Source organism: Streptomyces nogalater (assembly GCF_039532885.1).
In the GTDB taxonomy this organism is placed as follows: Bacteria; Actinomycetota; Actinomycetes; order Streptomycetales; family Streptomycetaceae; genus Streptomyces; species Streptomyces nogalater.
In genome coordinates this window covers 110,364-222,945 of sequence record NZ_BAAASM010000002.1, presented here as the reverse complement: position 1 = coordinate 222,945, position 112,582 = coordinate 110,364, and the positions used below count along the sequence as shown (strand labels likewise).

Here is a 112,582-nt window from a genome sequence, read left to right as displayed (position 1 = left end):
GGCTGAACACGGAGGACGACAACCGCTACCACCATGTGCGGCTGGTCGAGCGGCTGCTGGCGGGGACGGCCCTGATGGCGCGGACCCCGAGGCTGGTGCAGATCGGCTCCGTCCACGAGTACGGGCCCGTCCCCGCCGGCGACGCCGTCGACGAGAGCCGCGAACCACGCCCGGTGACGGTGTACGCCCGCACCAAGCACGCGGGCTCCCAGGCCGTACTGCGCGCCACGCGGGCCGGGGACGCCGACGGGGTCGTGCTGCGGGCCGTGAACGTGTGCGGCCCGTGGGTCACCCCGGCGAGCTTTCTCGGTACGGTGACGCGCCGGCTGAGCGAGGCCGCGCCGGGAGAGCCGGTGGAACTCACCCTCAGCGACGCGCGACGGGACTTCGTGGACGGGCGCGACCTCGCCGATGCGGTCCTACGGGCCGCGACCCGCCCGGTCACCGGCGAGATCTTCAACATCGGACGCGGTGAGGCCCTGCCGATCCGCTCCCTCGTCGCACTGCTGCTCGACGTGGCGGGGCTGCCCCCCGGCACCGTGAAGGAGCGCCTCCAGGAGGTCGCCTCACGGGGCGGCGACTGGACGCGGGTCGACACCCGGCGCGCGCGGCGGCTGCTGGGCTGGCGTCCTCGCATCGATCTGCGCACCTCTCTGCACGACATGTGGCGCGAGGCCCTGACGGGCCTGCCGCCGGCGACCGGCTCGCACGGCGACGGCTATCGGGAGTCAGCCTTATGACGAAACTGTCCGCCCACCCGGCCGCCCCCGCGCACGGTGCCGTGCCGGACCCGCTGCGGCTGGCTGCCTCGGCCCGCTCGGCGGGTGTGTGGCTGCCACGGACCACCGAGGTCCACCACTGGCTGGCCACGGTGGGGCAACACGCCCGGGCCCAGGTCGAGCGGGTCCCCCTGGCCGAGCTCGACGGCTGGCTCCGCGACCCGGCGACCGGCAACATCGCCCACCGCAGCGGGGGCTTCTTCACCGTGGAGGGGCTCGACGTGACCATCCCCCGGGCGCCCGTGCCGCACTGGGAGCAGCCGATCATCAACCAGCCCGAGGTCGGGCTCCTCGGCATCGTCGTCAAGGAGTTCGACGGCGTCCTGCACTGCCTCATGCAGGCCAAGCTGGAACCCGGCAACTGCAACGGCATCCAGCTGTCGCCTACCGTGCAGGCCACCCGCAGCAACTACACCCGGGTGCACCGCGGCCGGCCGGTGCCGTATCTGGAGCACTTCCAGGACCCCGCCCGCCGGAGCCGGATCCTGGCCGACGTGCGCCAGTCCGAGCAGGGCTCCTGGTTCCACCACAAACGCAACCGCAACATGGTCGTCGAGGTCGAGGAGGACATCGACGTCCACGACGGCTTCTGCTGGCTGTCGCTGGGCCAGCTCCACGAGCTGCTGACCGTGGACAACCTGATCAACATGGACACCCGTACGGTGCTGTCCTGTCTGCCCTTCGCCCACGCCGGCCTCGCGGCGGTGGCCGCCCCCGGCGCCGACCCGTTCCGCCGCGCGCTGGTCGCCTCCTGCGCTCCCGACGGCTACAGCCGGCACTCGCTGGGCGACCTGCTGAGCTGGATCACGGACGTGCGTACGCGCACCGAGGTGCGCACGGAGATGGTGCCGCTCGACGGCCTGCGGTCCTGGCGTCGCACGGACGAGCGGATCAGCCACGAGGACGGTGGCTTCTTCGATGTGATCGGCGTGCGGGTGCGGACGCGGGGGCGCGAGGTCGCCGAGTGGACCCAGCCGATGATCGAACCGCACGCCAAGGGCGTCGTGGCCTTCCTCGTCCGGCCCATCGAGGGCGTGCTGCACGTCCTGGTCCACGCGCGCGTGGAGCCCGGGTACGTCGACATCGTCGAGCTGGCGCCGACCGTGCAGTGCACACCCGACAGCTACGAACGGCTGCCGGCGCGGGCCCGCCCGCTCTTCCTCGACGAGGTTCTGCCGGCCCGGGCCGACCGAGTCCGCTTCGACGCCGAGCTCTCCGAGGAGGGCGGCCGCTTCTACCACGCGCGCAACCGCTACCTGGTGGCGGAGACCGACCTGGCCGCCGGCTTCGACCACCCCGACTTCCGCTGGGTGACGCTGGCCCAACTCGTGGAGCTGCTGCGGCACAGTCACTACGTCAACATCCAGGCGCGCAGTCTCGTCGCCTGCCTGTACGGCCTCGCCACGGCGCCGCCGAGGCGCTGAGCGGACCCTGCCCAGGAGGCGGTGGGACCCGGTGCGGGCCCACCGCCTCCCGCTGTACGGTCACACCTTCGCCAGCACCTCGCGCAGGGCCTCGATCACCCTGTCCTGCGTCTCCCGCGGCAGCGAGGGATACATCGGCAGGGAGAAGATCTCGTCCGCCAGTGCCTCGGTGACCGGCAACGAGCCCTTGGCGTAGCCGAGATGGGAGAAACCGGTCATGGTGTGCACGGGCCAGGGATAACTGATGTTGAGGGCGATGTCGTAGGAGGCGCGCAGGGCCTCCAGCACCGCGTCCCGTCGCGGATGGCGCACCACGTACACGTAGTAGACGTGCTCGTTGCCCTGCGCGGTCCTCGGCAGCAGCAGCCCCGTGTCCGCCAGGCCCTCCTCATAGCGGCGTGCCACCGCCCGGCGGGCCTCGATGTAGGACGGCAACCGGGACAGCTTGCGCCGCAGGATCTCTGCCTGTACTTCGTCCAGCCGGCTGTTGTGCCCGGGGGTTTCGACGACGTAGTAGCGGCTCTCCATGCCGTAGTAGCGCAGCCGCCGCAGCCGGTCCGCCACCCGCTCGTCGTCGGTGAGCACCGCGCCGCCGTCCCCGTACGCGCCCAGCACCTTGGTCGGGTAGAAGGAGAACGCGGCCGCGTCACCGGTCGAGCCGGCGAGTCGGCCGTGCCGGCGCGCCCCGTGCGCCTGCGCGCAGTCCTCCAGGATCACCAGGTTGTGCCGGGCGGCCAGATCGCGCAGCGGTGCCATGTCCACGCACTGCCCGTAGAGGTGGACCGGCAGCAGACACCGGGTGCGTGGCGTGAGGACGGCCTCCACCTGGGACGTGTCCATCAGGTAGTCCTCCTCGCGCACGTCCACGAAGACGGGCGTGGCACCGGCCGAGTCGATCGCGACGACCGTGGGCGCGGCGGTGTTGGACACGGTGACGACCTCGTCGCCGGGCCCGACACCCAAGGCCTGTAACCCCAGCTTGACGGCGTTGGTCCCGTTGTCGACGCCGACGGCATGTCCGACGCCCTGGAATGAGGCGAACTCGGACTCGAAGCCGCGCACGCTCTCACCGAGGACGAGCCGGCCGGAGCGGAACACCGTCTCCACGGCATCGTGGATGTCCTCGCGTTCCAGCTCGTATTCCGGCAGATAGTCCCACACGTGTACGGTCATCGAGCCCCTCCGGGATTCTCCCTGCGAAAAGTCACCACTCTACGACAACGTTCACCACTCGCTTTTTCCTCAACGTCCGCTTGAGACGGCCCGGCCTGCTGTGGCCCGGGGAAAGGTGCGGTCGTTATCATCGACTCCGTCTTCTCATTCGGAGGTTGTTCAGGGTGAAGGGAATCATTCTCGCCGGGGGTACGGGGAGCAGGCTCCACCCGACGACTCTCGCGGTGTCCAAGCAGCTTCTCCCCGTCGGGGACAAGCCGATGATCTACTACCCGCTCTCCGTGCTGATGCTGGCCGGCGTCACGGACATCCTCATCATCAGCACACCGCACGAACTCCCCCGAATGCGCCGTCTGTTCGGCGACGGCGCACAGCTCGGACTCCGCCTGGCCTACGCCGAGCAGGAGAAACCCAGGGGTATCGCCGAGGCGTTCCTGATCGGTGCCGACCACGTGGGAAGCGATGCCGTTGCGCTGGCGCTGGGCGACAACATATTCCACGGGAGTTCTTTTCAGGGGGTGCTGCGCAAGGAAGCCGAGGAATTGGACGGGTGTGTCCTGTTCGGTTATCCGGTCAAGGATCCCCAGCGTTATGGAGTCGGCGAGGCGAACGCGTCCGGGCGGCTCGTCTCCATCGAGGAGAAACCGGTACGCCCCCGCTCCAACCGGGCCATCACCGGACTCTATTTCTACGACAACGAGGTGGTGGACATCGCCCGGCGGCTGCGCCCCTCCGCCCGCGGCGAACTCGAAATCACCGACATCAACCGTACCTACATGGAACGAGGCCGGGCCCGGCTCGTGGACCTGGGCCGGGGATTCGCCTGGCTCGACACCGGCACACCCGAGTCACTCCTGCAGGCCTCGCAGTACGTGTCCGCCCTGGAGGAACGCCAGGGCATCAGGATCGCCTGCATCGAGGAGGTGGCCCTCCGCATGGGCTTCATCAACGCCCAGGCCTGCTACGAACTGGGCGCGCGCCTGTCCGGCTCCGGCTACGGGCAGTACGTGATGGCCATCGCGGAGGAGTGCACGGGGCGGGTGTGAGCGGCCGTGCCGGGTGGGCGAAGCGGCCCGGCCTTACCCGGCCCCGCGCACCCCGACGAACAACCCCCGGCCGGTCAGCCCGTCGTCCAGGAACTCGGCCGGGCAGCCCGCGTCCTCGAACGCGGCGAGGTACTCCTCCCTGGTGAACAGGGTGAGCAGGTCGATCTCCGTGAACTCGCGTATCCCGGTGGCCTCGCCGACCAGGAACCGCACCTCCATGCGGGTCCTGCGGCCCTGCCTGGTGGAGTGGGACACCCGGGCCACGGTCCGGCCCTCACCGCGTGCCAGGTCCCCGGCGACGTAGCCCTCCAGGAACCGCTCGGGGAACCACCAGGGCTCCACCACGAGCACGCCGCCCGGCACCAGGTGCGCGGCCATCGTGCGCACCGCCGCCCGCATGTCCGCGACGGTCTCCAGATACCCGATGGAGCAGAACAGGCAGACCACGGCGTCGAAACGCCCGCTCAGGGCGAAGTCGCGCATGTCCCCGGGCCGCACCGGCACCCCCGGCAGCCGCCGTTCGGCCAGGGCCCGCATCTCGTCCGACAGCTCCAGGCCCTCCGTGTGCGCGAACAGCCCGCGGAAGGCCTCCAGATGGGCGCCGGTGCCGCAGGCGACGTCGAGCAGCGAACGCGCCCCGGGCCGACGGGACCTGATCTCCGCGGTGACCCGTTCGGCCTCGTCCGCCCAGCTCTTTCCCCGGCTGCGGTAGACCATCTCGTACACGTCCGCCAGTTCCCGGCCGTACACGCGTCAGTCCTCGTCCACCAGGGCGACCGCCCGGGTCCACCCGGCGCCGGCGCCGGCGACCTTGACCGGGAAGCAGCAGACGCGGAACCCGAAGGAGACCGGCAGGCGGTCGAGGTTCGCCAGCCGCTCGATCTGGCAGTACTCCCGCTCCCGGCCCACCACGTGCGCGGGCCACAGCACCGATCGGTCGCCGGTCGCGCGGTACCGGTCGATGATGTGGCCGAAGGGCGCGTCCAGGCTGAAGGCATCGGTCCCGATCACCCGGACCCCGTGGTCGAGAAGCATCCGTACCGCGGGCCCGTCGAGACCGGCGAAGTCCGTGAAGTAGCGCGGGGTGCCCGCGTGCCGCTGGGCACCGGTGTGCAGCAGCACGATGTCCCCGGGCCGCAACGCGCACCCGGTCCGGGCCAGTTCCTTCTCCAGGCGCGCGGCGCTCACGGTGCCCGTCGGAGCGTCGGTGAGGTCCAGCACCACCCCGCGCCCGAAGAACCACTCCAGCGGCATCTGGTCGATGTGGCGGGGGACGCCGTCCCCGTACAGCGCGCGCGAACCATAGTGCGACGGCGCGTCGACGTGCGTGCCGGTGTGCGTGGTCAGCGTGATCCTGTCCAGTGACAGGAACTCGCCGTCCGGCAGTTCGTCCGGAGAGAACTCGACACCGAAGTGCTCGCGCATCTCCGCGCACATGTGTTCCGCGCCCTGCCGGGGCGTGAGGACGTCGTGCACCACCGGGTCGGGCTCGTACTGTGAGGAATCCACCGGTGACGAAAGGTCGATGAGCCGCACGCGCACCTCCGGGTTCGTAGACGGGCTCGGCTGACGCAGCGCGGGTACGACGCTGACACGCCCCTCTTGACGTGGCCTGGAAGCTGGTTCGACGGGCGGGCACCGCACGCGACGGCCGGCGCCGCACCGGCGCCGTCCCGGCCGAGCGGGAATCCAGGGAGGGTATAGCGGCGCGCCCCACGCTGCCGTCATGGTGATGAAACTGACGGACAGCGAGCTGGGGCGTGCGCTGCTCTCGCTGCGTGGTTACCAGTGGCTCCGCGGCATCCACCACGATCCCTACGCCCTGCTGCTGCGCGCCGAGAGCGACGATCCGGCGCAGCTCGGCCGGCTGCTGCGTGAACGCGGCCGGCTCCACCGCAGCGACACCGGCACCTGGGTCACCGCGGACCATGCGACGGCCTCCCGGCTGCTCGCCGACCCGCGCTTCGTGCTGCGCCGCCCGCCGGCCGGGCCCGCCACCGGCACCGGGGACGTCATGCCGTGGGAAGAGGCCACGCTGAGCGACCTGCTGCCCCTCGACGAGGCGCGCCTGACGACCGACCGGGCACGGTGCCGCCGGCTCGGCGCGACCGCCGCGCGGATCGCGGCGGACGGTCCCGTCGCGACGCGACTCGCGGACCTGGCCGGGGCCCGAGCCGAACAGGTGCGCTCAACGGGCCACTTCGACCTCAGGGCCGACTACGCCCTCCCGTACGCGGTCGAGGCGGCCTGCGCGCTGCTCGGCCTGCCGGCCGGGCAGTGTTCCCTCTTCGGCGCCTTCTCCCCGGCCGTCCTGCTCGACGCGACGGTCGTACCGCCCCGCCTTCCGGAGGCGCGCGCCCTGATCGCCTCCACGGCGGAACTGACCGCCCTCTGGCCGCGGCTGGCCCCGAGCCTGTCGAAGACCGTCCCGGAGGACGAAGCGCCGGACCTCTTCCTGCTGACGGCCGTGTTACTCGTACCGGCCGTCGTCCACCTGGTCTGCGAGGCGGTCGCCGCCCTGTCGCACGACCCCGGGCAGGCCGGGCTGCTCAGGGACGACCCGGTACTCGCCGCACCGGCGGTCGAGGAGACGCTGCGCCACGCACCGCCCGCCCGTCTGTTCACCCTCCACGCGACCGGACCGGAGCGCGTCGCGGACGTCGACCTCCCCGCGGGCGCCGAGGTCGCCGTCGTCGTGGCGGCGGCGCACCGCGATCCCTCCTGGTGCCCGGACCCCGACCGCTTCGACCTCACCAGGAACGAGCGGCATCTGGCACTGCCGCCGGATCTGCCGCTGGGGGCGCTCGCCCCGCTGCTGCGCGTCTGCGCGACCGCGGCCGTCGCGGCCCTCGCGGCCGGACTCCTCCCGCTGCGGGCCGTCGGCCCGCCCGTACGACGGCTGCGTGCCCCGGTCACCCGGTCCGTGCTGCGCTTCCCCGTCGCCCCGTGCTGAGCAGCCCCTCCTCACGTCATCCCCGGCCCGCCTTCCCCCGCCCGCAACGGAAGGGACTCTCCATGGACAACCGCGAGACCGTACGACCGGTGAGCGTCTGCCGGGTCTGCGGCGGCAACGACTGGCAGGACGTCGTGGACTTCGGTGACGTTCCCCTCGCCAACGGCTTCCTGTCCCCGGCCGACTCCTACGAGAACGAGCGCCGCTACCCGCTGGGCGTCCTGTCCTGCCGCGCCTGCCGGCTGATGAGCCTGACCCACGTGGTCGACCCCGAGGTGCTGTACCGCGACTACGCCTACACCACCCCCGACTCCGAAATGATCACCCAGCACATGCGGCACATCACCGCGCTGTGCCGCACCCGTTTCGAGCTTCCCCCGGACAGCCTCGTCGTGGAGCTGGGCAGCAATACCGGCCGTCAGCTCATGGCCTTCCGCGAAGCGGGGATGCGCACCCTGGGCGTGGACCCCGCGCGCAACCTCACGGACGTCGCCCGGCGCAACGGCATCGAGACCTTCCCCGACTTCTTCTCCCACGACGTGGCCCGCACCATCCGGCGCGACCACGGGCAGGCGCGGCTCGTGCTGGGACGGCATGTCTTCGCCCACATCGACGACGTGTCGGACATCGCGGCCGGCGTACGCGAACTCCTGTCTCCCGACGGGGTGTTCGCGATCGAGGTGCCGTACGTTCTGGACCTGCTGGAGAAGGTCGCGTTCGACACCATCTACCACGAGCACTTGTCGTACTTCACCATGCGGTCCTTCGTCACCCTCTTCGCGCGCCACGGGCTGCGGGTGCTCGACGTGGAGCGGTTCGGCGTGCACGGCGGATCGGTCCTCGTCTTCGTGGGCCACGAGGACGGCCCCTGGCCCGAACGTCCCTCCGTCCCCGAACTGCTGCGCGTGGAACGGCAGCGGGGCCTCTACGACGACGCCACCTACCGCACGTTCGCGCAGCGGATCGAGCGGGTGCGCACCGAACTGCCGGAACTGCTGCGCTCCCTCGTGGCCCAGGGCAAGCGCATCGTCGGCTACGGTGCTCCGGCCAAGGGCAACACCATCCTCACGGTGTGCGGGCTCGGCCTGAAGGAGCTGGAATACTGCACCGACACCACCGAGCTGAAGCAGGGCAGGGTGCTGCCCGGCACCCACATACCGGTGCACGCTCCCGAGCACGCCAAGGAACACATCCCCGACTACTACCTGTTGCTCGCCTGGAACTACGCCACGGAGATCCTCGACAAGGAGACGGCCTTCCGGGACAACGGCGGCCGGTTCATCGTGCCCATCCCCCGCCCGTCGATCCTCACGTCCCCGTCAGGTTCCTGAGGCGCCCGCCGGGCAGCAGCTGACGCATCGCCTCGCGCAGGGCTGCACGCCAGTCGCGGGGCGGTGCGACGCCGACCAGCCGCCAGCGGTCGTGCCCGAGCACCGTGCACGCCGGCCGGGGCGCCGGGCCCGGCCGGTCGGCCGTCGCCACCGGGCGCACCCGTTCCGGGTCCGCGCCCGCCAGCCGGAACACCTCCCGGGCCAGCTCGTACCAGGTGGCCGCCCCGGCGTTGGTGGCGTGGAAGATCCCGCGCGCCCGGTCTGGCGGCGTGCGGGCCAGCGTCACCAGCAGCCGGGCCACGTCACCGGCCCACGTCGGCTGCCCCCACTGGTCGTTGACGACGTCGACATGGCCGTCGTCCGGGGCACGCTCCAGCATCGTGCGCACGAAGCTGCGGCCCTGCCCGCCGTAGAGCCACGCCGTGCGCACCACGGTGCCCGTATCCGGCAGCAGCGACAGCACGGCCCGTTCCCCGGCCAGTTTGCTGCGGCCGTACACCGTGCGCGGGCCCGGAGCGTCCGACTCGCCGTAAGGGCTGCGGGTGTCGCCCGGGAAGACGTAGTCGGTCGAGACGTGGATCAGCCGTACGCCGTGGCGCGCACAGCGGCGGGCCAGCAGCCGGGGCCCGCCGCCGTTGACGCGCATCGCCTCCGCCCACCGCGACTCGGCGCCGTCCACGTCCGTGAAGGCGGCGCAGTTGACCACCACCCGCGGCCGGTGCGCGGCGAACGCGGCGTCCACCGCCCGCCCGTCGGTGATGTCCAGCGCGCGCCGCCCGAGTACCACCGCCTCGGCGGCGGGCCGGCTCCTGCCGGTCTCCGCCAGGGCCGCGGTCAGGTGCCGGGCGAGCATGCCTTCTCCTCCGGTGACCAGCACGCGCATCCCGCTCACCGGACCCCGGGGACGACGGTGGACGTACCGCCCGGCGCCGTGACTCCCCGCTTGAGCGGCTCCCACCAGGACCGGTTCTCGCGGTACCACTGGACCGTCGAGCGCAGCCCCGAGGAGAACTCCCGCGCCGGACGGTAGCCCAGTTCCTCACGGGCCCTGCCCCAGTCCAGGCTGTAACGCAGGTCGTGCCCCTTGCGGTCGGGCACGTGCCGGACGCTGCTCCAGTCCGCCCCGCACAGCTCCAGCAACATACCCACCAGCTCCCGGTTGGAGAGCTCCCGGCCGCCGCCGATGTGGTACACACCGCCGGGCCGGCCCGCGGTGCGCACCAGGTCCACGCCCCGGCAGTGGTCCTCCACGTGCAGCCACTCCCGCACGTTCCGCCCGTCCCCGTACAGCGGCACCGGCAGCCCGTCCAACAAGTTGGTGACGAAGCGCGGGATGAGCTTCTCCGGGTGCTGACGCGGGCCGTAGTTGTTGGAACAGCGGGTCACCCGCACGTCCAGGCCGTGCGTGCGGTGGCAGGCGAACGCCATCAGGTCGGCCGACGCCTTGGAGGCGGCGTACGGGGAGTTGGGGCTCAGCGGGTGCTCCTCCGGCCAGGAACCGGACGCGATGGAGCCGTAGACCTCGTCCGTGGACACCAGGACGAAGGGCTCCACGCCGTGGCGCAGCGCGGCGTCCAGCAGCCGCTGGGTGCCGACGACGTTGGTCAGCACGAAGTCGTCGGCCGCGCGGATGGACCGGTCGACGTGCGACTCCGCGGCGAAGTGGACGACCTGGTCGCTGTGTGCCATCAGCTCGTCGACCAGCTCGGCGTCGAGGATGTCGCCCCGCACGAAGCGCAGCCGGTCACCGCGTACCGCGTCCAGGTTCGTGAGGTTGCCCGCGTACGTCAGTTTGTCGAGGACGGTGACGCGTACCGCCGGGGCCCCCGCTCCGGGGGCCCGGTTCTCCAGCAGCATGCGCACATAGGCCGAGCCGATGAAACCGACCGCGCCGGTGACCAGGATGTTCACGTCCGTCGTCGCGGAGGTGTGCGACGCCATGGGTTCCCTCCATCCGTCGGGTGCCGTGGGGCGGAGTGCGCCCCCTCGACCCAGCGTCGGGGGCGGCCGTGGAGGAGCGGTTGAGCTTCGGCGCAGCGGCGGCTCGACCGGCGGCGGCCGGCGTCGCCGGACTCCAACGGTTCTCGACGGAACGACCAACGGCCCTGGCGAGACTGCCCGGACAGCCCGGCCGAGAGAGGGAGGACCCGTTGAGCCGTCAGACAGAGATCGTCCGCCGGATGGTGAGCGCCTTCAACACCGGCAGGACCGACGACGTGGACGAGTACATCCACCCCGACTACCTCAATCCGGCCACCTTGGAACACGGCATCCACACCGGGCCCAAGGCGTTCGCCCAGCTGGTCGGCTGGGTGCGGGCGACGTTCTCCGAGGAAGCCCGCCTGGAGGAGGTGCGGATCGAGGAGCGCGGCCCGTGGGTCAAGGCCTACCTCGTGCTCTACGGCCGCCACGTCGGCCGGCTTGTCGGTATGCCGCCCACCGACCGGCGCTTCTCCGGTGAACAGGTGCACCTGATGCGCATCGTCGACGGGAAGATCCGCGACCACCGGGACTGGCCCGACTTCCAGGGGACGCTGCGCCAGCTCGGCGACCCGTGGCCCGACGACGAGGGCTGGCGTCCGTGACCGTCCCTGAAACCGCACCCGACGAGACATCAGACCAGGAAGGATGGCTCATGCCGGATCCCGGCGGCCCGACCACGGCCGAGAACCTGTCGAAGGAGGCTGTCCGCTTCTACCGCGAGCAGGGTTACGTGCACATCCCGCGCGTCCTGTCGGAGACGGAGGTGACCGCCTTCCGGGCCGCCTGTGAGGAGGTCCTGGAGAAGGAGGGCCGCGAGATCTGGGGCGCGGGCGAGGACGAGGTGCAGGTCCACTACGTCGCCCAGGCCTGGCAGAAGCACCCGGAGTTGCGCTCCCTCGTGCTGCACCCGGAGATCTCCGGCATCGCCCTGCGGCTGGCCGGCGCGCCCCTGCGGGTCTACAGCAGCGACATCCTGGTCAAGGAGCCCAAGCGCACCCTGCCCACCCTGGTCCACGACGACGAGACGGGACTGCCGCTGAACGAGCTGAGTGCCACGCTGACGGCCTGGATCGCGCTGACGGACGTACCCGTCGAACGCGGCTGCATGAGCTACGTGCCGGGCTCCCATCTCAGGGCCCGCGAGGACCGGCAGGAGCACATGACCAGCTTCGCCGAGTTCCGGGACCTCGCGGACGTGTGGCCCGATTACCCGTGGCAGCCGCGCGTCGCCGTGCCCGTCCGCGCCGGAGACGTCGTGTTCCACCATTGCCGTACCGTCCACATGGCCGAAGCCAACACCAGCGACTCGGTCCGCATGGCGCATGGCGTCGTCTACATGGACGCGGACGCCACCTACCGGCCGGGCGTCCAGGACGGCCACCTGTCCCGCCTGTCGCCGGGAGATCCACTCGAAGGCGAGCTGTTCCCCCTGGTCACGGCAGGCACACGGCAGTGAGGTCCGCCGTTCCCGGCGGTCGCGGGACCGCCGGGGACGGCACCGTCAGCCGGCCAGCGCCACGAGCTTGGCGGCCGTCTCGGCCGGCGGCGGCATCTCGCTCATCTCCTGCCGCACCCGCAGGGCCGCCTCCCGCAACCCCGCGTCGTCCAGCAGCCGTCGGCACTGCTCGGCACCCAGCGATCCCGCCTCGGCATCGAACCCGATGCCCAGCCCGGTCAGCACATCGCGGTTGGTGTCCTGGTAGGAGCCGTGCGGGATGACGCACTGCGGGACGCCGGCGGCCAGGGCCGTCAGCAGTGTGCCGCTGCCCCCGTGATGGATGATCGCGTCGCACGTCTCCAGCAGCGCGCCCAGCGGAATCCACTCCACCACCCGTACGTTCGCGGGCAGTTCACCGAGCAGGGCCAGGTCGCCGCCGCCCAGGGTCAGCACGAACTCCGCGTCCACGTCCGCCACTTCGGAGAACAGCGGGGCCAGCTTGGCGATGCCGCCCGACAGCGCGTCGATGGAGCCCAGCGTCACCGCGATACGCCGCCGGCCGGCCGCGGGCGGCAGCCAGTCCGGCAGCACCGCTCCGCCGTTGTAGGGGACGTACCGCATCGGCCAGGCACCCGGGGAGCGCCGGTCCTCCGGCAGCAGCGCCTCCACGCTCGGCGGTGTCGTCGTCAGCCGCACGGAACCGGTCGGCTCGCCGGTGACGCCGTGGCGCTCGTAGTCCTTGGACATCGCCCGCCGGATGAGCGCGCCGAGCCCCGGCTCGCTGTCCGCGGGACCCAGCGGCAGCTCTACGCACGGCAGTTGCAGCGCTGCCGCCGTCAGCGGGCCCGCGCCCTGTGTCGGAGTGTGCACGACGAGGTCGGGCCGCCAGCTCCGCGCCGTCCGCAGCGCCCCGTCGACGGCCACCGCCGATACCCGGGCGAACATCTCGGCGAAGAAGCCCTCGCCCAGCCCCTCGGAGTGCATCGGGTCGGTGACGTCGGTGTCGTCGGGCACGAACAGCTTCGCGTAGTTCACGCCGGGCGACACGTCCACGGCGCACAGCCCGGCCTCCGCGACGGCGCGGATGTCGCCCCCCGTGGCGTAGCGGACCTCGTGGCCGAGAGCGCGCAGCGCCTGTGCCAGCGGCACCGTCGGCAGGATGTGGCTGAGCCCGGGTGAAGTGATGAACAACGCACGCATGATGCCCCCTGTTCGACATGAACCTGGAACACGCATCCTGACGGCGCCTTCTGTTGCTCCGGTCGACGCCCGGTCGACAGGCCCTCGTACAGCCCGCCGGGGGCCGGTCCGGCCACGACGCAGGCTCCAGCGGACGTCGACGGCGGGGACGCAGCGTGGTCGCCGGGAGGCATCGATGACAGTATTGGTAACCGGAGCCACAGGAAACGTCGGCCGGCACGTCGTCACCGGGCTACTGGCCGCCGGCCGCCGGGTGCGGGCGCTGACCCGCACACCCGACCGGTCCGGCCTGCCCGGCGGCGCGGAGATCACAGGCGGCGACCTGACCCGCCCGGAGACCTACGAGCGGATGCTGGACGGTGTCGAAGCCGTCTACCTGTTCCCCGTCCCGGAGACCGCCGCGGCGTTCGCCGGGGCCGCGCGACGGGCCGGTGTCCGGCGGATCGTGGTGCTCTCCTCGGACTCCGTCACCGACGGCACCGACACCGGAGGACACCGGCGCGTGGAACTGGCCGTGGAGGACACGGGGCTCGAGTGGACCCATGTGCGCCCCGGCGAGTTCGCGCTCAACAAGGTCACCCTGTGGGCGCCGTCGATCCGCGCGGAGGGCGTCGTCCGGTCCGCGTATCCGGACGCCCGGGTGGCCCCGGTGCACGAGGCCGACGTCGCGGCCGTCGCGGTGACCGCGCTGCTGAAGGAGGGGCACGCCGGCCGCGCCTACAGCGTGACCGGACCGCAGGCCCTCACCCAGCGCGAACAGGTCCGCGCGGTAGGGGAGGGGCTCGGCCGGTCCCTCGCCTTCGTCGAGGTGACCCCCGGGCAGGCGCGGGCCGACCTGACCGCCCAGGGGCTGCCCGCGCCCATCGCCGACTACGTCCTCGCCTTCCAAGCCGGGTGGACCGAGCGGCCCGCCCCCGCCCGGCCGACCGTGCGGGAGGTCACCGGCCGGCCCGCCCGCACGCTCGCCCAGTGGGCCGCCGACCACCGAGCGGACTTCCGGTGACCGGAGACCGCGTCCACCGCGCCACGACAGAAAGGCGACGCCCGTGCGCGTACTGCTGACGTCCTTCGCCATGGACGCCCACTTCTGCACCGCCGTGCCGCTGGCGTGGGCACTGCGGTCGGCCGGGCACGAGGTACGGGTGGCCGGCCAGCCCGCGCTCACCTCCACCATCACGGGAGCCGGCCTGACCGCCGTGCCGGTCGGCCGCGACCACACGCACGGCAGCCTCCTGGGCCGGGTCGGCAGCGACATCCTCGCCCTGCACGACGAGGCGGACTACCTGGAGGCCCGTCACGACGCCCTGGGCTTCGAGTTCCTCAAAGGGCACAACACGGTGATGTCCGCGTTGTTCTACTCGCAGATCAACAACGACTCGATGGTCGACGACCTGGTGGACTTCGCCCGTCACTGGCGGCCCGACCTGGTCGTCTGGGAGCCGTTCACCTTCGCGGGCGCCGTGGCCGCGCGGGCCTCGGGCGCCGCCCACGCCCGCCTGCTGTCCTTCCCCGACCTGTTCCTCAGCACGCGCCGCCTCTTCCTGGAGCGCATGGCGCGCCAGGAGCCCGAGCATCACGACGACACACTCGCCGAATGGCTCGACTGGACCCTTGGCCGGCACGGCCACTCCTTCGACGAGGAGATCGTCACGGGGCAGTGGTCCATCGACCAGACCCCCGCCCCCGTGCGGCTCGACGCCGGCGGTCCCACCGTGCCGATGCGGTACGTCCCCTACAGCGGACTGGTGCCCACAGTGGTGCCCGACTGGCTGCGCAGGCCGCCCGAGCGGCCACGGGTCCTGGTCACCCTCGGCATCACCTCACGGCGGGTGAAGTCCTTCCTCGCCGTCTCCGTGGACGACCTTTTCGAGGCCGTGGCCGGGCTCGGCGTCGAGGTGGTCGCCACCCTCGACGCCGACCAGCGGGAGCTGCTGGGGCGCGTGCCGGACCACTTCCGCATCGTCGAGCACGTGCCGCTGGACGCCGTTCTGCCGACCTGCTCGGCGATCGTCCACCACGGCGGAGCCGGCACCTGGTCGACGGCCGCCGTGTACGGGGTGCCGCAGGTCTCCCTGGGCTCGATGTGGGACCACTTCTACCGGGCCCGTCGCCTGGAGGAACTCGGGGCGGGGCTGCGGCTGCCCTCCGGCGAGCTGACTGCCGAGGGGCTGCGCACCCGGCTGGAGAGGGTGCTCGGCGAGCCCTCCTTCGGCACCGCCGCGCAGGCGCTGAGCGACACCATCGCGGCGGAACCCAGCCCCAGCGAGGTCGTGCCGGTCCTGGAGGAGCTGACCGGACGGCACCGTCCCGGCACCCGGGAGCCGTTCCGGGCGCTGCGCGCGTGACACACCGAGGGCCCGGACGGCGCGCCGTCCGGGCCCTCGCCGGTGAGGGAGCCCGGATCACAGTCCGTCCGGCACCACGCCCAGGTCCCGGAACAGCGGGGAGAAGTTGAAGACGTCCCAGTGCTCCACGACCTTGCCGGCTTCGGAGAAGCGCAGCTCCTCCAAGTAGGTCCAGCGGACCTTGCGGCCGGTGGGGGCGATGCCCATGAACACGCCCTGGTGCGTGGCCGAGCAGGTGATCCGCAGCATCACGCGGTCGCCCTCGCCCACGATGCTCCGCACGTCCAGACGAAGGTCCGGGAAGGCCTCCACCGCGCTGTTCATACGCCGTACGACCTCCTCGGCGCTCACCGGTTTGTCCTCGTCGTCGTAGTGGACGACGTCGGGTGCCCAGTGCGCGACCACCCCGGAGACGTCCCACCGGTTCCATGCGGCCACCATCTCCAGGCAGCGTTCCTTGTTCGCGGTCGTTGACATGTCGACTCCTTGAAGGCCCGGGACTACTGGTCACGCGCCAGCCTTCCAACCCGCCCCGGAAAAGCGGTGCACGACCGCTGGAGCCCGCACCGGAACCTGCGCGGCGGAGCTGAACGGGGTTTCGAGCCGTTCACCAAGGACCTGCCGCAGCCTGTTACGGCACACCCTGACGCCTCGCTCCGCGCGGGACGCGCCCGCCGGGAGGAAGGACACACCACCATGTCGGTACGCACCGATCAGACGGCGGCACCGGAAGACCGAGCGGCGGCCACGGATCCCGGGTTCGGGCACCTGTACGCGCAGGTGCAGCAGTTCTACGCCCGGCAGATGCAGCTCCTCGACTCCGGCGCGGCCGAGGAGTGGGCCGCCACCTTCACCGAGGACGGCACGTTCGCCCGGCCCTCCTCGCCGGAACCGGCACGCGGCCACGCCGAACTGGCCGCCGGCGCCCGCGCCGCCGCCGAACGCCTCGCCGCCGAGGGCCTTTCGCACCGGCACGTCATCGGCATGACCGCGGTACGCCGGGAACCCGACGGCAGCGTGTTCGTACGCAGCTACGCCCAGGTCTTCGCCACCCGCCGCGGGGAAGCTCCCCGGCTGCATCTGATCTGCGTCTGCGAGGACGTGCTCGTGCGGGAGGGGCCGGGGCTGAAGGTGCGGGAACGGGTTGTCACGCACGACGCGTGAGGGCGGTCGACCCGCCGGCCGAGCCGCACCTCTGCCACCCCCTCGGCACGCCAGCCGGCGTCGAGTCCGCTGCGAGAGGGCGCACTTAGCGTGCGAGCCATGACTGACTCGACAGGTCCCCGCCCGGTGCCCGCCATGTCACCCGCCCCCAGCCCCACGCCTTCCCCCGGCCCCGCCCCCGGGAGCGAACCCGCGCCGCTCGCCGTGATCGTCACCGGCGGCGGTTCGGGTATCGGCCGGGCCACCGCCCGCGCCTTCGCCGCTCAGGGTGCGAAGGTGCTCGTCGTCGGCCGTACCGAGGACGCGCTCGCGCAGACCGCCGAGGGCTGTGCGGACATGCGTGTGCTCGTCGCCGACGTGGCCTCGCCCGACGGGCCGCAGGCGGTCGTCAACGCCGCCCTGCGGGAGTTCGGGAGGATCGACGTCCTGGTCAACAACGCTGCCGTGGCGGGCATGGAGACCCTGCAGACCGTCGACCGGGACGCCGTGGCACGGCAGTTCGGCACCAATCTGACGGCTCCCCTCTTCCTCGTCCAGTCCGCACTCGGCGCGCTGGAGAAGTCGCGCGGCATCGTCGTCAACGTGGGGACCGCCGCGACCCTGGGCCTGCGCGCCGCCCCGACCGGCGCGCTGTACGGGGCGAGCAAGGTGGCCCTCGACTACCTGACCCGGACCTGGGCCGTCGAACTGGCCCCCCGGGGCATCCGTGTCGTCGGCGTGGCACCCGGGGTGATCGACACGGGCATCGGCGTCCGCATGGGCATGACCCCGGAGGGCTACCGGGAGTTCCTGACCGGCATGGGCGGCAGGGTGCCCGTGGGCCGGGTCGGCCGTCCGGAGGACGTGGCCTGGTGGATCGTCCAGCTCGCCCGCCCGGAGGCCGGCTACGCGACGGGCATGGTCGTCCCCGTCGACGGCGGGCTGTCGCTGGTCTGACCGGACAAGGAAGGAAATACCGCAGGAAGGAAGTACCGCAGCAAGGAAATACCGCAGGAAGGAGATATCGCCGTGCAGGAAACCGAACCCGGCGTCCCCGCGGACCTGCCCGCCGAGAGCGACCCTGCCGCCCTGGAGCGCCTCGCCGCACGGTACCGGCGGGACGGCTACGTCCACGTCCCCGGCGTCCTCGACGCCGGGGAGGTCGCCGAATACCTGGCCGAGGCCCGTCGGCTCCTCGCCCACGAGGAGTCCGTGCGCTGGGGCTCCGGCGCCGGCACCGTCATGGACTACGTCGCCGACGCCCAGCTCGGCAGCGACACGATGCGCCGCCTTGCCACCCACCCGCGCATCGCCGCCCTCGCCGAGTACCTGGCCGGCTCGCCCCTGAGGCTGTTCAAGCTGGAGGTGCTGCTCAAGGAGAACAAGGAGAAGGACGCCTCGGTCCCCACCGCCCCGCACCACGATGCGTTCGCCTTCCCGTTCTCCACCGCCGGCACCGCCCTGACGGCGTGGGTCGCGCTGGTCGACGTCCCGGTGGAACGCGGCTGCATGACCTTCGTCCCCGGATCACACCTGCTGCCGGATCCCGATACCGGCGACGAGCCGTGGGCCGGGGCCTTCACCCGGCCGGGAGAGATCTGGATGCCGCGGGTCACGGTGCCACTGCGGGCCGGCGACTGCACCTTCCACCACGCCCGCACCGTGCACAGCGCCGGGGCGAACTCGACCGACGAGCCCCGCTTGTCGACCTCCGCCGTCTACATGGACGCCACCGCCGCCTACCGGCCGACCGGCATCGCGTTTCTCGACGACCTCCCCGGCACCGGAGCCGACCCGCTGCGCGAGGGCGCCCCCCTCACCGGCGACCGCTTCCCCCTGCTGCGCCGACCGCAGACCCGACAGCCCGCCCCCGCCCGGTATCCCCTTCCACAGCAAGGACACGGATCTTGACCCTCCATCAGACCGGCCCGGCGGCCCCGCGGCCGGACTCCTCCACCACACCCCCTCTGTCGCCGGAGACCGCGGACCTGCTCGCCGAACTCGGTGGCTACCTGGTCCCGGACCCGCCCGCCCTCAGCCTGCCGCCCCGGGCGTTCGCCTCCGGTGAGCTGTACGAGCTGGAGCGGGAGAAGGTCTTCGGCCGTTCCTGGCTTCTCGTCGCGCACACCGACCAACTCGCCGCCCCCGGTGCCTACGTCGCCCTCACCGTCGCGGGCGAACCCGTCGTCATCACGCGCGGCGACGACGGCGCGCTGCACGCGATGTCACCGATCTGCCGCCACCGCATGATGCCGGTCGTCGAACCGGGCACCGGCCGCACCGACCGGTTCACCTGCCCGTACCACCTGTGGCGCTACGGACTGGACGGCCGGTTGATCGGCGCCACCTTCATGCGGCGCAACGAGGCGTTCGACCCCGCCGGCTGCCGACTGCCGCAGTTCGCCGTGGAAGAGTGGCACGGGTTCGTCTTCGTCAACCTCGACCCCGCGGCGGAAGCCCTGGCTCCGCACCTCGCCCGAATCGAAAGCGACCTGGTCAACTACCGCCTGGACGACATGGTACTGGCCGGGGAATGGGCCGAGGAGTGGCACTGCAACTGGAAGATCGCCGTGGAGAACGCGCACGAGAACTACCACGTGATGGGCTTCCACCCCGAGACCCTGGAACCGTCCACCCCGGGCCGCTCCGACACGGATCTGCGCGACGACACGCCGTGGGCGCTGCGTTTCCGCATCCCGTTCACCGAGCCCCAGCAGCCGTCCCTCCTCTCCCTGACCGAGGACGAGAAGGCTCACCTGTACGACTTCTTCGTCTTCCCCACCGGGAGCCTCGCCGCCGCCGGGGAGGCGGTGATCTGGCTGAGCATGCTCCCGTTGTCCCTCGACCGCACCCAGGTCCGCGGGGGCATGCTGGTCCCCGCCGCCCGGGTCAAGGACCTCGGTGAGGCCGAACGGAAGGAGATGCGGCAGGGCATCGAGTCGTACTCCGCGATGGTCAACGCGGAGGACCGGCGCGGCCTGGAGGCCGTGCAGCGGTCCGTGGGCTCCCGGTTCGCCGCGCGCGGCCACCTCAGCCCCAAGGAGCCGGCCGTCGTCTCCTTCTACCGGAACCTGGCGCGCGCCCTGCTGCGTGGCGACGACGAGTGGCCCGGCGCCCTCTGACCCCGGCGCGAACGGGCCGTACGGAGGGCCATCGCCCCATCCGTACGGCCCGTGCCTGGTGGCGCGTTCAGGCGCTCTTGCGCCAGTAGGCCCCCGACCAGTCGATGTCCGTGATCGGGTCGTCGATGCCGTGCTGGTCCCGATAGTCGTGCACGGCCTTCTTGCAGACGTCCAGGGCGTGGTAGTCGTCCACGATCAGATAGCCGCCGGGCGACAGCTTCGGGTACATCGACACCAGGGCGTCCATCGTGGATTCGTACAGATCCCCGTCCAGACGCAGCAGCGCCAGCCGCTCCACGGGGGCCTCGGGCAGCGTGTCGCAGAACCGTCCCGGGAGGAACCGCACCTGGTCGTCGAGCAGCCCGTAGCGGTCGAAGTTGCCGCGGACGGTCTCCAGGGGCACGCCCACCACCTCGTTGACCGACTCGATGCCCCGCGCCTCCTCGTCCTGCGGATAGCGGTCCAGGTCGGGCGCGGGGATACCGGCGAAGGAGTCGGCGACCCACACCACGCGGTCGCTGACCTCGTACGCCGCCAGCACCGCCCGCATGAAGATGCAGGTGCCGCCGCGCCACACGCCGGTCTCCATGAAGTCGCCCGGCACCCCGTCGGCCAGGACCCGCTCCGCGCATTCCCGTACGTTCCTGAGCCTGCGCATGCCGACCATGGTGTGGGCGTCGCGCGGCCAGACGCTGCCCTGCTCGCGTCCCTCGCTGTCGTAGGCACTCCAATTGCCGGGGCCGTCCATGACCGGTCCGGTCCCGTCGCCGTCCCGTTCCCGCAGCAGCTCCCAGTAGCGGCGCGGGTCGATCTGCGGATCCTCGTAGATGGTGTTGCTGACGGTGCGTGACATCAGATCCAGGTAGAGCTCGATCGGCGTGTTCCCCATGGGTCCGTCCTCGCTGTCGCAGTGAAGGGGCAGTAGAAGGTGGGAGGAAGGCTGACCGTCGGACCGGCGCGCGACGCCCGGCGGACGGTGTGCTCAGTGATCCGGCCGGGCCGCGGTGACGATGCCGTAGCCGAACTCGACCGCGTCCAGGAGCGGGACGGCCGTGGAGAACTGATCGACCAGCTCGCTGCCGTACCGCTCGACGAAGCGCTCGCGGTTCTCGTCGAGCGTGCGGTGCATGCACTCCAGCGTGCGCCCCACGGTCAGTTCGCTGATGTCGCGGCACTCGACGGGGACGAGGCGGGCCTGCCGCAGCAGAGGCGGATAGTCGGACAGCCGCATCGGCTCGCCGACCAACGGCGTGTACGCGTGCTCGTCCAGCGACTCCTGGGCCGCGGGGGAGGTTTCGTCGTTGTGCAGGACGTCGGTGAGGGCCAGTCGCCCGCCCGGCCGCAGGACCTCGGCCGCCCGGCGCAGCGCGGTCAGCCGGTCCGGAAGGTGGAAGATCGACTCGAAGAACCAGACCGCGTCGAACGAGTCGGCGGGGAAGGGGAGTTCCGCGGAGGCGTCCGCGCACCGGAAGGTGACCCGCTCGGCGACTCCCTCCCGCTCGGCGTGTGCCGTGGCCAGCCGGACCTGCTCCGGGCTGATCGTGATGCCCACGACCTCGGCGCCGGTGGCCCGGGCCAGTTGCACCGCCGGCGCGCCGGTGCCGCAGCCGATGTCCAGCACCCGCTGTCCGGGGCCGACCTCGATCCGCTCCGTCATCATCTCGGTGAGCCGCTGCGACGCCCGGTCCATGCCGGCGTCGGCCGGCAGCGAGTCCCAGCAGCCGAAGTGCAGGCTCCCTCCGTTCAGTTCGGCGATCAGACGGCTGCTGCCGTCGTAGAAGTCCGCGACCTCCTGCGGCCGTGTCCCGGAGTTCGTCATCGGTTCCCCTCTCCCTGTTCCGTACGGCCGCTGAGCACAGTGAGGCCGGCTCACGCGGTCGTTGCTGCCCCCGGGACGCTAGGACGGGACCTTGGAACCCCCCTTGAGACCCGGTGGAACGGATCGAGAACCGCTCGCCGGACGGTGGGCGGGCGAAGCACGTACGACGCCCATTTCTGCCGGAGACGGGGATGAGGGGACGCATGGCGATCGATAGGCTGCCGGGGGAGCGGCGGACGGAGGACGACGCCGGCCCGAACTCTCCGGAGTCTTGCCAGGAGTGGTCCCGAGCGCCGGCCGACGCGGGCGACGTGTGGAAACAACGAGGTGAGAGATGCGGTTCACGACCCGACCCACCCTTCAAGGCACCTTCGGCATGGTCTCCTCCACACACTGGCTGGCCTCCCAGTCGGCGATGGCGGTGCTGGAGGACGGCGGCAACGCCTTCGACGCGGCCGTCGCCGGCGCGTTCGTGCTGCACGTCGTGGAGCCGCATCTGAACGGGCCGGCCGGCGAGGTGCCGATCCTGCTCGCCCCCGCGGGCGGCGCCGTGCGCGTGCTGTGCGGACAGGGCGTCGCCCCGGCCGGCGCCACCCCGGCCCACTACCGGCGCCTCGGGCTGGACCTCGTGCCCGGCACCGGACCGCTCGCCGCCGCCGTGCCCGGCGCCTTCGACGCCTGGCTGCTTTTGCTGCGCGACCACGGCACCAAGCCCCTGGACGCGGTCCTCAAGTACGCCATCGGCTACGCCGAGCACGGGCACGCGCCCGTGGAGAACGTCGGCGCGACCGTGGCGAGCGTACGGCGGCTGTTCGAGACCGAGTGGCCGTCGTCGGCCGAGGTGTACCTGCCCGGCGGCCGGCCGCCCCGGCCCGGGACGCTGCTGCGCAACCCCGCGCTCGCCGCCACCTGGAAGCGGCTGCTGGCCGAGACCGCGGGCGCCGGCGACCGGGAGGCGCGGATCGACGCCGCGCGCGAGGTGTGGCGCTCCGGCTTCATCGCCGAGGCCCTGGTACGGCAGTCCCGGCGGCCCACCATGGACACCAGCGGCGAACGGCACACCGGCACCCTCACCGAGGCCGACCTGGCCGGCTGGTCCGCCCACTACGAGACACCGGTGACGTACGACTGGAACGGCTGGACCGTGTGCAAGGCCGGCCCCTGGAGCCAGGGCCCGGTGCTCCTCCAGCAGCTCGCCCTGCTCCCGGCCGAGCTGCCCGCACCGGGCTCCGCCGACTACGTCCACCTGCTGGTCGAGGGCTGCAAGCTCGCCATGGCCGACCGCGAGGCCTGGTACGGCGACGCCGCCGAGGTGCCCCTCGCCGACCTGCTGTCGGACGCCTACAACGCCGGCCGGCGGGCCCTGATCGGCGCGAAGGCCTCCTACGACCTGCTCCCCGGCAGCCCCGGCGGAAGGCCCCCCAGGCTGCCCGCGCTGGCGCACGCGCGCGTGCCGGCCGACACGCGGCCCGGCTTCGACCCGATGGGCGCCGGGGAGCCGACCGTCGCCCCGCTGCCCGGGGCGCCCACCCTCGCCGAGGCCACCGGTCAGGCGCAGGTGACCGGTGAGGCCGACGTGGCCGCCGACGGCTCGACCCGGGGCGACACCTGCCACCTGGACGTCGTCGACCGCTGGGGCAACATGATCGCGGCCACGCCCAGCGGCGGCTGGCTCCAGTCCAACCCCGTGGTCCCCGAACTCGGCTTCCCGCTCGGCACCCGGCTGCAGATGACCTGGCTGGAGGAGGGCCTGCCGGGCACCCTCACCCCCGGCCGCCGCCCCCGCACCACCCTCACCCCCTCCCTCGCCCTGCGCGACGGGGTACCGGTCCTGGCGTTCGGCACGCCCGGCGGGGACCAGCAGGACCAGTGGCAGCTGCACTTCTTCCTGGCCGCCGCCCTGGGTGCCCCCGTCCGCGGCGGCCTCGACCTCCAGGGCGCCATCGACGCCCCCAACTGGCACAACGACAGCTTCCCCGGCTCCTTCCACCCGCGCCGCCGGCGCCCCGGCAGCGTCACCGTGGAGTCCCGCATGGACCCCGGTGTGATCGAGGAGCTGCGGCGGCGCGGCCACGACGTCACCGTCGGCCCCGCCTGGTCCGAGGGCCGGCTGTGCGCGGTGGCCCGGGACCCGGAGACCGGCATCCTCTCGGCGGCGGCGAACCCGCGCGGGATGCAGGGTTACGCGGTCGGCCGCTGACACCCCGGCCGCCGACGGGCCCCGGCCGTCCACCGCGCCGGCCCCGTCCACCGCGCCGGCCCCCGTCCACCGCGCCGGCCCCCGTCCACCGCGTCCGGCCCCGTGCGGCCCGTCCCGGCCCCGTGCGGCCCGTCCTCCCGGCCCCGTACGGTCCGCCCGGCGCCATACCGGGGCGCCCCTTCGGGAGACCCCCGCTGTTCACGTCGATTCCACCCCACGGGCACCCGTGGGCGGGGGCGTGTCAGTGGGACGTGGTCTGATGGGAGGCATGATCGAAGAGACGGAAACCATCGAGGAGTTTCTCGCCCGCCGCTCGGCCGACGTGGAGGAGGCGGTCCGCAAGGCCGCCGAGGCCGAGATCCTGCCCCGCTTCCGCCGCCTCGCCGCGCACGAGGTGGACCAGAAGAGCGGCCCGCACGACCTGGTCACGGACGCCGACCGGCTCGCCGAGCTACGGCTCACCGAGGACCTCGGCGCGCTGCTGCCCGGCTCCGTGGTGGTCGGCGAGGAAGCGGTGCACGCCAACCCGGTGGTCTACGAGGCGCTCCAGGGCGACACCCCGGTCTGGATCGTCGACCCGGTCGACGGCACCCGCCAGTTCGTCCACGGCGACGACGGCTTCTGCACCCTGGTGGCCCTCGCCCACCGCGGCACCGTGGTCGCCTCCTGGACCTACGCCGCCGCGCGCGACCGGTTCGCCACCGCCGTCCGCGGCCGGGGCGCCTTCCTCGACGGCGAGCGGCTGTTCGCCGGCCCGCCCGAGCCCGGCCGGGACCTGGTCGTCGCCACCTCCCACCCGGACTACACCACCGACGAGCAGAAGCGCGCGCTGCGCGCCCTGTGGACCGACGGCCTCGCCCCGCGCCCGTGCGGCTCCGCGGGCCTGGAGTACCTCGCGGTCGCCCGGGGCGAGCTGGACGCCGTCGCGTTCTCCTGGGAGGCCGCCTGGGACCACGCGGCCGGACTGCTCCTGGTCGAGGAGGCCGGCGGCACGCACCTCACCCTGACCGGCGAGCCGTTCCGCGTCACCGGCGGCAACGCCCTGCCGTTCACCGCCGCGCGGGACGCCGCCACCGCCCGCCGGGTGGCCGGGCTGCTGCGCACCGCCTCCTGACCGGCCCGGGCCACCCGGATCGGGGGAGTGCCGGCGCCCCGGCATATCCTGATCCCGAATGGCCATCGGCTGACGAAGGGGTCCGAAGGTGCCGTCGATGCTCGATGCGGTCGTGGTGGGTGCGGGGCCGAACGGACTGACCGCCGCGGTGGAGCTGGCCCGCCGCGGCTTCTCCGTGGCCCTGTTCGAGGCGAAGTCCACGGTGGGCGGCGGCGCCCGCACGGAGGAGCTGACGCTGCCCGGCTTCCGGCACGACCCGTGCTCGGCCGCGCACCCCCTCGGGGTCAACTCCCCGGCGTTCCGCTCCCTCCCCCTCGACCGGTACGGCCTTGAGTGGCTGCACGCCCCGCTGCCCATGGCCCACCCGTTCCCGGACGGCACCGCGGCCGTGCTGTCCCGTTCGGTGGCCGAGACCGCCGCCTCCTTCGGACCGCGCGACGCGGGCCCGTACCGCAGGCTGGTCGAGCCCCTGCTCGCCCGCTGGGACACCCTGGTCCAGGACTTCATGTCCCTGCCGCTGACCGCGCTGCCCCGCGACCCGGTCACCCTCGCCCGCTTCGGCCTGGCCGGGCTCCCGCCGTCCACCTGGCTGATGCGCCGCTTCAAGGACGAGCGGTTCAAGACCCTCTTCGCCGGCCTCGTCGCCCATGTGATGGCACCGCTGGGCGGCCTCGCCACCAGCGCCGTCGGCCTGGTCTTCGCCCTGTCCGCGCACGCCCGCGGCTGGCCGGTGGCCCGCGGCGGTTCCCAGGCCGTCTCCGACGCCCTCGCCGCGTATCTGAGGGATCTCGGCGGTGCGGTGCACACCGACTTCGAGGTCAAGCGCCTGGACGACCTGCCGCCCGCGCGCGCGTACGTCTTCGACACCTCGCCCGCCGCGCTCGCCCGCATCGCCGGCCTCGGCGACTACTACGCGAACTACCGCTACGGCCCCAGCGTCTTCAAGATCGACTATGCGCTGGACGGCCCGGTGCCGTGGACCGCGCCCGAGGCCCGGAGCGCCGGTACCGTCCAGATCGGCGCGAGCCGGGCCGAGATCGGCACGGCCCTGCGCGCCGCCGCCCGCGAGGGACGCGCACCCGAGCGGCCGTTCATGATCACCGTGCAGCCGAGCGTGGCCGACCCCACCCGGGCCCCCGAGGGCAAGCACGTCTTCTGGGCGTACGGCCATGTGCCGAACGGCTGGACCGGGGACCTCACCGAGGCCATAGAACGCCAGCTGGAGCGCTTCGCCCCCGGCTTCCGCGACCGGGTGCTCGCCCGCGCGACGGCCGGGCCCGCCGAGATGGCCGTCCGCAACGCCAACTACGTCGGCGGGGACATCGCCTGCGGCGCGACCTCCGGACTCCAGCTGCTGCTGCGGCCCAGACTGTCCCTGTTCCCGTACCACACCCCCCACCCGGCCGTCTTCCTCTGCTCCTCGGCCACGCCGCCGGGACCCGGCGTGCACGGCATGTCGGGCCACAATGCGGCCAAGGCGGTCTGGCGGAGACTGAGACAGGGCTGAACCGACGCGAGCCGAGACCGAGTCGCCCCGAAAGGATGAGACGGACATGACCACCATCACCCTCGTCCAGGGCGACATCACCCGGCAGCACGCCGACGCCCTCGTCAACGCGGCCAACTCCTCGCTCCTGGGCGGCGGGGGAGTGGACGGCGCGATCCACCGTCGCGGCGGCCCGGCCATCCTGGCGGAGTGCCGCGCGCTGCGCGCCTCCCGGTACGGCGAGGGCCTGCCCACCGGCCGGGCGGTCGCCACCACGGCGGGTGACCTGGACGCCCGCTGGGTGATCCACACGGTGGGTCCCGTCTGGTCGTCCACCGAGGACCGCTCGGACCTGCTGGCCTCCTGCTACCGCGAGTCCCTGCGCCTGGCAGGCGAACTCGGCGCCCGTACGGTGGCGTTCCCCGCCCTCTCCACCGGCGTCTACCGCTGGCCGATGGGGGACGCGGCCCGCATTGCCGTGGAGACGGTACGCACCACCCCGACCGCCGTCGAGGAGGTCCGTTTCGTCCTCTTCGACACCCACGCGTACGACACGTTCGCCCGGGAACTCGGCGACGCCGGTCACGCCGGTCACGCCGGTCACCCCGGTTGACCGTCCCCGGCCCGGGTGCGGGTCAGCCGTGGCGGGGCAGCCGGACCGGGGCGCTGCCGCCGCGCGGCACCAGGAGGGTGCGGAAGCGTCCCGGCGTCCTGGACATGATCACCTGGTCGGTGACGCCCTGGTAGCGGCCGCACGGGGTGCCGGCGGTGAAGGTGTCCGGGTCGAGGCAGGCGTGCGGGGAGTCCGGGTCGGGGTCCGGAGCGGTCTGCCGGGCGTGGTCCCGGTCGAAGACGCCGAGGCTGAGGAATTCTCCGCTCGGTTTCCCTCTCGGTGCGGCGGAGCGGTCAGGCGAGGTAGTCGTGGACGACCCGGGCGCGGCCCAGGGTCAGATCGGTCAGGACGTGGGCGGCGGAGACGACCTCCAGGACCGGCAGGTCCGCGAGCGGGGCCAGCGCGTGGGCGAAGAGCTGGAGCCGTGCGGGACCGCTCCAGGCGCCCTTGACCACGATGTCGGCGATCTGCGTCCGGACGAGTTCGCAGATGCGCGGCGAACCGTCGTAGTGCGGCAGCTTCTTGAGCATGAACGTCGGCCGGGTCAGCTCCTCGCGGGCCTGCTCCGTGTTCAGCGGCCGGTGCTTGTAGCCCATCGTGGCGCGGGCCACGGGCAGCGTGCCGTGGTCGAGGGTGCCGACCAGGGTGTCCTGGTCGACGTAGAGCCGGGGGCGGCCGGCCTTCTTCGGGAAGGCGCCGATCTCCCGGCCGCTCGCGATGGCGGGGAAATTGTCCACGTGGATCGAGATGCCGTACTCGCCCGGCTCGCCCTCGTACTCCACGACGGCCAGCTGACCGGCCTCGGTGTAGTCGCCCAGACCGGTGACGTCCGGCATCCGCATGACCTCGAAGCGGACCAGCGGCTCCGCCACCCGCAGCGGCTCCGGCACCACCCGGCGCAGGGCCTCGGGGTCCGTCCGGTAGGTGATGTTCAGGTACTCGCGGTCGGTGAACCGGTACGGGCCCGCCGGGAAGGCCGGGGCATCCAGCGGTGTCGACGGTGCACGGACGACGTCCTCGGCTCGCATGACTCTCGCCTGCCTCTCCTGGCCCCTTCCGGACTATCCGGAGCATAAGGGGTCGAAGTACGGCAAACATCCGCAACTTAAGCCACCGTGACGCCGGTCGCCACAGTGTTGCAAACAGCAACTCAACGGGTCTGTGTGATCATTCCTACCCGGACCGCGGGGAAGGACGGACGGACGTGACCGACGACGACACGGAGGTCCCGGGGCTCGTCCGGGAGCTGGTGACCCTCTCCCGGCGCTTTCGGGCCAACGCCGAACGGCTCCACCCCGACCTGAGTTTCGTCGACTATTCACTGCTGTCGGAGCTGGCCGAGCGCGACGGGGCCCGGGCGGGGGAGCTGGTCGGGCTGTACGGGCTGAACAAGTCCACGATCAGCCGCCAGGTCACCGCGCTGGAACGGGCCGGCCTGCTGGTGCGCGAGACCGTCCCCGGAAACCGCCGCGTCCAGCTGCTGCGCCCGAGCGACCGCGGCCGGGAACTGCTCGCCCGCGCCGACGCCCGGATGTACCGCGAGGTCGACGCCCGCACCGCCGGCTGGTCCCCGGAGGAGGTCAGGGCCCTGCGCACCCTGCTGGCCCGCTACAACGCCGCCGCCTCCGCCGTTGCCGGGGACACGTGACGGGCGTCGCCTAGGACACTTGGCGGGGTTGCCGAGGCTGCCCGGCGGGGGCGCCGAAGCTCCTGGCGGGGGCGCCCAGGATGCCTGACGGGCGTCACTGAGGGCTCACCTGCCCCGCGTCACCGAGGACACCTGACGCGGCGGTCGTCCGGCCGGGGACCCGCCGGGAACCGGCCTGGCGCCTGCCTGTCCCCTGCCGGGGACCCGCCTGCCGCTCCCTGCCGGGGACTCGCCTGCCCTGTGCCGGGGACCTGCCTGTCCCTCCCTGCCGGGGACCTGCCTGCCGCTCCCTGCCGGGGACCTGCCTGTCCCTCCCTGCCGGGGACCTGCCTGCCGCTCCCTGCCGGGGACCTGCCTGCCGCTCCCTGCCGGGGACTCGCCTGCCCTGTGCCGGGGACCTGCCTGCCGCTCCCTGCCGGGGGCCCGCCTGCCCTCTGCCGGGGGCCCGCCTGCCCTCTGCCGGGCCCCCCGCCCCCGTCGGCAACCCCCCGCCTGCCTCCACCGGCAACCCGCCGGGCAGCGCTGCGGACGGCCCGGTAGGTGCGGTGAGCGCGGGGCCCTGCCGAGCCGTGCTGAGCCGTGCCGTGCCGGGCCGAGCCGTGCCGTGCCGTGCCGGGCCGCGTCGTCGGTGAGGGCACCGGATCCCGCTCCGCCCCCGCCGTCGGCCCGGTGGTGGGCGCCCTGCCCATCGGGGCCGGCCGTCCGCGTGACATCATCGGCCGGGTCCGGGAACAGCCGTACGAAAGCCGAGACGCCCCATGAACCCCGCTCTGCTGGACGACTTCTCCCTGGAGATGACCGGCAAGGACGTGCCCCGGCTGGAGGAGGCGCGCGACGGCATCCCGCCGGGCACCCGGATCAACATCACCTTCCTGGCCGGCGAGGACACCGCCACCCGGCTCACGGCGGCCCGCGCGGTCAAGCGGCTCGGCTTCGTCCCCGTACCGCACATCTCCGCCCGCCGGCTGCCCTCCCGGCCCGCCCTGGAGGAGTTCCTCGCCGGGCTGGCGGCCCACGGCACCGCCGAGAACGTGTTCGTCGTCGGCGGCGACCCCGCCCGGCCCGAGGGCCCCTACGCGGACGCCCTGGCCGTGCTGCGCACCGGGCTGCTGCGCCGCCACGGCGTCCGGCACGTCGGCATCGCCGGCTATCCGGAAGGCCACCCCGGCATCACCGACCGGGCCCTGTGGTCGGCGCTCACGGACAAGGCGGCCGCCATCGACGCGGACCGGTTCGGCGGGGACGTGATCACCCAGTTCGGCTTCGACGCGGACCCGGTCCTCGCCTGGCTGGAGGCCCTGCGCGCCCGGGGCGTGCGCCTGCCCGTCCGGGTCGGCGTCCCCGGACCGGCCGGGGTGCGCCGGCTGCTGGGCTACGCCACCCGGTTCGGCGTCGGCACCAGCGCCTCCGTCGCCCGCAAGTACGGTTTCTCGCTGACCAACCTCATGGGCACCACCGGCCCGGACCGCTTCCTGCACGCGCTGGCCGACCGCTACGACCCCGGCCGGCACGGCGTGGTGAAGGTGCACTTCTACACCTTCGGCGGACTGCGCGCCACCGCCGAGTGGGTCGACGGATTCCGGCGGCAGCACACTCCCGCGCCCGCACCCTGAGACGGTGAAGATCCGGGCCAGGCCGGGTCGATGTCGGATTTCCGCCAGCGGACGGGGCGGGCCGTGACCGATGCTGGACGCATGCAGACAGGCACTCTCCTCGATCGGGAGCACTGCGTGCGCGCGGTGCGGTCCAAGGACGCGCGGTTCGACGGGTGGTTCTTCACGGCCGTCCTGACCACCCGGATCTACTGCCGCCCGAGCTGCCCGGCCGTACCGCCCAAGCCGGAGAACATGACGTTCCACCCGAGTGCCGCCGCCTGTCAGCAGGCCGGGTTCCGGGCCTGCAAGCGCTGCCGCCCCGACACCAGCCCCGGCTCCCCGGAGTGGAACCGGCGCGCCGACCTGGTCGCCCGCGCCATGCGGCTGATCGCCGACGGCGTCGTGGACCGCGAGGGCGTGCCCGGACTCGCCGCCCGGCTCGGCTACAGCACCCGCCAGGTGGAACGGCAACTCCTCGCCGAACTGGGCGCCGGACCCCTCGCGCTCGCCCGCGCCCAGCGCGCCCAGACCGCGCGGATGCTCATCGAGACCACCGCGCTGCCCATGGCCGACATCGCGTTCGCGGCCGGCTTCTCCTCCATACGCGGCTTCAACGACACCGTCCGCGAGATCTTCGCCCTGTCCCCGAGCGAGCTGCGCGCCCGGGTGCCCGCGACCGGCACCGGCACGCCTGGCGTCCTCTCCCTGCGGCTGCCGTTCCGCGCCCCGCTCAACCCGTCCAACCTCTTCGGCCACCTCGCCGCCACCGCCGTACCCGGCGTCGAGGAGTGGCGGGACGGCGCCTACCGGCGCACGCTGCGACTGCCCTACGGCCACGGCATCGTCGCCCTCGCCCCCCGCCCCGACCACATCGCCTGCCGGCTCACCCTGAGCGACCTGCGCGATCTGACCGTGGCCATCAGCCGCTGCCGGCGCCTGCTCGACCTGGACGCCGACCCGGTCGCCGTCGACGAGCGGCTGCGCGCCGACCCGCTGCTGGCGCCACTGGTCGGGCAGGGACCGGGCCGCCGGGTGCCGCGCACGGTCGACGAGGCCGAGTTCGCCGTCCGCGCCGTGCTCGGACAGCAGGTGTCCACGGCCGCCGCCCGCACCCACGCGGCCCGCCTGGTCACCGCGCACGGCACACCCCTGGACGACCCCGAGGGCGGCCTCACCCACCTCTTCCCCTCGCCCGAGGCGCTGGCCGCCGTGGACCCCGAGTCCCTGGCCATGCCCCGCACCCGGCGCGCCACGCTCACCACCCTGGTCCGGCTGCTCGCCGACGGCGGTGTGCGCCTGGGCGTGGACACCGACTGGGCCGAGGCCCGCGCCCGGTTGCTCGCGCTGCCCGGCTTCGGGCCGTGGACGGTGGACGTCATCGCCATGCGCGCCCTCGGCGACCCCGACGCGTTCCTCCCCACCGACCTCGGCATCCGGCGCGCCGCCCGGGAACTGGGCCTGCCGTCCACCCCGGCCGCGCTCACCGCCCGCGCGGAGAGCTGGCGGCCCTGGCGGGCGTACGCGGCCCAGTACCTGTGGGCGACCGACAGCCACCCCATCAACTTCCTGCCCGCGTGAGGCCCGCGAGGCCGACCCGAAACCGACCCGAAACCGACCCGAGGCCACCCCCGAGACCAGGGCACCGACGCCGAGCACCCTGTCCTGGACCACCCACGAGCACCCGCACAAAAACCCCGCACAAGGACCCCGCCATGAAGCAGTACACCGTCATCGACAGCCCCTACGGCCCGCTCACCCTCGTCGCCGACGACGGCGTGCTGTGCGGCCTGTACATGGCCGGCCAGCGCCACCGCCCGCCGGAGGAGACCTTCGGCACCCCCGACGACGCCCCGTTCGCCGAGGTCGCAGAACAGCTCGCGGCCTATTTCGCGGGCGAGTTGACGGAGTTCACCGTGGAACTACGGCTGCACGGCACCCCGTTCCAGCGCCGGGTCTGGGAGCAGCTGACCCGCATCCCGTACGGCGAGACCCGCTCCTACGGCCAGCTGGCCGACGCCCTCGGCAGTCCCAAGGCCTCCCGCGCGGTCGGCCTCGCCAACGGCAGGAATCCGGTGGGCATCATCGTGCCCTGCCACCGGGTGATCGGCGCGGGCGGCGGCCTCACCGGCTACGGCGGCGGCCTGGACCGCAAGCGCCGCCTGCTGGACTTCGAACGGGGCGTGGGCGCGGCCCTGTTCTGACCGCCACGCCCACGGGCCCCGGCAGCCTACGCGTCGCCCGCCGCGGCCAGCCGGGCCAGCAGGGCGGGCAGCGCGGTGCCGATCGGCTCGCGGATCACCTCGTCGGCCCGGTCGTCGTACGGCGTCGGCTCGGCGTTGACGACGACGAGCCGGGCGCCGTGGTCGGCGGCGACCCCGGCCAGCCCGGCGGCGGGGTGCACCTGGAGGCTGCTGCCGACGGCGATGAACACCTGGCAGGCCTTGGCGATGGCCGCGGCCTCGCCGAGGACCACGGGATCCAGCCGCTCGCCGAACATCACCGTCGCCGGCTTCAGGACGCCGCCGCACTCCAGGCACGGCGGGTCCGGTTCGCCCGCCTCCACCCGGGCCAGCGCGTCCTCCATCGGCCCCCGGGCGTGACACCGGGTGCAGACCACGCTGCGGGCGCTGCCGTGCAGTTCGAGGACCTTGCGGGCCGGCAGGCCGGCGAGCTGGTGCAGCCCGTCCACGTTCTGGGTGAGGACCCGGACCGGGACCCCGGACCGCTCCAGCTCGGCGACGGCCCGGTGCGCCGCGTTCGGCCGGGCCCCGAGGGCGCCGCTCTCACGCCGCATCAGCCAGGACCGGCGCCGGATCTCCGGGTCCGCCATGTAGTACTCGTACGTGACCAGCTTCTCGGCCTCCGGGTCACGCCGCCACAGCCCGTTCGGCCCGCGGTAGTCGGGGATTCCGGAGTCGGTGGAGATACCGGCCCCGCTGAGCAGGGCGACGAGAGGCTTGGCCATGCCACCGAGGGTAGGGCGCGGTCGCGGGCCGCCGCGAGCGGATAAGCCGGGGCGGGCACGGCGCGAGGAGCCCGAACCCGCCGGTGCCGGCCCGGCGCTCGCCCGGCCCCGGCGGGCGGACCGGCGCCTCGGTCAGTCCGGTGCGCGCTGTCTTTCGCGCGGGGGAGCCTCCCAGGCGGCGGTGATGTCGCGGGCGACATCGCGCAGGAGGTCGATGAGCATGTCCGCCAGCGGTGTGAGGCCGGCGTCGGCCCTGGTCACGGCGTAGAGGTGACGGTAGGGCCTGGGGTGGGCCAGTTCGCGGTGGGTGGTGCCGGGCGCATGGGTCAGGGCCAGGCGCGAGACCAGGGCCACCGCGATGCCCGTGCCGACGAGGGCCTGGGCGACGTCGTAGGACTCGGTCTCGAACCGCACGGCGGGAGTGAAGCCGGCCTCGCGGGCGGCGTCGTGGAACTGTTCGCGGGCGGCATGGCCGGCCAGGATGGAAACCCAGGACTCGTCACGCAGTTGTTCCAGGCGGAGTTCGGTGTCCGCGGGCTGCCCGGTGGCCAGGGGGTGGTCGTCGGGGAGCACCACGACCATCGGGTCCAACAGGAGCGAGTGGGCCCGTACATGCGGGGGCGGCGTGAGCGGCGTGCCCCAGGACGCGACGATGGCCACGTCCAGGCGCCCCGCGCCGATCTCGTCCGCTCCGCGTCCGGACACCACGTCCACGACCGAGACGTCGGCGTCCGGATGGCGGTGGCGCAGCGCCGTCAGGGCCGGGGGCAGCAGGTGCAGGGCGGCCGCCTGGAACGTCCCGATCCGCAGCCGGAGCGAGAGGCGGCCGAGCAGCGCGGCCAGTCCCGCCTCGGCCCTGTCCGACGCCTCCTCCACGGTCCGGCCGTGGGAGGCCAGCAGCGCGCCGGCCGCGGTGAGCGTCGCCCCGCGAGGACCGCGGAGGACCAGGGGCACCTGCCAGTCGCGCTCGGCCTTGGCCACCTGCTGGGTGACCGCCGCGGGCGTGAGCTGGAGCGCGTGCGCCGCCGCGGCCAGGGAGCCGTGCCGCTCGATCAACGCGAGAAGCCGCAACTGACCCGGATCCACCACCATTCACCGATCCTAACGCTGCACCCATGTCTTTTAACTTCCCTTAGGAGCGCGCGGGAGGAAACCTGGTCGTGCACCCATCGGCCGCGATCCCCGGAAGGGGTTCTCTTCCCATGCCCACACATGTGCCCGCCTTCATCGCCACCACCTTGCTGCTGGCGATGCTGCCAGGCGCGAGCCAGGCCCTGATGATCCGTCAGGCACTGGAGGGCGGCCAACGGACGCTCCGCGGCACGCTCGCGGGCAACGCCACCGGCTTCCTGCTGTGGTCCACGGCCGCCGCGGCCGGGCTGTCCGCCGTCCTGCTGGCCAGCCCCACCGCGTACACGGCGCTGCGGATCGCGGGCGGCGTCGTGCTGATGTTCCTCGGGCTGAAGACGCTGCGGACCGCGCTCACCACCGTCTCCGTCCGCCCGCCCGACGAGACCGGGCGCCGAACCGGCTTCGTGGGCGGCTACCTCACCGGCCTGAGCACCAACCTCGGCAACCCCAAGGCGGGCGTGTTCGCCGTCTCCGTGCTGCCCCAGTTCGTGACCGCGAACGGCCCGGTGTTCCTGTCGACCGTCGCCCTGGGAGCCCTGTGGGCGCTCGTCAGCGCCTCCTGGTACTCGGCCCTCACCTGGGCCGTCGGCCGGGGGCGCGCCCTGGTGTCGCGGCCGGCCGTCCTGCGCGGGCTCAGCGTGACCACCGGCCTCGTCCTGCTGGGGCTGGGCGCCGCGGTGGCGGCAGGTGTCTGAGCGCCGGGCCGAGGCCCGGGACCACGCGGGTACTCCGCAGGGCGGCACGGGGACGGGGAAGCCGGCGACGTACGCCACGGCCCCCGACGGAACCCGCATCGCCTACCAGCTCCAGGGCCGGGGGACGCCGCTGGTCCTGCTGGCCGGCCAGGCCAACAACCACCACTGGTGGGACGCGGTCCGCGCCGACTTCCACCCCGCTCGCAGCACCCTCACGCTCGACTACCGCGGCACCGGCGCCAGCGACAAGCCCGACACCCCCTACAGCACCGAACTGTTCGCCCGGGACGTCATCGCCGTCCTGGACGAACTCGGCATCGACCGGGCCGACGTCTACGGCACGTCCATGGGCGGACGGGTGGCCCAGCAGCTCGCTGCCCGCCACCCCGACCGGGTGGGTGCCCTGGTGCTCGGCTGCACCTCACCCGGGGGCCCGCACGGCGTCGAACGCGGCGACGACGTCCGCCGGGCCCTGGCCCGGTCCGGGCCCGGTGCCACGCGGCAGGCCCTGCTGGAGCTGATGTACACCCCCCGGTGGCTCTCCTCCCACCCCGTTCCGCACCACACCCTCGGAGACCCCGCCATGCCCGCCCACGCCCGGCGCCACCACCGCGTGGCCAGCGACCGGCACGACGCCTGGGACCTCCTGCCGGAGATCGGCGCACCCACTCTCGTCGTGCACGGAACCGACGACCTGCTCAACCCCACCGCCAACGCGCCCCTGCTCGCCGACCGCATCCCCGGCGCCCGGCTGCACCTGGTCCCCCACGCCCGGCATGCCTACTTCGAGGAGTTCCGCGCCCGGACCGGCCCCCTCGTCCTGGACTTCCTCACCACCGCGCACAAGCCGTAGGACGCGAAGGGCGCCCGGGTACCGGCCGCGCCGAGGCCCGGGCCGCCGCCCCGGGACGAGGCGCTGGGCGAGGTGGACAGGTGGACGCGCGGTCCCGCGACACGGAGGGCCGAGCCCGGTCAGGCCACCCGCCGGCCGTTCTCCAGCTCGGCCGTGCCGCCGCCCTCCGCCAGCACGTCCAGGGCGACCAGCACCCGGCGGCCCAGCACCTCGGGCAGATACGCCGTCAGGTCCTCGCGGGCGACCAGGCGCCAGGACAGCAGTTCCTCCTCCTGGAGCCGGATGGACTTCAGCTCGTCCTCGGTGAGCACACCGCCGTCGTACAGGTACGCCACCAGCGGCGGCCGGTCCGCGCCGTGCGCCCAGTCCACCGCGAGGAGCCGTCCCAGGGGGCGGTCCAGGCCGATCTCCTCCAGGGTCTCCCGGCGGGCGCCCTGGCGCGGTGTCTCCCCGGTGTCCGACTCGATGGTCCCGCCCGGCAGCGCCCAGCCCTCGCGGTAGTTGGGCTCCACGAGCAGCACACGGCCCTCGGCGTCCCGGAAGAGCGCGGCCGCCCCGGCGAGGACCCGGGGCAGACTCGCGATGTACGCGGCGAAGTCAGGAGTGGTGGTCATCGGGACAGGGTAACCAGCCGGGCCGCCCTACGAACCCGCCGTCGCCAGGCGCAGGGTGCGTTCGGCCAGCGCACCGATCCGTACGCCGTCGAAGCCGAACACCGCGCTGCGCACCGTGTCCCGCAGCGGCTCCCGCCACTGGGCCGGAATCGCCCGCGCCCCGGCGCGCACCCCGGCCACCGAGCCGGCCGTCGCCCCGTTGGAGTCGGTGTCCAGGCCGCCGCGCACGGTCAGCGCGAGGGTCCGGGTGAAGTCGCCCTCGCCGTACAGCAGCCCGGCGGTGAGGACGGCGGCGTTGGGGACGGTGTGGATCCAGCCGAGCCCGGCGGTCTCCTCGGCCACCGTGGCCAGGGTCTGGTCCCAGGGCAGCCGGGTCTCGTGCAGGCTCGCGACCCGCCGTACCGTCCGGGCCAGGCGGCTGCCCGCCGGTACGACCGTCAGCGCGGTCCGAAGGGCGTCGCGGACGGTCGGGGCGGTGAAGGAGGCCGCGATCAGCGCGGCGGCCCACATGGCGCCGTAGACGCCGTTGCCGGTGTGCGAGAGCACCGCGTCCCGGCGGGCCAGACCGGCGGCCCGGACGGGATCGCCGGGGCAGGTCCAGCCGAAGACGTCGGCACGGATCAGCGCGCCGATCCACTCCTGGTACGGATTGTCGTACGTCGCCGTCAGCGGCGGCTTCAGGCCGTTCGCCAGATTCCGGTACGCGGCCCGCTCCGCCGTGAACGTCTGCAGGTACGGCAGCCTGAGCAGCCACAGGTCGCCGACCTGCTCGGTGCTGAAGCCGAAGCCGTGGGTCTCCAGCAGGTGCAGACCGAGGATCGCGTAGTCCACGTCGTCGTCCCGGCAGCTGCCGTCGATCCGGCCGCGCACACAGCACCGCCACTCCGGGCGCAGCGCGGCGGCCTCGGCCGGGTCGGCCGGCTCGGGCAGGTAGTCGGTCAGCGGCAGGGCGGCGGCCCGGCGCAGATAGCGGTCGATCCGGTCGCGGGTCCACACCTCGCCCTGCTCGACCGGCTTGCCGAGCATGTTGCCCGCGATCCGGCCGAGCCAGCCGCCGTGCAGCCGGTCGGCGAGGTCCGGTGCGGTGCGCTGGGTGCTCATGACAGGGGGGTACCCACTCCGGCCCGCTCCGCGCGTCCTTCCAGGGTTCGGTCGGGGCATGACGGCGGGGGTGTCCTGCGGTTATCGTCACAGCGGCGCGACTGGCCCCGCCGTGCGCGGGGCCCGGAGAGCAAGGGGAAGACAAGGTGGCGGACGCTGCAGTGAACGAGACCCGCCGGGTGCTCATCGCCGCGGACAAGTTCAAGGGCTCGCTGACGGCCGTGCAGGTCGCCGAGCGGGTGACGGCCGGGCTGCGCCGGGTCGTGCCGGACCTGGCGGTGGAGGCGCTGCCCGTGGCCGACGGCGGCGACGGCACCGTGGACGCGGCGGTCGCGGCCGGCTTCGAACGGCGCGAGGTCCGGGTGACCGGGCCGCTCGGCGAGGAGGTGACGGCCGCGTTCGCGCTGCGCGACGGCACCGCGGTCGTGGAGATGGCCGAGGCCAGCGGTCTCCAGCGGCTGCCGGCCGGGGTCTTCGCGCCCCTGACGGCCTCCACGTACGGATCCGGGGAACTGCTGCGGGCCGCGCTGGACGCGGGCGCGCGGACCATCGTGTTCGGCGTCGGCGGCAGCGCCACGACGGACGGCGGGGCGGGCATGCTGTCCGCGCTGGGCGCGCGGTTCCTCACCGAGGCGGGCGAGCCGGTGTCCCCGGGCGGCGGCGGCCTGGCCGGCCTGGCCCGCGCCGACCTGTCCGGCCTTGACCCGCGGCTGTCCTCCGTCGAGCTGGTGCTGGCCAGCGACGTCGACAACCCGCTGACCGGACCGAAGGGCGCGCCCGCCGTCTACGGCCCGCAGAAGGGCGCCTCGCCGCAGGACGTGGAGACGCTGGACGCGGCGCTGGCCCACTTCGCGAAGGTGCTGGAGGCCGAGGCGGGCCCGCGGGCCGCCGAGTACGCGGCGTCCCCGGGCGCGGGCGCGGCGGGCGGCATCGGCTACGGCGCGCTGCTGCTGGGCGCCCGGTTCCGCGCCGGCATCGAGGTCATGCTGGACGTCCTGGGCTTCGCGCCCGCCCTGGAACGGGCGTCCCTGGTCATCACCGGCGAGGGTTCGCTGGACGAGCAGACGCTGCACGGGAAGGCGCCGGCGGGGGTGGCCGCGGCGGCCCGGGCCGCGGGCAAGCCGGTGGTGGCCGTCTGTGGACGGCTCGCCCTGCCGGCGGAGGCGCTGGAGCGGGCCGGTATCGAGCGGGCCTACCCGCTGACCTCGGTCGAGCCGGACGTCGACAAGTGCATCGCGGATGCCGGGCCCATCCTGGAGCGGGTCGCCGTCCGCCTGGCCGAGGCCCACTTGCGCTGACCCCCTGGGGGCTCCGCAGCCGCGCGGCCGGGGTCTGGGGGCGGAGCCCCCAGTGGCCGGGCACAGGCGAGGGGCCCCCTACCCAACCCGGGTAAGGGGCCCCTCGTCAAAGCGCCGATACGGCAACCGCGCCGCTACGGCAGCTGCGCCGCCCGTGCCTCACGGCGGTTGTCGCGGAAGTTGTTCACCCGCCGCGCCGTGGCGAACAGCGGAATCACCGCGCCCATCACCAGCTGGAGCGCGCAGCCCGTCTGCAGCAGCAGCTGACCGCTCGGCGCGTCGAAGGCCCACGCGGCCAGCAGCCCCATCGACAGCACGATCCAGCCGAGCATCGCCCCGGCCAGCCGGCCCCGCGGCTTCGGGTACTCCACCCGGCTCACCATCAGCCACGCCGTCCCCAGGATCGCCAGCAGCGTCGCCACGAACGGCAGCTCCAGCAGCACGATCGAGACGACGGTGAGCGCGCCGAACGGCGAGGGCATGCCCTGGAACGTGCCGTCCTTCAGCGTCACACAGCTGAACCGGGCCAGTCTGAGCACCACGGCCAGCAGCACCACGATCGCGCCCACCGCCGCCACCCGCTGGTGCGCGTCGTCGGCGACCATGCCGTAGACGAGCACGAAGTACGCGGGCGCGAGGCCGAAGCTGATCAGGTCCGACAGGTTGTCCAGCTCCGCGCCCATCGGCGACGAGCGCAGCTTGCGCGCCACGAGGCCGTCGAACAGGTCGAAGACCGCCGCGCAGAGCATCAGGATGACCGCCGTGGCCGCGCTGTGGCGGGCCATGCCGGACTCCTGGCTGCCGGTGAGGTGCGGGATCAGGATGCCGGTGGTGGTGAAGTACACCGCCATGAAGCCGCACGTGGCGTTGCCCAGCGTGAGCGTGTCCGCTATCGACAGACGCAGAGAGAGGGGCATCTCCTCCTCTTCGTCCACCTCGTCGGCCTCGGGCACCCAGCCCGCCTGGGTCTCCGGATCAATCACGGTCAATGCGAGTCACCCCAGCCACGGTCTTCTGTCCGACCTCGACCGCGACCTCCACGCCCTCGGGCAGGTAGAGATCGACACGCGAGCCGAAGCGGATCAGACCGATACGGTCGCCCTGCTCGACCTTCGTGCCCTCGGGGATGTAGGGCACGATGCGACGGGCCACCGCGCCGGCGATCTGGATCATCTCGATGTCGCCGAGTTCGGTGTCGAAATGCCAGACTACGCGCTCGTTGTTCTCGCTCTCCTTGTTGAAAGCCGGAACAAAGCCGCCGGGGATGTGCTCGACGGACGTCACGGTGCCCGCGAGGGGCGCGCGGTTGACGTGGACGTTGAGCGGGCTCATGAAGATCGCGACGCGGGTGCGGCCGTCCTTCCACGGCATGATGCTCTGCACCACGCCGTCGGCGGGCGAGATGACCCGGCCCTCGGCGATCTCGCGCTCGGGGTCGCGGAAGAACCACAGCATGCCCGCCGCGAGCGCGGTGGCGGGTACGGCGACGGCCCTGGCCGCGCCGGAGCGGCGGGCCCGGACCAGGCTGACGGCTGCGGTGGCGACGGTAGGGAGGAGCCACGGCGATGCTCCGCGCGCGAGGCGTGCGCCTACCAGGCTGTCGCGGTGTGCAGAGGAGTGGGGCATGGATGACCTTCGTAGCGGATGATGCCGCGCTCTGACGGGGGACGGCGGCTTTCCCGGATCGTACCGGGCGCGGCCCACAACTGGGCAAGCCAGGAAGCCGAGTCGGCGGCTGAAGAACGTCTACGGGGTGTGATCTTCTTCTCGAAGAAAACACCCCGTAACCGGACAATCAGCCCTGGAACCGATACTCTTCGAGCAGTCTGCGGCCGATGATCATTTTCTGGATCTCGGCGGTACCTTCACCGATGAGCAGCATCGGGGCCTCCCGGTACAGGCGCTCGATCTCGTACTCCTTGGAGAAGCCGTAGCCGCCGTGGATCCGGAAGGCGTCCTCCACGACCTCCTTGCAGTACTCGGAGGCCAGGTACTTCGCCATGCCGGCCTCCAGGTCGTTTCGCTCCCCGGAGTCCTTTTTGCGGGCCGCGTTGACCATCATCGCATGCGCGGCCTCGACCTTGGTGGCCATCTCGGCCAGCTTGAACTGGATGGCCTGGTGCTGGGCGATGGGCTTGCCGAAAGTGTGACGTTGCTGGGCGTACCGGACGCCCAGTTCGAAGGCGCGCTGGGCGACGCCGCAGCCGCGCGCCGCCACATTGACCCGGCCGACCTCCACGCCGTCCATCATTTGGTAAAAACCTCGGCCGGTGACCCCGCCGAGCACCCGGTCGGCCGGAACGCGCAGGCCGTCCATGATCAGCTCGGTGGTGTCGACGCCCTTGTAACCCATCTTGTCGATCTTGCCGGGGATGGTCAGGCCCGGGCGGACCTCGCCGAAGCCCGGCTCCTTCTCGACCAGGAAGGTGGTCATCGACTTGTGCGGGGCGGTGCCCTCGGGGTGTCCTTCGTCACTGCGGACCAGCACGGCCACGAGCGAGGAGGTGCCGCCGTTCGTCAGCCACATCTTCTGGCCGTTCAGGACGTACTCGTCGCCGTCCCTCACCGCCTTGGACGTGATGGCCGACACATCCGAGCCCAGGCCCGGCTCCGACATCGAGAAGGCGCCCCGGATGTCGCCGGCCGCCATCCTCGGCAGGAAGTGCTCCTTCTGCTCCCGCGTCCCGTGCTGCTTGAGCATGTACGCGACGATGAAGTGGGTGTTGATGATGCCGGACACCGACATCCAGCCCCGGGCGATCTCCTCCACGCAGAGCGCGTAGGTGAGCAGAGACTCGCCCAGGCCTCCGTACTCCTCGGGGATCATCAGACCGAACAGGCCGAGTTCCCTCAGGCCGTCGACGATCGCCTGCGGGTACTCGTCGCGGTGCTCCAGCTCGGTCGCGACCGGAATGATCTCCTTGTCGACGAAGTCCCGGACGGTGGAGAGGATCTCCTGCTGGACGTCGGTCAGACCGGCGGTCTGGGCGAGACGGGCCATCGCTTACTTCCCCTGTTCCCTCGGCTCGGGGCGGCCCGGCTGCTCGCCGCCGCGCTCCTTGATGTACGTCCCGGTGGGCACCATGACCTTGCGGCGGAAGACGCACACCAGGGTGCCGTCCTGCTTGTAGCCCTTGGTCTCGACGTGCACGATCCCGCGGTCGTCCTTCGACTTCGAGGGCCACTTGTCCAGCACGGTCGTCTCGCCGTAGATCGTGTCGCCGTGGAAGGTCGGCGCCACGTGCCTGAGCGACTCGATCTCCAGGTTGGCGATGGCCTTGCCGGAGACGTCCGGCACGGACATGCCGAGCAGCAGGGAGTACACGTAGTTCCCGACCACCACGTTCCTGCCGAAGTCGGTCGTCCGCTCGGCGTAGTTGGCGTCCATGTGGAGCGGGTGGTGGTTCATGGTCAGCAGACAGAACAGGTGGTCGTCGTACTCCGTGACCGTCTTGCCCGGCCAGTGCTTGTAGACCGCGCCGACCTCGAACTCCTCGTAGGTGCGTCCGAACTGCATCGTGCTCAGGCCTCCGGGATCTCGAACGTGCTGGTGCGCCGCATCCCGGCGGCGCGTCCCTTGCCCGCGATGACCAGGGCCATCTTGCGGCTGGCCTCGTCGATCATCTCGTCCCCGAGCATCGCGGAGCCCTTCTTGCCGCCCGCCTCGGAGGTGTAGTACTCGTAGGCGTCCAGGATCAGCTCGGCGTGGTCGTAGTCCTCCTGCGAGGGCGAGAACACCTCGTTGGCCGCGTCGACCTGGCCCGGGTGCAGCACCCACTTGCCGTCGAAGCCGAGGGCGGCGGCGCGGCCGGCCACCTCGCGGAAGCCGTCGACGTTGCGGATCTGGAGGTAGGGGCCGTCGATCGCCTGGAGGTCGTTGGCGCGGGCGGCCATCAGGATCTTCATCAGGATGTAGTGGTAGGCGTCCGCCGGGTAGCCGGGCGGCTGCTCGCCCACCACCAGCGACTTCATGTTGATCGACGCCATGAAGTCGGCGGGGCCGAAGATGATCGTCTCGATCCGCGGCGAGGCCTGCGCGATCTCGTTGACGTTGTTCAGACCGGCCGCGTTCTCGATCTGCGCCTCGATGCCGATCCGGCCGACCTCGAAGCCCATCGTCTTCTCGATCTGCGTCAGCAGCAGGTCCAGCGCCACGACCTGCTGGGCGTTCTGCACCTTGGGCAGCATGATGCAGTCCAGGTTGGGGCCGGCGCCCTCGACCACCGTGACGACGTCCCGGTAGGTCCACTCGGTCGTCCAGTCGTTGACCCGGACCACCCGGGTCTTGCCCGTCCAGTCGCCCTCGTTGAGGAACTTGACGATGGTGTGCCGCGCCTCTGGCTTGGCGAGCGGCGCGCACGCGTCCTCCAGGTCCAGGAAGACCTGGTCCGCCGGGAGGCCCTGCGCCTTCTCCAGGAAGCGCGGGTTGCTGCCCGGTACGGCCAGGCAGGAGCGCCGGGGACGAAGGCGGTTGACCGTTGTCATGCGGGGACCTCCAGGGGGTCGAGCTTGTTCGCTTTCCGGATCTCGTCCACGATGCGGCCGATGATCCCGGTGATGTCGAAGTCCTTCGGGGTGAACACCGCGGCCACTCCGGCGGCCCTGAGCTGTTCGGCGTCACCGCTGGGGATGATGCCACCCGCGATCACGGGTATATCTGTGGCACCGGCCACACGCAGCCGCCGGAGCACGTCCGGGACCAGCCGGGCGTGCGAGCCGGACAGGATCGACAGGCCGACCGCGTGGACGTCCTCGGCGAGGGCCGCGTCCACGATCTGCTCCGGGGTGAGCCGGATCCCCTGGTAGACCACCTCGAAGCCGGCGTCCCGGGCGCGCACGGCGATCTGCTCGGCGCCGTTGGAGTGCCCGTCCAGGCCGGGCTTGCCGACCAGGAAGCGCAGTGTGCCGACGCCCAGCTCGCGGGCGGTGGTCTGGACCCGGGCGCGCACGTCGGCGAGCGCCGAACCGGCCTCGGCGGGGACGGCCACCGGCGCGGAGGAGACCCCGGTGGGGGCCCGGTACTCGCCGAACACCTCGCGCAGCGCGGCGGCCCACTCGCCGGTCGTCACCCCGGAACGGGCGCACTCCAGGGTGGCCTCCATCAGGTTCTCGGTGCCCTTGGCGGCCTCCTTCAGCCGCTCCAGCGCCTTGCACGGGCGCGGGTGGTTGAACGGCGGCTGGTAGCGGGTGTCCCGCCAGTTCCGCAGCGCCTCGACGACGCGGGCCTCGACCGCCGGGTCCACCGTCTGGATCGCGGTGTCCAGGTCGGCCGTGAGCGGGTTCGGCTCGGTGCCCTCGAAGATGTTGACGCCGACGATCTTCTCCTCGCCGGACTCGATCCGGGCCCGGCGCTCGGCGTGCGCGGCGACCAGCCGCGACTTCAGATAGCCGGACTCCACGGCGGCCAGCGCGCCGCCCATCTCCTCGATGCGGCCGATCTCCGCGAGGGCGTCCTCGACCAGCCGGTCCACCTTCGCCTCGACCACCTTCGAGCCCTCGAAGATGTCGTCGTACTCCAGCAGATCGCTCTCGTAGGCGAGCACCTGCTGGATGCGCAGGCTCCACTGCTGGTCCCAGGGGCGGGGCAGGCCCAGGGCCTCGTTCCAGGCGGGCAGCTGCACGGCACGCGCGCGGGCGTCCTTCGACAGGGTCACCGCCAGCATCTCCAGCACGATCCGCTGGACGTTGTTCTCCGGCTGCGCCTCGGTCAGGCCGAGCGAGTTCACCTGGACGCCGTAGCGGAAGCGGCGCCGCTTGGGATCCTCGATGCCGTACCGCTCGCGGGTGATCTTGTCCCAGATGCGGCCGAACGCCCGCATCTTGCACATCTCCTCGATGAAGCGGACGCCCGCGTTCACGAAGAAGGAGATCCGCGCGACCACGTCGCCCATGCGGTCCGGCGGCACCTGGCCGGAGTCGCGCACGGCGTCCAGGACGGCGATCGCGGTGGACATCGCGTACGCGATCTCCTGCACCGGCGTGGCTCCCGCCTCCTGGAGGTGGTAGCTGCAGATGTTGATCGGGTTCCACTTCGGGAGGTGGGAGACCGTGTACGCGATCATGTCCGTCGTCAGCCGGAGGGAGGGCCCCGGGGGGAACACATGGGTCCCCCGGGACAGGTACTCCTTGACGATGTCGTTCTGGGTCGTGCCCTGGAGCTTGGTGATGTCGGCGCCCTGCTCCTCGGCGACGACCTGGTAGAGCGCCAGCAGCCACATGGCGGTGGCGTTGATCGTCATCGAGGTGTTCATCTGCTCCAGCGGGATGTCCTGGAACAGCCGGCGCATGTCGCCCAGGTGCGCGACGGGCACACCGACCCGGCCGACCTCGCCGCGGGCGAGGATGTGGTCGGGGTCGTAGCCGGTCTGGGTCGGCAGGTCGAACGCCACCGACAGACCGGTCTGGCCCTTGGCGAGATTGCGCCGGTACAGCTCGTTGGACGCCTCCGCCGTGGAGTGGCCGGCGTAGGTCCGCATGAGCCACGGACGGTCCTTCTGACGCTCTGTCATCTGCGGCTCTCAGACGTTGCGGAAACGGTTGATGGCGTCGATGTGCTGCGCGCGCATTTCCTGGTCGCGCACGCCGAGGCCCTCCTCGGGCGCCAGGCACAGCACGCCGACCTTGCCCTGGTGCAGGTTGCGGTGGACGTCGTAGGCGGCCTGGCCGGTCTCCTCAAGGGAGTACGTCTTCGACAGCGTCGGGTGGATCTTGCCCTTGGCGATCAGGCGGTTGGCCTCGTACGCCTCGCGGTAGTTGGCGAAGTGCGAGCCGATGATCCGCTTCAGCGACATCCACAGGTAGCGGTTGTCGTACTCGTGCATGTAGCCCGAGGTCGAGGCGCAGGTGGTGATGGTGCCGCCCTTGCGGGTGACGTAGACGGAGGCGCCGAAGGTCTCGCGGCCGGGGTGCTCGAAGACGATGTCGATGTCCTCGCCGCCGGTGAGTTCGCGGATGCGCTTGCCGAACCGCTTCCACTCCTTGGGGTCCTGGGTGTGCTCGTCCTTCCAGAACTTGTAACCCTCGGCGGTGCGGTCGATGATCGCCTCGGCGCCCATCGAGCGGCAGATCTCCGCCTTCTGCGGCGAGGAGACGACACAGATCGGGTTGGCGCCGCCCGCGAGCGCGAACTGCGTGGCGTAGGAGCCGAGTCCGCCGCTCGCGCCCCAGATCAGGACGTTGTCGCCCTGCTTCATCGCGGCACCGTTGCGGGAGACCAGCTGGCGGTAGGCGGTGGAGTTCACCAGGCCCGGGGCCGCGGCCTCCTCCCAGGTGAGGTGCCTCGGCTTCGGCATCAGCTGGTTCGTCTTGACCAGCGCGATCTCCGCGAGGCCGCCGAAGTTGGTCTCGAAGCCCCAGATGCGCTGTTCGGGGTCGAGCATGGTGTCGTCGTGGCCGTCGGGCGACTCCAGCTCGACGCTCAGGCAGTGCGCGACGACCTCGTCACCGGGCTGCCAGGCGTTGACGCCGGGGCCGGTGCGCAGCACCACGCCGGCGAGGTCGGAGCCGATGATGTGGTACGGCAGGTCGTGGCGCTTGGTCAGCGGTGACAGCCTGCCGTAGCGCTCCAGGAAGGCGAACGTCGACACCGGCTCGAAGATCGAGGTCCACACCGAGTTGTAGTTGACCGAGGAGGCCATGACGGCCACCAGGGCCTCGCCGGGGCCCAGTTCGGGCACCGGCACCTCGTCCAGGTGGATCGACTTGCGCGGGTCCTTGTCGCGGGTCTGAAGACCCGCGAACATCTCCGTCTCGTCCTTGTGGACGGTGATCGCGCGGTACGACTCGGGGAGCGGCAGGGCGGCGATGTCGGCGGGCGTGGCGTCCTGCGACTGGATCGCGTCCAGGATGTCCTTCACGGTCACGGTGTTGCCTCCGGCGGTGAGCGCCCTGAGGGAGGGGCGCCTGAGGGTTCGTCGGTGCTGGGGTGCGTGCTGCTGAGGGTGGGAAAGGGGTGCCGTCGGTTCGGCGGGGTGGTGCTTCGGCAGCGCTTTGTGGCGCGGGAGGGTGCCTGTGACGCAGGCGTCCGGGCGCGCGGGCCGAAGGCCCTACGGGGACAGCCGGCGGGCGAGCGATCGCTGCTCGCCGGCCGCCCGGACGCCCTCAACGTATGACACGGCGTGTCAGGTGGCAAGGCACTGAGTGCCAGAAATTGCTCTCAGATGAAATCTTTACGAACAGATGAGCGATGATCGATCAACGCTCGGCAAACGAAACGGGCAGTGGGCGGCACTCGGTGCCACCCACTGCCCGTCTGTCGCGGTCCGGCCGGTTACGGCCGTACCGTCACGACCGTTCCTTCAGCGCCTGTTCGATGGTGCGCATCACCTCGTCGAGCGGGGCGTCGGTGCGGGCCACCGTCACCAGGACCTCGCCCTGGGCGCCCGCGGTGGCCGCCGGGGTGCGCGGCGCGCTCTCCCGGCCGGCCCCGATGCCGGTGCCGAAGGTCCTGCGCACGATCGCGAAGGCGTGGTCGAGCTGCGCCTCCACGTCTCCCTGGCCGCCCGCCCGCAGCCAGCGTCTGAGGACGTGGTTGTGGGCGGTGACCACGGCCGAGGCGGCGACCTCGGCCAGCAGCGGGTCGTCGTTGGCGTCGTCGGCGTGCGCGTGCTCGTCGAAGTGGCCGAGCAGATAGCGGGTGAACAGGCGCTCGTATCGGGCCACGGAGGCGATCTCGGCCTCGCGCAGGGTGGGCACCTCGCGCGTCAGCTTGTAACGGGCCACCGAGATCTCCGGCGCGGCGGCGTACATCCTCATGACCTCTTTGATGCCGCGGCACACGGTGTCGAGCGGGTGCTCGTGCGCGGGGGCGGCGTTGAGGACCGCCTCGGCGCGGACCAGCGTGTCGTCGTGGTCCGGGAAGATCGCCTCTTCCTTGGAGCGGAAGTGGCGGAAGAAGGTGCGCCGGGCGACCCCTGCTGCGGCGGCGATCTCGTCGACGGTGGTGGCCTCGTACCCCTTGGTCGCGAACAGCTCCATGGCTGCTGCCGCCAGTTCCCGGCGCATTTTGAGCCGCTGGGCGGCGGCGCGACTGCCTGCGGCACTTTCCGGCGCGTCGGGCGTAGCTGGTGTACGTGAGGACTTGGCGGGCTGGGACATGACCCGAACGTACTGCATGGGCGCAGGTTGATGCGCAGGTCCGGGGCGTCCCCCGCCCGCCGGGGGCGGGGGAGCGGCGGCCGGGTCGAGCAGCCCGCCCCAGTCCGGCTCCGTCCGGAACCAGTCGCCGGCGCCGTCAGCGGCGGGCATACTCGCGGAAGCCGCGGCCGGTCTTGCGGCCGAGGCAGCCCGCGGCCACCAGATGCTCCAGCAGCGGCGCCGGGGCGAGGCCGGGGTCGCGGAACTCGCGGTGCAGCACCTTCTCGATGGCCAGCGAGACGTCCAGGCCGACCACGTCCAGCAGTTCGAACGGGCCCATCGGGTAGCCGCCGCCCAGCTTCATCGCCGCGTCGATGTCGTCCAGGGACGCGTAGTGCTCCTCCACCATCTTGATCGCGTTGTTGAGGTACGGGAAGAGCAGCGCGTTGACGATGAACCCGGCCCGGTCGCCGCAGTCCACCGCGTGCTTCTTGATCCGGCCGCAGACCTCGCGCACGGTCGCGTGGACGTCGTCGGCCGTCAGCACCGTGCGGACCACCTCGACCAGCTTCATGGCCGGCGCCGGGTTGAAGAAGTGCATGCCGATCACGTCCTGCGGGCGCGAGGTGGCGCGGGCGCAGGCGACCACGGGCAGCGAGGAGGTGGTGGTGGCCAGGACCGCGCCCGGCTTGCACACCTTGTCCAGCGCCGCGAACAGCTGCCGCTTGACGTCCAGGTCCTCCGCGACCGCCTCCACCGCGAGGTCCACCTCGGCGAAGGCGTCGTAGGAGCCCGCCGGGACGATCCGCTCCAGAATCTGGGCGGCGGCCTCGGCGGCCAGCCGGCCCTTGTCGACGGAGCGCGCCAGGGACGTGCCGATGCGGGCCTTGGCCGCCCGCGCCTTCTCCTCGCCGCGGGCGGCGAGCACCACGTCGTAGCCGGCCTTGGCGAAGACCTCGGCGATGCCGGACGCCATGGTGCCCGAGCCGGCGACGCCGACGCGGCGCACCGGACGGCCCGCGCCCCGGGTGTCCCCGGCGGCCGGGGTCAGCGCGTCCGGGACGACCGTGGCGCTGCCCGGCGCCGCGTAGGTGTAGAAGCCGCGCCCGGCCTTGCGGCCGGTCAGGCCCGCCTCGCCGAGCTGCTTCAGGATCGGGGCGGGCGCGTGCAGCCGGTCCCGGGACTCGGCGTACATGGCCTCCAGGACCGTCCGCGCGGTGTCGATGCCGATCAGGTCCAGCAGGGCGAGCGGGCCCATCGGCAGACCACAGCCGAGCCGCATGGCGGCGTCGATGTCCTCCCGGGAGGCGTACTTCGCCTCGTACATCGCCGCGGCCTGGTTGAGATAGCCGAACAGCAGCCCGTCCGCGACGAAACCGGGGCGGTCGCCGACCGCGACCGGCTCCTTGCCCAGCTCGATCGCCAGCCCGGTGACGGCGGCGACGGCCTGCGGCGCGGTGAGCACCGAGGAGACCACCTCCACCAGCTTCATGGCCGGCGCCGGGTTGAAGAAGTGCATGCCGAGCACGCGCTCGGGGCGGGCCGAGCCGGCCGCCAGCCGGGTCACCGACAGCGCGTTGGTGCCGGTCGCCAGGATCGTGTCGGGGCGGACGATGCCGTCCAGCTCGCACAGGATCCGCTGCTTGATCTCGTACGACTCCGGGGCCACCTCGATGACCAGGTCCGCGTCGGCCGCCGCGGTGAGGTCGGTGGCGGTGCGCACCCGGGCCAGCATCCCGGCGCGCTCCTCGGCGGTGAGCCGGCCGCGCTCCACGGCACGGGCGGTGGCGGTCTCCAGGGCGGCGAACGCCCGGGCCGTCCGGTCCTCGCCGACATCGATGCCGATCACCTCGCGGCCGGCCTTCGCCAGGATCTCGGCGATGCCGGTGCCCATGGTGCCGAGGCCGACGACGGCGACCTTCTTCAGCGGGGACGACGGGGACAGGGGGGTGTCGGACAGGGGAGCGGCCATCGCGGGACTCCAGGAATGAGGGTGACGACGGGGGCGCGCCGGGCGCGCCGGAGGGCGCACCACGGTGCGGAAGGGGCGCGCCGGGTGCGCGGGAGCACACCACGGCGCGAAGGGATGCGGGTGTTTCCGGGCCACGAGCGCACACGCCCGGTGAACGCCGCCGGGCCACGGGCGCGTACACGCCCGCGCACGGCGGGGGATCCGACCGGCTCTGTCCCGGAGCCGGGTCGTACCGCGGTACCTACGGCGTACCGAACCGACAGACGCTCGCTCGCGACGGCCGCGTCACCAGACCGTCGCCAGCGGAGTGCGAGGGGTACTCGCTCGTCTGAGCTTAACCGGCGGGTAACGAGCGCGCCAGTCCCTCGAAGCAATCCTTCCGTGTGAGGTACCTCCCCCGTCCGCCGCCGCCCGCCTACGCTGGACCCGTGGACGAAGAGGTGCGCTCGCTCACGGAACGCTTACGGCAGGAATCGGGCGGCTCGGCCGCGTTCGATCGCCTGCTCGCCACCGAGGACCACGACGAACTCGCCGAGGTGCTCACCGCGCCGGGACAGCCCCTGTGGGCCAGGGAACTGGCCGCGTTCCGGCTCGGCCGGGCGGGCGACCGGCGCGCCTTCGAGGCCCTGGTGCTGCTGCTGAACCACCGCGATCCGCCGCGCTGCGCCTCCGCCGCGCACGCCCTGGCCCGCCTCGGCGACCCCCGCACCGCCCGGGCCGCCGCCGCCCTCGCCACCAACGAACTGCGCGTCGCCTACGCCCTGCACCCGGTACGGCTCCTGGTCGCCCTGCGCGCCCCGGAGTCCGTGCCCGCGCTGATCACCACCCTGGAGCGGCGGCTCAGCCCGCACGACCCCTACCGGCGGGTCGCCCTCGCCTGTGTGGAGGGCCTCGGCGCGCTCGGCGACGGCCGTGCCCGGCGGGTGCTGAACGAGGCGCTGGCGCACCCCGCGCTCGCCGAGGCGGCGGTGCGGGCGCTGGCCCGGATCCCGCAGCAGCAGCCCACCTGACGCCCGGTCAGCCGGCCGGGGCGCGCACGTACCGCACCTCGGGCACGGGCACGCCGTCCGCCTCGAAGGGCTCCTGCGCCCCGTCGGCCCGGAACCCGGCGCGCTCGTAGAAGCGGCGCGCGGGCGCGTTGCCCTTGAACACCCACAGCAGCAGGCGCGCGTCCGCGGGGCACCGGCCGGCCGCCGCGGCCAGCAGCGCCCGTCCGATCCCGCCGCCCAGGTGCGCCGGATCGACGTAGATCGCGTACAGCTCCGCGTCCACGGTGTACGTCTCCCCGTCCCGGTACGGCCCGACCGCCGCCCATCCGAGCACCCGGCCGTCCCGCTCGGCGACCAGGTTCACCACCGGACCGCTGCCGCGCGCGAACCGCTCCCGGCGCCGCTCGGCGTCCGCCGCGACGTCGAGCCGGTCCAGATACGGCTGCGGCAGGAGCCCCCGGTAGGCGTGCTGCCAGCCGCGCACACGGATCGCCGAGACGCGGTCGCAGTCGGCGAGGGTCATCGGGCGGATGCGCGGGAGCTGCTCGTCCATGACGGGAGCCTAGGCGCGGACGCCGGGCGGGGGCCGGGAATTACCCAAGGGCCGCCCCGCGCCGCCGGCCGGCCCTCCCGCGCTACCGGCGGAAACCCAGCAGGCGGTGCAGGGTCTCACCGCGCGAGGCCGCCGCCGACTTCGCCGACAGTGGCTCCGGCTCCGGCGACCGGGCACAGACCGCGTCGGCCGGACCGGCGCCGCGCGGCACCGTGCCGTCGGCCAGATACGCGGCCAGATACCGGTCCAGGCACGCGTTGCCGCTCAGCGTGATGCCGTGGTTGCCGCCGCCCTGCTCGACCACCAGGCTGGAGCGGGCCAGCAGCCGGTGCACCGCCACCCCGCCGGCGTAGGGGGTGGCCGCGTCGCCGGTCGCCTGGAAGAGCAGCGCCGGCGGCAGCGCGTCCCCCGCGATGTCCACCGGCCGCAGCGGGGCCGTCGGCCAGAACGCGCACGGTGCGTTGTACCAGGTGTTGTGCCATGCCATCACGGGCGCCTTCGCGTGCACCGCCCAGGTGTCCGCCCGCCACCGGTCCCAGTCGCGCGGCCAGGGGGCGTCACGGCACTGCACCGCCGTGTAGACGCTGTAGCCGTTGTCGCCCTCGGCGTCCACGGCGGCGAGCCGCTCGTACGCCGCCAGCAGCGGCCCGGTGTCCCCCCGGTGGACATAGGCCGCGAACGCCTCGGCGAGGCGGGGCCAGTAGCCGTCGTAGTAGCCGCCGGGCGTGAAGGTGTCCTCCAGCTCGGCGGCGCCCACCCGGCCCCCGGCGGGCCCGCGCGCCAGCGCCGCCCGCATCGCGTACCAGCGGTCCTCGATCCGCGCGGGGTCCGTGCCGAGCCGGTAGACCGCGTCGTGCCGGGCGATCCAGGCCATCAGCGCGCGGTGGCGGTCGTCGAAGGCGTAGTCCTGGGCGAGGTTGTGCCGGTACCAGACACCGGACGGGTCGACGATCGAGTCCAGCACCAGCCGGTGCACCCGCCCGGGGTACAGCTTCGCGTACACCGCGCCCAGATAGGTGCCGTAGGAGTAGCCGAAGTAGCTGATCCGGGGCGCGCCGAGGGCCCGGCGGACCACGTCCAGGTCCCGGGCCGCGCTGACGGTGTCCAGGTACGGCAGGACGTCCGCGTACGCGTGCCCGCAGGCCTCGGCGAAGGAGCGCGCGCGGTCCAGGTTGGCCCGCTCCAGCGCGGGACCGGCCGGGACGGAATCCGGGCGGGGGGCCGCGAAATGGCCGGGCGCGCAGGTCAGGGCGGGCGTGCTGCGGCCGACCCCGCGCGGGTCGAAGCCGATGACGTCGTAGCGGGCCGCCACGCTGCGCGGCAGCGCCGAGGCGACGTACCCGGCCAGCTCCAGCCCGCTTCCGCCGGGGCCGCCGGGGTTGACCAGCAGCGGGCCCTCGGAGGTCCGCGCGGTGTGCGGGACGCGGGACAGGGCCAGCGTGATCTGCCGGCCCGCCGGGTCGGCGTGGTCCAGCGGCACCCGCACCGAGGCGCACTGGAGGGTGGGGTGGTCGTGGGTGGCGCACGCCGTCCAGACGGGCGCGGGGGCGGCGGCCGCCCGGACCGGGGCGGCGGTGAGCGAGCCCGCCACCACCACGGCGGCGACCGCGCCCAGCGCGGCTGCGCGTGTTCTCATACGGGTCCTCCCGGGACGCGGGGACGCGGCGAACCGTGCGGCACGGTTCCGCCCGGATCGTCCCGGCGCCGGCGCCCCGGAGAACCCGTCGTCGCGATACTTGACCCGATCGGGCCGCGGGATGGCCCCAACGCGCCCCGGCGGGCTCACATCAGGCTGAGCTGAACCGGTTCCCCCGGGCCGGGGGCCGGCGCGGGCGCGGCCGGGCGGATCCGGCGGGCCTGTCCGGAGCGGGCGGGCCCGATGCCGTACTCCTCGGCCAGCTCGTGCACCTGACGGGTGATCCGGCGCTGGTACCACCTCGGCGCGTAGGCGCCCTCCGCGTACAGCCGCCGGTAGCGGGGCACCAGGTGCGGGTGGTGGTGGCCGAGCCAGGTCATGAACCACTCCCGGGCGCCCGGGCGCAGATGCAGCACCAGCGGGGTGACGGAGACCGCGCCGGCCGCCGCGATCGCCCGCACGGTCTCCCGCAGCCGCTCCGGGTCGTCGCTCAGGAACGGGATCACCGGCGCCATCAGCACCCCGCAGCCGATGCCGTGCTCCCCGAAGGCGCGGACGACCTCCAGCCGGCGTTCGGGTGCGGGCGTGCCCGGTTCCACCGTGCGCCACAGCGCGGCGTCCAGGAAGCCGACGGAGACCGACACGCCCACGTCCGTCACCTCGGCCGCGCGGACCAGCAGCGGGAGGTCGCGCAGGATCAGGGTGCCCTTGGTGAGGATCGAGAACGGGTTGGCGTGGTCGGTGAGCGCGGAGATGATGCCCGGCATCAGCCGGTAGCGGCCCTCGGCGCGCTGGTAGCAGTCGACGTTCGTGCCCATCGCCACGTGCTCGCCCTGCCAGCGGCGCGAGCCGAGCTGGCGGCGCAGCACCTCCGGGGCGTTGACCTTGACCACGATCTGGGTGTCGAAGCCGATGCCCGTGTCCAGGTCCAGGTAGCCGTGGGTGGCGCGGGCGAAGCAGTACACGCACGCGTGCGAGCAGCCCCGGTAGGGGTTGACCGTCCACTCGAACGGCATGCGCGAGGCGCCCGGCACCCGGTTGAGCACCGAGCGCGCCCGCACCTCGTGGAAGGTGATCCCGCGGAACTCGGGGGTGTCGAACGTCCGGGTGGTCACGGCGTCCGCGCCGAACAGCGCGGCGTCGGCGGCCCGGCCGTGGTCGCCGTCGTCGGCGAGGTTGTCCCAGCGCATGACGCCTCCTCGGTAGCACTGGGCCCAGAATAGAACATGTGTTCCCATGATCGCGCGGACCCCGATTTGGGCCGCCGGGCGCCGGAGTGGTTGGCTTGCCCCGTCCCGAAAGTCAGGTCCTGGAGGAACGCAATGGCGCAGGTCGAGGCCACTACCGAGCGGGTCGTCGCGGCGGACGCGGAGAAGGTGTTCGACGCCCTCGCCGACTACCGCGGCACCCGGCAGAAGCTGCTGCCCGAGCACTTCAGCGAGTACGAGGTGCGCGAGGGCGGCGACGGCGAGGGCACCCTCGTCCACTGGAAGCTTCAGGCCACCAGCAAGCGGGTGCGCGACTGCCTGCTCGAGGTGACCGAGCCCACCGACGGCGAGCTGGTCGAGAAGGACCGCAACTCCTCCATGGTCACCACCTGGCGCGTCACCCCGGCCGGCGAGGGCGCCTCCCGCGTGGTCGTCACCACCACCTGGCAGGGCGCCGGCGGCATCGGCGGCTTCTTCGAGCGGACCTTCGCGCCCAAGGGCCTCGGCCGGATCTACGACGCCCTGCTCGCCAACCTCGCCGCCGAGGTCGAGAAGTAGCCCAACTGCGCACCGGTGCAAGGGCTTTGACCTCTGGTTGACCCTTTCACCGGTTCGAGTGGATCTCCGCCCCGGGCCGGGCGGAGCCGTAACGCCAGGCAACCGTTCGCCGTTGTCGCCTCACGCGGGAAACGCGTGAGGCGCAACGAGGGGAGCGGTCCGTGGGCGGGACGACACTGGCGCAGCAGGAGCCGGCCGTGGCACCGGCGGCCGGTGCGGCGTCCGCCCGGTTGCCCCCCGCGCCCGCCGTGCCGCTCACGCCCCGCCGGGTACGGCTGGTGTTCGCCGGGCTGATGCTGGCGCTGCTGCTGGCCGCCCTGGACCAGATGATCGTCGCCACCGCCCTGCCCAAGGTCGTCGGCGAACTGCACGGCCTGGACAAGATGTCCTGGGCCATCACCGCCTACCTGCTCACCTCCACCATCGGCCTGCCCCTGTACGGCAAGCTGGGCGACCTCGTCGGCCGCAAGGGCGTCTTCCAGTTCGCCATCGCCGTCTTCGTCGTCGGCTCCGCGCTCGCCGGCCGGGCCGGCAGCATGGACCAGCTGGTCCTCTACCGCGCCCTCCAGGGCGTCGGCGCGGGCGGTCTCATGATCGGCGTGCAGGCCATCATCGCCGACATCGTGCCGCCCCGGGAACGCGGCCGGTACATGGGACTGATCGGCGCCGCCTTCGGCCTCGCCTCCGTCGCCGGCCCGCTGCTCGGCGGCTACTTCACCGACCACCTCACCTGGCGCTGGTGCTTCTACATCAACGTCCCCTTCGGCCTGGTCACCTTCGCCGTCGTCACCGCCGTCCTGAAACTGCCCAGGCCGCCCGTGCGGGCCCGGCTCGACGTGCCCGGCGCGATCCTGCTCGCCGCCGCCTCCACCTGCCTGGTGCTGCTCACCAGCTGGGGCGGCACCGAGTACGCCTGGGACTCCCGGCCCATCCTCTTCCTCGGCGCCGGCGCCCTCGTCACCACCGTCCTCTTCCTGCTCGCCGAGCGCTTCGCCGCCGAACCCCTCATCCCGCTCAGGCTGTTCCGCGACTCGGTGTTCACCATCAGCGGCCTGGTCGGCCTGGTCATCGGCGTCGCCCTGTTCGGCGCCGCCGGCTATCTGCCGACCTACCTGCAGATGGTCGACGGGGCCAGCGCCGCCGAGTCCGGGCTGCTCATGCTGCCCATGATGGCCGGGGTCGTCGGCGCCTCCATCATCGGCGGCCACCTCATCAGCCACACCGGCCGCTACCGGATCTACCCCGTGCTCGGCAGCGCCGTCTCCGTGGTGGGCATGTGGCTGCTGTCCCGGCTCCAGACCGACACGCCCCGGCTGCACTACAGCATCTGGATGGCCGTCCTCGGCACCGGCATCGGCCTGGTGATGCCCGTCCTGATCCTCGCCGTGCAGAACTCCGTGCGCCCCGCCGACCTCGGCAGCGCCACCAGCGCCAACAACTACTTCCGGCAGATCGGCGGCAGCGTCGGCGCCGCCGTCTTCGGCACCCTCTTCGCCGAGCGGCTCACCTCCTCGCTCCGCGCCGAACCGCCCCCGGGCGCCGGCACCCGCCTGCCCGCCGCCGACTCGATCACCCCGCAACTCGTCCACGCGCTGCCCCCGGCCCTGCGCGACGCCTACATCCGCGCCTACGCCGACGCGATGCCCCGGATCTTCCTCTACCTCGTCCCGGTGCTCGCCCTCGGCCTGCTCATCGCCTGCTTCCTCAAGGAGAAACCGCTGGTGTCCCACCACGCCCCCGCCACCGACCAGGAGACCGCGCCGGTGAACGTCCCGCTCCCGCACGCCCGTTCGCCGTTCACGGCCGGCATCCCCGTGTGCGGCACGGTGCAGCACCCCGACGGCACCGTGGTGCCCCGCGCGGCGCTCACCCTCATCGACATCGCCGGGCAGCAGGTCGGCCGGGGCGCCAGCGGCGAGGACGGGCGGTACGCGCTCGGCACGCCCGGCCCCGGCTCCTACGTGCTGATCGCCGCCGCCGGCGGACACCAGCCACAGGCCGTCTCCGTCACCGTCGGCGAACGCCCCGTCGAACTCGACGTCGTCCTCGGCGGCGCCGGACGCCTGGCCGGCAGCGTGCTCACCGCCGACGGCAGTCACGTCCGGGACGCCACCGTCACCCTCACCAACGTGCACGGCGAGGTCGTCGCCACCACCCGCAGCGGACGCGAGGGCGGCTACGTCATCACCGAGTTGGTGGCCGGCGAGTACACCCTGGCCGCCAGCGCCCCCGCCTTCCGGCCCGCCGCGCTCCCGGTCACCGTGCAGGCCTCCCGGGAGACCCGGCAGGACGTCGAGCTCGCGGGCGGCGCCGTGCTGCGGGGCACCGTCCGGGCCGGCGGCGGCCGCCCCGTGGAGGAGGCCCGGGTGACCCTGCTCGACGCCGCCGGCAACGTGGTCGACACCCTCACCACCGGCGCCGACGGCACGTTCCGGTTCGTGGACCTCTCCTCCGGCGAGTACACCGTCATCGCCGCGGGCTACCCGCCGGTCGCCACCGTGCTCCAGGTCGCGGGGGGCGGACGCACCGAGCGCGACCTCCAGTTGGGGCACGAGGACTGACCGGGGGGCGCACGCAGCGCGCCGGGCCGTGCGCCGGTGCATCCGGTGCACCCAATTCCAGGATTGCCACACATCGCGACCGGCGGCCGCCTTACCGTAGTGGCGGACGGCACAGATCGTTTTGCGGACAGCCGTGGGGAGAAAGGGCCTGGGCCATGGACCGTGGCAGCGAGCGGGACGCGCCCGCCGGGCGCGGGGCCGACGACACCGCGGCGGGCCGCGTCCCGCTGGCCGTGGTCGTCGTCGACCGCGACGGCCTCGTGTCCCACTGGAGCAGCGGTGCGCGGCGCCTGTTCGGCGTCGGCCGGGAGGAGGCCGTCGGCCGGCCCGCGGCCGACCTGCTGCCCGTCTCCGGCGCCCTCCACGACGAAAGGGACGACCGGCGCGGCGGGACCCCGTACGACGAGTCCGGCCCCGCCCTGGAGGCCGCGCTCGACGGGCAGAGCGGCTTCCCCCTGGCCGGCTGCGCCCGGCTCGACCGCGAGGGGACCGCCGCCGAGGACCGGATCGACGTGCTGTGGTGGGCCTACCCGCTGGTCGGCCCGGACCCCTCCCGGCTGCTGGTGCTCGTCGCCGACGCCACCCGGCTGCGCGCCGAACGCGGCCACGCCGACGCGACCGCCGAAGACGTCACGCCCGGCTTCGCCCGCCACACCGAACTGCCCGCCGCCGAGGACCTCGAACGGCGCCTGCCCGACATCCTGCCCAACATGGGCCCGCAACTCAGCGCCCGCATCGTCTCCCAGGTCCTCGAACTCGGCTACCCGATTCTGGAGTTCAGCCGGTACGAACGGGTGCCCGTGACCCCGTACTGGGGCGTGCCCCGCCGCCCCGGCCGTATCGCCGATGCCGTCCCCGGACCCGCGGCCGTGGCCGCCGGCTCACGGCCCGTGGCCGCCGCGGTCCCGGCCGGCGCCGAACAGGACCTGGAGTACGCCGCCGTCCGCGAGCGGCTGGAGTTCCTGAACGAGGTCAGCTCCCGCATCGGCTCCTCCCTGGACCTCGGCGAGACCATCCGCGAGGTCACCAGCGCCGCCGTACCCCGGTTCGCGGACTTCGCCGGCACCCACCTGCGCGCCGCGGTGCTGGCCGGCGAGGGCTTCCCGGACGGCCCGCCGGACGCCAGCACCGTGATGTTCCGCGTCTGGGTCGAGCACGACGACGAACCCGGCCGCTGGGACGACACCGTGCCCGTCGGCGAGGCTTTCGCCTTCCCCGAGCACACCCCGTTCTACAAGTGCATGGTCACCGGCGAGCCCGTCCTCGTCCCCCGGGTCACCGACGAGCTGTCCGAGCGGATCTCCGGCGAGTTCGAGAAGCGCGACCTCCGGCCGCTCATCGGCGGCCGGTCGCTGCTGATCGTCCCGCTCAAGGCGCGCAACGTCGTCCTCGGCTTCATGGTGCTGATGCGCCGCCCCGACCGGCCGCAGTTCGACGACATGGACCGCACCACCGGCGCCGAACTCGCCGCCCGCGCCGGCCTCGTGCTCGACAACGCGCGCATGTACACGTACCAGGAGAACGTCGCCGACACCCTCCAGGACAGCATGCTGCCGCGGATCACCCCGCGGATGGCCGGTTGTGACATCGCCACCCGCTATCTGCCCGGCACCCGGCTCGGCCGGATCGGCGGCGACTGGTTCGACACCATCAAACTGCCCGGCTCCCGCACCGCCCTGGTCGTCGGCGACGTCATGGGCCACGGACTGAACTCGGCCGCGATGATGGGCCAGCTGCGCACCGCCGTCCAGACCATGGCCGCCATGGAGACCCCGCCCGCCCAACTCCTGCGCAACCTCGACGACCTGGCCCGCCGGCTCGGCGACACCTACCTCGCCACCTGCCTGTACGCGGTCTACGACCCGATCCGCGGCGAGCTGACCCTGGCCAACGCCGGCCACATCCCGCCCGTGCTGGTGCGCGCCGAGGACGGCGGCAGCCGGCTCCTCGACCTGCCCACCGGAGCCCCGATCGGCGTCGGCGGCGTCCCGTTCGAAGCCGTCCGGATCCGGGTGGCGCCCGGCGACCGGCTGGTGCTGTGCACGGACGGCCTGGTCGAGGTGCGCGGCTCCGACATCGGCGAAGGCCTGGCCGCGCTCTGCGAGTCCGCCGCCCACCCCGCGGCCTCGATGGACGACGCCTGCGACACCATCATCCGGGCGCTGAACACCCACGGCGGCCGCAAGGACGACGTCGCCCTGCTCATGGCACGCCTCAACGGCATCCCCGACGACCATGTCGCCGAGTGGCGGCTGGACTCCGCGCCCGGCGAGGTGCCCCGGGCCCGCCGGCTGGTGCGCGAACGGCTGCTGGAGTGGGGCCTGCCGCAGGCGGTGGAGACCGCCGAACTGCTGGTCAGCGAGGTCGTCACCAACGCCGTGCTGCACGCGGCGAGCGACCGGATCGGGCTGCGGATCGTGCGCACCGACGCGTTGCTGTTCGAGGTCACCGACGACGAACCCGCCCTGCCCGCCCTGCTGAGCACCGCCCCCGACGACGAGTTCGGCCGCGGCCTGCGGGTGGTCAGCCGGCTGGCCCGGGAGTGGGGCGCGAGCGCCACCGGGCACCGCAAGACCGTCTGGTTCGAACAGGCCCTCACCACCGGTCGCTGAGCCGCCGGGACGCGTCAGCCCCGGAACATGACCGCGCGACCCTTGCCCCGCGCCGGTCCGCCGCGATATCCCGATCACGGAACCGACCCGTGGGGAGACCGCATGAACATCTCGGACACCTATCGTGACGCGTGGGAGAGTTACTGGCGGGAGACCTCCGGCGCCCGGGGGGAGGCGATATGGGACTCCGACCCCTCGCTGAGCGCCGCACCGCACAGCGAACTGCTCCTGGCACACGCCGACCCGGGCCGTACGATCGTCGACCTCGGCTGCGGCAACGGCACCCAGACCCGCTATCTGGCCACCCGGTTCGCCCGTGCCGTCGGCGTCGACCTCTCGCACGCGGCCGTCGCGCACGCCCGCCGCGCCGCGGGCGCCGCCCCCGTCGAGTTCCAGCAGCTCGACCTCACCGACACCGACGCCGTCCGCGCCCTGCACCGGCGGCTCGGCGACAGCCACGTCTATATGCGGGCCGTCATCCACCAGAGCGAACCGGCCGCGCGCCCCGCGGTCGCCGCCGCCGTCGCCGAGATCATCGGCAGCGAGGGCCGTGCCTTCGTGGTCGAGCTGACCTCCGGCTCCCGGGAGGTCCTCGGCCGCGCCGTCGCCGAACCGGCGGGCCCACCGCCCAAGCTCCGCCGCGTCTTCCACCACGGCCTCAAGCCCGCCGCCGCCCCCGACGAAGAGATCCCGCGCCTGCTCGCCGGGGCCGGCCTCACCGTCCTGGCCGACGGCGAGACCGTCCTGCCCCAGACCGAGTACCTCGCCGACGGCACCCGCATCGACCTGCCGGCCCACTGGTTCGTCCTCGCCCGGGGCTGACCGGAGTCAGGCACCGCTTCCCCCCCGCCGGGGTCGTGGCCAGGGGGCGGCCCGGCGCGTAACGTGACACGGCATGAAGATCCTCATCAGTGCCGACATGGAGGGGGCCACGGGCGTCACCTGGCCCGCCGACGTGCTGCCGGGGACGCCGCAGTGGGAGCGGTGCCGGTCGATGTTCACCTCCGACGTGAACGCCGCCGCGGAGGGCTTCTTCGACGGCGGCGCCGACCGGGTGCTGGTCAACGAGGCCCACTGGACCATGCGCAACCTGCTGCTGGAACGGCTCGACGAGCGGGTGGAGATGCTCACCGGCCGGCACAAGACGCTGTCGATGGTGGAGGGCGTCCAGCACGGCGACGTCGACGGCATCGCCTTCGTCGGCTACCACGCCGGCGCCGGCATGGAGGGCGTCCTCGCCCACACCTACCTCGCCAACCAGATCACCGGGGTGTGGCTGAACGGCGTCCGCGCCAGCGAGGGTCTGCTCAACGCCCACGTCGTCGCCGAGTACGGCGTCCCGGTCGTCCTCGTCACCGGCGACGACGTGGCCTGCGAGGACGCCCTCGGCTACGCGCCCGAGGCACCGAAGGTGGCCGTCAAGGACCATGTGTCCCGGTACGCGGCCGTGTGCCGGACCCCGGCCCGGACCGCCGCCGACATCCGCGCCGCCGCCAAGGAGGCCGCCCGGCTGGCGGTCCGTCACCAGCCCGCCGAGGCCGGGCCGTTCACGGTCGCCGTCGAGTTCGACGCCGAGCACCTCGCCCAGGCCGCCACCGTCGTCCCCGGCGTGGCGCGGACCGGCGAGCGGAAGGTGGCGTACACCAGCGCCACCATGTACGAGGGCATCAGGACGTTCAAGGCGGTCACCACGATCGCCTCCGCCGCCGTGGAGGAGCAGTATGGCTGACCCGCAGGCCCTGGACGAGGTCGTGGAGTTCACCTCCGGCCTGATCCGCATCGACACCACCAACCGGGGCGGCGGCGACTGCCGGGAGCGGCCGGCCGCCGAGTACGCCGCCGAACGGCTCGCCGGGGCCGGCCTGGAGCCCCTGCTGCTGGAGCGCACCCCGGGCCGCACCAATGTGGTCGCCCGGATCGAGGGCACCGACCCGTCCGCCGACGCGCTGCTGGTCCACGGCCACCTGGACGTCGTACCCGCCGAGGCCGCCGACTGGAGCGTGCCGCCGTTCTCCGGGGAGGTCCGGGACGGGATGGTGTGGGGGCGGGGCGCCGTCGACATGAAGAACATGGACGCGATGGTCCTCGCGGTCCTCCGCTCCTGGGCCCGGCAGGGCGTACGGCCCCGCCGTGACCTGGTCATCGCCTTCACCGCCGACGAGGAGGCCAGCGCCGAGGACGGCTCCGGCTTCCTCGCCGACCGGCACCCCGAACTCTTCGAGGGCTGCACGGAAGGCGTCGGCGAGTCGGGGGGCTTCACCTTCCACGACGGCTCCGGCCGGGAGATCTACCCGATCGCGGCGGGGGAGCGGGGCACCGCCTGGCTGAAGCTCACCGCGCACGGCCGGGCCGGGCACGGCTCCAAGGTCAACCGGGAGAACGCGGTGACCCGGCTGGCCGCCGCCGTCACCCGCATCGGCGAACACGAATGGCCGCCGCGCCTCACCCCCACCGTCCGGGCCGCCCTGGACGGGCTCGCCGCGCTGTACGGCATCGAGGCCGGACGCACCGACGTGGACCGGTTGCTGGAGAAGCTCGGCCCCGCCGCCGGGCTGGTCGAGGCGACGGTGCGCAACAGCGCCAACCCGACCATGCTGGAGGCCGGTTACAAGCTCAACGTCATCCCCGGTGAGGCGGTCGCCTATGTCGACGGGCGCTATCTGCCCGGCACCGAGGAGGAGTTCGCCGCCACCCTGGACCGGCTCACCGGCCCCGACGTCCACTGGGAGTTCGCCCATCGTGAAGTGGCCCTCCAGGCACCGGTGGACACCCCGCTGTTCGCCCGGATGCGAGCCGCCGTCGAGGAGTTCGCGCCCGCCGGGCACGTGGTGCCGTACTGCATGGCCGGCGGTACGGACGCCAAGCAGTTCTCCCGGCTCGGCATCACCGGCTACGGATTCGCCCCGCTGAAGCTGCCCGTCGGCCTCGACTACCAGGCGCTGTTCCACGGCGTGGACGAGCGGGTGCCCGTCGAGGCGCTGCACTTCGGCGTCCGCGTCCTGGACCGCTTCCTGAGGGCGGCCTAGACGATGGGGGAGCAGATGCGCACCGCGCCGTACGGATCCTGGCCCTCGCCCGTCACCGCCGCCCTCGCCGCCGCGCACGACGGCCGCCCCGACTGGGTGGGGTTCGTCGGTGACGAGATCTGGTGGACCGAGCCCCGGCCGGCCGAGGGCGGCCGGCGGGCCCTGGTCCGGCGGCGCGCGGACGGCGCCGAGGAGACCGTGCTGCCCGCGCCGTGGAACGTCCGCAGCCGGGTCGTCGAGTACGGCGGCCGGCCCTGGGCCGGGGCGGTGTCCGGCGGCCGGCCGCTGATCGTGTTCGCGCACTTCGCCGACCAGCGGCTGTACCGGTACGAGCCCGGCGGCGAGCCCGTCCCGCTCACCCCCGTCTCCCCGGCGGGCGGCGGCCTGCGCTGGGCGGAGCCCCGCGTGGACCCGGCCCGCGGCGAGGTGTGGTGCGTGCTGGAGGAGCACACCGGGGACGGACCGGACGACGTACGGCGGGTCCTGGCCGCCGTACCGCTGGACGGCTCGGCCGCCGCCGACCGCGCCGCCGTCCGTGAACTCGCCGGGCCCCGGCACCGGTTCGTCACCGGCGCCCGGCTCTCACCGGACGGTCGGCGGGCCGCCTGGCTCGGCTGGGACCACCCGCGGATGCCCTGGGAGGGCACCGAACTGCTGGTCGCCGACGTGACCGGCGACGGCCGGCTGACCGGCGTCCGCACGGTCGCCGGGGGCCCGGACGAGTCCGTCTGCCAGGTCGAGTGGGCCCCGGACGGCCGGCTGCTGTACGCGAGCGACCGCGGCGGCTGGTGGAACCTCTACCGCGACGGCACCCCCCTGTGCCCCCGCGAGGAGGAGTTCGGCGGGCCCCTGTGGCAGCTCGGGCTGCGCTGGTTCGCGCCGCTGGACAACGGCCTGCTCGCGGTCCTGCACGGACGCGGACCGGCCGCGCTCGGGATACTGGACCCGGAGTCCGGCGAGCTCGTCGACGCCGTCGGCCCCTGGATCGAGTGCGCCCCCACCCTCGCCGTACACGGCCAGCGCGTCGTCACCGTCGGCGCCGGCCCGCACACCGGGTACGAGGTGGTCGAGCTGGACAACGTCACCGGCCGCGCCCGGGTGGCCGGCGCCCGCCACCGCGACCCCGTCGACCCCGCCTACTACCCGCGGCCCGAGGTGCGCACCTTCCCCGGGCCCGACGGCCGCGAGGTGCACGCCCACGTGTACCCGCCGCACCACCCGGCGCGGACCGCGCCCGACGGCGAACGCCCGCCGTACGTGATCCGGGCGCACGGCGGCCCCACCAGCCGCAGCCCGCTCGTCCTGGACCTGACCATCGCCTACTTCACCTCCCGGGGCATCGGCGTCGCCGAGGTGGACTACGGCGGCTCCACCGGATACGGCCGGGCCTACCGGGAGCGGCTGCGCGAGCGGTGGGGCGTGGTGGACGTCGAGGACTGCGCGGCCGTCGCCCGAGCCCTGGCCGCCGAGGGCGCCGCCGACCCCGCCCGGCTGGCGATCCGGGGCGGCAGCGCCGGCGGCTGGACCGCCGCCGTCTCCCTGACCACCACCGACGTCTACGCCTGCGGCACCATCCTCTATCCCGTGCTGGACCTCGTCGGCTGGGGCCCCGGCGGGACCCACGACTTCGAGTCCCGCTACCTGGAGTCGCTCATCGGCCCGCGCGCCGAGGTCCCCGCCCGGTACGCCGAACGCTCCCCGACCGCCCACGCCGACCGGCTCACCGTGCCGTTCCTGCTGCTCCAGGGCCTGGACGACGTCATCTGCCCGCCCGCGCAGTGCGAACGCCTCCTCGCCCGGATCGCCGGCCGGGGCGTACCGCACACCTACCTCACGTTCGAGGGCGAGGGCCACGGCTTCCGGCGCGCCGATACCGTGATCCGCGCCCTGGAGGCGGAACTGTCGCTGTACACCCAGGTGTTCGGGCTGGACCCGAACCCGCCCGCACCGAAGCCGGAGCTGTCCCCGTGAAGGAACTCGTCCGCCCGCACCGGCTGGCCCCGGGCGCCCGGGTCGCCGTCGTCGCCCCCAGCGGGCCGGTGCCCGAGGAACGGCTCCAGGCGGGCCTGGACGTGCTGCGCGGCTGGGACCTCGACCCGGTGGCCGGCCCCCATGTCCTGGACCGGCACCCCGGGCTCGGCTATCTCGCCGGCACCGACGCCGACCGCGCCGCCGACTTCCAGAACGCCTGGTGCGACCCGGCGGTGGACGCGGTGCTGTGCGCCCGCGGCGGCTACGGCGCCCAGCGCCTGATCGACCTGCTCGACTGGGACGCCCTGCGCGCGGCCGGGCCCAAGCTGTTCATCGGCTTCAGCGACATCACCGCGCTGCACGAGGCCATCGCCACCCGGCTGGGACTGGTCACCCTGCACGGGCCGATGGCGGCCGGTGCCGACTTCGTCAAGAACCAACGGGCCCAGGAGCACCTGCGGGCCACGCTGTTCGCGCCCGAGACCGTCCGCACCCTCGCCTTCGGCGGCACCGCCCTCGTCCCCGGCCGGGCCCGGGGCGTCACCCTCGGCGGCTGCCTGTCCCTGCTCGCCGCGGAACTCGGCACCCCGCACGCCCGGCCCTCGGCACGCGGCGGACTGCTCTGCCTGGAGGACGTGGGCGAGCCGGCCTACCGGCTGGACCGGTATCTCACCCAACTCCTGCGCGCCGGCCTGCTGGACGGGGTGCGCGGTGTGCTGCTGGGCTCCTGGGAGGACTGCGCCGGCCGGGAGGAGCTGCGGGCCCTGTTCGCCGACCGGCTCGGCGGACTCGGGGTCCCGGTCGCAGAGAACGTCGGATTCGGGCATTGCGAGGGAGCGTTGACCGTTCCGCTGGGGGTGGCCGCCGCCCTCGACGCGGAGGCGGGCACGCTCACCCTGGACGAGCCGGCCCTGCGCTGACGCCGTAGGCTGGGCGGATGCCGCACGTCCCGTCCCCGTACCTCGCCGAAGGCCCTCGCGTGGGCATCCGGCACTTCACTCTCGAAGACGGCCCCGAGTTCACCGCCCGGGCCCGGGAGAGCAGGGACCTGCACCGGCCCTGGCTGTTCCCGCCGGACACCGACGAGGCGTACGCCGACTACGCGGGCCGGCTGATCGACGACCCGGCCCGGGCCGGCTTCCTGGTGTGCGAGCGCGACGGCGGGGACATCGCCGGGTTCATCAACATCAACAACATCGTGCGGGGCGGCTTCCAGTGCGGCGCGCTCGGCTACGGCGCCTTCGCACACGCGGCGGGGCGGGGCCTGATGCGCGAGGGCCTGGAGCTGGTGGTCGGGTACGCGTTCGGGCCGCTGGGCCTGCACCGGCTGGAGATCAACGTCCAGCCGGGCAACGCCGCCTCCATCGGCCTCGCCCGGGGCGCCGGGTTCCGCCTGGAGGGCTTCTCACCCGCCATGATCTACGTCGACGGCGCCTGGCGCGACCACGAACGCTGGGCCCTGACCACCGAGATGCGCGGCTGACAGGCTCAGCCGCGCTGGTCCACGTACTCGAACACCGACCCGTCCGGGTGCACCGCCAGCAGATTGCGGCCCGCCGGCGTCGGCACCGGGCCCGCGACGATCCGCGCGCCCAGCTCGCTCAGCAGCCGGTGGGCCTCGTCCACGTCCTTCACCGCGATCGTCGCCGCCACTTTGCGCAGGATCTCCAGCTCCTCTTGCGGACCGCTCATCAGCAGGAACGAACCGATCGCGGCGACCTCGACGCCACCGCGTGCGAAGCGCAGCGCGCTGCCGCCGGTCAGCCGTTCGTAGAAGGGGACGGCGGTATCGAGGTCGTCGACGCAGATGCGCAGCGAAGCGCCCAGAATCTCCATGCGCAGGAGCCTAGTTGGGGCCGCCCGAGGCGTGCACGGTCCCCGCGTTACCCGCTGTGGGGGACGGGTACCCGCAGGGTATGAACAACCGTTCGGAAAACCTGGAACATCAGCTGGACCGGCACCTGGTCGAGGAGCTGGCCCAGGTGGCACGCGAGACGGTACGGGAGGAACTGCGCGAACAGTCCCGCAAGCAGCGCCGCACCGCCATGCTCTACGCCGCCTCGGGCGCCGTCGCCCTGTACGCGGGCGGCGCGGTGGCCCTCGCGGTGGGCCTGGCCCTGGCGTCCGGCCTGCCCGGCTGGGCCGCGGCCCTGCTCACGGCGGCGCTGCTGGGCGTGGCGGCGTACGGCCTGCGGGGCGCGGCCCACGGCCGGCACACCCCGCACACCCCGCACGCTCCGCACCGGGTCGTGGGCGGTACCGCCCCGGCGGCCCCGCCGTCGGGCCTGGGCATGCCGTACCCGCCGATGCCCGAGACCCCGCCGGAGGTCCCGCACCACAGGGCCTGACGCTCACCCGGTGAGCTGTGGCAGCACCTTCGTCCGGTAGAAGTCGAAGAACCCCCGCTGATCCGGCCCGATCTGGTTCACGTACACCCGGTCGAACCCGGCGTCGGCGAACGCCCGCAACGTGCTCACGTGCTGCTCGGCGTCGTCCCCGCACACGACCTTCTGGCGCACCATGTCCTCGGTGACCAGCTCGTGCAACTGCTCGAAGTGCCGGGGCGAGGGCAGCACCTGTCCCATCTCGCCGGGCAGCAGCTCATTGTACCAGAGGCGGTGCACGGTACGGACGCACTCGTCCCGGTCGGTGCCGTAGCACACCTTCGTGCCGCCGCTGACCGGCTTCGTCCCGCCGCCGTCCTCGCGGAACCGGGTGACCATCTCCCGGTCCGGCGTCATCGTGATGAAGCCGTCGCCCACCCGGGAGGCCAGCGAGAGCGCCTTGGGGCCGAAAGCGGAGATGTCGATCGGGACGGGCTCGTCCGGGACGGTGTAGAGGCGGGCGTTCTCCACGGTGTAGTGCTTTCCGTGGTGGCTGACCTCCTCGCCGGTGAACAGCCGGCGCATCACCTCGACGGCTTCCTCCAGCATCTCCAGCCGCACCCGCACCGGGGGCCAGTGGTCGCCGAGGATGTGCTCGTTCAACGCCTCGCCGGTGCCCACGCCGAGCCGGAAGCGGCCCTGGGCCATCACCGCGCTGGTCGCCGCGGCCTGCGCCAGCACCGCCGGGTGGATCCGCACGGTCGGACAGGTCACGGCGGTCTCGATGGGCAGCGACACCGCCTGGGACAGCGCCCCGATCACCGACCAGACGAACGGGCTCTGCCCCTGCGCGTCGTTCCACGGGTGGTAGTGGTCGGAGATCCACAGCGTCTGGAACCCGGCCTGCTCGGCCATCCGGGCCTGCTCGACGAGGGCCGCGGGGTCGTGTTCCTCGGCCGCCAGGAAATAGCCGTATTCGGGCATGGGAAACCTCCGCGTGGCTGATGCCGGTCGTGATGCGGTCCGGGCCGGGCGCGTGGCCCGGGCTTGACACGGTGGCCCGGACCGGACGTTGGCGGTCGATGCCGGACGTGGTGGCCCGGACCGGACGTGACGGTCCGTGCCGGACACGGTAGTCCGGCCGGACGCCGTGTGACCCGGGGTGCGTGGCCCGGACCGGCCCCGGGTAACCGGGCGCGCCCGCGCGAAACGCCGCCGGGGCGCGCCCGGCGCGCCTCCCCCGGACGGCGCAACGATGGCCCGCCCGGCGTTTGGCCGCCCCGGCCCCGGTTACGCGGAAGACCTCGGACGAGCCACACCGCCGGAGGCGCACCGTGAGCCGACCTCGCGTCGTGATCGTCGGCGCCGGTTTCGCCGGTGCGGCACCGTGCCGCCGCGCCGGGTGCGGCCGGTACACGGCGGGGCGGACGGCCGCCCCGCCCCCGCGCGCCGCCCGCGCGCCGACGGCCCGGGCCCGGCCGGCCGAACCCGCGGGACCCGCGGTCAACGCACGAGCCGACCCTCGACCACACCCGTAAGGAGACCGAGGAAACCCATGAACACCGACGAACTCGCCGAACTCGGCCAGCAGTTGCGCGTGGACAGCGTGCGGGCGTCCGCCGCCGCCGGATCGGGGCACCCCACGTCCTCGATGTCCGCCGCCGATCTGCTGGCCGTCCTGCTCGCCAACCACCTCCGCTACGACTTCGAGCGCCCCGAACACCCCGCCAACGACCGCTTCGTGCTGTCCAAGGGCCACGCCTCCCCGCTGCTGTACGCCGCCTACAAGGCGGCCGGCGCGATCGAGGACGGCGAACTGGTCACCTTCCGCAAGCTCGGCAGCCGGCTGGAGGGCCACCCCACGCCCCGCAGGCTGCCCTGGGTGGAGACGGCCACCGGCTCGCTCGGCCAGGGCCTGCCGGTCGGCGTCGGCATCGCGCTCGCCGGGAAGCGGCTGGACCGCACCGGCTACCGGGTGTGGGTGCTGTGCGGCGACAGCGAGCTGGCGGAGGGCTCGGTGTGGGAGGCCGCCGAACACGCGGGCCACGAGAACCTGGACAACCTGGTCGTCATCGTGGACGTCAACCGGCTCGGCCAGCGCGGCCCCACCCGGCACGGACACGACCTGGACGCCTACGCCCGCCGCTTCCAGGCCTTCGACTGGCACACCATCGAGATCGACGGGCACGACATCGACAAGATCGACCGGGCCTACGGGGAGGCGCTGTCCACCGCCGGGCAGCCCACCGTGATCCTCGCCCGCACCCTCAAGGGCAAGGGCGTCGCCGCCGTGGAGGACCGCGAGGGACTGCACGGCAAGCCGCTGCCCGAGGCGGAGGAGGCCATCGCCGAACTCGGCGGGCAGCGCGACCTGCGGATCCGGGTGAGCGAACCGCAGGTCGCCGCCGCGCTGCGCTCCCTCACCACCGAGGCGGTCCGGCTGCCGCGGTTCGAGGTGGGCGAGGAGGCCGCCACCCGGGACGCCTTCGGCAAGGCCCTGGCCGCGCTCGGCACCGCCCGCGGCGACGTCGTCGCGCTGGACGGCGAGGTCGGCGACTCCACCCGCACCGAGGAGTTCGCCAAGGAACACCCCGACCGCTACTTCGAGTGCTACATCGCCGAGCAGCAGCTCGTCGCCAGCGCGGTCGGCATGGCCACGCGGGGCTGGGTGCCGTACGCCGCCACGTTCGCCGCGTTCCTCACCCGCGCCCACGATTTCGTGCGCATGGCGTCCATCAGCGGCTCCGGGATCAACCTGGTCGGCTCGCACGCCGGTGTCGCCATCGGCCAGGACGGGCCCTCGCAGATGGGCCTGGAGGACCTCGCGATGTTCCGGTCCGTGTACGGCTCCACGGTGCTCTACCCGTGCGACGCCAACCAGACGGCCCACCTGGTCGCGGCCATGGCCGGGCTGGACGGCATCCGCTATCTGCGCACCTCCCGAGGCAAGACACCGGTGATCTACGGCCCGGACGAGGAGTTCCCGGTCGGCGGCAGCAAGACGCTGCGCTCCGGTGACGGCGACCGGCTGACGATCGTCGCGGCCGGGGCGACCGTGCCCGAGGCGCTGACGGCGGCCGACCGGCTCGCCGAGGAGGGCATCGACGTGCGGGTCGTCGACCTGTACTCGGTCAAGCCCGTCGACGCCGCCACCCTGCACCGGGCCGCCGAGGAGACCGGCTGCCTGCTCACGGTGGAGGACCACCACCCGGAGGGCGGCCTCGGGGACGCCGTCGCGGAGGTGTTCGGCGACGGCCGGCCGGCGCCCCGGCTGGTCCGGCTGGCGGTGCGCACCATGCCGGGTTCGGCCGCCCCGGACGAGCAGCTGCACGCGGCCGGCATCGACTCCGCGGGCATCGCGGCGGCGGCCCGGCTGCTGGTCGAGGAGGCGGTCGTGCGATGAGCCACGGCGCCGCGCGGACGATCCGTGCGGGCCGGCGGACGGTGGAGATCCAGCGGCCGGGGAAGGTCCTCTTCCCCGGCCGCGGCGGCGTGCCCGAGTACACCAAGGGCGACCTCGCCGAGTACTACCGGTCCGTCGCGCCGTATCTGCTGCCGCACCTGCGGGGCCGTCCGCTGATGCTGGAGTGCTGTCCGGACGGTCTGGACGGCGAGCGGTTCATGCAGAAGAACGTCCCCCGGCACTACCCGGACTGGATCACCCGCGCCGAGGTCGCCAAGGAGGGCGGCACGGTCACCCACGTGGTCTGCGACGACACCGCGACCCTCCTGTACCTCGCCGGCCAGGCCTGTATCACCCTGCACCGCTGGCTCGCGCGCACCGACCGGGCGGGCGGACCGGACCACCCGGACCGGCTGGTCTTCGACCTCGACCCGCCCGGGGAGGACTTCGCCGCCGTCCGGGAGACCGCCGGATGGCTGCGGGAGTTGCTGACGGAGCTGGGCCTGCCCGCCGCACCGATGACCACCGGCTCGCGCGGTCTGCACCTCGTCGTCCCACTGGACGGCCGGCACGCCGCCGACGAGGTGCTGCGGTTCGCCCGGGACGTCGCCGGACTGGCCGCCGCCCGGCACCCGGACCGGCTCACCACGGCCGCCCGCAGGAAGGACCGCGCCGGCCGTCTCTACCTCGACGTCCAGCGCAACGCCTACGCCCAGACCGCCGTCGCCCCCTATACCGTCCGGGCCAGCCCGGGCGCTCCGGTCGCCGTCCCCCTAGCTTGGAAGCAGGTGGACGATCCCGCGCTCGACGCCCGCAGGTGGACCCTCGCCGACGCGGTCGAGCAGGCCCGCTCCGAACCGTGGGCCGGCCTGCCGCGGCGGGGCCGCTCGCTGGGCCCGGCCCGACGCCGCCTCGATGACATGCGCCCCTGAGGTTTGGCCAAGGGAGGAAACGGCCACACGCAGGGGAGAGGTGGCCATGTCGAACACAAACAGCACACCGAATACACAGAGTTCACAGGAATCCCAGGATTCACACGACTCACACGACTCACACGACACGAACGAGCACGACACGCACGAGCACGACACGCACGAGCACGACACGGACGACGACGCACACGACAACGCACGGAACGAGGCGGCCGGCCGCCGGCCGACCCCCATGGAGGTGCTGCGCCAGGCGCGCACCCAGCTCACCGAACTCACCGGACTCGTCCCCGAGACCGTCTCCTCCTTCGAGCAGACCGAGGACGGCTGGTCCATCGAAGTCGAGGTGCTGGAGCTCGCCCGGGTGCCCGACACCATGAGCCTGATGGCGAGCTACCAGGTCGAGCTGGACCCCGAGGGGCAGCTGACCGGTTACCGACGTGTCCGCCGTTACGAACGGGGCAGGGCCGATGCGCGCGGCGGCCGCTGAGCCCACCGCGCGCCCCGGCCGCCCGGACCGTGCACCTACTAGGCACGAGGAGGAATCGCCGGCATGACTGTTGTTCCGGCACAGCAGAGCGGAGGCGGAGGCGGCAGCAGCGGCCTCTACGACGTGCTCGAACTCGTCCTCGACAGGGGACTGGTGATCGACGCGTTCGTCCGCGTCTCTCTGGTCGGTATCGAGATTCTGAAGATCGACGTACGAGTCGTCGTGGCCAGCGTCGACACCTATTTGCGCTTCGCCGAGGCGTGCAACCGCCTGGACCTGGAGGCGGGTCCGCGCAAGAGCCCCGGCCTGCCCGAGGTCGTCGGCGAGATCACCGAGAAGGGCGCCCGGGGCAAGTCCAAGGGCGCGCTGTCCGGTGCGGCCCAGACCATATCCGACGCCTTCAACCAGGCCCGCCAGGAAGGGGAGACCGAGTCCCGGCCGCGCGCCCGCAAGGCTCCGGCGCGCAGTAAGGAGGAGCAGGAGTGAGTACCTATGTCTACGGGATCACCGCCCGGTCGCACCCGGCGCTGCCCGAGGGCATGACCGGCGTCGGCGAGCCACCCCGCCCCGTGCGCGTCCTGACGGCCGGTGACCTGGCCGCCCTGGTCAGCGACGCCCCCGAGGACCTGCGCCCCAAGCGCCGGGACCTGCTCGCCCACCAGAACGTGCTCGCCGAGGCCGGGGCCGGCGGGTGCGTGCTGCCCATGCGGTTCGGCAGCGTCGCCACGGACGACGACGCGGTCGTCCAGGTGCTCACCGAACGGGCCGACCACTACGCGGAACGCCTGCGGGAGCTGGACGGCAAGGTCGAGTACAACGTCAAGGCCACCCATGTCGAGGAGGCCGTGCTGCATCTGGTGATGGCCGAGAACACCGAGGCGCGCGCCCTCGCCGAGGCCAACCGCCGCTCCGGCGGAGGCAGCTACGAGGACAAGATCCGCCTCGGCGAGCTGGTCGCCAGTCTGGTCAAGGCCAGGGAAGCCGACGACGCCGATCAGGTGCGGGGCCTGCTGGCACCGGCCGCGTCCGCGGTCAGCGTGGGCCCCGAGTCCACCGGCTGGCTGCTGAACGTGTCGTACCTCGTGCCACGGGATACGGCCGACCGCTTCCTGGCCGCCGTGGAGGAGGTCCGCCAGAGCCACCCCCACCTCGATCTGCGGGTCCACGGGCCGCTGCCGCCGTACAGCTTCGTCGAACCCGGCCCGGCCCAGCCCGCCGGCAGTACGCCCGGCGCGGACGCCGGGGCGCGCTAGCGCTCCCCGGCCCGACGGAAGGAGAACACCATGGGGCTGATCGGCGAAGTACTGATGCTGCCGCTCGCGCCCGTGCGCGGCAGCGCGTGGGCCGTCAGGCAGGTGCTCCGCGAGGCGGAACGGATCTACTACGACCCCGCCACCGTACGGGCCGAGCTCGCCCGCCTCGAAGAGCAGCTGGAGGCGGGCGAGATCACCGAGGAGGAGTTCGACCGGCGCGAGGACGAACTGCTCGACAGGCTGGAGACCGCCCTGCACTCCGGCGACACGACAGGCAACGGGACGGGACGATGAACCGAACGGCACTGGGCCTCGCCGTAGGGGCCGGATATCTGCTCGGCCGCACGAAGAAGCTGAAGATGGCACTGGCGGTCGGTTCCCTGGTGGCCGGGAAGAAACTGAACCTCAGCCCGAAGACGCTCGCGGACCTGGTGAACCAGCAGCTGAAGAGCAACCCGCAGGTCAAGGAGATCGGGGACCAGCTGCGCGAGGATCTGCGGGGGGTCGGCAAGGCGGCCACCGGCGCGATGGTCGAGCGGCGGATGAGTTCGCTCGCCGACCGGCTGCACAGCCGCACCGACCGGGTGCGCGACCAGCTGTCCGGTGCCGTCCCGTCCGGCTCCGACGAGGAGCCGGACGAGCGCGGGGAGCCCGGCGGCGACGAGGACGCCGGGACGAAGGGCCGCGCCCGGGACGAGGCACCCGGCGGGCGAAGCGGGAAGAAGGCCCCCGAGCGGAGGGCCCCCGAGCGGAGGGCCCCCGAGAGGAAGGAACCCGAGAAGAAGGAACCCGAGAAGAAGGCTTCCGAGGCTTCGGGCCGGAAGACGGCCCGGAAGCCGCTGTCCGCCGCGGCGAAGGGAGCGGGCAGGAAGACCGGCGCGGCCGGCAAGTCGGCGGCGAAGCGGACGACCGCGGCCGGCGGGTCCGCCCGCGGCGCCGCCTCCCGGCAGTCGAAGGGCGGCGATGACCGATGACCGACACCCTGCGCTCCACGGCCTCCGGGGCCTCGGGCGGCAACCCGGCGGGCCCGCTGGCCGGCCTCGCCCGCAGCGAGGCCGCCGACCGGCTCAAGGAGGAGGCCCGCGCGTACATGATGGCGCAGGCCGAGCGGCTGCTGGCCGGTGTCGGCCGCAAGCTCGGCGAGACCACCGTACGGCTCAACGACATCGCCGAGGGCAACAGCCCGGGCTTCGCCAAGCTGGCACTGGAGGGCGGCCGCAAGCTGGCCGAGGGCAAGGGCCCGCTGCGCTCCGCGCTGGAGCTGGGCGCCTCCCGCGCCAAGGAGAACGTGATGGACGCGGTCAGAAACCTGGGGGGCGGCAAGGGAAAGAAGGGCGGCGCGGGCAGGAAACCCACCGTCATCATGGAGTCCGTCGACGTCGGTGTGCCGCTGCGCACCGCGTACGACCAGTGGACGCAGTACCAGAGCTTCAGCACCTTCGCCAAGGGCGTCAAGAGCGCGAGCCGCTCCGACGACACCCACTCCGACTGGCAGGCGAAGATCTTCTGGTCGTCCCGCAGCTGGAAGGCGCAGACGACCGAGCAGATACCCGACTACCGCATCCAGTGGTCGTCGGAGGGCGCCAAGGGCACCACCAAGGGCGTGGTCTCCTTCCACCGGCTGGAGGAGAACCTCACCCGGGTGCTGCTGGTCATCGAGTACTACCCGACCGGCCTGTTCGAGAAGACCGGCAACATCTGGCGCGCCCAGGGCCGCCGGGCCAGGCTGGACCTGAAGAACTTCGCCCGTTTCATCACTCTCAAGGGAGAGGCGGAGGACGCCTGGCGCGGCGAGATCCGCGACGGCGAGGTGGTCCGCAGCCACGAGGACGCCGTGGCCGAGGAGGAGCGGGAACGGGAGCCCGAGGCGCGCTCCTCCGGGGAAGAGGACCGGGAGCCGGACGACGCCGAGGAGCCCGGGGACGAGGACGAGGAGCCCGAGGAGCCCGAGGCGGACGAGGAGCCCGAGGAGCCCGAGGAGTACGAAGAGGGGTACGAGGACGAGGAGGCGGAGGAGCCCGAAGAGGCTGAAGAGCCCGAAGAGGACGAGGCGGAGGGCGCCTACGACGAGTACGAGGAGGACGAGGAAGAGGAACCCGAGTACACCGGGCGTGGGAGCGGTCGATGACGACACCGAGCCGCCTGCCCGAGCCCTACGGGCAGGCATCGGGGGCCAATCTCGCCGACATCCTCGAACGGGTGCTCGACAAAGGTGTCGTCATCGCGGGCGACATCAGGATCAACCTGCTCGACATCGAACTGCTCACCGTCAAGCTGCGTCTGATCGTCGCCTCGGTGGACAAGGCCAAGGAGATGGGCATCGACTGGTGGGAGAGCGATCCCGCCCTCTCCTCCCGGGCCCGCCGCGACGAGCTGGCCCGGGAGAACGCCGAGCTGCGCGAACGGCTCGCCCGGCTGGAGGAACTTGAGCCGGGCCGTGCCCCGAAGGAGGCCCCATGACCGGACTGCGCTACGTGTACGCCGTCTGCCGTCCCTTCGTGACGCCTTTGCAGGCCGAGCTGACGGGCGTCGCGGGCGCCCCGGCCGGCCTGCTCCACCACCACGGGCTGGTCGCCGTGGTCAGTACGGTCCCGGAGGCCGACTTCGGTGAGGAGGCGCTGAAGGCCCATCTGGAGGACCTGGACTGGCTCGCCGCGACCGCCCGGGCCCACCAGGGCGTGGTCGACGCGCTCACCACGGTCACCACCCCTCTGCCGCTGCGGCTCGCCACCGTCTTCCGTGACGACAGCGCCGTACGCGTCATGATCGAGGCCCGTGAGGACCACTTCCGGGCCCTGCTCGACCGGCTCGACGGCCGGGTGGAATGGGGCGTGAAGGTGTACGCCGAGGAGACCGCCGAGCCGGCCGGGGCGGAGCCCGCCGCCGCGGCGAAGCCCGCGAGCGGCCGGGACTATCTGCGCCTGCGGCGGGCGCGCGGCCAGGCGAAGGAGGAGACCTGGCAGCGTGCCGAGCGGTTCGCCCACGCGCTGCACGAGCGCCTCGCCGGGCACGCCGAGGATTTCCGGCTGCACCCTCCGCAGAATTCCGCGCTCTCCAAAGCGTCGGGACTGAACGTGCTGAACGCCGCTTATCTGGTGCCCCGGGCCCATTCCGAGGAATTCGTGGAATTGGTGGACCGGACGAAGGACGAGGCGCCCGGGTTCCGGGTGGAACTGACCGGCCCGTGGGCCGCCTATTCGTTCACGGGAGACACCGGGGATACCGGGAATGCCGGGGCCGCCGGGGATGCGGGTACGGCGCAGGCGGCGGAGGGAGTGTCGTGACCGTCGTGGAACGGCGCGAGATCGCGCTCGTCGACCTGCTCGACCGGCTGCTGGCCGGCGGAGTCGTGATCACCGGGGACATCACCCTGCGGATCGCGGACGTCGACCTGGTCCGCATCGACCTGAACGCGCTGATCAGCTCCGTCAACGCGGCCGTGCCCTCGCCCTTCGAGCCGAGGCTCCTGCCCGCCGAGCCCGCCGAGCCGTCCGAGGAGGCCCTGTGACCCAGCCCAAGCGGCTCGACCTGGAACCCGACACGGTAGAGCGCGACCTGGTGAAACTGGTGCTGACCGTGGTGGAACTGCTGCGCCAGCTGATGGAGCGGCAGGCCGTGCGCCGCTTCGACACCGGCGAGCTCACCGAGGAGCAGGAGGAGCGGATCGGACTCACCCTGATGCTCCTGGAGGAGCGCATGGCCGAGCTGCGCGACCGCTACGGGCTGCGGCCCGAGGACCTGAACCTGGACCTCGGGCCGCTCGGACCGCTGCTGCCCCGCGACTAGGGAGCCGCCCGGGGCGTCATCTCACCACCGGTACCAGCGCCCCCTGCCCCCGCCGGCCGTCGTGCCGCGGACCAGGAAACCCAGCAGCCAGACGACAAGCACCGCCAGGGCGATCCACCAGAGAATCTTCAAGGCGAATCCGGCGCCGAAAAGAACGAGAGCCAGAAGCAGTACCAGCAGAATGGGAACCATAGTGTGAAACCTCCTGCTGACCGTGTTACCGGAAATCCGCGAATCAGGCTTCTTTACGGCACAGAATCTCCCCGTGCAGCACGGCGAACCAGCCGTCCTCGCACCGGCCCCACTCCCGCCACGCCTCGGACACCGCCCGCAGCCGCTTCGGGGTGGCATGGCCGCCCTGGACCGCCCGGTCGGCATACGCGGAGGCCAGGGTGCGGTCCGCCCACAGGCCGCTCCACCAGGCCCGCTCCTCGGCGGTGGCGAACGTCCAGGTGCCGGTGGTGGCGGTGATGTCGGTCAGTCCGGCGGCCAGCGCCCACGCCTTCAGCCGGCGCCCGGCGTCGGGTTCGCCGCCGCCCGCGCGGGCCACCCGCTCGTACAGGTCCCGCCAGTCGTCCAGCCCCGGCACCGCCGGATACCAGGTCATCGCCGCGTAGTCCGCGTCGCGCACGGCGATGAACCCGCCCGGCTTCGTCACCCGGCGCATCTCGCGGAGCGCCCGCACCGGGTCGCCCACGTGCTGGAGCACCTGGTGGGCGTGGACCACGCAGAAGGTGTCGTCCGGGTAGTCCAGGCCGTGTACGTCGGCCACCGCGAAGTCGACGTTGGCCAGCCCCCGGCCGGCGGCGGTGGCCCGGGCCCGCTCCAGCACGCCGGGCGCCCGGTCGACGCCGGTGACATGGCCGTCGGGGACCAGTTCCGCGAGGTCGGCGGTGATGGTGCCCGGCCCGCAGCCGATGTCCAGGATCCTCATGTGGGGCTTCAGGGAGCCGAGCAGATAGGCCGCGGAGTTGGCGGCGGTCCGCCAGGTGTGCGAGCGCAGCACCGACTCGTGGTGCCCGTGCGTGTAGACGGCGGTCTCCTGTGCCTTCGGCATGGCCGTACCCCTTCACCCCTCGTGGCGGACGGGCCGTACCCGCCCGCCGGTACGTGCTCACCGTACGCGCGCGTGCCGGATCGTGAGACCCTGATATCAGAATACGGACGAGAGGGGGCGGGTCAGCCGGTGACGCCCACCGGGCGGTAGACCGTCAGCGCCTCCGGCAGCTTCTCCAGCGTCACCTCGCCCGACACCGACGTGACCTCGCCGTCGTAGGCGAGCGGGGTGCCCGGGGCGACACCGGTCAGCCGCAGCCGGTTCACCTGCACCGCCGAGTGCGCCGGCGACCGGGTCAGCGGGCCCGCCACGGCCGCCGCGAGCAGCCGCAGCGCGGGCCTGCGGCCCCCGTGCACCACCCGCACGTCCAGCAGCCCGTCCGCCAGATCGGTCCGGCGGCCCGGCGTGAGACCCATCCGGTGGTAGACGCCGTTGCCCACGAACAGCAGCCACAGCGGCCGCGGCTCACCGCCCACCTCCACCTCCAGCGGGTGCTCGCCGGCCCGCAGCACGCGCAGCGCGCCGAGCACCCCGGCCGGCCAGCCGCCGATCCGGTGCGACCAGCGCTCCCTGACCCGCACCAGCTCCGGGTACACCCCGAGGCTCAGCGTGTTCAGGAACAGGCCCTCCCGGTTCCCGGCGACGAACCGGCCCGCGTCCACCCGGACCGCCTCGCCGTGCCGGACCGCGCGGGCCAGCAGGCGCTCGTCCGCCACGCCCAGGTCGGCGGCGAAGTGGTTGAGGGTGCCCCCCGGCAGCACCGCCAGCGGCAGCCCGTGCCGCAGCGCCACCCGGGCCGCCGCGTTCACCGTGCCGTCGCCGCCGCACACCCCGAGCACCCGGGCCCGCGCCGCCGCCTTCTCCAGCTCGTCCGCGACATCCTCCGGCGCGCACTCGACGACCTCCGCCCCCGGCAGCGCGTCGTGCAGCGCGCCGACCCGGTCCGCCGTCCCCGCGGCCCGGTTGGCGACCAGCACCAGCCCCTCGCCCTCGGGCAGCGCGGGCACCTCGGCCCGGGACCGGGCGGGCAGCCGCACCTGGGCGCGCGGCGGTACCAGCCGCCGTACCAGGAAGGCGGCGCCCACCCCGAGCGCCGCCCCGGCCAGCACGTCGCTCGGGAAGTGCACCCCGGTGTAGACCCGGGACATCGCCACCGAGAACGCCGCCGGCGCCACCGCCGCGCCCCACGCCGGCGACTCCAGCGCCACCCCGGTCGCGAAGGCCGCCGCCGAGGCCGCGTGCCCGGACGGGAACGAGGTGGTGATCGGCTGCCGCTTCAGCCGCCGCACCAGCGGCACCGGGTCCAGCACCGGCCGGGCCCGGCGCACCGAGCGCTTGCCGAGCGTGTTGATCGTCAGCGAGGCCAGGCCGAGCGAGGCCAGGCCCCGGGCCGCCGCCCGGCGGGAGCGGGGCGTACGGCTCGCGGCCAGGGCTGCGGCCGACGCGAACCACAGCACGCCGTGGTTCGCGGCCCGGCTCAGCCGGGGCAGCACCCTCTCGGCGCCGGGCCAGTGCCAGGCGGCGGCGGTTTCGAACAGCCGGCCGTCGAGGTCGAGCAGCGCCCGCAGAGGGGCGCGGGCGGCGGACGGCGCGGGGGCGGTCAGGTCCAGGTCGGGTCTCATGGCATGCGGATACCCTGAAGGGTCCGTTTCCTGTGTACCGCGGGAGGTGAACCCCGGATGCGGCTGCTGCTCGTCCGGCACGGCCAGACCCCGTCCAACGTGGACGGCCTGCTGGACACCGCCGTGCCCGGCCCGGGGCTCACCCCGCTCGGCGAGGCGCAGGCCGCCGCGCTGCCCGGCGCGCTCGCCGAGGAGGACATCGACGCCCTCTACGCCTCCACGCTGGTGCGCACCCAGCGGACGGCCGCCCCGCTGGCCGCCGCCCGCGGCCTGGAGGTGCGGGTCCGGGACGGCATCCGCGAGCTGTCCGCCGGCGACCTGGAACTGCTGCCCGGGCACACCCCGGAGGGCCGCCGGTACCTGCGCACCGCGTTCGCGTGGGCGTCCGGGGACACCGCGCTGCGGATGCCCGGCGGGGAGAGCGGCGCCCAGGCACTGGGCCGGTACGACGCCGTGGTGGCCGAGGCCGCCGCGAGCGGGGCCCGGACCGTCGCCATGATCAGCCACGGCGCCGCGATCCGGGTCTGGACCGCCGCCCGCGCCGCCAACGTCGACGTGGCCTTCGCCGCGGCCCGCCCCCTGAGCAACACCGGCGTGATCATCCTGGAGGGCACCCCGTCCGACGGCTGGAAGGCCCTGTCCTGGGAGGGCGCCGTGGTGGCACCGGCCGGCGAGGGCGGCCCGGCCGGGGAGGCCCTGGGAACGGCACCGTAGCGGCCGGGACACCCGCGGCCCCGGCCGATACCCGTTTGCCCCCGCACCCGGGGGCCGCGCAGAATGCCTCCCCATGGGACATCTGGAAGCCGCGCACCTGGAGTACTACCTCCCCGACGGGAGGGCGCTGCTGGGCGATGTCTCCTTCCGGGTCGGCGAGGGCGCCGTCGTCGCCCTCGTCGGGCCGAACGGCGCCGGCAAGACCACGCTGCTGCGGCTGATCTCCGGCGAGCTGAAACCGCACGGCGGCACCGTCACCGCCGCCGGCGGCCTCGGCGTGATGCGCCAGTTCGTCGGCTCCGTACGGGACGAGACGACCGTACGGGACCTGCTGGTCTCCGTCGCCCCGCCCCGGATCCGGGAGGCCGCGCAGGCCGTCGACGCCGCCGAGCACGCCCTGATGACCGTCGACGACGAGGCCGCCCAGCTCGGCTACGCCCAGGCCCTCGCCGACTGGGCCGAGGCGCGCGGCTACGAGGCGGAGACCCTGTGGGACATGTGCACCACCGCGGCCCTCGGCGTCCCCTACGAGCGTGCCCAGTGGCGCGAGGTGCGCACCCTCTCCGGCGGCGAGCAGAAGCGGCTGGTGCTGGAGGCGCTGCTGCGCGGCACCGACGAGGTGCTGCTGCTGGACGAGCCGGACAACTACCTCGACGTGCCCGGCAAGCGGTGGCTGGAGCAGCAGCTCAAGGAGACCCGCAAGACCGTCCTGTTCGTCTCCCACGACCGTGAACTCCTCGCCCGCGCCGCCGAGAAGATCGTCTCCGTGGAGCCGGGCCCGGCCGGCGCCGACGCCTGGGTGCACGGCGGCGGCTTCGCCACCTACCACGAGGCCCGCCGCGAACGCTTCGCCCGCTTCGAGGAGCTGCGCCGCCGCTGGGACGAGAAACACGCCCAGCTGAAGAAGCTGGTCCTGACCCTGCGTCAGGCCGCCGCCGTCAGCCACGAGATGGCCTCCCGGTACGCCGCCGCCCAGACCCGCCTGCGCAAGTTCGAGGAGGCCGGGCCGCCGCCGGAGCCGCCCCGCGAGCAGGACATCACCATGCGCCTGAAGGGCGGCCGGACCGGCGTACGGGCCGTCACCTGCAAGGGGCTCGAACTGACCGGGCTGATGCGGCCGTTCGACCTGGAGGTCTTCTACGGCGAACGGGTCGCGGTCCTCGGCTCCAACGGCTCTGGCAAGTCCCACTTCCTGCGGCTGCTGGCCGGCGAGGACGTCGCGCACACGGGGGAGTGGAGACTGGGCGCCCGGGTCGTCCCCGGCCACTTCGCGCAGACCCACGCCCAGCCCCAACTGGAGGGCCGCACCCTGGTGGACATCCTCTGGAAGGACCACGCCCAGGACCGGGGGGCGGCCATGTCCCGGCTGCGCCGCTACGAACTCACCCGGCAGGCCGAGCAGAGCTTCGACCGGCTCTCCGGCGGACAGCAGGCCCGCTTCCAGATCCTGCTGCTGGAACTCGCCGGCGCCACCGCGCTGTTGCTGGACGAGCCCACCGACAACCTCGACCTGGAGTCCGCCGAGGCCCTCCAGGAGGGACTGGAGGCGTTCGAGGGCACGGTCCTCGCGGTCACCCACGACCGCTGGTTCGCCCGCTCCTTCGACCGCTTCCTGGTCTTCGGCGCCGACGGCCGGGTCCGCGAGACCCCGGAACCGGTCTGGGACGAGCGCCGCGTCGAGCGGGCCCGGTAAAGGCGGGCCCGCCCCGGGCCGTCACCGCCAGCGCAGCAGCGCGCCCATGCCGCCCGCCGGGACCTCCTCGCCGCTCTCGGCCAGCACCGGCGTCAGCGAGAACACCGGCGCGTCGGTCACCACGGCCGCCCGCACCAGCGCGTCGTCGGCCCGGGCCGGCCAGGCCTGCCGTTCGCCGATGTCCCTCAGCTCCGTCAGGCGCTCCGCCAGCTGGGCCGGGTCCTCGCCGATCCACACCTCGCGCCGGGTGTCCGGCCCGTCCGGCAGGATCAGCAGCTCGGCCAGCCGGTGCTCGCGGGCCGCCTCGATCAGCCCGGGCACCCCCTCGACGGCCGCCGCCCGATGTTCCTCGTCGGGCGTCCGGGCGGAGCGGTACCGGTCCACCTCCGCCAGGATCCGTTCCCGCACGTGCCGGGCCCGGATCTCCTCCACCTCGCGCGGCAGCAGCCGGCTGCCCACGCCGTGCGCGGTCTCCACGGCCCGGTCCCGCACCCGGCCGGGCAACTGCTCGTGCACCGACCGGCACTCGCGTTGCTCCCCGCACAGGATCAGCAGATCGGCGCCGGTCTCGGCCTGGCAGGCCGCGAGCGCATCGGCGATCTCCCGCGCGTTGTGCTCCCAGGTGTCCTCCACCTTCAGCTGGAAGTGCCGCTCGGACCAGTCGGAGGCCTTCGCCCGGTGCATCGGCCACTGCCGGCTGCCCGTCACATGCCCGGCCTCCTCCCGAAGCACCGCGCTGCGCAGCTCTACGTCGGCCCCCGTGCGGTCGATGTACGCCACCAGCGCCACCGGGTCCTCACCGGCCAGGTCCAGCAGCGGGGTGACGTGCGGCAGCGTGCCCCAGCGCACCAGGCCCTGCGGCGGGGCCTGGGTCAGCGGCACCTGGAGCACCACCTCGCCGTCCCGCGCGAAGAGGGCCCGCCCGTACGGCTCGGTGCTGCGTTCCAGGGCCGCCACCGCGTCGTGCACCGCCCGGCAGGTGGCCTCGTCGGCGCCCTGCTCCCGCAGCTGCCGGGCCACCGCCTCGGCCGTCAGCCGGCGCTGGGTGTGCATGTCCTCCTCGTGCCGGGACAGGTCGACGTATGCGGAGGCCCAGCACCCCGGATGTTCGTACAGTGGATTGAGGAACGCGAGCTCCATGGATTCCTCCCGGAAATCACTCGGGGGCAGTGCATGCCGGGCGGGTACCCGTACCCCATGAACGAACACGACGAGCGGGGCACCACCATGACCGGAGTCGACCCCAGCCGGCTGGACGACCAGCAGCTCATGAAGGAGCTGGAGACGATCCACCGCACGCGCCACGACACCCTGCTGTACGGCTCGAACGACGCACTGCGGGCCCATAACGAGCGGATGGCGCAGCTGGAGGGCGAGTATCTGCGGCGCAACCCCCGCCGCCTGGTGAGCGCGGGCCGCACCCGCGAGGGCGCCCGGGAGCGCGGCTGCGGCGAGTCGGCGACCCCGGAGGCGTCCGGCACCTGAGGCACTGCAAACCCCCGCGCTGCAAACTCCCACAGCGCAGACGACGGGGCCGGCCCGCCGAGCGGGCCGGCCCCGTGGCACACGGGCGGACGGCGGTCAGCCGGCCGCACCGGCGAAGACGTGCGTGAAGGCGTCGCAGAACGCCTTCAGATCATCCGGCTTACGGCTGGTCACCAGCTGGTTGGAGCCGTGGTCGCAGATCTTGACCTGCTCGTCCACCCAGGTGCCGCCCGCGTTGCGGATGTCGGTCCGCAGGCTCGGCCAGGACGTCAGCACCCGGCCGCGCACCACGTCGGCCTCCACCAGTGTCCACGGCGCGTGGCAGATCGCGGCGACCGGCCGGCCCTGGTCGAAGAAGTCCTTCACGAAGGCGACGGCCTTCTCGTCCATCCGCAGGAAGTCCGGGTTGGCGACCCCGCCCGGCAGCACCAGACCGCCGAACGAACCGGCCGACGTCTGCTCCACCACCTCGTCCACGGGGAACGTGTCCGCCTTGTCCAGATGGTTGAACGCCTGGATCTTCCCCGGCTGCGTCGACACCAGCACCGGCTCGTGCCCGGCGTCCGAGGCCGCCTTCCACGGCTCGGTCAGCTCGACCTGCTCGACGCCCTCGGGTGCCACCAGAAACGCGATACGCATGATGTGTCAGGCTCCTTTCAGTTTCCGCAGCGCCGCCCGGTGGGCCCGGGCGCGCCGCTTCCTTGCCCTGGCCGCCCGCCGGCAGCGCAGCAGCTCCTCGCCGTACGGCAGCAGCACGCACGCGCCGATCGCCACCCCGATGCCCGCCAGATAGCCCGGCGACAGCGGGCGGCGGCGCGGCACCAGCCGCCAGGCGTCCGGATCCCCGCGCCCGCCCCGCAGCAGGGACCGCACCTGGTCGGAGTGCAGGCACATCAGGGAGACCAGCCCGCCGAACGGCAGCGACTCCAGGAAGCTGTGGATGTGCTGCTCGATCGGCTTGACCTCGCGGTCGCTGTCCTCCGCGGTCCGTACGTCCCACAGCGCGGTCGCCTCGTGCACCGCCGCCGCGCCCAACTGCACGGCCAGCAGCAGGGGGTTGACCTCGTAGCGCAGGGTGAGCGCGATGGGGACGCCCACCTCCGCCATCATCAGGGAATGGATCAGGGACTCCTTCGTCCCCGACGTGTCCTCGATCCCGGTGCGCCGGTGCATCGCCCAGTCGGCGAGTCCCGGCACGAACCAGCCGGGCAGCAGCCCGTACAGCAGGAAACGCGTCGTGACCTCGCCGACGTCGACGGTCGCGCCCCGCGCGATCTCGGCCGCCTGGTCCGCACCGCGAAGACCCGGTACCGGTGCCCTCATGCGCCCCCCACCAGCGCCTCGGCCAGCTGCTGAAGGTTGTCGTACCGCTCCTGGTGGGGCAGACCGGCGACGGAGTCGATCAGCGCACCGGGCGCGTTGCTCCGGCGCAGCGCCCGGGCCAGCTCGCCCGGCTTCGCGGGGAAGGCGTGCCGGCTCAGGTGCCGGGCCAGCTCCAGCCGGGTCCGCTCCAGTGACGCCGGGGACCCCAGGCCGCCCACCGGGCCGCTCCAGACCTCCGGGTCGTCGTCCGCGGCCGGCTCCGGGTCGTGCCACTCCTCCACGCGCGTGGGATGGCCGGACCGCAGCAGCCCCTTCAGCTCGTGCTTCATCTCGTCGTCCCGGTGGACGTTCAGCCGGTCACTGCCTCGCTGCATATCTCCCTCCAAGGGTCGAAGGTCCGCACCGCGTACCCGGTACCGCACGTCCGACACGGGCTCCCGCGTCCGGAACGGGACTCGTCCCGCACGGTCACTGCTTGGCCCGGCCGGGCAGGAACTCCTGCACCTTCGCCTTCAGGCCCTGCTTGATCACCGAACCCCGGTCGGCGTCGCCCTTCAGGATGGAGGCGGCCGTCGCCTCCATCTGTTCCCAGCTGGCGTGCGGCGGGATCGGCGGTACGGCGGGGTCGGTGAGGAACTCGAGCACCGCCGGCCCGTCCGCCTCCAGCCCGGCCCGCCAGGCCGCCTCCACGTCCTCCGGCTTCTCCACCCGGATGCCGGTCAGCCCGAGCGAACGGGCGAACGCCGCGTAGTGCACATCCGGGATCGACTGCGACGGCAGGAACGAAGGGGCGCCCTCCATGGCCCGCATCTCCCAGGTCACCTGGTTGAGGTCCTGGTTGTTCCACACCGCCACCACCAGCCGCGGATCCGACCAGCGGTCCCGGTACTTGGCCGCCGTGATCATCTCCGCCAGCCCGTTCATCTGCATCGCGCCATCGCCGACCAGCGCGAACACCGGCCGGTCCGGGTGCGCGAACTTCGCCCCGATCGCGTACGGCACCCCCGGGCCCATCGTGGCCAGCGTCCCGGACAGCGAACCGCGCATGCCCGGCCGCATCGTGATGTGCCGCGCGTACCAGTTGGCGACCGAACCGGAGTCGGAGGTCAGGATCGCGTTGTCCGGCAGCAGCGCGTCCAGCGACCGGGCCACGTACTCGGGGTTGATCGGGTCGGCCGACACCGCGGCCCGCCGTTCCATCGTGGCGTGCCACCGCTTCACGTTCGCGCACACCGTGTCGTGCCACTCGCGCCCGCGTCCGTCCGCCTTCAGCAGCGGGATCAGCCGGCGCAGCGTGGCCTGCGCGTCGCCGACCAGGTTCACCTCGTACGGGTAGCGCATGCCGATCATGTGCGCGTCGATGTCGATCTGCACCGCGCGCGCCTTGCCGAACTCCGGCATGAACTGGGTGTACGGGAACGACGAGCCGATGGTCAGCAGCGTGTCGCAGTCCCGCATCAGCTCGTACGACGGCCGGCTGCCGAGCAGCCCGATCGGGCCCGTCACATACGGCAGCTCGTCACTGAGCACGTCCTTGCCGAGCAGCGCCTTCGCCACCCCCGCGCCGAGCAGCTCGGCGACCTCCCGTACCTCCGCGACCGCCCCCGCCGCGCCCTGACCGACCAGGATGGCCACCTTCTCGCCCGCGTTGAGCACGTCCGCCGCCCGGCGCAGCGCCTCGTCGGTCGGGGTCGCCGTGAACTCGCTCATCCCCAGGCTGGACGGCACCATCTTGAACGCGTGCGTGGGCGGCGAGTAGTCCAGCTCCTGCACATCGCCCGGGATGATCAGCGCGGTCGGGCAGCGCCGGGCGTACGCCGTACGGATCGCCCGGTCCAGCACGTTCGGCAGCTGCTCGGGCACCGTCACGGTCTCGACGAACTCCGAGGCGACGTCCTTGTACAGCGAGTGCAGGTCGACTTCCTGCTGGTAGGAGCCGCCCATCGCGGTCCGGTTGGTCTGGCCGACGATGGCCAGCACGGGTACGTGGTCCAGCTTCGCGTCGTACAGGCCGTTGAGCAGGTGGATGGCGCCGGGTCCGGAGGTCGCCGCGCACACCCCGATGCGCCCGCTGAACTTCGCGTACCCGACCGCCTCGAAGGCGGACATCTCCTCGTGCCGGGACTGGATGAACCGCGGCCGGTCCTCGGCGCGGCCCCAGGCGGCGAGCAGTCCGTTGATGCCGTCGCCCGGATAGCCGAAGACCTCCTCCACGCCCCATGCGCGCAGGCGTTCGAGGATGTGGTCCGAGACCTTGGTGCTCATGGACAGACCTCCCGGTGGAGAGCGAAGCGGACGATCCGGTCAGCCCGTACCGAGTGACCTGCGCGGCAGACGGAAAACCTCCGGTGCGGGCGGGACCACGCACGGCAAGGGCCGTACGGCAAGGGCCCCTGCGTCACCCGGGCGGCCCCGCGTGTCGCGCGAATGGGCTCCGGCCGCGCGCGGTGCGGCCCCGCGCGGGCTGTCATGGCAGCGAGGGCACACCGACCGTGCCCCCGTGGCCGGGGCGCCGTGCGGCGTCGCCGCGGTACGACCGTCCCCGCGGGGCCGGGTGCCGCACGCGTCGCCGTGGTGCCGGTGCGTCGGCTACGGCCGTCCGACCGCCCGCCGCACCCCGCGAGGAGCCCCGCCCATGCGCCGCACCGCCCGCGCCGCCCTGTCCGCCGCCTTCGCCGCCGGTGCCGTGCTCGCCCTGTCCGGGCCCGCCGCGTCCGCCGCCCCGGTCCCGCTCCCGGCGTCCTGCGACCCCCTTGCCGGGCCCCTGCCCCTACCCCTGCCCGTGCCGGTACCGGGAGCCCCGGGCGCCGCGCCCATAACCCCCGGCGACGGGACCGCGGGCGGCCCGGGGTGCGAGGACCCCTCGCTCGCGGCCGGCGGGCGCGAGCCGGCCGGGCCGGACGGGGGCGGCGTCCCGGACGCCGGAGCCGTGGGGGGCGCGGGGAAGGAGGCGGCCGGGCCGGACGGCACGGGGTGGGACGGCTTGGCACAGGAGGGCACCGGACAGGTCGGCGGGGGACCGGACGGCTCGGGGTGGGACGGGTCCGGTCCGGCCGGCCAAGGACAGGACGGCGGCGGACGGGACGGGGCCGGCGAGGTCGGCGGGGGCGAGGTCGGCGGAGGGCAGGTCGGTGGGGGGCAGGGCACCGGGGGGCGGGACGGCGGGAGCCCGGAGGGCGGCGGGTGGGACGCGGGCGGTGGTGGCCCTGGCGGTGGCGGGCGGGAGTGCGGGGAGTCCCGCGACGCGGCCTGCTCCGACGGCGGCTCCGCCTGCCGTGCGGCCCCCGACGCCGACGGCTGCCGGCCGGCCGGCGTCCAGCACGGCGTGGACGCCGGAGCGGGCGGTACCTTCGAGGACTCGGTCCCCGCACTCCTCGCCGGCGCAGCCCTGATCGCCGCCGCCTGCGCGGGCGCAGGCTACCGGCTGTACGGCCGCGCGCGCCTCGCGACGGAGCGGGCCACCGGGATGTGACCCCGGCGACACCGGCCGCCGCCCATGGAGCGCCGTCCGCCGGGTACACGCCGTCCCGAGGGCACCGGCAGGGCCCCGCCGGCACCATCCGCCCCGCGACCACCGGACCCGGGACGCACGGCCACGGCACGCACGGCCCGGAACCACGGACCGGCGACCCCGGCCGGACACCAGGCGGTACGACGGCCACGCGGAACGCCCGGCCCGGGCGGGACGGTACGACGGCACCACGGACTCGCGGAGGCGGACATGCGGCGGAGGGACCCCGGGCGGGACCGCCGGGACGGCCTCGGCGCCGCCCGCCGCCGGGACGAGGTGGGCCCGGACCGCCGCCCGCAGGACCACGGCCCCGTCCGGTACGGTCCGCCGCTCCCCGCCGACGGCCTGCCCGTGCTGCCCGAACTCTCCGCCGTACTCGCCGCCGCCGCGGGCCGCGCCGACGCCCAGCCCGTCGGCGGCGCCCCCGCCCTGCTGGAGGCGGCCTGCGGCTACTGGACCCGCCGCGGACTGTCCTGCGTCCCCGACCGGATCGCCGCGGGTCCCGGCGCCCCCGCCCTGCTGCTCGCCATCACCGCCGCGCTGGCCGGCGACGGCGCCGACATCCTCGTACCCCGCCCCTGCGCCGCCTGGTGGGCACCGTACGCCCGGCTCCTCGGCCGGCCCGTCTTCCATGTGCCGACCCCCGCCGAGAGCGGCGGCGTCCCCGACCCGTACGCCCTGCTGGAGACCGTGCGCCGGGTCCGTGCCGAGGGCGGCGACCCGCGGCTGCTGGTGCTGTCCGTCGCCGACGACCCCACGGCCACCGTCGCCCCGCCCGAGCTGCTGCACGAGACCGTCGAGGCCGCCACCGCCGAGGGCCTGCACCTGGTCAGCGACGAGACCTGGCGCGACACCCTGCACGCACCGCACGAGACCGTCCTGCTCAGCCCGGCCGAGATGTGGCCCGACGAGGTCACCGTCGTCACCGACCTGGCCGGCGCCCTGCTGCCCGCCGGCTGGCCCGCCGCCGTCGCGCGCTTCCCGGCCACCGCGGCCGGACGGCAGCTGCACGCGCGCGTGCTCGACGTCCTCACCGCCCTCGGCGCGCGGCTCGCCGCACCCGTCGCCGCGGCGGCCTGCTACGCCCTCGACGAGCCGCCGCCCGTCACCGGACGCCGGGAGGCCGCCGTCCGGCTGCACGCGCGCGTGGCCGCGGCCGCCCACGCCGCCGTGGTCGCCGCCGGCGCGCTCGCCCGGCCCCCGCAGGCCGGCCGCCACCTGTACGCCGACCTCGGGCCACTGCGCGAACCGCTGGCCGCCCAAGGGGTCGGGGACGCCCAGGAACTGGAGGACTTCCTCACCGCCCGGCTCGGCATGCCCGCGCCCGGCGGCCACCGCTTCGGCGACGACCTCGGGGCACTGCGCGTACGGCTCGCCACCGGGCCCCTGCTGGGCGGCACGGACGAGGAGCGCACGGAATGCCTCGTGACCCCCGCGCCGCTGGAACTGCCGCAGGTGCACGGCGCGTTGGTGTCCCTGAGGTCGGCCTTCGACGATCTCCGCGACGACGCTCAGCGATGGGAGCCTCCTCGATGACGCAGCAGACGCACGAGCCCGGCCCGGCCACGGCACCCGGCGCGCCCGGCACGCCGGCCCCCCTCGCCGCCCCCTTCCCCCCGCTGGCAGAGCCCCGCCCGCTGGGCGAGCACCGGGTGTGGCCGCGCACCTTCCACGACCGGCTGACCGCGCCGCTGCCCGGTCTGAAGGCCCTCGCCCGGTTCGCCCGCGAAGGCGCCGTGCGCCCCGGCCCCGACGGCCTCGCCGACATGTCCCGGGTGCCCTGCGAGCCGGGCCCGCTGCCCCGTGTCGACACCCGCACCCTCGCCGTCACCTGGGCGGGACACGCCAGCTGGATCGTCCGGATCGGCGGACTGACCGTCCTCACCGACCCGGTCTGGTCCCGCCGTATCCTCGGCACCCCGGCCCGCATCACCCCCGTGGGCGTGCCCTGGGAGGCCCTGCCACCCGTCGACGCGGTCGTCATCAGCCACAACCACTACGACCACCTGGACGCCCCCACCCTGTGCAGACTCCCGCGCGACACCCCGGTGTTCGCGCCCGCGGGCCTCGGCCGCTGGTTCCGCCGCCGCCGGTTCACCCGCGTCACCGAGCTGGACTGGTGGGAGGGCGCCGAACTGTCCGGCACCCGCTTCGACTTCGTCCCCGCCCACCACTGGTCCAAGCGCACCCTCACCGACACCTGCCGCAGCCTGTGGGGCGGCTGGGTCCTCACCGCCCCGGACGGACAGCGCCTGTACTTCGCCGGCGACACCGGTTACGGCCACTGGTTCTCCCGCATCGGCCGCCGCTACCCCGGCATCGACCTGGCCCTGATGCCCATCGGCGCCTACGACCCCCGCTGGTGGCTCAGCGACGTCCACTGCGACCCCGAGGAGGCGGTCCAGGCCACCCTGGACCTCGGCGCCCGCCGCATGGCCCCCATGCACTGGGGCACGTTCATCCTCTCGGCGGAACCGGTCCTGGAACCGCTCACCCGGGTACGGGCCGCCTGGGAGAAGGCGGGGCTGGAGCGCGAAGACCTGTGGGACCTCCCGGTCGGCGCTTCGCGGGTGCTGGGCTGAACAGCGGCTCCGCGAGCGACCCCCGCGCCGCGCCCCGAGCCCTCACCCGGCAGCCCGGACCCGCCGCCAGACGCCGGGCGCCGCGCTGATCACGACGGTCAGCGCCACCGCCAGCACGACCCCCTCCCACGGCTCCGCGAACAACGAACCCCCCACGATCCCGATCACCTGGTACGTGGCCGCCCAGGCCAGGCACGCCGGCAGATTGCCCCGCGCGAACCTCCGCAGCGGCCACTGGGCCATCAGGCACGCCAGCATCACCGGTATCCGCCCCGCGGGGACCAGCCGGGACAGCACCAGCACGGCGGTCCCGTGCTCGGCCAGCTTTTCCCGCGCCCCCGCCAGCCGCTCCTCCGGCGCCCGGGCCCGGATCGCCGCCAGCCACCGCGACCCGCTCCTGGACCGCAGCCCGCGCCGGCCCAGCCAGTACAGCGCCGCGTCCCCCAGGAACGCGGCCAGCGACGCCGTCACGAACACCAGCGCCGGCGCGTACGGCGCCCGCTGGTGGAACGCGACCACCGCCGCCGAACTCACCAGCGCGCCCGTCGGCACCACCGGCACCAGCGCGCCGATCAGCACCAGCAGGAACAACGACGGATAGCCCGCCGCCTGCTGTGTGGTCTCGGGGGCCACGGCGGCCGACGCGGCGGCGAGCCAGGTCACCGCGCGACCTCCAGCCGCACACTCTCGCCGTGCGCCAGCTTGTGCACCGCCACCTGCGGCGCGGCCACCGCCGCCAGCCGTACGAACTCGTCACCCGGCGTATGGAACTCGTGCGGGCGCACGGCGTCCATGCCGATCGGCCAGTACGTCCCGTAGTGCACCGGCACCGCGAGCCGCGGCGCCAGCCGGGCCAGCGCCCGCGCCGCCCGCCCCGCGTCGAGGTGCCCTTCCCCGAGATACGGCCCCCAGCCGCCCACCGGCAGCAGCGCCGCGTCCACCGGGCCGACCCGCTCGGCCATCTCGTCGAACAGCCCGGTGTCGCCGGCGAAGTAGGTCCGCGCCTCGCCCTCCACGACGTACCCCAGCGCGGGGGAGCGGCGCGGGCCCACCGGCAGCCGCCGCCCGTCGTGCAGCGCCGGCACCACCCGGATCAGCACCTCGCCCACCCGTACCTCGTCGCCGGGCACCACCTCGGTGACCCGCAGCTGCCGTAGCCGGCGCAGTCCGGGCACCGCCCGTGGTGCGCCCCGGGGCACGAGCAGGCGCGTGCCCGGGGCGAGGCAGGCCAGTGAAGGCAGGTGCAGATGGTCGGCGTGCAGATGCGAGACCAGCGCCAGGTCGGCGCGGCGGGCTTCGGCGGGCGGCACGGCACCCCGGCGGCGGCGCAGGTGCGCCAGCCGGCGGGCGAACAGGGGATCGGTGAGCACCCGGATGTTCGTATCCTCCACCACGCAGGTGGCGTGACCCCACCAGGTGATCTCCACCGGCACCTTCTTTCGCCTCCTTCGCGCGACTCCCCGAAGCCTACGGGCAGGAGTAGGGTCGGCGGCGAAAACGGGAGGTGAGGGGACGCCATGAGACAGCCGCGAGGGGTTTTCGGCACGCTCGCGCCGGTGCGGGTCACCGCCATCGCGAGCCTGACGCCCCTGGAGGAGCTGGAGGCCGACCCCTTCCTGGTGGACTCCCGGAGCCAGCACGCGATGTGCGCCCGCTGGGCCGCCGAGCGCGGCTACGTCATCGCCCGGGAACTCCTCGTCGGCGGTCTGCGTTTCGATCACTGCGCGCTGTGGGAGGGGGTGCGCCCCGGGGTGGACGTGTTCGTCGCGCCGAGCCTCAGGGTGCTGCGCCGGGCCCTGTCGTCGGTGGAGGAGTTCACCGCCGAGTGCGCGCGCCGGGGCGTGCGCGTGGAGACGGTGGGGCGCGCCGAGCCGGCGTACGACGCGCAGATGAAGGCCCGGGTGCACCGCCGCCTGTCCATGCCGACGGCCGGTTACGACGGCCGGTGACCCCGTGACCCCGTGACCCCGTGACCTCGGTGACCCCGGCGCCCCGTGTGACAAGGTGGAGCCGGGCCCGACCGGCCCACCGGAGTGAGAGGAGGGCCCTCCCGGCCCGAGGGGCGGGAAGGGCCCGGTTGTGAGGTGTACGGCGTGCGGGGCATGCGGTGGCGGCGGACCGCCAGTCAGGTCGGACGAAGCGTCGCCGTGTGGGCGGTCTCCACCGTCACCATGCTGGTCCTCGCCGGGCTCCTGCCCGACTTCCGGCTCCAGTCCGCCGACGGCGGCAGCGTCACCCGAAACGCCCTGGCCGCCGCCTGCGGTGCCGGCGCCTTCGGCATCCTGTCGGCCGTGGTCTGGCCGCTGCTGGTCCGTCTGCTGCTGCTGGTGCCGGCGTTCGTCCTCGGCCTGCTGGTCTTCTTCCTCAACGGTTCCCTGCTGCTGCTCGCCCTGCGCGTCAACCCCTCCGGCCGGGGCGAGGCCGCGCCCGAGACCGCGGTCATCGTGGCTGCGGTGATGTCCGCCGTCGCCTCCGCGACCGGCGCGGCCCTCGCCGTGCGCGACGACGAGGCCTACCGCCGCCGGCTGCACCGCCTCGCCACCCGCGGCCGTCGCGCCCACCCGCCCTGCCCCACCACCCCCGGCCTGGTCTGCGTCCAGCTCGACGGCGTCGGCCACGACGTCCTCACGGACGCGGTCCACAAGGGCCTGATGCCGACGGTCGCCCGCTGGCTGTCCCCGGCCGGCGAGCCCGTCGAACCCACCACACAGGGCATACGCCCACCGACCGGCGGGACGCGCCCGGGCACGGCCGGCACACGGCCGGTGGGCGGGGCCGCCGGGGGCACGGGTGAGGACAGTGCGCGTCCGGCGGCCGGTGGGGTGCGTCCGGGGACGGAGGGCGCACGGCCGGTGGGCGGGGCCGCGGGGGGCACGGGTGAGGACAGTGCGCGTTCGGTGGCCGGTGGGGTGCGTCCGGGCAGGGATGGCACACGGCCGGCCCGTGGCGGCTCGGGGCCGGAAGCCGACGGCATACGGCCGGCCCGCGTCGGCTCCCGCCCGGCAGCCGACGCGATGAGACCGACCGAAGACGGCCCGCACCCGGCAGCCGCTCCCGGCCACCCCACTCACGGACCGACCGCCGCCTGCTCCGCCCACGGGGCCACCACCGCCTGCTCGGCCCAGGAGCCCATCGCCGCCCCCGAGGCCACAGCCCCTCGCTCCGCCCACGGGGCCACTGTCGCCCAGGAGGCCACAGCCCCCCGCCCGGCCCAGGGCCCCACCGTCGCCCCCGAGGCCACAGCCGCCCGCTCCCCCCACGAGACCGGCGCCCCCCTCCCCGCCCCCGCGCCGCCCGCCTACCGCCTCACCCCCTGGCGTACCGACTGGTCCAGTCAGACCGGTGCCAGTCAGCTCGGGATTCTGCACGGCAGCACCTTCGACGTGCCGGCCTTCCGCTGGTACGAGAAGGACCGCGGCGAGGTGATGGTCAGCAACCGTCCGACCAGCGCGGCCGAGCTCCAGCGCCGCGCCGCCCTGCGCACCGGTCACGACGGACTGCTCGCCGTCGACGGCGCCAGCCGCGGCAACCTCTTCAGCGGCGGCGCCGGCGAACAGGCCCTGGTGCTGTCCATCGCCACCCGCCGCCGCGGCCGCGACAACCGCTCCCGGGCCGGCTACTTCGCCTACTTCTCCGACCCCGCGAACGCCGTCCGCACCGCCCTGTCCTTCGTCGCCGAGGTGGCCCGCGAGATCGGCCAGTCCACCCGGGCCCGGCTGCGCCGGCAGCGCCCGCGGGTCGGCCGGGGCGGCCTCTACCCGCTGATCCGGGCCTTCGCCACCGTCGTCGAACGGGACGTCGTCGTCGCCGCGGTCATGGGCGACATGCTCGCCGGCCGCACCGCCGTCTACGCCGACCTCGTCGCCTACGACGAGGTCGCCCACCACTCCGGCCCGCGCAGCCGCGACGCCGAGAAGGTCCTCCAGCGCCTCGACCGCTGCCTGGCCCTGCTGGAGCGCGTAGCCGAGCACGCCCCGCGCCCGTACCGGATCGTCGTGCTGTCCGACCACGGGCAGAGCCCCGGAGAAACGTTCCGCTCCCGCTATGGCCTCACCCTCGGCGACCTGGTCCGGGCCGGCTGCGGCCTGCCCGTGCCGCGCCGGGCCGAGCAGACGCACAGCGGTGCCGAGGCCCGCGCCGCCGTCCGCGCCGCGCTGCGCCGCCCGGTGGAGGAGAAGGGCGAGGACCACCGCCCGGGCCGCCGTCGCGAGCCCGTCGTACTGGCCTCCGGCAACCTCGGCCTGGTCTCCTTCCCGGACGTCCCGCACCGGATGACCAAGGAGGAGATCGACGCCCGCCACCCCGCCCTGCTCACCACCCTCGCCAACCACCCCGGCATCGGCTTTTTGCTGGTGCGCAGCGAGCGGCACGGCGGCGTGGTGCTCGGCGCGTACGGCGCGGAGATCCCGCTGGACCGGCTGGACGAGGAGCCGGGCCCGCTGGCCCGCTTCGGCCCCGGTGCCGCCGACGCCGTCCGCCGCACCCACTCCTTCCCGCACACCGCCGACATCATGGTCAACTCCGCCTACGACCCCGCCGACGGCGAGGTCCTCGCCTTCGAGGAGCAGATCGGCTCGCACGGCGGTCTCGGCGGCGCCCAGTCCCGGCCGTTCCTGCTCGCTCCGGCGGAGTTGTCCCCGCCGGCCGCCGACGGGACGGAACCGGTCGGCGCCGAGCAGATCCACCGCATACTGCGCCGCTGGCTGGACGAGCTGAACGGCCCCCAGGTACCGCTGGCCCCCGCCCCCGCCGCCGCCGAGGAGGAGGAAGAGGAGGCGGGGAAGGCCGCCTGACGACGGTTCGACGCCCGAGGCGGAGCGGACTTCCGCCTTTGGCCCCCGGCCCCCGGCCCCCCGGCGCACGGCGGACCGCGAGCCGGGTTCGCTCCCGGCGGGTGGCAGGCCGCGAGCCGGCTTCCGCTCCCGGTACGCGGCGAACCTCGGTGCGACCGGTCCGCACGGCCCGGCACAACAAGCGCGACCGGCGCGCACGGCCCGGCGCGACCGGCGCGCACGGTCTGCGGGTCCCATCGGCGATCCGGCCACGCCCCACCGCCCCCCGGCGCGTTCTCGGCTAGGCCGTATGTGCGAGAGCGCGATCGCATGACAGACTGCTGCCCGCGTTCATCGGCACGTAGGGGAGGGCGTGGCTGTGAGTGAGCGGCGGGCTGCGCCCACCGTGGGCCAGGTGGTGCTCGGCAAGCGGTTGCAGGAGCTGCGGGAGACCGCGGGCCTCAGCCGCGACGAGGCCGCCCGGGTCCTGAGGGTGGCGTCGGCGACCGTGCGGCGGATGGAGACGGCCGAGGTCGCGCTGAAGATCCCCTACGTACAGGTGCTGCTGACCACCTACGGGGTGCCGGACGAGGAGGCGGAGGCTTTCGTCCGGCTGGTGGAGGAGGCGAACCAGCCCGGCTGGTGGCAACGGTTCCACGACGTGCTGCCGGACTGGTTCAGCCTGTACGTCAGCCTGGAGGGCGCGGCCCGGATCATCCGCTCCTACGAGCCGCACTTCGTCCCCGGCCTGCTCCAGACCGAGGACTACGCGCGGGCGGTGATGGAGGCGGGCACCGTCGGGCAGACCTCCCCGGAGACGGTCGACCGGCATGTGTCGCTGCGCATGGAACGGCAGCGGCTGCTGGACCGCGCCGACCCGCCCCACCTGTGGGTGATCATGGACGAGACGGTGCTCAGGCGCCCGGTGAGCACGAACCCGAAGGTGCTGCGGGACCAGCTGGACCGGCTGCTGGAGTACGCCGAGCGGGACCGGGTGACGCTCCAGATCGCCGAGTTCGCGGCGGGCCCGCACCCGGGGACGTACGCGCCGTTCACGCTGTTCCGGTTCGCCGAGCCGGAGTTGCCGGACATGGTGTTCACCGAGTACCTGACCGGCGCGCTGTATCTGGACGCGCGCCGCGAGGTGGCCGCGCACCTGGAGGTGCTGGACCACATGACGGCCCGCGCCGCGTCCGCCCGGCGCACCCTGAAGCTGCTGCGGGAGTACCGCGAGCACCTGTGACCCGGAGCCCCCGCCCGGCGTGACCCGTACGGGTCTCCGGACAGGTGGCCTTCCGGGGCAGCCCCTAGGTTCTGAGGTACGGGGTGAACCGAGGGAGCGCACGTGACCGATACGCGGAGACCGCCCAGGGAGCCCGGCGCGGCCCTGCTGTCCGCCGGCCGCTTCTTCCGGCCCGGCACGCCCGCGCCCGACCTGCACAGCGTCACCCTGACCGGCGGCCGGCAGGCGGACGCCTTCTACCGGGACCGGTGGAGCCACGACAAGGTGGTGCACTCCACCCACGGCGTGAACTGCACCGGCTCCTGCCGGTGGAAGGTGTACGTCAAGGACGGGATCATCACCTGGGAGACCCAGGAGACGGACTACCCCTCCGTGGGCCCGGACCGGCCCGAGTACGAGCCGCGCGGCTGCCCGCGCGGCGCCGCGTTCTCCTGGTACACCTACTCGCCCACCCGCATCCGCTACCCCTACGTCCGGGGCGTGCTGCTCCGGATGTACCGGGAGGCGAAGCACCGGCTGGGTGACCCGGTGCTGGCCTGGGCGGACATCCAGAACGACCCCGAGCGGCGCCGCCGTTACCAGCGGGCGCGCGGCAAGGGCGGCCTGGTGCGGGCGCGCTGGGAGGAGGCGGTGGAACTGGTCGCCGCCGCGCAGGTGCACACCATCAGGACCCACGGCCCCGACCGGATCGCCGGGTTCTCCCCGATCCCGGCGATGTCGATGGTGTCGCACGCGGCCGGCGCCCGCTACCACTCGCTGATCGGCGCCTCCATGCTGTCGTTCTACGACTGGTACGCCGACCTCCCGGTGGCCTCCCCGCAGGTCTTCGGCGACCAGACGGACGTACCGGAGTCCGGCGACTGGTGGGACGCCGCCTATCTGATCATGTGGGGCTCCAACGTGCCGGTGACCCGCACCCCGGACGCGCACTGGATGGCGGAGGCGCGTTACCGGGGACAGAAGGTGGTGGTGGTCTCACCGGACTACGCGGACGCCACGAAGTTCGCCGACACCTGGCTGCACCCGCACCCGGGCACGGACGGCGCGCTGGCCCTGGCGATGGGCCAGGTGATCCTCAAGGAGTTCTTCGTCGACCGGGAGACACCGTTCTTCACCGACTACGTACGGAAGTTCACCGACCTGCCGTTCCTGGTGACGCTCGCCGAGCGGGACGGGGCGTGGGTACCGGCCAAGTTCCTGCGCGCCACCGACATCGGCCGGGGCGGGGAGGGCGCGGAGTGGAAGACGGTCGTCCTGGACGAGACGACCGGCCGCGCGGTGGTGCCGAACGGCTCCCTGGGCTTTCGCTGGACCGAGTCCGGCGAGGGCCGGTGGAACCTGGAACTGGGCGACATCCGGCCCCGGTTGAGCCTGTACGGCAGCGAGGTCGCGGTGCCGGTGGAGGTGCTGCTGCCCCGGTTCGACACCGAGGGCGGGGCGCACGGGCAGGGGCGGGGCGAGGTGCTGCGGCGCAGCGTGCCGGCCACCCGGCTGGGCGGCGCGGACGGCCCGCTGGTGACGACCGTCTACGATCTGCTGCTGGCCCAGTACGGGGTGGCCCGGCCTGGGATGCCCGGCGACTGGCCCGCCTCCTACGACGACGCCCGCACCCCGGCCACCCCCGCCTGGCAGGAGACGCACACCTCCGTCCCGGCCGCCCAATGCGTGCGGATCGCCCGGGAGTTCGCGCGGACCGCCGAGCGCTCCCGGGGCCGCTGCATGATCATCATGGGGGCGGGCACCAACCACTGGTTCCACTCGGAGACGATCTACCGCGCCTTCCTCGCCCTGCTCCAGCTCACCGGCTGCCAGGGCCGCAACGGCGGCGGCTGGGCGCACTACGTGGGCCAGGAGAAGTGCCGCCCGGTGACCGGCTGGGCGACGCTGGCCGCCGCCTCCGACTGGTCGCGCCCGCCCCGGCAGGCGATCGGCACCGGATACTGGTACCTGCACACCGACCAGTGGCGCTACGACCGGTTCGGCGCCGATGTGCTCGCCTCACCGCTCGGGGAGGGCCGGTTCGCCGGGATGACCGCCGCGGACTGCCTGGCGCTGTCCGCCCGCGCCGGCTGGATGCCGTCGTACCCCACCTTCGACCGCAACCCGCTCGACCTGGGCGAGGTAAGCGGCGACCCGGTGGCGAAGGCGGTGGCCGCACTGCGCGCGGGCACCCTGAGGTTCGCCTGCGAGGACCCGGACGCCCCGGAGAACTGGCCGCGCGTGCTGACCCTGTGGCGGGCCAACCTGCTGGGCTCCTCGGCCAAGGGCGCCGAGTACTTCACCCGGCACCTGCTGGGCACCCACTCCTCGCTGCGCGCCGATCAGGCCGCGCCCGGCGAACGGCCCAGGGACGTGACCTGGCGGGAGCGGGCCCCGGAGGGAAAACTCGACCTGCTGCTGTCGCTGGACTTCCGGCACACCTCCTCCACGCTGCTGTCGGACGTGGTGCTGCCGGCCGCGACCTGGTACGAGAAGCACGATCTGTCCTCCACCGACATGCACCCCTTCGTGCACGCCTTCACCCCGGCGGTGGACCCGCCCTGGCAGGCCCGCACCGACTTCGACACCTTCAAGGCGCTCGCGGAGAAGCTCAGCGAGCTGGCCGTGGACCATCTCGGTGTCCGCAAGGACCTGGTGGCGAGCCCGCTCCAGCACGACACCCCGGCCGAGACCGCCCAGCCGGGCGGGGTGGTACGGGACTGGAAGCGCGGGGAGTGCGAGCCCGTGCCCGGCAGGACCCTGCCGAACCTGACCGTCGTGGAGCGCGACTACACCGCGATCGCCGCCAAGTTCGCCGCGCTCGGCCCGCTGGTGGAACAACTGGGCCTCGCCACCAAGGGGATCGTCCTGCGCCCGGACGCGGAGGTCGCACAGCTGCGGAGGTCGAACGGCACCGGGTTTTTGGGGCGGCCGTCGCTCGACACGGCCGTGAAGGCGGCCAACACCATCCTCGCCCTGTCCGGCACCACCAACGGGCGCCTGGCCACCGAGGGTTTCCGCACGCTTCAGCGGCGCACCGGGCGGCCGATGGCCCACCTCGCCGCCGAGCACGAGGGCAAACGGGTCACCTACGCCGACACCCAGGCGGCGCCCGTGCCGGTGATCACCTCGCCGGAGTGGTCGGGCAGCGAGAGTGGCGGCCGGCGCTATACGGCCTTCACGCTCAACACCGAGCACGGCAAACCCTGGCACACCCTCACCGGACGCCAGCACCTCTTCCTCGACCACGACTGGATGCACGAACTCGGCGAGGCGCTGCCGGTGTACCGGCCGCCGCTGGACATGCACCGGCTGTTCGGCGAGCCGCGCCTCGGTGCCGACGGACAACGGGAAGTGACGGTGCGTTACCTCACCCCGCACAACAAGTGGTCGATCCACTCCGAGTACCAGGACAACCTGTTCATGCTGGCCCTCTCCCGGGGCGGGCAGACCATCTGGATGTCCCCCGAGGACGCCGACGCGATCGGGGCGCGGGACAACGACTGGGTGGAGGCGGTCAACCGCAACGGCGTGGTCGTGGCCCGCGCGATCGTCTCGCACCGCATGCCCCCCGGCACCGTCTACATGCACCACGCGCAGGAGCGCACGGTGAGCGTGCCGAAGACGGAGACCACCCGGATGCGCGGCGGCATCCACAACTCCCTGACCCGGCTGCTGCTCAAGCCGTCCCATCTGATCGGCGGCTACGCCCAGTTGTCCTGGGCGTTCAACTACCTGGGCCCGACGGGGAACCAGCGCGACGAGGTGACCGTGATCCGCCGCCGCGGCCAGGAGGTCGAGTACTGATGCGTCCGATGGCCCAGATCGCGATGGTGATGAACCTCGACAAGTGCATCGGCTGTCACACCTGTTCGGTCACCTGCAAACAGGCGTGGACCAACCGGCGCGGCATGGAGTACGTCTGGTTCAACAACGTGGAGACCCGCCCCGGGCAGGGCTACCCGCGCCGCTACGAGGACCAGGAGAAGTGGCGCGGCGGCTGGGAGCTGAACCGGCGGGGCGCGCTCACCCTCAAGGCCGGCGGCCGGTTCAGGAAGCTCGCCGGGATCTTCTCCAACCCCCGGCTGCCGGAGATCAAGGACTACTACGAACCCTGGACGTACGAGTACCGCAACCTCACCGACGCCCCGCTCGGCGACGACTACCCGGTGGCCCGCCCGGTGTCGTCGATCACCGGGGACCCGATCAAGATCGAGTGGTCCTCGAACTGGGACGACAACCTCGGCGGCGCCCCGGCCTACGGCGACCTGGACCCGGTGGTCGAGCGCCTGCGCCAGGAGGCCTCCGAGAAGGTGCGGTTCGCCTACGAGCAGACGTTCATGTTCTATCTGCCGCGGATCTGCGAGCACTGCCTGAACCCCTCGTGCGTGGCCTCCTGCCCGTCCGGGGCGATGTACAAGCGGGCCGAGGACGGCATCGTCCTGGTCGACCAGGACCACTGCCGGGGCTGGCGGATGTGCGTGACCGGCTGCCCGTACAAGAAGGTGTACTTCAACCACGCCACCGGCAAGGCCGAGAAGTGCACCCTGTGCTATCCGCGCATCGAGGTGGGCCTGCCGACGGTGTGCTCGGAGACCTGCGTGGGCCGGCTGCGCTACCTCGGCGTCCTGCTGTACGACGCCGACAAGGTGACCGCCGCCGCCTCCGTACCGGACGACAAGGACCTGTACGAGGCCCAGTTGGGGGTGTTCCTCGACCCGGACGACCCCGGGGTGCTGCGCGCCTGCGAGGACGCGGGCATCCCGCGCGAGTGGACCGAGGCCGCCCGCCGCTCGCCCGTGCACGCGCTGGTCAGCCGGTACCGGGTGGCGCTGCCGCTGCACCCCGAGTACCGGACGATGCCGATGGTCTGGTACATCCCGCCGCTGTCGCCGGTGGTGGACGCGCTGTCCGCCACCGGGCACGACGGGGAGGACGCCGGCAACCTGTTCGGCGCCATCGACACCCTGCGCATCCCGCTGGAGTACCTGGCGGAGGTGTTCACGGCGGGCGACACCGGACCGGTGCGGGCCTCGCTGGGGAAACTCGCCGCGATGCGCTCCCACATGCGGGCCCTCAACCTCGGCGAGACACCGGACCCGGAGATCGCCGCGGCGGCCGGTATGCGCCCGGCCGACATCGAGGCCCTGTACCGGCTGCTGGCGATCGCCAAGTACGAGGAGCGGTACGTCATCCCGACCGCCGCCCTCGGCGACGCCCGCCGGCTGGAGGAGACGGCGGTGCCCGACGAGTGCAGCCTCGACCACGCGGGCGGCCCCGGCATGGGCGGCGACGGGCCGTTCGGCCGGGACTCCGGCCGCAGACGGCTGCCGCTGGTGTCGGTGGAGAACTTCCACCTGCTGCGCAGACGGCAGACCTCCGACGACGCGGAGGAGGCCTGATGCCCTCGGACGCGGTGCTCTACCAGGCGGCGGCCCTGTGCCTGACCTACCCGGACGACGACCTGATCACCCGGCTGCCGCTGCTGCGCGAAGCAGCCCCGCAGCTGCGGGAGTTCACCGACCACGCGGCCGTCACCCCGCTGTTGGACCTGGCCGCCCACTACGTGGAGGTCTTCGACCTCAAGAACCGGCACAGCCTGTACCTGAGCTGGTGGCACGACGGCGACACCCGGCGGCGCGGAATGTCCCTGGTGCGCTTCAAGGACGTCTACCGCCGGCACGGCCTGGAGTTCAGCGGCGAGGAACTGCCGGACTTCCTGCCGGCCGTGCTCGAGTTCACCGCGCGGACCGGCGACACCGGCCTGCTGACCGAACACCGCGCCGGCCTGGAGCAGTTGCGCACCCGGCTGACCGCCTGCGGCACACCGTACGCGGGCGTCCTGGACGCGGTCTGCGCCGCCCTGCCCGCCTCCCACCCCGGGGAACGCCGATGACCGTCCTGCTGTGGGGCGCCCTGCCCTACATCGCCTTCGCCCTGCTGGTGGCCGGCCTCGTCTGGCGCTACCGCTACGACAAGTACGGCTGGACCACCCGCTCCTCCCAGGTGTACGAGTCACGGCTGCTGAACATCGCCTCCCCGGTCTTCCACTACGGCATCCTGTTCGTGCTGGCGGGGCACCTGGTGGGTTTGTTCGTGCCGGTGTCCTGGACGGAGACGTTCGGCGTGGACGAGCACGCCTACCACCTGCTGTCGCTGTACGGCGGGACGGCGGCCGGGGCGCTGACGGTCGCCGGCATCGGGCTGCTCGTCTACCGCCGCCGCACCCGAGCCCCCGTCTTCAAGGCCACCACGGCCAACGACAAGGCGATGTACCTGCTGCTGCTCGGCGCGATCGGGCTCGGCATGGCCGCCAAGCTGGCGCACGCCGGCGGCGACGGATACGACTACCGGCGCACCATCGCCCCCTGGGCGCGCGGCCTGTTCACGCTCCAGCCGGACACGGCACTGATGACGGGTGTGCCGGTGCTGTACCAGGTGCACGCGGTGGTCGGCATGGTGCTGATCGCGTTCGTGCCCTACAGCCGGCTGGTGCACATGTTCAGCGCGCCGGTGCCGTACCTGTTCCGGCCGTACGTGGTCTACCGGACCCGGGACCCACGGCAGCTCGGCCCGCGTCCGGAGCGGCGCGGCTGGGAGCGCCTGGGCGGGTGAGTGCCCGACGACGGCGCCGGCCGCGCCCCCGGAGCGAGGGCGCGGCCCGCGAGCAGCGGAGCGAGGGTCAGGCCAGCTCGGCCGTCAGGGTGATCGTCGTACCGGCCAGGGCCTGGCTGACCGGGCAGTTCTTCTTGGCGTTCTCGGCGGCCGCGGCGAAGCCGTCCGCGTCCAGGCCGGGCACCTCGCCGCGCACGGTGAGGTGGATGCCGGTGATGCCCTCACCCGGCTGGAAGGTGACGTCGGCCTTGGTCTCCAGCCGGGTGGGCGGGGTGCCGGCACCGGTCAGGCCGTGCGAGAGGGCCATGGAGAAGCAGCTGGAGTGGGCGGCGGCGATCAGCTCCTCGGGGCTGGTCTTGCCATTGGCCTGCTCGGCGCGCGAGGGCCACGACACCGGCTGCTCGCCGATGCCGGAGGAGTCGAAGGTGACGGTGCCGCTGCCCTTGAGCAGCTCGCCTTCCCAGACGGTGTGCGCGGTGCGCGTGGTTGCCACGGTGGTTCCTTTCGCGAGGGTCGCGGTCTTTCCGGGGTTCCCGGTTCCCCCTATCCGATCACATCCCGGCCCGGCGCACTTCGAAGACCGGCCCACGCGGAGTGAACGGCAGGTGATGTCCCGGCGCCGGGGGCCGGTCAGCCGGCGAGCGCGCGCAGGTGGTCGGCGGTGGCCCGGTCCGCCGGCAGGAAGGTCTCGATGGCGAGTTCGGCGACCGTGATGTCCATCGGTGTGTTGAACGTGGAGATCGAGGACACGAACGACAGGATCCGCCCGGCGTGCTCCACGCGCAGCGGCAGCGCGAAGTACGGCACCGGTTCGGCCGGTTCGGCGCCGGGTTCCTCCCCGGGCACCGGATAGGCCGCCACCTCCTCGTACAGCGCGCGCAGCCGGTCCGAGCGGTGCAGGGCGATCTCCCGCTCCATCTGGGCCAGCAGGTGCCCGCGCCACTCCCGCAGATTACGGATGCGCGGCGCCAGCCCCTCCGGGTGCAGCGTCAGCCGCATCGCGTTCGGCGCCGGTGCCATCAGTTTCTCCGGCACCCCCTCCAGCAGCATGGTGATGCCCCGGTTCGCGGCGACGACCGTGTACCCGGCGTCGACCACCAGCGCGGGGTAGGGCTCATAGCCCCGGATGAGCCGCTCCAGCCCGTCCCGCAGCCCGTCCAGCGCCGGATCGTCCAGCGGGGTCTCCGGAAAGCGCGGGGCGTAACCGGCCGCCAGCAGCAGGGCGTTGCGCTCGCGCACCGGCACCTGGAGCCGCTCGGCCAGCCGCAGCACCATCTCCTCGCTCGGCCGGGACCGGCCGGTCTCGATGAAGCTGATGTGCCGCGCCGAGGAATCGGCGCGCAGGGCCAGCTCCAGCTGGGAGATCCGGCGCCGCTCGCGCCAGGCGCGCAGCAACGGGCCGACACCGGGGCCGGCGACGGGGGAGACGGTGCGGGCGGAGGCGGCAACGGTCATACGTGCGACCCTAGTCGAGGCCCCCTACGGCGACGAGCCCGTCCGAGAACCGGTACGCGTCGGTCCGCCGCCCGCACTCCGGGCGTGGCAGGCTGAGTGGCACACCCCCGGCAGGGAAGGGAGCGAACGACATGGCCGTAGCACCGCTGTCGCAGCAGGAGATCGAGGACCGCCTGGCCGGCTTGCCCGGCTGGTCGGTGCGCGACGGGCGACTCACCCGGACCTACCGGCTCGGCTCGCACTTCGCGGCCACCGCCCTGGTGGTGCACATCGCCGGCGTCCAGGACGAACTGGACCACCACTCCGACCTGACCCTCGGCTACGACTCCGTCTCCCTCGGCGTGCACACCCACAGCGCGGGCGGCGCCCTCACCGCCAAGGACTTCGAACTGGCCCGCAGGGTGGAGGACATCGCCCCAGGCCACGGGGCACACTGAGCGATGTGCTCGATTACGACAAAGAAGCCGAGTGCTACGACGCCTCGCGCGGCGGCGAGGCCCGGGCCGAGACGGCCGCACACACCGTCCTCGGTCTGATACCCCCCGGGCCCGGACGCCTCCTCGACGTCGCCTGCGGCACCGGGATCGTCACCCGGCGGCTCGCCGCCGCGCGCCCCGGACTGCGGGTGACCGGCGCCGACCTCACCCCCGCCATGCTCCACCGGGCGGCGGCCCGGCTGCCCGGCGCGGTCGTCCGGGCCGACAGCCGCCGACTGCCCTTCCCCGACGGCGCGTTCGACGCCGTCACCACCATCTGGCTGCTGCACCTGCTGGACGACCCGGAGGACCTGCGCGCGGTCGTCGCCGAGTGCGCCCGGGTGCTGCGCCCCGGCGGAATCTATGTCACCACCGTCGACAAGGCCGCCGCGCACAACGTCGGCAGCGACATCGACGCGGTCCTCGCCGACCGCCCGCGCCGGGCCGCGCCCGACGCCACCGCCACCGTCGTCGCCGAGGCCGCCCGGCACGGACTGCGGCCCGCCGGGCAGGGCTCCTTCCGCAGCCCCGGGCAGGGCCGCAGCCCCCGCCGCACCATCGCCGACCTGCGCCGGGGCTGGTTCACCCAGCTGCCGCCCGGCGAGCCGCGCACCGAGGAGTTCGCCGCCCGGCTGGCCGCACTGCCCGACCAGGAACGCCCGCGCGCCGACCCGGTGTTCCGCGTGCGCGCGTTCCGGAAACCGGCGCCGGCCTCGCCCTGAGCCGGTGTCGCACCGCGACCGGACCCCCGGACACGATTCCATCACGGAGTTTTCACATTCCGCTTCGAGAGGGGATCATGCGGAGATCACACGGCACGTCCCAGGGGGGCCCATGAGCAACGACTTCACACCACCGCCCATGCCGGGGTATGGGCCGCCGGTCCCTCCGCCCCCGCCGCCCGCACCGCCGGGGAAATCCCGTACCGCACTCGTCGCGGTGGCGGCGGCCGTGGTCGCCGCCGCGGTCTCGGCCCTGGTCACGGTCGGGGTGAGCGGGGACGCCGAGGCCGAGCCGGCGCCCACCGTGACCGTCACCGAGACCGCCGCCGCCGACGGCGCCCGGGCCGACGGCACGGCACCGGCCGCCGACGGCGAGGAGAGCGGGGACGGCAAAGACGGCGCGGACGGCGGGAGCGACGAGGACGGGGTCTACGCCCTGGACGACACCGCCGTCTACGAGCCGGCCACCGAGGTCGCCCTGTCCGGGCTCAAGCGGGCCGTGACCGGCGAGTACGCCGCGCCGGAGAACACGGCGTACCTCAAGTTCACCGTCAAGGTGAAGAACGGCGGCGAGAAGGCCCTCGACGTCACCCAGCTCACCGTCAACTGCTCCTACGGCAAGGACGGCAAGAGCAGCGAATCGGTCTTCGACTCCGACGCCGGCCTGGAGGGCGGCCCGGAGACCAAGCTGCTGCCGGGCCGTTCCCTGAACGTGCCGTGGGGCTGCGAACTGCCCAAGGGGGAGAAGCTCATCCAGATCGAGGTCAGCCCCGACTTCGAATCCGACGCGGCGATCTTCACCGGAACCGTCGCGTAGGGAACCCGGCGGGGATGCCGCTCGTGGACGGCACCCCCGCCGGGCCGGCTGATCAAGTCGGTCACGGGGGGTGGAGGCGCCTGAGGGCCGGGCGGCCCGCCCTGAGCGGTCGGGAGGGGGCCGCCCGGCCCGGGTGGCCCCGCCGTCCTGTGGCGGGGCCGGGTACGCGGAGCGCCGGCGGGGACTATTCGAGCAACTCCGCGTACGAGCCCATGGCCAGGGCGATGTCCGCCTCGGCCCAGAACCGGTGGTACGTGAACACGGGCGCCGCGCCGCCCTTGAGGTAGGCCTCGATCTTCGACCAGTTCGGGTCGCTCTTGTAGAAGGACCGCAGCGAGGAGAACGTGGACGAGGAGTTGATCGCGTCGCCGTTGGGCATGGTGCCGGTCCAGCCGCTCGGCACGTACACCTTCTCGTTGAACCGGCTGTAGTCGGTCCGGGTCTCGGGCACGGCGATGCCGAGGCTGTCCTGGTAGTTGCTCCACATGCCGTCCAGCAGCGCCTTCGCCGTGGACTTGGCCGCCGCGTCACCGGACTTGGCGGCGTAGTACGTCAGCGTCTTGGCGTAGGCGGCGGCCACGCCGACGTCGTCGGTGTAGTCGGCGACGGTGACGTGCAGCCCGCTGTTGGAGCCGGGGCTGGCGGCGTTCCAGGTGTCGGGCTGGCCCGACCACTGGAGGGTGGAGGGGATGCGGTAGGTGCCGTCCGGGTTGACCGTGGTCTTGGACAGCGCCCACTTCACCCACTTGTCGAGAATCGCCTTGGCCTGGGCGTTCCCGGTCTGCTGGTAGTACTCGGCGACCCGCTCCATCGACCACGCCTGGAAGCCGAACCACTGGTTGGACGGCGGGTCGTGGTAGACGGGCGCCGGGTCGTAGTACATGCCGTAGAAGGTGGAGGTGCCGGCGGGCGGGCTGGAGTAGCGGCCGGCCCAGCTGTTGGTGGCACCGCCCGCGATGCCGCCCTCGGAGGACTGCAGCCACTGGTAGAACTCCAGTTGCCGCTGGAGCGACTTGCCCCAGTCGCTCGCACCGGTGGCCGACTTGGGCTTCAGGTCGGCGACGGAGCTGAGCGCGTAGGCGGCCAGGGGGTTCTGGTAGCCGCCGTGGACATGGCTGGAGCCGATCCGCCAGGCCCAGCCGGCGGAGGTGTCGGTGGCACCGCCCCAGGCGTAGTACCAGGACAGCAGGTAGTGCGAGGCGTCCTTGCCGGTGCCGGCCGGGCAGGACGTGCTCGTGCAGTTGCCGATCTTCTTGAAGTACTTGTCGTACATCGCGTAGCGCAGGTAGTCGCCCATCTTGGCGGCCTTGGCGACCGTCGCGGAGACGTCACCGCCCTTGCCCTGCTGCTTGGCCCACACATCCGCCCAGTAGGCGGCCTGCACCGCGCGGGAGTCGGCGTCCGGGGCGTTGGTGAACTTCCACTGCTTGGCGTAGGAGCTGTCCCCGGTGAACAGGTCCAAATACCCGTTGCGGCCGCCGTACTTGAAGGCGTCACAGGTCGGCTGCGGGACCGTCTCCCAGACCGACTCCTGCGAGCCGCGCTGGAAGGTGTTGATGTACGACGGTCCGGTGGCCGTCGGGCCGGCCTCGCACTTGCCGGGCTCGTTGCCGTAGCCGTAGACGTTGTCCACGTCCTGGATCCAGTGCATGCCGTAGACGTCGTCCGTGTTGTACGCGCTCTTCAGTTCGCCGGCGATCGGGTCCGAGCCTACCGAGACCGAGGTGTCCAGCTTCGCCGGGTACTCGTTCGGGGTGTCCAGCTCGGGCGCGTAGGTGGCCGGCTTGGCGGCGTTGTAGAAGGAGTTCGTCGGCTGGTCGGCGTGCGTGGGGATCATGTACTTCTCCATGATCTCCCAGGCGCCGTTGAACTTCGACCAGTCGCCGGTGACCTTGCCGTACATCGCCTGGAGCCACAGCAGATAGCTGTACGCCTCGGACGTGGTCTCGTGACCGTGGTCCGGGGCCTCGACGATCAGCGTCTCCACCGAGTGGTACGGGACGCCCTCGGGGGAGAAGTAGCCGTTCGCCGGGTTGGTGATCTTCCCGTACAGATCCAGGAAGCGGGCGTCGTACGCCTTGGCCGCGGGCAGCTCGGTGACCGTGACCGTCGCCTTGGCGTGGCCGGTGGCGGACGCGGTGAAGGTCGCGCTGCCGGTGCCGGAGGAGTCGGCCGTGATGGTCACCGTCTGCGCGGTGTTCCAGTTCGCCGGGGTGAAGGTCAGCGAGGAACCACCGGTGACGGACAGGCCGGTGTTGCCGTCCGTGCGGGCCGTGCTCACCGTGACGTTCGCGCTCGGCTGCGTGGACAGCTTCACCGAGAACGTGCCCGACTTGCCCTGCTGGACACCCAGTTGGGTCGGCGAGGCGACCACGGCGGGGCCGGAGGCCACCGTGATGCCCACCGGGGTGGAGGTGCCGGACGCGCCCAGGCTGTCGTACGCCTTCGCCACCAGCGAATGACTGCCCACGGTCAGGCTGGAGACCGAGAGCGCGTACGGCGCGGTGGTGTCCGTGCCCAGCAGCGTGGTGTCGTCGTAGAACTCCACCTTGCCGATGGTCGCGTTGTCGGCCGCCGCCGCGGTCGCCGCGAGCGGGACGGCGGCCCCCTGGGTGTAGACCGCGCCCGCGCTCGGGCTGGTCAGCACGGTCACCGGGGGCTGGTGGGCGCCGGCACAGGTGGTGCCGTTGACGGCGAAGGAGGTGGGAGCGGTGTTGGCGCCGCTGTAGGTGAACTGGGCGCCGGTGGAGACGGCGGCGCCCGCGGCGATGGAGCCGTTGTACGAGGCGTTCTTCACGGTCACCGACTGGCCGGACTGGGACCAGGTCCCGTTCCAGCCGCCGGTCAGCTTCTGGTTGCCCGCGTAGGCGTACGTCAGCGTCCATCCGTTGATGGCGTCCGTACCGCGGTTGGTGATCGTGAGGTCGGCGGTGAAGCCCGAGCCCCAGTCGTTGGTCTTGTAGTCGACGCTGCACTGCACGGCGGCCGCGTGGGCGGTCTCCGCGCCGGTGGCGAGCATCGACAGCGGCAGGGCTAACGCGGCGGCCGCCGCGGTCCACAACCGACGCACGGCTCTGCGTCTGCGTCCGGGATCCATGTGCTGGTTCCTCCTTGCGGCTGCGGCTCGGGGAGAAGTCAAGGCTTGAACCAGTGGGAGCGCTCCCATAGTGAAGACGAGGTAACGCACGGTCAAGACCTGGACATGGCGAAAAGATTCGAGGGGCCCGATCGTAAAAAAGTAAAGCGAACCCCCTGGGCTTTCCGGCCGGTTGGCGCTACCTTCCTTCGCACCAGTGGGAGCGATTCCATCCCGTCGACGTGTCCGTCAGGGCGCGCCACACCGCGAGGACTCGCTCATGCGCCACCCCCCGTTTTCCCTACCCTCAGCCGTCACCGGCCGCCGTCTGCCCGGACGCGTCGGCGGGGCGGCGCACCGCGACGGCCCCGGGCCGTGGCACACCCGCGAATCCGGCGACCCGGCGGGCGGTCTTCCCGCCGCCCGCCACCCCTGCGCCCACGGCGGCACACCCACCGCGTACGGCGCCGGGCCGCGCGGCCGCCTGCGCGTCGTCACCCCGTAGTTCCCGACACGGCACGACACGGCACGACATCACACCGAAGGACACCCGCACTCATGAGTCGTACCAGAACATCACTGCTCGCCGCCCTGGCGCTGGTCGCCGGGGCCTCCGGGACGGCACTGGGCATGCAGTCGGCCTCCGCCGCTGCCGCCGCCGTCCCCTGCACCGTGGACTACAAAGTGCAGAACCAGTGGAGCACCGGCTTCACCGCCGCCGTGACCCTCACCAACAACGCCCCCGCCAAGTCCGGTTGGTCGCTGAAGTGGTCGTACGCCGGCGACCAGAAGGTCACCAGCGGCTGGAACGCCAAGCTCAGCCAGAGCGGCGCCACGGTCACCGCCGCCAACGAGAGCTACAACGGCACGCTGGCCACGGGTGGCTCGGTCAGCTTCGGGTTCCAGGGGACCTACAGCGGCACCAACGCGGTGCCCGCGACGTTCACCCTCGACGGCGTCACCTGCAACGTCGACAGCGGCGGCGGGGACAACGGCGGGGGCGGGGACAACGGCGGCGGGGGCGACAACGGCGGGGGCGGCGCCGGCCGGGTCGACAACCCGTACACGGGCGCCAAGGTGTACGTGAACCCCGAGTGGTCGAGGCTGGCCGCCGCCGAGCCGGGTGGCAGCCGGGTCTCCAACCAGCCCACGTTCGTCTGGCTGGACCGCATCGCGGCCATCAACGGCGTCAACGGCGGCATGGGCCTGCGCGCCCACCTGGACGAGGCCCTGAAGCAGAAGGGCTCCGGCGAACTGGTCGTCCAGCTGGTCATCTACGACCTCCCCGGCCGCGACTGCGCCGCCCTCGCCTCCAACGGCGAACTCGGCCCCACGGAGATCGACAAGTACAAGACGCAGTACATCGACGTCATCGCCTCGATCCTGGCCGACCCCAAGTACGCGGGCCTGCGCATCTCCACCCTCATCGAGCCCGACTCGCTGCCCAACCTGGTCACCAACGCCGGCGGCACCAACACCACCACCGACGCCTGCGTGACCATGAAGGCCAACGGCAACTACGAGAAGGGCGTGAGCTACGCCCTGGACAAGCTGGGCAACCTCTCGAACGTCTACAACTACATCGACGCCGGCCACCACGGCTGGCTCGGCTGGGACACCAACCTCGGCCCGACCGCCCAGGAGTTCTACAAGGTCGCCACGACCAACGGCGCCAGCCCGAGCGATGTGGCGGGCTTCATCGTCAACACGGCCAACTACAGCCCGACCAAGGAGCCTTACTTCAAGGTCTCCGACAGCGTGAACGGCCAGACCGTCCGCCAGTCGAAGTGGGTCGACTGGAACCAGTACGTGGACGAGCAGTCGTACGCGCAGGGCCTGCGGGACAAGCTGATCGCGGCCGGGTTCAACTCGGGTATCGGCATGTTGATCGACACCTCCCGCAACGGCTGGGGAGGCTCCGCCCGGCCCGCCGGCCCCGGCCCGCTGACCTCGGTCGACAACTACGTCAACGGCGGCCGGATCGACCGGCGCATCCACGTCGGCAACTGGTGCAACCAGAGCGGT

Annotated in this window: 105 protein-coding genes (2 of these 105 only partly in view); 64 read left to right on the top strand and 41 right to left on the bottom strand. The window is 73.2% G+C overall.

Annotated elements, in window-relative coordinates:
• Positions 1–740, top strand: partial view of an NAD-dependent epimerase/dehydratase family protein gene (locus ABD350_RS02970; RefSeq protein ID WP_344346070.1) — the 3' portion only. Its footprint begins 247 nt before the window's first position; 740 of the gene's 987 nt are visible here — the last part of the coding sequence; its start codon lies beyond the left edge, outside the window; the stop codon is at positions 738–740.
• Positions 737–2,203 carry an NDP-hexose 2,3-dehydratase family protein gene (locus ABD350_RS02965; RefSeq protein WP_344346069.1) on the top strand — a complete coding sequence of 489 codons (1,467 nt, stop codon included), beginning with the start codon at positions 737–739 and terminating at the stop codon, positions 2,201–2,203. Before ABD350_RS02970 ends, ABD350_RS02965 begins: the two co-directional genes overlap by 4 nt.
• 60 nt (positions 2,204–2,263) lie before the next feature.
• Here ABD350_RS02965 and ABD350_RS02960 read toward each other — a convergent pair whose 3' ends face one another.
• A complete protein-coding gene (locus tag ABD350_RS02960; protein ID WP_344346068.1) occupies positions 2,264–3,376 on the bottom strand; it encodes a DegT/DnrJ/EryC1/StrS family aminotransferase in 1,113 nt (370 codons plus the stop codon).
• Between the two features lie 164 nt (positions 3,377–3,540).
• Here ABD350_RS02960 and rfbA point away from each other — a divergent pair, with 164 nt between their 5' ends.
• Positions 3,541–4,422 (top strand): glucose-1-phosphate thymidylyltransferase RfbA, encoded by an 882-nt coding sequence (gene rfbA, locus ABD350_RS02955; protein ID WP_344346067.1) that lies wholly within the window; start codon positions 3,541–3,543, stop codon positions 4,420–4,422.
• 33 nt (positions 4,423–4,455) lie between these two features.
• Here the strand turns inward: rfbA and ABD350_RS02950 are convergent, their stop codons facing one another.
• Entirely contained in the window at positions 4,456–5,172 is a 717-nt protein-coding gene (locus tag ABD350_RS02950; RefSeq protein WP_344346066.1) for a class I SAM-dependent methyltransferase, read from the bottom strand.
• Positions 5,173–5,175: 3 nt separating this feature from the next.
• The gene (locus ABD350_RS02945) at positions 5,176–5,958 is read right to left on the bottom strand and encodes a cyclase family protein (RefSeq protein WP_344346408.1); all 783 of its coding nucleotides are present in this window, start codon (positions 5,956–5,958) and stop codon (positions 5,176–5,178) included.
• A gap of 190 nt (positions 5,959–6,148) precedes the next feature.
• Between ABD350_RS02945 and ABD350_RS02940 the strand changes: the two genes are divergently transcribed.
• Both ABD350_RS02940 and ABD350_RS02935 read left to right on the top strand, forming a co-directional pair.
• Positions 6,149–7,375 (top strand): cytochrome P450 family protein, encoded by a 1,227-nt coding sequence (locus ABD350_RS02940; protein ID WP_344346065.1) that lies wholly within the window; start codon positions 6,149–6,151, stop codon positions 7,373–7,375.
• Between the two features lie 62 nt (positions 7,376–7,437).
• Positions 7,438–8,706 carry a class I SAM-dependent methyltransferase gene (locus tag ABD350_RS02935; RefSeq protein WP_344346064.1) on the top strand — a complete coding sequence of 423 codons (1,269 nt, stop codon included), beginning with the start codon at positions 7,438–7,440 and terminating at the stop codon, positions 8,704–8,706.
• Here ABD350_RS02935 and rfbD read toward each other — a convergent pair.
• Entirely contained in the window at positions 8,684–9,589 is a 906-nt protein-coding gene (gene rfbD, locus ABD350_RS02930) for a dTDP-4-dehydrorhamnose reductase (RefSeq protein ID WP_344346063.1), read from the bottom strand. The genes ABD350_RS02935 and rfbD overlap by 23 nt on opposite strands.
• 5 nt (positions 9,590–9,594) lie before the next feature.
• Entirely contained in the window at positions 9,595–10,617 is a 1,023-nt protein-coding gene (gene rfbB, locus ABD350_RS02925) for a dTDP-glucose 4,6-dehydratase (RefSeq protein ID WP_344346407.1), read from the bottom strand.
• A gap of 239 nt (positions 10,618–10,856) precedes the next feature.
• On the opposite strand from rfbB, the gene ABD350_RS02920 reads away from it, so the two are divergent.
• The gene (locus ABD350_RS02920; protein ID WP_344346062.1) at positions 10,857–11,291 is read left to right on the top strand and encodes an ester cyclase; all 435 of its coding nucleotides are present in this window, start codon (positions 10,857–10,859) and stop codon (positions 11,289–11,291) included.
• Positions 11,292–11,341: 50 nt separating this feature from the next.
• Positions 11,342–12,145 carry a phytanoyl-CoA dioxygenase family protein gene (locus ABD350_RS02915; RefSeq protein ID WP_344346061.1) on the top strand — a complete coding sequence of 268 codons (804 nt, stop codon included), beginning with the start codon at positions 11,342–11,344 and terminating at the stop codon, positions 12,143–12,145.
• Between the two features lie 45 nt (positions 12,146–12,190).
• On the opposite strand, the gene ABD350_RS02910 is transcribed toward ABD350_RS02915, so the two are convergent.
• Positions 12,191–13,327, bottom strand: coding sequence for a nucleotide disphospho-sugar-binding domain-containing protein (locus ABD350_RS02910; protein WP_344346060.1), 1,137 nt, complete (start codon positions 13,325–13,327; stop codon positions 12,191–12,193).
• 175 nt (positions 13,328–13,502) lie between these two features.
• Here ABD350_RS02910 and ABD350_RS02905 point away from each other — a divergent pair, with 175 nt between their 5' ends.
• Complete coding sequence (locus ABD350_RS02905) at positions 13,503–14,330, top strand: NAD(P)H-binding protein (RefSeq protein ID WP_344346059.1); 828 nt, start codon at positions 13,503–13,505, stop codon at positions 14,328–14,330.
• A 43-nt stretch (positions 14,331–14,373) separates the two neighbouring features.
• Positions 14,374–15,672, top strand: coding sequence for an activator-dependent family glycosyltransferase (locus tag ABD350_RS02900; protein ID WP_344346058.1), 1,299 nt, complete (start codon positions 14,374–14,376; stop codon positions 15,670–15,672).
• Positions 15,673–15,729: 57 nt separating this feature from the next.
• On the opposite strand, the gene ABD350_RS02895 is transcribed toward ABD350_RS02900, so the two are convergent.
• A complete protein-coding gene (locus ABD350_RS02895; protein WP_344346057.1) occupies positions 15,730–16,149 on the bottom strand; it encodes an ester cyclase in 420 nt (139 codons plus the stop codon).
• 219 nt (positions 16,150–16,368) lie between these two features.
• On the opposite strand from ABD350_RS02895, the gene ABD350_RS02890 reads away from it, so the two are divergent.
• From ABD350_RS02890 to ABD350_RS02875, 4 genes are all read left to right on the top strand, one after another.
• On the top strand, positions 16,369–16,836 hold the full coding sequence (locus ABD350_RS02890; protein WP_344346055.1) for a nuclear transport factor 2 family protein: 468 nt from the start codon (positions 16,369–16,371) through the stop codon (positions 16,834–16,836).
• 99 nt (positions 16,837–16,935) lie between these two features.
• Positions 16,936–17,772 carry an SDR family NAD(P)-dependent oxidoreductase gene (locus tag ABD350_RS02885; protein ID WP_344346054.1) on the top strand — a complete coding sequence of 279 codons (837 nt, stop codon included), beginning with the start codon at positions 16,936–16,938 and terminating at the stop codon, positions 17,770–17,772.
• 72 nt (positions 17,773–17,844) lie between these two features.
• Positions 17,845–18,726 carry a phytanoyl-CoA dioxygenase family protein gene (locus ABD350_RS02880; protein WP_344346053.1) on the top strand — a complete coding sequence of 294 codons (882 nt, stop codon included), beginning with the start codon at positions 17,845–17,847 and terminating at the stop codon, positions 18,724–18,726.
• On the top strand, positions 18,723–19,937 hold the full coding sequence (locus tag ABD350_RS02875) for an aromatic ring-hydroxylating oxygenase subunit alpha (RefSeq protein ID WP_344346052.1): 1,215 nt from the start codon (positions 18,723–18,725) through the stop codon (positions 19,935–19,937). The genes ABD350_RS02880 and ABD350_RS02875 overlap by 4 nt, the downstream gene beginning before the upstream one ends.
• Before the next feature lie 67 nt (positions 19,938–20,004).
• Here ABD350_RS02875 and ABD350_RS02870 read toward each other — a convergent pair whose 3' ends face one another.
• Positions 20,005–20,826, bottom strand: coding sequence for a TylF/MycF family methyltransferase (locus tag ABD350_RS02870; protein ID WP_344346051.1), 822 nt, complete (start codon positions 20,824–20,826; stop codon positions 20,005–20,007).
• Between the two features lie 93 nt (positions 20,827–20,919).
• Complete coding sequence (locus ABD350_RS02865) at positions 20,920–21,756, bottom strand: SAM-dependent methyltransferase (protein WP_344346050.1); 837 nt, start codon at positions 21,754–21,756, stop codon at positions 20,920–20,922.
• A gap of 334 nt (positions 21,757–22,090) precedes the next feature.
• Between ABD350_RS02865 and ABD350_RS02860 the strand changes: the two genes are divergently transcribed.
• The 4 genes from ABD350_RS02860 (at position 22,091) to ABD350_RS02845 (ending at position 27,169) form a co-directional block, all read left to right on the top strand.
• Complete coding sequence (locus ABD350_RS02860) at positions 22,091–23,956, top strand: gamma-glutamyltransferase family protein (protein ID WP_344346049.1); 1,866 nt, start codon at positions 22,091–22,093, stop codon at positions 23,954–23,956.
• A gap of 268 nt (positions 23,957–24,224) precedes the next feature.
• Positions 24,225–25,070: an inositol monophosphatase family protein gene (locus ABD350_RS02855; protein ID WP_344346048.1), complete on the top strand. Its 846-nt coding sequence runs from the start codon at positions 24,225–24,227 to the stop codon at positions 25,068–25,070.
• A 97-nt stretch (positions 25,071–25,167) separates the two neighbouring features.
• The gene (locus ABD350_RS02850; protein ID WP_344346047.1) at positions 25,168–26,577 is read left to right on the top strand and encodes a phytoene desaturase family protein; all 1,410 of its coding nucleotides are present in this window, start codon (positions 25,168–25,170) and stop codon (positions 26,575–26,577) included.
• Positions 26,578–26,623: 46 nt separating this feature from the next.
• On the top strand, positions 26,624–27,169 hold the full coding sequence (locus ABD350_RS02845) for an O-acetyl-ADP-ribose deacetylase (protein WP_344346046.1): 546 nt from the start codon (positions 26,624–26,626) through the stop codon (positions 27,167–27,169).
• Between the two features lie 293 nt (positions 27,170–27,462).
• Here ABD350_RS02845 and ABD350_RS02840 read toward each other — a convergent pair whose 3' ends face one another.
• Entirely contained in the window at positions 27,463–28,197 is a 735-nt protein-coding gene (locus ABD350_RS02840) for an acetoacetate decarboxylase (protein ID WP_344346045.1), read from the bottom strand.
• Between the two features lie 176 nt (positions 28,198–28,373).
• Here ABD350_RS02840 and ABD350_RS02835 point away from each other — a divergent pair, with 176 nt between their 5' ends.
• The 4 genes from ABD350_RS02835 (at position 28,374) to ABD350_RS02820 (ending at position 32,613) form a co-directional block, all read left to right on the top strand.
• Complete coding sequence (locus ABD350_RS02835) at positions 28,374–28,817, top strand: MarR family winged helix-turn-helix transcriptional regulator (RefSeq protein WP_344346044.1); 444 nt, start codon at positions 28,374–28,376, stop codon at positions 28,815–28,817.
• A 758-nt stretch (positions 28,818–29,575) separates the two neighbouring features.
• Entirely contained in the window at positions 29,576–30,430 is an 855-nt protein-coding gene (locus tag ABD350_RS02830; RefSeq protein WP_344346043.1) for a methylenetetrahydrofolate reductase, read from the top strand.
• Positions 30,431–30,511: 81 nt separating this feature from the next.
• A complete protein-coding gene (locus ABD350_RS02825; RefSeq protein WP_344346042.1) occupies positions 30,512–31,990 on the top strand; it encodes an AlkA N-terminal domain-containing protein in 1,479 nt (492 codons plus the stop codon).
• Between the two features lie 134 nt (positions 31,991–32,124).
• Complete coding sequence (locus ABD350_RS02820) at positions 32,125–32,613, top strand: methylated-DNA--[protein]-cysteine S-methyltransferase (RefSeq protein WP_344346041.1); 489 nt, start codon at positions 32,125–32,127, stop codon at positions 32,611–32,613.
• A gap of 26 nt (positions 32,614–32,639) precedes the next feature.
• Here the strand turns inward: ABD350_RS02820 and ABD350_RS02815 are convergent, their stop codons facing one another.
• Together ABD350_RS02815 and ABD350_RS02810 are read right to left on the bottom strand one after the other, a co-directional pair.
• On the bottom strand, positions 32,640–33,377 hold the full coding sequence (locus ABD350_RS02815; RefSeq protein ID WP_344346040.1) for an SIR2 family NAD-dependent protein deacylase: 738 nt from the start codon (positions 33,375–33,377) through the stop codon (positions 32,640–32,642).
• 132 nt (positions 33,378–33,509) lie between these two features.
• Complete coding sequence (locus ABD350_RS02810; RefSeq protein ID WP_344346039.1) at positions 33,510–34,469, bottom strand: LysR family transcriptional regulator; 960 nt, start codon at positions 34,467–34,469, stop codon at positions 33,510–33,512.
• 110 nt (positions 34,470–34,579) lie between these two features.
• On the opposite strand from ABD350_RS02810, the gene ABD350_RS02805 reads away from it, so the two are divergent.
• Both ABD350_RS02805 and ABD350_RS02800 read left to right on the top strand, forming a co-directional pair.
• Positions 34,580–35,203 carry a LysE family translocator gene (locus ABD350_RS02805; RefSeq protein WP_344346037.1) on the top strand — a complete coding sequence of 208 codons (624 nt, stop codon included), beginning with the start codon at positions 34,580–34,582 and terminating at the stop codon, positions 35,201–35,203.
• Positions 35,204–35,300: 97 nt separating this feature from the next.
• Positions 35,301–36,056, top strand: coding sequence for an alpha/beta fold hydrolase (locus tag ABD350_RS02800; protein WP_344346406.1), 756 nt, complete (start codon positions 35,301–35,303; stop codon positions 36,054–36,056).
• Positions 36,057–36,175: 119 nt separating this feature from the next.
• Here the strand turns inward: ABD350_RS02800 and ABD350_RS02795 are convergent, their stop codons facing one another.
• Both ABD350_RS02795 and ABD350_RS02790 read right to left on the bottom strand, forming a co-directional pair.
• Positions 36,176–36,670 (bottom strand): NUDIX domain-containing protein, encoded by a 495-nt coding sequence (locus tag ABD350_RS02795; protein ID WP_344346036.1) that lies wholly within the window; start codon positions 36,668–36,670, stop codon positions 36,176–36,178.
• A gap of 27 nt (positions 36,671–36,697) precedes the next feature.
• Positions 36,698–37,771 carry an ADP-ribosylglycohydrolase family protein gene (locus ABD350_RS02790; RefSeq protein WP_344346035.1) on the bottom strand — a complete coding sequence of 358 codons (1,074 nt, stop codon included), beginning with the start codon at positions 37,769–37,771 and terminating at the stop codon, positions 36,698–36,700.
• A gap of 146 nt (positions 37,772–37,917) precedes the next feature.
• Here ABD350_RS02790 and ABD350_RS02785 point away from each other — a divergent pair, with 146 nt between their 5' ends.
• Complete coding sequence (locus tag ABD350_RS02785; protein ID WP_344346033.1) at positions 37,918–39,069, top strand: glycerate kinase; 1,152 nt, start codon at positions 37,918–37,920, stop codon at positions 39,067–39,069.
• A 134-nt stretch (positions 39,070–39,203) separates the two neighbouring features.
• Here ABD350_RS02785 and pssA read toward each other — a convergent pair whose 3' ends face one another.
• From pssA to ABD350_RS02740, 9 genes are all read right to left on the bottom strand, one after another.
• Entirely contained in the window at positions 39,204–40,022 is an 819-nt protein-coding gene (gene pssA, locus ABD350_RS02780; RefSeq protein WP_344346405.1) for a CDP-diacylglycerol--serine O-phosphatidyltransferase, read from the bottom strand.
• Between the two features lie 22 nt (positions 40,023–40,044).
• Entirely contained in the window at positions 40,045–40,695 is a 651-nt protein-coding gene (locus ABD350_RS02775; RefSeq protein WP_030605913.1) for a phosphatidylserine decarboxylase, read from the bottom strand.
• A 169-nt stretch (positions 40,696–40,864) separates the two neighbouring features.
• A complete protein-coding gene (locus ABD350_RS02770; RefSeq protein ID WP_344346032.1) occupies positions 40,865–42,070 on the bottom strand; it encodes an acyl-CoA dehydrogenase family protein in 1,206 nt (401 codons plus the stop codon).
• A 3-nt stretch (positions 42,071–42,073) separates the two neighbouring features.
• A complete protein-coding gene (locus ABD350_RS02765) occupies positions 42,074–42,586 on the bottom strand; it encodes a MaoC family dehydratase (RefSeq protein WP_344346031.1) in 513 nt (170 codons plus the stop codon).
• A 5-nt stretch (positions 42,587–42,591) separates the two neighbouring features.
• Entirely contained in the window at positions 42,592–43,554 is a 963-nt protein-coding gene (locus ABD350_RS02760) for an HpcH/HpaI aldolase/citrate lyase family protein (RefSeq protein WP_030787593.1), read from the bottom strand.
• On the bottom strand, positions 43,551–45,578 hold the full coding sequence (locus ABD350_RS02755) for a protein meaA (protein WP_344346030.1): 2,028 nt from the start codon (positions 45,576–45,578) through the stop codon (positions 43,551–43,553). Before ABD350_RS02755 ends, ABD350_RS02760 begins: the two co-directional genes overlap by 4 nt.
• A gap of 9 nt (positions 45,579–45,587) precedes the next feature.
• Entirely contained in the window at positions 45,588–46,925 is a 1,338-nt protein-coding gene (gene ccrA / locus ABD350_RS02750) for a crotonyl-CoA carboxylase/reductase (RefSeq protein ID WP_344346404.1), read from the bottom strand.
• 427 nt (positions 46,926–47,352) lie between these two features.
• Entirely contained in the window at positions 47,353–48,165 is an 813-nt protein-coding gene (locus tag ABD350_RS02745) for a TetR family transcriptional regulator (RefSeq protein WP_344346029.1), read from the bottom strand.
• A 136-nt stretch (positions 48,166–48,301) separates the two neighbouring features.
• The gene (locus tag ABD350_RS02740; protein ID WP_344346027.1) at positions 48,302–50,116 is read right to left on the bottom strand and encodes a 3-hydroxyacyl-CoA dehydrogenase family protein; all 1,815 of its coding nucleotides are present in this window, start codon (positions 50,114–50,116) and stop codon (positions 48,302–48,304) included.
• Positions 50,117–50,544: 428 nt separating this feature from the next.
• On the opposite strand from ABD350_RS02740, the gene ABD350_RS02735 reads away from it, so the two are divergent.
• Complete coding sequence (locus ABD350_RS02735; RefSeq protein WP_344346026.1) at positions 50,545–51,126, top strand: adenylosuccinate lyase; 582 nt, start codon at positions 50,545–50,547, stop codon at positions 51,124–51,126.
• 7 nt (positions 51,127–51,133) lie between these two features.
• Here ABD350_RS02735 and ABD350_RS02730 read toward each other — a convergent pair whose 3' ends face one another.
• The 3 genes from ABD350_RS02730 to ABD350_RS02720 all read right to left on the bottom strand — a co-directional run bounded on the left by ABD350_RS02730 (position 51,134) and on the right by ABD350_RS02720 (position 54,484).
• Positions 51,134–51,658 (bottom strand): GNAT family N-acetyltransferase, encoded by a 525-nt coding sequence (locus tag ABD350_RS02730; protein ID WP_344346025.1) that lies wholly within the window; start codon positions 51,656–51,658, stop codon positions 51,134–51,136.
• An 82-nt stretch (positions 51,659–51,740) separates the two neighbouring features.
• Complete coding sequence (locus tag ABD350_RS02725) at positions 51,741–53,294, bottom strand: alpha/beta hydrolase (protein ID WP_344346024.1); 1,554 nt, start codon at positions 53,292–53,294, stop codon at positions 51,741–51,743.
• Positions 53,295–53,440: 146 nt separating this feature from the next.
• Positions 53,441–54,484, bottom strand: a complete 1,044-nt coding sequence (locus ABD350_RS02720; protein ID WP_344346023.1) for an Rv2578c family radical SAM protein — start codon at positions 54,482–54,484, stop codon at positions 53,441–53,443.
• 132 nt (positions 54,485–54,616) lie between these two features.
• On the opposite strand from ABD350_RS02720, the gene ABD350_RS02715 reads away from it, so the two are divergent.
• The 9 genes from ABD350_RS02715 to ABD350_RS02675 all read left to right on the top strand — a co-directional run bounded on the left by ABD350_RS02715 (position 54,617) and on the right by ABD350_RS02675 (position 66,713).
• On the top strand, positions 54,617–55,060 hold the full coding sequence (locus ABD350_RS02715) for an SRPBCC family protein (protein WP_344346022.1): 444 nt from the start codon (positions 54,617–54,619) through the stop codon (positions 55,058–55,060).
• 161 nt (positions 55,061–55,221) lie between these two features.
• Positions 55,222–57,621, top strand: a complete 2,400-nt coding sequence (locus tag ABD350_RS02710; RefSeq protein ID WP_382466739.1) for an MFS transporter — start codon at positions 55,222–55,224, stop codon at positions 57,619–57,621.
• 155 nt (positions 57,622–57,776) lie between these two features.
• Positions 57,777–60,233, top strand: coding sequence for an ATP-binding SpoIIE family protein phosphatase (locus tag ABD350_RS02705; protein WP_344346021.1), 2,457 nt, complete (start codon positions 57,777–57,779; stop codon positions 60,231–60,233).
• A gap of 102 nt (positions 60,234–60,335) precedes the next feature.
• Entirely contained in the window at positions 60,336–61,055 is a 720-nt protein-coding gene (locus ABD350_RS02700; RefSeq protein WP_344346020.1) for a class I SAM-dependent methyltransferase, read from the top strand.
• A 73-nt stretch (positions 61,056–61,128) separates the two neighbouring features.
• On the top strand, positions 61,129–61,962 hold the full coding sequence (locus ABD350_RS02695; RefSeq protein WP_344346019.1) for a M55 family metallopeptidase: 834 nt from the start codon (positions 61,129–61,131) through the stop codon (positions 61,960–61,962).
• Positions 61,955–63,259 (top strand): M20/M25/M40 family metallo-hydrolase, encoded by a 1,305-nt coding sequence (locus ABD350_RS02690; protein ID WP_344346018.1) that lies wholly within the window; start codon positions 61,955–61,957, stop codon positions 63,257–63,259. Before ABD350_RS02695 ends, ABD350_RS02690 begins: the two co-directional genes overlap by 8 nt.
• A gap of 3 nt (positions 63,260–63,262) precedes the next feature.
• Positions 63,263–65,230: an LpqB family beta-propeller domain-containing protein gene (locus ABD350_RS02685; protein WP_344346017.1), complete on the top strand. Its 1,968-nt coding sequence runs from the start codon at positions 63,263–63,265 to the stop codon at positions 65,228–65,230.
• Positions 65,227–66,150, top strand: coding sequence for a S66 peptidase family protein (locus tag ABD350_RS02680; protein WP_344346016.1), 924 nt, complete (start codon positions 65,227–65,229; stop codon positions 66,148–66,150). The genes ABD350_RS02685 and ABD350_RS02680 overlap by 4 nt, the downstream gene beginning before the upstream one ends.
• A gap of 17 nt (positions 66,151–66,167) precedes the next feature.
• On the top strand, positions 66,168–66,713 hold the full coding sequence (locus ABD350_RS02675) for a GNAT family N-acetyltransferase (protein ID WP_344346015.1): 546 nt from the start codon (positions 66,168–66,170) through the stop codon (positions 66,711–66,713).
• Between the two features lie 5 nt (positions 66,714–66,718).
• On the opposite strand, the gene ABD350_RS02670 is transcribed toward ABD350_RS02675, so the two are convergent.
• Entirely contained in the window at positions 66,719–67,066 is a 348-nt protein-coding gene (locus ABD350_RS02670) for a VOC family protein (protein WP_344346014.1), read from the bottom strand.
• Between the two features lie 80 nt (positions 67,067–67,146).
• On the opposite strand from ABD350_RS02670, the gene ABD350_RS02665 reads away from it, so the two are divergent.
• Positions 67,147–67,578: a phage holin family protein gene (locus ABD350_RS02665; protein WP_344346013.1), complete on the top strand. Its 432-nt coding sequence runs from the start codon at positions 67,147–67,149 to the stop codon at positions 67,576–67,578.
• Positions 67,579–67,581: 3 nt separating this feature from the next.
• On the opposite strand, the gene ABD350_RS02660 is transcribed toward ABD350_RS02665, so the two are convergent.
• The gene (locus ABD350_RS02660; RefSeq protein ID WP_344346012.1) at positions 67,582–68,538 is read right to left on the bottom strand and encodes an LLM class F420-dependent oxidoreductase; all 957 of its coding nucleotides are present in this window, start codon (positions 68,536–68,538) and stop codon (positions 67,582–67,584) included.
• A 571-nt stretch (positions 68,539–69,109) separates the two neighbouring features.
• Between ABD350_RS02660 and ABD350_RS02655 the strand changes: the two genes are divergently transcribed.
• From ABD350_RS02655 to ABD350_RS02600, 12 genes are all read left to right on the top strand, one after another.
• On the top strand, positions 69,110–70,957 hold the full coding sequence (locus ABD350_RS02655; RefSeq protein ID WP_344346011.1) for a transketolase: 1,848 nt from the start codon (positions 69,110–69,112) through the stop codon (positions 70,955–70,957).
• Entirely contained in the window at positions 70,954–71,889 is a 936-nt protein-coding gene (gene ligD, locus ABD350_RS02650; RefSeq protein ID WP_344346010.1) for a non-homologous end-joining DNA ligase, read from the top strand. The genes ABD350_RS02655 and ligD overlap by 4 nt, the downstream gene beginning before the upstream one ends.
• Before the next feature lie 46 nt (positions 71,890–71,935).
• The gene (locus tag ABD350_RS02645) at positions 71,936–72,376 is read left to right on the top strand and encodes a gas vesicle protein GvpO (protein ID WP_344346009.1); all 441 of its coding nucleotides are present in this window, start codon (positions 71,936–71,938) and stop codon (positions 72,374–72,376) included.
• A gap of 63 nt (positions 72,377–72,439) precedes the next feature.
• Positions 72,440–72,862 (top strand): gas vesicle structural protein GvpA, encoded by a 423-nt coding sequence (locus tag ABD350_RS02640; RefSeq protein WP_344346008.1) that lies wholly within the window; start codon positions 72,440–72,442, stop codon positions 72,860–72,862.
• Positions 72,859–73,629 carry a GvpL/GvpF family gas vesicle protein gene (locus tag ABD350_RS02635; RefSeq protein ID WP_344346007.1) on the top strand — a complete coding sequence of 257 codons (771 nt, stop codon included), beginning with the start codon at positions 72,859–72,861 and terminating at the stop codon, positions 73,627–73,629. Before ABD350_RS02640 ends, ABD350_RS02635 begins: the two co-directional genes overlap by 4 nt.
• Before the next feature lie 30 nt (positions 73,630–73,659).
• Positions 73,660–73,923, top strand: coding sequence for a gas vesicle protein GvpG (locus tag ABD350_RS02630; RefSeq protein WP_344346006.1), 264 nt, complete (start codon positions 73,660–73,662; stop codon positions 73,921–73,923).
• Positions 73,920–74,603 carry a DNA primase gene (locus ABD350_RS02625; RefSeq protein ID WP_344346005.1) on the top strand — a complete coding sequence of 228 codons (684 nt, stop codon included), beginning with the start codon at positions 73,920–73,922 and terminating at the stop codon, positions 74,601–74,603. Before ABD350_RS02630 ends, ABD350_RS02625 begins: the two co-directional genes overlap by 4 nt.
• Positions 74,600–75,757: an SRPBCC family protein gene (locus ABD350_RS02620; protein ID WP_344346004.1), complete on the top strand. Its 1,158-nt coding sequence runs from the start codon at positions 74,600–74,602 to the stop codon at positions 75,755–75,757. The genes ABD350_RS02625 and ABD350_RS02620 overlap by 4 nt, the downstream gene beginning before the upstream one ends.
• A complete protein-coding gene (locus tag ABD350_RS02615) occupies positions 75,754–76,089 on the top strand; it encodes a gas vesicle protein (protein ID WP_344346003.1) in 336 nt (111 codons plus the stop codon). The genes ABD350_RS02620 and ABD350_RS02615 overlap by 4 nt, the downstream gene beginning before the upstream one ends.
• The gene (locus ABD350_RS02610) at positions 76,086–76,913 is read left to right on the top strand and encodes a GvpL/GvpF family gas vesicle protein (protein ID WP_344346002.1); all 828 of its coding nucleotides are present in this window, start codon (positions 76,086–76,088) and stop codon (positions 76,911–76,913) included. Before ABD350_RS02615 ends, ABD350_RS02610 begins: the two co-directional genes overlap by 4 nt.
• Positions 76,910–77,137 carry a gas vesicle protein gene (locus ABD350_RS02605; protein ID WP_344346001.1) on the top strand — a complete coding sequence of 76 codons (228 nt, stop codon included), beginning with the start codon at positions 76,910–76,912 and terminating at the stop codon, positions 77,135–77,137. Before ABD350_RS02610 ends, ABD350_RS02605 begins: the two co-directional genes overlap by 4 nt.
• Complete coding sequence (locus ABD350_RS02600) at positions 77,134–77,415, top strand: gas vesicle protein K (protein WP_344346000.1); 282 nt, start codon at positions 77,134–77,136, stop codon at positions 77,413–77,415. Before ABD350_RS02605 ends, ABD350_RS02600 begins: the two co-directional genes overlap by 4 nt.
• A 21-nt stretch (positions 77,416–77,436) precedes the next feature.
• Here the strand turns inward: ABD350_RS02600 and ABD350_RS02595 are convergent, their stop codons facing one another.
• The 3 genes from ABD350_RS02595 to ABD350_RS02585 all read right to left on the bottom strand — a co-directional run bounded on the left by ABD350_RS02595 (position 77,437) and on the right by ABD350_RS02585 (position 80,094).
• Complete coding sequence (locus ABD350_RS02595; RefSeq protein WP_344345999.1) at positions 77,437–77,607, bottom strand: hydrophobic protein; 171 nt, start codon at positions 77,605–77,607, stop codon at positions 77,437–77,439.
• A 43-nt stretch (positions 77,608–77,650) separates the two neighbouring features.
• Positions 77,651–78,472, bottom strand: a complete 822-nt coding sequence (locus tag ABD350_RS02590; RefSeq protein WP_344345998.1) for a class I SAM-dependent methyltransferase — start codon at positions 78,470–78,472, stop codon at positions 77,651–77,653.
• Between the two features lie 122 nt (positions 78,473–78,594).
• Positions 78,595–80,094: a bifunctional phosphatase PAP2/diacylglycerol kinase family protein gene (locus tag ABD350_RS02585; RefSeq protein WP_344345997.1), complete on the bottom strand. Its 1,500-nt coding sequence runs from the start codon at positions 80,092–80,094 to the stop codon at positions 78,595–78,597.
• A gap of 57 nt (positions 80,095–80,151) precedes the next feature.
• Between ABD350_RS02585 and ABD350_RS02580 the strand changes: the two genes are divergently transcribed.
• Together ABD350_RS02580 and ABD350_RS02575 are read left to right on the top strand one after the other, a co-directional pair.
• Positions 80,152–80,808 carry a histidine phosphatase family protein gene (locus ABD350_RS02580; protein ID WP_344345996.1) on the top strand — a complete coding sequence of 219 codons (657 nt, stop codon included), beginning with the start codon at positions 80,152–80,154 and terminating at the stop codon, positions 80,806–80,808.
• Positions 80,809–80,881: 73 nt separating this feature from the next.
• On the top strand, positions 80,882–82,501 hold the full coding sequence (locus ABD350_RS02575; RefSeq protein ID WP_344345995.1) for an ABC-F family ATP-binding cassette domain-containing protein: 1,620 nt from the start codon (positions 80,882–80,884) through the stop codon (positions 82,499–82,501).
• A gap of 21 nt (positions 82,502–82,522) precedes the next feature.
• Here the strand turns inward: ABD350_RS02575 and ABD350_RS02570 are convergent, their stop codons facing one another.
• A complete protein-coding gene (locus ABD350_RS02570; protein WP_344345994.1) occupies positions 82,523–83,641 on the bottom strand; it encodes a baeRF2 domain-containing protein in 1,119 nt (372 codons plus the stop codon).
• 57 nt (positions 83,642–83,698) lie between these two features.
• Between ABD350_RS02570 and ABD350_RS02565 the strand changes: the two genes are divergently transcribed.
• A complete protein-coding gene (locus ABD350_RS02565; RefSeq protein ID WP_344345993.1) occupies positions 83,699–83,986 on the top strand; it encodes a DUF6158 family protein in 288 nt (95 codons plus the stop codon).
• Between the two features lie 96 nt (positions 83,987–84,082).
• Here the strand turns inward: ABD350_RS02565 and ABD350_RS02560 are convergent, their stop codons facing one another.
• The 4 genes from ABD350_RS02560 to ABD350_RS02545 all read right to left on the bottom strand — a co-directional run bounded on the left by ABD350_RS02560 (position 84,083) and on the right by ABD350_RS02545 (position 87,574).
• A complete protein-coding gene (locus ABD350_RS02560) occupies positions 84,083–84,625 on the bottom strand; it encodes a type 1 glutamine amidotransferase domain-containing protein (protein WP_344345992.1) in 543 nt (180 codons plus the stop codon).
• A 6-nt stretch (positions 84,626–84,631) separates the two neighbouring features.
• Positions 84,632–85,309: a diguanylate cyclase gene (locus ABD350_RS02555; RefSeq protein WP_344345991.1), complete on the bottom strand. Its 678-nt coding sequence runs from the start codon at positions 85,307–85,309 to the stop codon at positions 84,632–84,634.
• Positions 85,306–85,683 carry a DUF2795 domain-containing protein gene (locus tag ABD350_RS02550; protein ID WP_344345990.1) on the bottom strand — a complete coding sequence of 126 codons (378 nt, stop codon included), beginning with the start codon at positions 85,681–85,683 and terminating at the stop codon, positions 85,306–85,308. The genes ABD350_RS02555 and ABD350_RS02550 overlap by 4 nt, the downstream gene beginning before the upstream one ends.
• Before the next feature lie 94 nt (positions 85,684–85,777).
• Positions 85,778–87,574, bottom strand: a complete 1,797-nt coding sequence (locus tag ABD350_RS02545) for a thiamine pyrophosphate-requiring protein (protein WP_344345989.1) — start codon at positions 87,572–87,574, stop codon at positions 85,778–85,780.
• A 370-nt stretch (positions 87,575–87,944) separates the two neighbouring features.
• On the opposite strand from ABD350_RS02545, the gene ABD350_RS02540 reads away from it, so the two are divergent.
• The 3 genes from ABD350_RS02540 (at position 87,945) to ABD350_RS02530 (ending at position 91,402) form a co-directional block, all read left to right on the top strand.
• A complete protein-coding gene (locus tag ABD350_RS02540) occupies positions 87,945–88,781 on the top strand; it encodes a hypothetical protein (protein WP_344345988.1) in 837 nt (278 codons plus the stop codon).
• Positions 88,782–89,030: 249 nt separating this feature from the next.
• Complete coding sequence (locus tag ABD350_RS02535; RefSeq protein WP_344345987.1) at positions 89,031–90,356, top strand: aminotransferase class I/II-fold pyridoxal phosphate-dependent enzyme; 1,326 nt, start codon at positions 89,031–89,033, stop codon at positions 90,354–90,356.
• Entirely contained in the window at positions 90,353–91,402 is a 1,050-nt protein-coding gene (locus ABD350_RS02530; protein ID WP_344345986.1) for an MBL fold metallo-hydrolase, read from the top strand. Before ABD350_RS02535 ends, ABD350_RS02530 begins: the two co-directional genes overlap by 4 nt.
• Before the next feature lie 42 nt (positions 91,403–91,444).
• On the opposite strand, the gene ABD350_RS02525 is transcribed toward ABD350_RS02530, so the two are convergent.
• A complete protein-coding gene (locus ABD350_RS02525) occupies positions 91,445–92,065 on the bottom strand; it encodes a DedA family protein (RefSeq protein WP_344345985.1) in 621 nt (206 codons plus the stop codon).
• Positions 92,062–92,835 (bottom strand): MBL fold metallo-hydrolase, encoded by a 774-nt coding sequence (locus ABD350_RS02520; RefSeq protein WP_344345984.1) that lies wholly within the window; start codon positions 92,833–92,835, stop codon positions 92,062–92,064. Before ABD350_RS02520 ends, ABD350_RS02525 begins: the two co-directional genes overlap by 4 nt.
• 84 nt (positions 92,836–92,919) lie before the next feature.
• Between ABD350_RS02520 and ABD350_RS02515 the strand changes: the two genes are divergently transcribed.
• From ABD350_RS02515 to narI, 7 genes are all read left to right on the top strand, one after another.
• Positions 92,920–93,351, top strand: a complete 432-nt coding sequence (locus ABD350_RS02515) for a hypothetical protein (RefSeq protein ID WP_344345982.1) — start codon at positions 92,920–92,922, stop codon at positions 93,349–93,351.
• A gap of 153 nt (positions 93,352–93,504) precedes the next feature.
• Positions 93,505–96,195: a phage holin family protein gene (locus tag ABD350_RS02510; RefSeq protein WP_344346402.1), complete on the top strand. Its 2,691-nt coding sequence runs from the start codon at positions 93,505–93,507 to the stop codon at positions 96,193–96,195.
• A 358-nt stretch (positions 96,196–96,553) separates the two neighbouring features.
• Complete coding sequence (locus tag ABD350_RS02505) at positions 96,554–97,417, top strand: helix-turn-helix domain-containing protein (RefSeq protein ID WP_344346401.1); 864 nt, start codon at positions 96,554–96,556, stop codon at positions 97,415–97,417.
• A gap of 102 nt (positions 97,418–97,519) precedes the next feature.
• Positions 97,520–101,203: a nitrate reductase subunit alpha gene (locus tag ABD350_RS02500; protein WP_344345980.1), complete on the top strand. Its 3,684-nt coding sequence runs from the start codon at positions 97,520–97,522 to the stop codon at positions 101,201–101,203.
• The gene (gene narH / locus ABD350_RS02495) at positions 101,203–102,798 is read left to right on the top strand and encodes a nitrate reductase subunit beta (RefSeq protein WP_344345978.1); all 1,596 of its coding nucleotides are present in this window, start codon (positions 101,203–101,205) and stop codon (positions 102,796–102,798) included. Before ABD350_RS02500 ends, narH begins: the two co-directional genes overlap by 1 nt.
• Positions 102,798–103,292: a nitrate reductase molybdenum cofactor assembly chaperone gene (gene narJ, locus ABD350_RS02490; RefSeq protein ID WP_344345976.1), complete on the top strand. Its 495-nt coding sequence runs from the start codon at positions 102,798–102,800 to the stop codon at positions 103,290–103,292. Before narH ends, narJ begins: the two co-directional genes overlap by 1 nt.
• Positions 103,289–104,011 carry a respiratory nitrate reductase subunit gamma gene (gene narI, locus ABD350_RS02485; protein ID WP_344345974.1) on the top strand — a complete coding sequence of 241 codons (723 nt, stop codon included), beginning with the start codon at positions 103,289–103,291 and terminating at the stop codon, positions 104,009–104,011. The genes narJ and narI overlap by 4 nt, the downstream gene beginning before the upstream one ends.
• Positions 104,012–104,078: 67 nt before the next feature.
• Here the strand turns inward: narI and ABD350_RS02480 are convergent, their stop codons facing one another.
• Positions 104,079–104,504, bottom strand: a complete 426-nt coding sequence (locus ABD350_RS02480) for an OsmC family protein (protein WP_344345972.1) — start codon at positions 104,502–104,504, stop codon at positions 104,079–104,081.
• A 137-nt stretch (positions 104,505–104,641) separates the two neighbouring features.
• Positions 104,642–105,466, bottom strand: coding sequence for a helix-turn-helix domain-containing protein (locus ABD350_RS02475; RefSeq protein ID WP_344345970.1), 825 nt, complete (start codon positions 105,464–105,466; stop codon positions 104,642–104,644).
• A gap of 131 nt (positions 105,467–105,597) precedes the next feature.
• On the opposite strand from ABD350_RS02475, the gene ABD350_RS02470 reads away from it, so the two are divergent.
• The 3 genes from ABD350_RS02470 (at position 105,598) to ABD350_RS02460 (ending at position 107,481) form a co-directional block, all read left to right on the top strand.
• Positions 105,598–105,903: a 4a-hydroxytetrahydrobiopterin dehydratase gene (locus ABD350_RS02470; protein WP_344345968.1), complete on the top strand. Its 306-nt coding sequence runs from the start codon at positions 105,598–105,600 to the stop codon at positions 105,901–105,903.
• 5 nt (positions 105,904–105,908) lie between these two features.
• Complete coding sequence (locus ABD350_RS02465; protein ID WP_344345966.1) at positions 105,909–106,664, top strand: class I SAM-dependent methyltransferase; 756 nt, start codon at positions 105,909–105,911, stop codon at positions 106,662–106,664.
• Positions 106,665–106,776: 112 nt separating this feature from the next.
• Entirely contained in the window at positions 106,777–107,481 is a 705-nt protein-coding gene (locus tag ABD350_RS02460) for a DUF4352 domain-containing protein (RefSeq protein ID WP_344345964.1), read from the top strand.
• A gap of 184 nt (positions 107,482–107,665) precedes the next feature.
• Here the strand turns inward: ABD350_RS02460 and ABD350_RS02455 are convergent, their stop codons facing one another.
• On the bottom strand, positions 107,666–110,578 hold the full coding sequence (locus ABD350_RS02455; RefSeq protein WP_344345962.1) for a glycoside hydrolase family 48 protein: 2,913 nt from the start codon (positions 110,576–110,578) through the stop codon (positions 107,666–107,668).
• A gap of 537 nt (positions 110,579–111,115) precedes the next feature.
• On the opposite strand from ABD350_RS02455, the gene ABD350_RS02450 reads away from it, so the two are divergent.
• Positions 111,116–112,582, top strand: the 5' portion of a protein-coding gene (locus ABD350_RS02450) for a glycoside hydrolase family 6 protein (RefSeq protein WP_344345960.1). It continues 273 nt past the right edge of the window; the window shows 1,467 of its 1,740 coding nt (coding positions 1–1,467); its start codon is at positions 111,116–111,118; the stop codon falls past the right edge of the window.

Coding starts and splice junctions, on each gene's coding strand:
- ABD350_RS02965 (WP_344346069.1), top strand. CDS start 737: ATGACGAAACTGTCCGCCCACCCGGCCGCCCCCGCGCACGGTGCCGTG.
- ABD350_RS02960 (WP_344346068.1), bottom strand. CDS start 3,376: ATGACCGTACACGTGTGGGACTATCTGCCGGAATACGAGCTGGAACGC.
- ABD350_RS02940 (WP_344346065.1), top strand. CDS start 6,149: ATGGTGATGAAACTGACGGACAGCGAGCTGGGGCGTGCGCTGCTCTCG.
- ABD350_RS02935 (WP_344346064.1), top strand. CDS start 7,438: ATGGACAACCGCGAGACCGTACGACCGGTGAGCGTCTGCCGGGTCTGC.
- rfbD (WP_344346063.1), bottom strand. CDS start 9,589: ATGCGCGTGCTGGTCACCGGAGGAGAAGGCATGCTCGCCCGGCACCTG.
- ABD350_RS02915 (WP_344346061.1), top strand. CDS start 11,342: ATGCCGGATCCCGGCGGCCCGACCACGGCCGAGAACCTGTCGAAGGAG.
- ABD350_RS02910 (WP_344346060.1), bottom strand. CDS start 13,327: ATGCGTGCGTTGTTCATCACTTCACCCGGGCTCAGCCACATCCTGCCG.
- ABD350_RS02905 (WP_344346059.1), top strand. CDS start 13,503: ATGACAGTATTGGTAACCGGAGCCACAGGAAACGTCGGCCGGCACGTC.
- ABD350_RS02895 (WP_344346057.1), bottom strand. CDS start 16,149: ATGTCAACGACCGCGAACAAGGAACGCTGCCTGGAGATGGTGGCCGCA.
- ABD350_RS02890 (WP_344346055.1), top strand. CDS start 16,369: ATGTCGGTACGCACCGATCAGACGGCGGCACCGGAAGACCGAGCGGCG.
- ABD350_RS02885 (WP_344346054.1), top strand. CDS start 16,936: ATGACTGACTCGACAGGTCCCCGCCCGGTGCCCGCCATGTCACCCGCC.
- ABD350_RS02870 (WP_344346051.1), bottom strand. CDS start 20,826: ATGGGGAACACGCCGATCGAGCTCTACCTGGATCTGATGTCACGCACC.
- ABD350_RS02865 (WP_344346050.1), bottom strand. CDS start 21,756: ATGACGAACTCCGGGACACGGCCGCAGGAGGTCGCGGACTTCTACGAC.
- ABD350_RS02860 (WP_344346049.1), top strand. CDS start 22,091: ATGCGGTTCACGACCCGACCCACCCTTCAAGGCACCTTCGGCATGGTC.
- ABD350_RS02855 (WP_344346048.1), top strand. CDS start 24,225: ATGATCGAAGAGACGGAAACCATCGAGGAGTTTCTCGCCCGCCGCTCG.
- ABD350_RS02850 (WP_344346047.1), top strand. CDS start 25,168: ATGCTCGATGCGGTCGTGGTGGGTGCGGGGCCGAACGGACTGACCGCC.
- ABD350_RS02845 (WP_344346046.1), top strand. CDS start 26,624: ATGACCACCATCACCCTCGTCCAGGGCGACATCACCCGGCAGCACGCC.
- ABD350_RS02840 (WP_344346045.1), bottom strand. CDS start 28,197: ATGCGAGCCGAGGACGTCGTCCGTGCACCGTCGACACCGCTGGATGCC.
- ABD350_RS02830 (WP_344346043.1), top strand. CDS start 29,576: ATGAACCCCGCTCTGCTGGACGACTTCTCCCTGGAGATGACCGGCAAG.
- ABD350_RS02825 (WP_344346042.1), top strand. CDS start 30,512: ATGCAGACAGGCACTCTCCTCGATCGGGAGCACTGCGTGCGCGCGGTG.
- ABD350_RS02820 (WP_344346041.1), top strand. CDS start 32,125: ATGAAGCAGTACACCGTCATCGACAGCCCCTACGGCCCGCTCACCCTC.
- ABD350_RS02815 (WP_344346040.1), bottom strand. CDS start 33,377: ATGGCCAAGCCTCTCGTCGCCCTGCTCAGCGGGGCCGGTATCTCCACC.
- ABD350_RS02810 (WP_344346039.1), bottom strand. CDS start 34,469: ATGGTGGTGGATCCGGGTCAGTTGCGGCTTCTCGCGTTGATCGAGCGG.
- ABD350_RS02805 (WP_344346037.1), top strand. CDS start 34,580: ATGCCCACACATGTGCCCGCCTTCATCGCCACCACCTTGCTGCTGGCG.
- ABD350_RS02795 (WP_344346036.1), bottom strand. CDS start 36,670: ATGACCACCACTCCTGACTTCGCCGCGTACATCGCGAGTCTGCCCCGG.
- ABD350_RS02790 (WP_344346035.1), bottom strand. CDS start 37,771: ATGAGCACCCAGCGCACCGCACCGGACCTCGCCGACCGGCTGCACGGC.
- ABD350_RS02775 (WP_030605913.1), bottom strand. CDS start 40,695: ATGCCCCACTCCTCTGCACACCGCGACAGCCTGGTAGGCGCACGCCTC.
- ABD350_RS02770 (WP_344346032.1), bottom strand. CDS start 42,070: ATGGCCCGTCTCGCCCAGACCGCCGGTCTGACCGACGTCCAGCAGGAG.
- ABD350_RS02765 (WP_344346031.1), bottom strand. CDS start 42,586: ATGCAGTTCGGACGCACCTACGAGGAGTTCGAGGTCGGCGCGGTCTAC.
- ABD350_RS02760 (WP_030787593.1), bottom strand. CDS start 43,554: ATGACAACGGTCAACCGCCTTCGTCCCCGGCGCTCCTGCCTGGCCGTA.
- ABD350_RS02755 (WP_344346030.1), bottom strand. CDS start 45,578: ATGACAGAGCGTCAGAAGGACCGTCCGTGGCTCATGCGGACCTACGCC.
- ABD350_RS02745 (WP_344346029.1), bottom strand. CDS start 48,165: ATGTCCCAGCCCGCCAAGTCCTCACGTACACCAGCTACGCCCGACGCG.
- ABD350_RS02740 (WP_344346027.1), bottom strand. CDS start 50,116: ATGGCCGCTCCCCTGTCCGACACCCCCCTGTCCCCGTCGTCCCCGCTG.
- ABD350_RS02730 (WP_344346025.1), bottom strand. CDS start 51,658: ATGGACGAGCAGCTCCCGCGCATCCGCCCGATGACCCTCGCCGACTGC.
- ABD350_RS02725 (WP_344346024.1), bottom strand. CDS start 53,294: ATGAGAACACGCGCAGCCGCGCTGGGCGCGGTCGCCGCCGTGGTGGTG.
- ABD350_RS02720 (WP_344346023.1), bottom strand. CDS start 54,484: ATGCGCTGGGACAACCTCGCCGACGACGGCGACCACGGCCGGGCCGCC.
- ABD350_RS02715 (WP_344346022.1), top strand. CDS start 54,617: ATGGCGCAGGTCGAGGCCACTACCGAGCGGGTCGTCGCGGCGGACGCG.
- ABD350_RS02705 (WP_344346021.1), top strand. CDS start 57,777: ATGGACCGTGGCAGCGAGCGGGACGCGCCCGCCGGGCGCGGGGCCGAC.
- ABD350_RS02700 (WP_344346020.1), top strand. CDS start 60,336: ATGAACATCTCGGACACCTATCGTGACGCGTGGGAGAGTTACTGGCGG.
- ABD350_RS02695 (WP_344346019.1), top strand. CDS start 61,129: ATGAAGATCCTCATCAGTGCCGACATGGAGGGGGCCACGGGCGTCACC.
- ABD350_RS02690 (WP_344346018.1), top strand. CDS start 61,955: ATGGCTGACCCGCAGGCCCTGGACGAGGTCGTGGAGTTCACCTCCGGC.
- ABD350_RS02685 (WP_344346017.1), top strand. CDS start 63,263: ATGGGGGAGCAGATGCGCACCGCGCCGTACGGATCCTGGCCCTCGCCC.
- ABD350_RS02675 (WP_344346015.1), top strand. CDS start 66,168: ATGCCGCACGTCCCGTCCCCGTACCTCGCCGAAGGCCCTCGCGTGGGC.
- ABD350_RS02670 (WP_344346014.1), bottom strand. CDS start 67,066: ATGGAGATTCTGGGCGCTTCGCTGCGCATCTGCGTCGACGACCTCGAT.
- ABD350_RS02665 (WP_344346013.1), top strand. CDS start 67,147: ATGAACAACCGTTCGGAAAACCTGGAACATCAGCTGGACCGGCACCTG.
- ABD350_RS02660 (WP_344346012.1), bottom strand. CDS start 68,538: ATGCCCGAATACGGCTATTTCCTGGCGGCCGAGGAACACGACCCCGCG.
- ABD350_RS02655 (WP_344346011.1), top strand. CDS start 69,110: ATGAACACCGACGAACTCGCCGAACTCGGCCAGCAGTTGCGCGTGGAC.
- ligD (WP_344346010.1), top strand. CDS start 70,954: ATGAGCCACGGCGCCGCGCGGACGATCCGTGCGGGCCGGCGGACGGTG.
- ABD350_RS02645 (WP_344346009.1), top strand. CDS start 71,936: ATGTCGAACACAAACAGCACACCGAATACACAGAGTTCACAGGAATCC.
- ABD350_RS02640 (WP_344346008.1), top strand. CDS start 72,440: ATGACTGTTGTTCCGGCACAGCAGAGCGGAGGCGGAGGCGGCAGCAGC.
- ABD350_RS02630 (WP_344346006.1), top strand. CDS start 73,660: ATGGGGCTGATCGGCGAAGTACTGATGCTGCCGCTCGCGCCCGTGCGC.
- ABD350_RS02625 (WP_344346005.1), top strand. CDS start 73,920: ATGAACCGAACGGCACTGGGCCTCGCCGTAGGGGCCGGATATCTGCTC.
- ABD350_RS02620 (WP_344346004.1), top strand. CDS start 74,600: ATGACCGACACCCTGCGCTCCACGGCCTCCGGGGCCTCGGGCGGCAAC.
- ABD350_RS02615 (WP_344346003.1), top strand. CDS start 75,754: ATGACGACACCGAGCCGCCTGCCCGAGCCCTACGGGCAGGCATCGGGG.
- ABD350_RS02610 (WP_344346002.1), top strand. CDS start 76,086: ATGACCGGACTGCGCTACGTGTACGCCGTCTGCCGTCCCTTCGTGACG.
- ABD350_RS02595 (WP_344345999.1), bottom strand. CDS start 77,607: ATGGTTCCCATTCTGCTGGTACTGCTTCTGGCTCTCGTTCTTTTCGGC.
- ABD350_RS02590 (WP_344345998.1), bottom strand. CDS start 78,472: ATGCCGAAGGCACAGGAGACCGCCGTCTACACGCACGGGCACCACGAG.
- ABD350_RS02585 (WP_344345997.1), bottom strand. CDS start 80,094: ATGAGACCCGACCTGGACCTGACCGCCCCCGCGCCGTCCGCCGCCCGC.
- ABD350_RS02580 (WP_344345996.1), top strand. CDS start 80,152: ATGCGGCTGCTGCTCGTCCGGCACGGCCAGACCCCGTCCAACGTGGAC.
- ABD350_RS02575 (WP_344345995.1), top strand. CDS start 80,882: ATGGGACATCTGGAAGCCGCGCACCTGGAGTACTACCTCCCCGACGGG.
- ABD350_RS02570 (WP_344345994.1), bottom strand. CDS start 83,641: ATGGAGCTCGCGTTCCTCAATCCACTGTACGAACATCCGGGGTGCTGG.
- ABD350_RS02565 (WP_344345993.1), top strand. CDS start 83,699: ATGAACGAACACGACGAGCGGGGCACCACCATGACCGGAGTCGACCCC.
- ABD350_RS02560 (WP_344345992.1), bottom strand. CDS start 84,625: ATGCGTATCGCGTTTCTGGTGGCACCCGAGGGCGTCGAGCAGGTCGAG.
- ABD350_RS02555 (WP_344345991.1), bottom strand. CDS start 85,309: ATGAGGGCACCGGTACCGGGTCTTCGCGGTGCGGACCAGGCGGCCGAG.
- ABD350_RS02550 (WP_344345990.1), bottom strand. CDS start 85,683: ATGCAGCGAGGCAGTGACCGGCTGAACGTCCACCGGGACGACGAGATG.
- ABD350_RS02545 (WP_344345989.1), bottom strand. CDS start 87,574: ATGAGCACCAAGGTCTCGGACCACATCCTCGAACGCCTGCGCGCATGG.
- ABD350_RS02540 (WP_344345988.1), top strand. CDS start 87,945: ATGCGCCGCACCGCCCGCGCCGCCCTGTCCGCCGCCTTCGCCGCCGGT.
- ABD350_RS02535 (WP_344345987.1), top strand. CDS start 89,031: ATGCGGCGGAGGGACCCCGGGCGGGACCGCCGGGACGGCCTCGGCGCC.
- ABD350_RS02530 (WP_344345986.1), top strand. CDS start 90,353: ATGACGCAGCAGACGCACGAGCCCGGCCCGGCCACGGCACCCGGCGCG.
- ABD350_RS02515 (WP_344345982.1), top strand. CDS start 92,920: ATGAGACAGCCGCGAGGGGTTTTCGGCACGCTCGCGCCGGTGCGGGTC.
- ABD350_RS02510 (WP_344346402.1), top strand. CDS start 93,505: ATGCGGTGGCGGCGGACCGCCAGTCAGGTCGGACGAAGCGTCGCCGTG.
- narH (WP_344345978.1), top strand. CDS start 101,203: ATGCGTCCGATGGCCCAGATCGCGATGGTGATGAACCTCGACAAGTGC.
- narJ (WP_344345976.1), top strand. CDS start 102,798: ATGCCCTCGGACGCGGTGCTCTACCAGGCGGCGGCCCTGTGCCTGACC.
- narI (WP_344345974.1), top strand. CDS start 103,289: ATGACCGTCCTGCTGTGGGGCGCCCTGCCCTACATCGCCTTCGCCCTG.
- ABD350_RS02475 (WP_344345970.1), bottom strand. CDS start 105,466: ATGACCGTTGCCGCCTCCGCCCGCACCGTCTCCCCCGTCGCCGGCCCC.
- ABD350_RS02470 (WP_344345968.1), top strand. CDS start 105,598: ATGGCCGTAGCACCGCTGTCGCAGCAGGAGATCGAGGACCGCCTGGCC.
- ABD350_RS02460 (WP_344345964.1), top strand. CDS start 106,777: ATGAGCAACGACTTCACACCACCGCCCATGCCGGGGTATGGGCCGCCG.
- ABD350_RS02455 (WP_344345962.1), bottom strand. CDS start 110,578: ATGGATCCCGGACGCAGACGCAGAGCCGTGCGTCGGTTGTGGACCGCG.